The 115,343-nt window shown below is 47.3% G+C and carries 92 protein-coding genes, 6 tRNA genes, 3 rRNA genes, 1 pseudogene and 1 riboswitch (2 of these 103 cut by a window edge); of the genes and pseudogenes, 77 read left to right on the top strand and 25 right to left on the bottom strand.

Translation table 11 applies throughout. The annotated features are described in order from the left end of the window. On the bottom strand, positions 1–377 hold the 5' end (the start) of the coding sequence (moeA, locus tag AYJ58_RS02170) for a molybdopterin molybdotransferase MoeA (RefSeq protein WP_106648557.1). Its footprint begins 877 nt before the window's first position; only the first 377 of its 1,254 coding nucleotides appear in the window; its start codon is at positions 375–377; its stop codon lies beyond the left edge, outside the window. A gap of 349 nt (positions 378–726) precedes the next feature. Between moeA and ftnA the strand changes: the two genes are divergently transcribed. Continuing rightward, a complete protein-coding gene (gene ftnA, locus AYJ58_RS02165; protein WP_105250975.1) occupies positions 727–1,263 on the top strand; it encodes a non-heme ferritin in 537 nt (178 codons plus the stop codon). A 72-nt stretch (positions 1,264–1,335) separates the two neighbouring features. Here ftnA and AYJ58_RS02160 read toward each other — a convergent pair whose 3' ends face one another. Together AYJ58_RS02160 and ribB are read right to left on the bottom strand one after the other, a co-directional pair. Next, the gene (locus tag AYJ58_RS02160; RefSeq protein ID WP_106648555.1) at positions 1,336–4,560 is read right to left on the bottom strand and encodes an EAL domain-containing protein; all 3,225 of its coding nucleotides are present in this window, start codon (positions 4,558–4,560) and stop codon (positions 1,336–1,338) included. 435 nt (positions 4,561–4,995) lie between these two features. Further along, a complete protein-coding gene (gene ribB, locus AYJ58_RS02155) occupies positions 4,996–5,649 on the bottom strand; it encodes a 3,4-dihydroxy-2-butanone-4-phosphate synthase (RefSeq protein ID WP_105250977.1) in 654 nt (217 codons plus the stop codon). 188 nt (positions 5,650–5,837) lie between these two features. Then, positions 5,838–6,069, bottom strand: a riboswitch (FMN riboswitch). A 180-nt stretch (positions 6,070–6,249) separates the two neighbouring features. On the opposite strand from ribB, the gene AYJ58_RS02150 reads away from it, so the two are divergent. From AYJ58_RS02150 to AYJ58_RS02135, 3 genes and pseudogenes are all read left to right on the top strand, one after another. Continuing rightward, positions 6,250–8,385, top strand: coding sequence for a S9 family peptidase (locus AYJ58_RS02150; protein WP_106648552.1), 2,136 nt, complete (start codon positions 6,250–6,252; stop codon positions 8,383–8,385). 20 nt (positions 8,386–8,405) lie between these two features. After that, positions 8,406–8,666, top strand: a pseudogene (locus AYJ58_RS02145) (GIY-YIG nuclease family protein); the annotation flags it as partial. A 587-nt stretch (positions 8,667–9,253) separates the two neighbouring features. Beyond that, on the top strand, positions 9,254–10,225 hold the full coding sequence (locus AYJ58_RS02135) for a hypothetical protein (protein ID WP_106648544.1): 972 nt from the start codon (positions 9,254–9,256) through the stop codon (positions 10,223–10,225). A 500-nt stretch (positions 10,226–10,725) separates the two neighbouring features. Here AYJ58_RS02135 and AYJ58_RS02130 read toward each other — a convergent pair whose 3' ends face one another. Further along, on the bottom strand, positions 10,726–11,508 hold the full coding sequence (locus tag AYJ58_RS02130; protein WP_106648541.1) for a hypothetical protein: 783 nt from the start codon (positions 11,506–11,508) through the stop codon (positions 10,726–10,728). A gap of 285 nt (positions 11,509–11,793) precedes the next feature. Here AYJ58_RS02130 and AYJ58_RS02125 point away from each other — a divergent pair, with 285 nt between their 5' ends. Continuing rightward, positions 11,794–12,561, top strand: a complete 768-nt coding sequence (locus AYJ58_RS02125; RefSeq protein ID WP_106648539.1) for a class I SAM-dependent methyltransferase — start codon at positions 11,794–11,796, stop codon at positions 12,559–12,561. 24 nt (positions 12,562–12,585) lie between these two features. Here AYJ58_RS02125 and AYJ58_RS02120 read toward each other — a convergent pair whose 3' ends face one another. The 3 genes from AYJ58_RS02120 to AYJ58_RS02110 form a co-directional block, all read right to left on the bottom strand. Further along, positions 12,586–14,640, bottom strand: a complete 2,055-nt coding sequence (locus tag AYJ58_RS02120) for a M14 family metallopeptidase (protein ID WP_106648536.1) — start codon at positions 14,638–14,640, stop codon at positions 12,586–12,588. 133 nt (positions 14,641–14,773) lie between these two features. Then, entirely contained in the window at positions 14,774–15,892 is a 1,119-nt protein-coding gene (locus AYJ58_RS02115; protein ID WP_106648533.1) for an FUSC family protein, read from the bottom strand. Between the two features lie 267 nt (positions 15,893–16,159). Beyond that, positions 16,160–17,410: a dicarboxylate/amino acid:cation symporter gene (locus AYJ58_RS02110; RefSeq protein ID WP_106648531.1), complete on the bottom strand. Its 1,251-nt coding sequence runs from the start codon at positions 17,408–17,410 to the stop codon at positions 16,160–16,162. Between the two features lie 483 nt (positions 17,411–17,893). Between AYJ58_RS02110 and AYJ58_RS02105 the strand changes: the two genes are divergently transcribed. Then, complete coding sequence (locus AYJ58_RS02105; RefSeq protein ID WP_106648529.1) at positions 17,894–18,250, top strand: DUF7716 domain-containing protein; 357 nt, start codon at positions 17,894–17,896, stop codon at positions 18,248–18,250. Positions 18,251–18,327: 77 nt separating this feature from the next. Here the strand turns inward: AYJ58_RS02105 and AYJ58_RS02100 are convergent, their stop codons facing one another. From AYJ58_RS02100 to AYJ58_RS02080, 6 genes are all read right to left on the bottom strand, one after another. Then, on the bottom strand, positions 18,328–20,070 hold the full coding sequence (locus tag AYJ58_RS02100) for a hypothetical protein (RefSeq protein WP_106648527.1): 1,743 nt from the start codon (positions 20,068–20,070) through the stop codon (positions 18,328–18,330). 377 nt (positions 20,071–20,447) lie between these two features. Continuing rightward, positions 20,448–20,594 (bottom strand): hypothetical protein, encoded by a 147-nt coding sequence (locus AYJ58_RS21855; protein ID WP_157825764.1) that lies wholly within the window; start codon positions 20,592–20,594, stop codon positions 20,448–20,450. A 48-nt stretch (positions 20,595–20,642) separates the two neighbouring features. Then, positions 20,643–21,743, bottom strand: coding sequence for a hypothetical protein (locus AYJ58_RS02095; RefSeq protein ID WP_106648524.1), 1,101 nt, complete (start codon positions 21,741–21,743; stop codon positions 20,643–20,645). A gap of 75 nt (positions 21,744–21,818) precedes the next feature. Further along, the gene (locus AYJ58_RS02090) at positions 21,819–22,280 is read right to left on the bottom strand and encodes a hypothetical protein (RefSeq protein ID WP_106648522.1); all 462 of its coding nucleotides are present in this window, start codon (positions 22,278–22,280) and stop codon (positions 21,819–21,821) included. Positions 22,281–22,282: 2 nt separating this feature from the next. Continuing rightward, a complete protein-coding gene (locus tag AYJ58_RS02085; protein ID WP_106648519.1) occupies positions 22,283–23,071 on the bottom strand; it encodes a hypothetical protein in 789 nt (262 codons plus the stop codon). Positions 23,072–23,110: 39 nt separating this feature from the next. Then, a complete protein-coding gene (locus AYJ58_RS02080; RefSeq protein ID WP_106648516.1) occupies positions 23,111–23,542 on the bottom strand; it encodes a hypothetical protein in 432 nt (143 codons plus the stop codon). 242 nt (positions 23,543–23,784) lie between these two features. Between AYJ58_RS02080 and AYJ58_RS02075 the strand changes: the two genes are divergently transcribed. Further along, positions 23,785–25,248 (top strand): OmpA family protein, encoded by a 1,464-nt coding sequence (locus AYJ58_RS02075; RefSeq protein WP_106648514.1) that lies wholly within the window; start codon positions 23,785–23,787, stop codon positions 25,246–25,248. A 119-nt stretch (positions 25,249–25,367) separates the two neighbouring features. On the opposite strand, the gene AYJ58_RS02070 is transcribed toward AYJ58_RS02075, so the two are convergent. From AYJ58_RS02070 to hslR, 4 genes are all read right to left on the bottom strand, one after another. Next, positions 25,368–26,927 carry an AbgT family transporter gene (locus tag AYJ58_RS02070; RefSeq protein WP_106648512.1) on the bottom strand — a complete coding sequence of 520 codons (1,560 nt, stop codon included), beginning with the start codon at positions 26,925–26,927 and terminating at the stop codon, positions 25,368–25,370. A 253-nt stretch (positions 26,928–27,180) separates the two neighbouring features. Then, positions 27,181–28,722: a phosphoenolpyruvate carboxykinase gene (locus AYJ58_RS02065; protein WP_106648509.1), complete on the bottom strand. Its 1,542-nt coding sequence runs from the start codon at positions 28,720–28,722 to the stop codon at positions 27,181–27,183. Positions 28,723–28,933: 211 nt separating this feature from the next. Next, positions 28,934–29,794 carry an Hsp33 family molecular chaperone HslO gene (gene hslO / locus AYJ58_RS02060; RefSeq protein WP_106648507.1) on the bottom strand — a complete coding sequence of 287 codons (861 nt, stop codon included), beginning with the start codon at positions 29,792–29,794 and terminating at the stop codon, positions 28,934–28,936. Positions 29,795–29,808: 14 nt separating this feature from the next. Next, positions 29,809–30,207, bottom strand: coding sequence for a ribosome-associated heat shock protein Hsp15 (hslR, locus tag AYJ58_RS02055; RefSeq protein ID WP_106648504.1), 399 nt, complete (start codon positions 30,205–30,207; stop codon positions 29,809–29,811). 253 nt (positions 30,208–30,460) lie between these two features. Here hslR and gspC point away from each other — a divergent pair, with 253 nt between their 5' ends. From gspC to AYJ58_RS01995, 12 genes are all read left to right on the top strand, one after another. After that, positions 30,461–31,390: a type II secretion system protein GspC gene (gspC, locus tag AYJ58_RS02050; protein WP_106648501.1), complete on the top strand. Its 930-nt coding sequence runs from the start codon at positions 30,461–30,463 to the stop codon at positions 31,388–31,390. Between the two features lie 24 nt (positions 31,391–31,414). After that, on the top strand, positions 31,415–33,529 hold the full coding sequence (gene gspD / locus AYJ58_RS02045) for a type II secretion system secretin GspD (RefSeq protein WP_106648500.1): 2,115 nt from the start codon (positions 31,415–31,417) through the stop codon (positions 33,527–33,529). After that, entirely contained in the window at positions 33,522–35,087 is a 1,566-nt protein-coding gene (gene gspE / locus AYJ58_RS02040; RefSeq protein WP_106648499.1) for a type II secretion system ATPase GspE, read from the top strand. The genes gspD and gspE overlap by 8 nt, the downstream gene beginning before the upstream one ends. 3 nt (positions 35,088–35,090) lie before the next feature. Next, positions 35,091–36,314, top strand: a complete 1,224-nt coding sequence (gene gspF, locus AYJ58_RS02035; protein WP_106648498.1) for a type II secretion system inner membrane protein GspF — start codon at positions 35,091–35,093, stop codon at positions 36,312–36,314. A gap of 63 nt (positions 36,315–36,377) precedes the next feature. Continuing rightward, the gene (gene gspG, locus AYJ58_RS02030) at positions 36,378–36,812 is read left to right on the top strand and encodes a type II secretion system major pseudopilin GspG (protein WP_006083645.1); all 435 of its coding nucleotides are present in this window, start codon (positions 36,378–36,380) and stop codon (positions 36,810–36,812) included. A gap of 1 nt (position 36,813) precedes the next feature. After that, positions 36,814–37,389 carry a type II secretion system minor pseudopilin GspH gene (gene gspH / locus AYJ58_RS02025; RefSeq protein WP_011848173.1) on the top strand — a complete coding sequence of 192 codons (576 nt, stop codon included), beginning with the start codon at positions 36,814–36,816 and terminating at the stop codon, positions 37,387–37,389. After that, a complete protein-coding gene (gspI, locus tag AYJ58_RS02020) occupies positions 37,376–37,744 on the top strand; it encodes a type II secretion system minor pseudopilin GspI (RefSeq protein WP_011982092.1) in 369 nt (122 codons plus the stop codon). Before gspH ends, gspI begins: the two co-directional genes overlap by 14 nt. Then, a complete protein-coding gene (gspJ, locus tag AYJ58_RS02015; RefSeq protein WP_106648497.1) occupies positions 37,725–38,498 on the top strand; it encodes a type II secretion system minor pseudopilin GspJ in 774 nt (257 codons plus the stop codon). Before gspI ends, gspJ begins: the two co-directional genes overlap by 20 nt. Next, positions 38,495–39,493: a type II secretion system minor pseudopilin GspK gene (gspK, locus tag AYJ58_RS02010; RefSeq protein ID WP_106648496.1), complete on the top strand. Its 999-nt coding sequence runs from the start codon at positions 38,495–38,497 to the stop codon at positions 39,491–39,493. Before gspJ ends, gspK begins: the two co-directional genes overlap by 4 nt. Positions 39,494–39,590: 97 nt before the next feature. Further along, positions 39,591–40,778 carry a type II secretion system protein GspL gene (gene gspL, locus AYJ58_RS02005; RefSeq protein ID WP_106648495.1) on the top strand — a complete coding sequence of 396 codons (1,188 nt, stop codon included), beginning with the start codon at positions 39,591–39,593 and terminating at the stop codon, positions 40,776–40,778. 1 nt (position 40,779) lies between these two features. Further along, entirely contained in the window at positions 40,780–41,256 is a 477-nt protein-coding gene (locus tag AYJ58_RS02000; protein ID WP_106648494.1) for a type II secretion system protein M, read from the top strand. Positions 41,257–41,270: 14 nt separating this feature from the next. Continuing rightward, the gene (locus tag AYJ58_RS01995; RefSeq protein WP_106648493.1) at positions 41,271–42,032 is read left to right on the top strand and encodes a type II secretion system protein N; all 762 of its coding nucleotides are present in this window, start codon (positions 41,271–41,273) and stop codon (positions 42,030–42,032) included. Between the two features lie 77 nt (positions 42,033–42,109). Here AYJ58_RS01995 and yrfG read toward each other — a convergent pair whose 3' ends face one another. After that, positions 42,110–42,772 (bottom strand): GMP/IMP nucleotidase, encoded by a 663-nt coding sequence (gene yrfG, locus AYJ58_RS01990; RefSeq protein ID WP_106648492.1) that lies wholly within the window; start codon positions 42,770–42,772, stop codon positions 42,110–42,112. A gap of 166 nt (positions 42,773–42,938) precedes the next feature. On the opposite strand from yrfG, the gene AYJ58_RS01985 reads away from it, so the two are divergent. The 3 genes from AYJ58_RS01985 to AYJ58_RS01975 are packed head-to-tail and all read left to right on the top strand — an operon-like array spanning position 42,939 to position 46,688. Then, entirely contained in the window at positions 42,939–43,538 is a 600-nt protein-coding gene (locus tag AYJ58_RS01985; protein ID WP_198555571.1) for an aspartyl/asparaginyl beta-hydroxylase domain-containing protein, read from the top strand. Further along, on the top strand, positions 43,516–45,573 hold the full coding sequence (locus AYJ58_RS01980; protein ID WP_106648490.1) for a phytanoyl-CoA dioxygenase family protein: 2,058 nt from the start codon (positions 43,516–43,518) through the stop codon (positions 45,571–45,573). The genes AYJ58_RS01985 and AYJ58_RS01980 overlap by 23 nt, the downstream gene beginning before the upstream one ends. Next, entirely contained in the window at positions 45,573–46,688 is a 1,116-nt protein-coding gene (locus AYJ58_RS01975; RefSeq protein ID WP_106648489.1) for a hypothetical protein, read from the top strand. Before AYJ58_RS01980 ends, AYJ58_RS01975 begins: the two co-directional genes overlap by 1 nt. Here AYJ58_RS01975 and AYJ58_RS01970 read toward each other — a convergent pair. Then, positions 46,658–47,425, bottom strand: a complete 768-nt coding sequence (locus AYJ58_RS01970; protein WP_106648488.1) for a hypothetical protein — start codon at positions 47,423–47,425, stop codon at positions 46,658–46,660. The genes AYJ58_RS01975 and AYJ58_RS01970 overlap by 31 nt on opposite strands. 326 nt (positions 47,426–47,751) lie before the next feature. On the opposite strand from AYJ58_RS01970, the gene AYJ58_RS01965 reads away from it, so the two are divergent. From AYJ58_RS01965 to AYJ58_RS01910, 12 genes are all read left to right on the top strand, one after another. Then, positions 47,752–48,261, top strand: a complete 510-nt coding sequence (locus AYJ58_RS01965; RefSeq protein WP_106648487.1) for a GNAT family N-acetyltransferase — start codon at positions 47,752–47,754, stop codon at positions 48,259–48,261. Positions 48,262–48,397: 136 nt separating this feature from the next. Beyond that, positions 48,398–48,685, top strand: coding sequence for a DUF6916 family protein (locus tag AYJ58_RS01960; protein WP_106648486.1), 288 nt, complete (start codon positions 48,398–48,400; stop codon positions 48,683–48,685). Positions 48,686–48,757: 72 nt separating this feature from the next. Beyond that, complete coding sequence (locus tag AYJ58_RS01955; protein ID WP_106648485.1) at positions 48,758–49,276, top strand: phage tail protein; 519 nt, start codon at positions 48,758–48,760, stop codon at positions 49,274–49,276. Between the two features lie 13 nt (positions 49,277–49,289). Continuing rightward, positions 49,290–49,811 carry a phage tail protein gene (locus AYJ58_RS01950; protein ID WP_106648484.1) on the top strand — a complete coding sequence of 174 codons (522 nt, stop codon included), beginning with the start codon at positions 49,290–49,292 and terminating at the stop codon, positions 49,809–49,811. 11 nt (positions 49,812–49,822) lie between these two features. Beyond that, the gene (locus AYJ58_RS01945; RefSeq protein ID WP_106648483.1) at positions 49,823–50,362 is read left to right on the top strand and encodes a phage tail protein; all 540 of its coding nucleotides are present in this window, start codon (positions 49,823–49,825) and stop codon (positions 50,360–50,362) included. Between the two features lie 160 nt (positions 50,363–50,522). Beyond that, the gene (locus tag AYJ58_RS01940) at positions 50,523–51,386 is read left to right on the top strand and encodes a sulfotransferase family protein (protein WP_106648482.1); all 864 of its coding nucleotides are present in this window, start codon (positions 50,523–50,525) and stop codon (positions 51,384–51,386) included. Positions 51,387–51,408: 22 nt separating this feature from the next. After that, positions 51,409–67,671 carry an Ig-like domain-containing protein gene (locus tag AYJ58_RS01935; protein WP_106648481.1) on the top strand — a complete coding sequence of 5,421 codons (16,263 nt, stop codon included), beginning with the start codon at positions 51,409–51,411 and terminating at the stop codon, positions 67,669–67,671. Between the two features lie 236 nt (positions 67,672–67,907). Then, the gene (nudE, locus tag AYJ58_RS01930; protein ID WP_106651723.1) at positions 67,908–68,459 is read left to right on the top strand and encodes an ADP compounds hydrolase NudE; all 552 of its coding nucleotides are present in this window, start codon (positions 67,908–67,910) and stop codon (positions 68,457–68,459) included. Positions 68,460–68,530: 71 nt separating this feature from the next. Beyond that, positions 68,531–69,343 (top strand): 3'(2'),5'-bisphosphate nucleotidase CysQ, encoded by an 813-nt coding sequence (cysQ, locus tag AYJ58_RS01925; RefSeq protein ID WP_106648480.1) that lies wholly within the window; start codon positions 68,531–68,533, stop codon positions 69,341–69,343. A 7-nt stretch (positions 69,344–69,350) separates the two neighbouring features. Beyond that, complete coding sequence (locus AYJ58_RS01920; protein WP_106648479.1) at positions 69,351–69,794, top strand: GNAT family N-acetyltransferase; 444 nt, start codon at positions 69,351–69,353, stop codon at positions 69,792–69,794. Positions 69,795–70,092: 298 nt separating this feature from the next. Beyond that, entirely contained in the window at positions 70,093–70,704 is a 612-nt protein-coding gene (locus AYJ58_RS01915; protein ID WP_106648478.1) for a TetR/AcrR family transcriptional regulator, read from the top strand. Then, a complete protein-coding gene (locus tag AYJ58_RS01910; RefSeq protein ID WP_106648477.1) occupies positions 70,695–72,557 on the top strand; it encodes an MFS transporter in 1,863 nt (620 codons plus the stop codon). The genes AYJ58_RS01915 and AYJ58_RS01910 overlap by 10 nt, the downstream gene beginning before the upstream one ends. Positions 72,558–72,634: 77 nt before the next feature. On the opposite strand, the gene mnmH is transcribed toward AYJ58_RS01910, so the two are convergent. From mnmH to AYJ58_RS01895, 3 genes are all read right to left on the bottom strand, one after another. Continuing rightward, complete coding sequence (gene mnmH / locus AYJ58_RS01905; protein WP_106648476.1) at positions 72,635–73,741, bottom strand: tRNA 2-selenouridine(34) synthase MnmH; 1,107 nt, start codon at positions 73,739–73,741, stop codon at positions 72,635–72,637. After that, positions 73,741–74,799 carry a selenide, water dikinase SelD gene (gene selD, locus AYJ58_RS01900; RefSeq protein WP_106648475.1) on the bottom strand — a complete coding sequence of 353 codons (1,059 nt, stop codon included), beginning with the start codon at positions 74,797–74,799 and terminating at the stop codon, positions 73,741–73,743. Before selD ends, mnmH begins: the two co-directional genes overlap by 1 nt. Before the next feature lie 95 nt (positions 74,800–74,894). Then, the gene (locus tag AYJ58_RS01895; RefSeq protein ID WP_106648474.1) at positions 74,895–76,001 is read right to left on the bottom strand and encodes an acyl-CoA desaturase; all 1,107 of its coding nucleotides are present in this window, start codon (positions 75,999–76,001) and stop codon (positions 74,895–74,897) included. Between the two features lie 144 nt (positions 76,002–76,145). On the opposite strand from AYJ58_RS01895, the gene fabR reads away from it, so the two are divergent. Then, positions 76,146–76,760 (top strand): HTH-type transcriptional repressor FabR, encoded by a 615-nt coding sequence (gene fabR / locus AYJ58_RS01890; RefSeq protein ID WP_006083621.1) that lies wholly within the window; start codon positions 76,146–76,148, stop codon positions 76,758–76,760. A 128-nt stretch (positions 76,761–76,888) separates the two neighbouring features. Here the strand turns inward: fabR and trmA are convergent, their stop codons facing one another. After that, positions 76,889–77,986 carry a tRNA (uridine(54)-C5)-methyltransferase TrmA gene (trmA, locus tag AYJ58_RS01885; RefSeq protein WP_106648473.1) on the bottom strand — a complete coding sequence of 366 codons (1,098 nt, stop codon included), beginning with the start codon at positions 77,984–77,986 and terminating at the stop codon, positions 76,889–76,891. Positions 77,987–78,229: 243 nt separating this feature from the next. On the opposite strand from trmA, the gene murI reads away from it, so the two are divergent. Further along, a complete protein-coding gene (murI, locus tag AYJ58_RS01880) occupies positions 78,230–79,054 on the top strand; it encodes a glutamate racemase (RefSeq protein WP_106648472.1) in 825 nt (274 codons plus the stop codon). 37 nt (positions 79,055–79,091) lie between these two features. Here the strand turns inward: murI and AYJ58_RS01875 are convergent, their stop codons facing one another. After that, entirely contained in the window at positions 79,092–79,556 is a 465-nt protein-coding gene (locus tag AYJ58_RS01875; protein ID WP_106648471.1) for an RNA-binding protein, read from the bottom strand. Between the two features lie 661 nt (positions 79,557–80,217). Here AYJ58_RS01875 and AYJ58_RS01870 point away from each other — a divergent pair. From AYJ58_RS01870 to birA, 7 genes are all read left to right on the top strand, one after another. Beyond that, positions 80,218–81,760: ribosomal RNA gene (locus AYJ58_RS01870) — 16S ribosomal RNA — on the top strand. A gap of 193 nt (positions 81,761–81,953) precedes the next feature. Continuing rightward, positions 81,954–82,030 (top strand) — tRNA-Ile (locus AYJ58_RS01865). 138 nt (positions 82,031–82,168) lie between these two features. Then, a tRNA-Ala gene (locus AYJ58_RS01860) sits at positions 82,169–82,244 on the top strand. A 366-nt stretch (positions 82,245–82,610) separates the two neighbouring features. Further along, a 23S ribosomal RNA gene (locus tag AYJ58_RS01855) occupies positions 82,611–85,513 on the top strand. Positions 85,514–85,667: 154 nt separating this feature from the next. After that, positions 85,668–85,783: ribosomal RNA gene (gene rrf, locus AYJ58_RS01850) — 5S ribosomal RNA — on the top strand. The 16S, 23S and 5S rRNA genes sit together here with 2 tRNA genes alongside, the layout of an rRNA operon. Positions 85,784–85,971: 188 nt before the next feature. Beyond that, entirely contained in the window at positions 85,972–87,000 is a 1,029-nt protein-coding gene (gene murB, locus AYJ58_RS01845; protein WP_106648470.1) for a UDP-N-acetylmuramate dehydrogenase, read from the top strand. Then, the gene (birA, locus tag AYJ58_RS01840) at positions 86,990–87,949 is read left to right on the top strand and encodes a bifunctional biotin--[acetyl-CoA-carboxylase] ligase/biotin operon repressor BirA (protein ID WP_106648469.1); all 960 of its coding nucleotides are present in this window, start codon (positions 86,990–86,992) and stop codon (positions 87,947–87,949) included. Before murB ends, birA begins: the two co-directional genes overlap by 11 nt. Positions 87,950–87,976: 27 nt before the next feature. Here birA and coaA read toward each other — a convergent pair whose 3' ends face one another. Further along, positions 87,977–88,927: a type I pantothenate kinase gene (gene coaA / locus AYJ58_RS01835; RefSeq protein ID WP_106648468.1), complete on the bottom strand. Its 951-nt coding sequence runs from the start codon at positions 88,925–88,927 to the stop codon at positions 87,977–87,979. A gap of 235 nt (positions 88,928–89,162) precedes the next feature. Between coaA and AYJ58_RS01830 the strand changes: the two genes are divergently transcribed. The 34 genes from AYJ58_RS01830 to rplF all read left to right on the top strand — a co-directional run. After that, a tRNA-Thr gene (locus AYJ58_RS01830) sits at positions 89,163–89,238 on the top strand. A gap of 8 nt (positions 89,239–89,246) precedes the next feature. Beyond that, positions 89,247–89,331, top strand: a tRNA-Tyr gene (locus tag AYJ58_RS01825). Between the two features lie 37 nt (positions 89,332–89,368). Beyond that, a tRNA-Gly gene (locus AYJ58_RS01820) sits at positions 89,369–89,442 on the top strand. Between the two features lie 8 nt (positions 89,443–89,450). Further along, positions 89,451–89,526 (top strand) — tRNA-Thr (locus AYJ58_RS01815). 117 nt (positions 89,527–89,643) lie between these two features. After that, the gene (gene tuf, locus AYJ58_RS01810; RefSeq protein WP_106648460.1) at positions 89,644–90,828 is read left to right on the top strand and encodes an elongation factor Tu; all 1,185 of its coding nucleotides are present in this window, start codon (positions 89,644–89,646) and stop codon (positions 90,826–90,828) included. A gap of 264 nt (positions 90,829–91,092) precedes the next feature. Further along, positions 91,093–91,464 (top strand): preprotein translocase subunit SecE, encoded by a 372-nt coding sequence (gene secE / locus AYJ58_RS01805; RefSeq protein ID WP_006083613.1) that lies wholly within the window; start codon positions 91,093–91,095, stop codon positions 91,462–91,464. Between the two features lie 9 nt (positions 91,465–91,473). Further along, entirely contained in the window at positions 91,474–92,025 is a 552-nt protein-coding gene (nusG, locus tag AYJ58_RS01800) for a transcription termination/antitermination protein NusG (protein ID WP_106648467.1), read from the top strand. A 127-nt stretch (positions 92,026–92,152) separates the two neighbouring features. Then, on the top strand, positions 92,153–92,581 hold the full coding sequence (rplK, locus tag AYJ58_RS01795; RefSeq protein ID WP_006083611.1) for a 50S ribosomal protein L11: 429 nt from the start codon (positions 92,153–92,155) through the stop codon (positions 92,579–92,581). A gap of 4 nt (positions 92,582–92,585) precedes the next feature. Further along, a complete protein-coding gene (gene rplA / locus AYJ58_RS01790) occupies positions 92,586–93,287 on the top strand; it encodes a 50S ribosomal protein L1 (RefSeq protein WP_106648466.1) in 702 nt (233 codons plus the stop codon). 266 nt (positions 93,288–93,553) lie between these two features. Then, a complete protein-coding gene (gene rplJ / locus AYJ58_RS01780; protein ID WP_006083609.1) occupies positions 93,554–94,054 on the top strand; it encodes a 50S ribosomal protein L10 in 501 nt (166 codons plus the stop codon). Between the two features lie 54 nt (positions 94,055–94,108). Further along, on the top strand, positions 94,109–94,474 hold the full coding sequence (rplL, locus tag AYJ58_RS01775; protein ID WP_106648464.1) for a 50S ribosomal protein L7/L12: 366 nt from the start codon (positions 94,109–94,111) through the stop codon (positions 94,472–94,474). A 242-nt stretch (positions 94,475–94,716) separates the two neighbouring features. Next, positions 94,717–98,748 carry a DNA-directed RNA polymerase subunit beta gene (gene rpoB / locus AYJ58_RS01770; protein ID WP_106648463.1) on the top strand — a complete coding sequence of 1,344 codons (4,032 nt, stop codon included), beginning with the start codon at positions 94,717–94,719 and terminating at the stop codon, positions 98,746–98,748. Positions 98,749–98,832: 84 nt separating this feature from the next. After that, entirely contained in the window at positions 98,833–103,050 is a 4,218-nt protein-coding gene (gene rpoC, locus AYJ58_RS01765) for a DNA-directed RNA polymerase subunit beta' (protein ID WP_106648462.1), read from the top strand. A 179-nt stretch (positions 103,051–103,229) separates the two neighbouring features. After that, positions 103,230–103,604 (top strand): 30S ribosomal protein S12, encoded by a 375-nt coding sequence (gene rpsL, locus AYJ58_RS01760; protein ID WP_006083605.1) that lies wholly within the window; start codon positions 103,230–103,232, stop codon positions 103,602–103,604. An 81-nt stretch (positions 103,605–103,685) separates the two neighbouring features. Continuing rightward, positions 103,686–104,156, top strand: a complete 471-nt coding sequence (gene rpsG / locus AYJ58_RS01755; RefSeq protein ID WP_011787570.1) for a 30S ribosomal protein S7 — start codon at positions 103,686–103,688, stop codon at positions 104,154–104,156. Positions 104,157–104,233: 77 nt separating this feature from the next. After that, positions 104,234–106,330 carry an elongation factor G gene (fusA, locus tag AYJ58_RS01750; RefSeq protein WP_106648461.1) on the top strand — a complete coding sequence of 699 codons (2,097 nt, stop codon included), beginning with the start codon at positions 104,234–104,236 and terminating at the stop codon, positions 106,328–106,330. Positions 106,331–106,402: 72 nt separating this feature from the next. After that, positions 106,403–107,587 carry an elongation factor Tu gene (tuf, locus tag AYJ58_RS01745; RefSeq protein WP_106648460.1) on the top strand — a complete coding sequence of 395 codons (1,185 nt, stop codon included), beginning with the start codon at positions 106,403–106,405 and terminating at the stop codon, positions 107,585–107,587. Positions 107,588–107,921: 334 nt separating this feature from the next. Further along, positions 107,922–108,233: a 30S ribosomal protein S10 gene (rpsJ, locus tag AYJ58_RS01740; protein ID WP_006083601.1), complete on the top strand. Its 312-nt coding sequence runs from the start codon at positions 107,922–107,924 to the stop codon at positions 108,231–108,233. A gap of 30 nt (positions 108,234–108,263) precedes the next feature. Next, a complete protein-coding gene (gene rplC / locus AYJ58_RS01735; protein ID WP_006083600.1) occupies positions 108,264–108,902 on the top strand; it encodes a 50S ribosomal protein L3 in 639 nt (212 codons plus the stop codon). 17 nt (positions 108,903–108,919) lie between these two features. Then, positions 108,920–109,525 (top strand): 50S ribosomal protein L4, encoded by a 606-nt coding sequence (gene rplD / locus AYJ58_RS01730; RefSeq protein WP_006083599.1) that lies wholly within the window; start codon positions 108,920–108,922, stop codon positions 109,523–109,525. Beyond that, positions 109,525–109,827, top strand: a complete 303-nt coding sequence (rplW, locus tag AYJ58_RS01725; RefSeq protein WP_025008843.1) for a 50S ribosomal protein L23 — start codon at positions 109,525–109,527, stop codon at positions 109,825–109,827. The genes rplD and rplW overlap by 1 nt, the downstream gene beginning before the upstream one ends. A 16-nt stretch (positions 109,828–109,843) precedes the next feature. After that, on the top strand, positions 109,844–110,668 hold the full coding sequence (gene rplB, locus AYJ58_RS01720) for a 50S ribosomal protein L2 (RefSeq protein WP_006083597.1): 825 nt from the start codon (positions 109,844–109,846) through the stop codon (positions 110,666–110,668). Positions 110,669–110,682: 14 nt separating this feature from the next. Beyond that, on the top strand, positions 110,683–110,961 hold the full coding sequence (gene rpsS / locus AYJ58_RS01715; protein WP_006083596.1) for a 30S ribosomal protein S19: 279 nt from the start codon (positions 110,683–110,685) through the stop codon (positions 110,959–110,961). A 15-nt stretch (positions 110,962–110,976) separates the two neighbouring features. After that, positions 110,977–111,309 carry a 50S ribosomal protein L22 gene (gene rplV, locus AYJ58_RS01710; RefSeq protein ID WP_006083595.1) on the top strand — a complete coding sequence of 111 codons (333 nt, stop codon included), beginning with the start codon at positions 110,977–110,979 and terminating at the stop codon, positions 111,307–111,309. 9 nt (positions 111,310–111,318) lie between these two features. Further along, a complete protein-coding gene (rpsC, locus tag AYJ58_RS01705; protein ID WP_011787574.1) occupies positions 111,319–112,011 on the top strand; it encodes a 30S ribosomal protein S3 in 693 nt (230 codons plus the stop codon). Positions 112,012–112,022: 11 nt separating this feature from the next. Then, positions 112,023–112,433, top strand: coding sequence for a 50S ribosomal protein L16 (gene rplP, locus AYJ58_RS01700; protein ID WP_006083593.1), 411 nt, complete (start codon positions 112,023–112,025; stop codon positions 112,431–112,433). Next, positions 112,433–112,624 (top strand): 50S ribosomal protein L29, encoded by a 192-nt coding sequence (gene rpmC, locus AYJ58_RS01695; RefSeq protein WP_006083592.1) that lies wholly within the window; start codon positions 112,433–112,435, stop codon positions 112,622–112,624. The genes rplP and rpmC overlap by 1 nt, the downstream gene beginning before the upstream one ends. After that, the gene (rpsQ, locus tag AYJ58_RS01690) at positions 112,624–112,872 is read left to right on the top strand and encodes a 30S ribosomal protein S17 (protein ID WP_006083591.1); all 249 of its coding nucleotides are present in this window, start codon (positions 112,624–112,626) and stop codon (positions 112,870–112,872) included. The genes rpmC and rpsQ overlap by 1 nt, the downstream gene beginning before the upstream one ends. 180 nt (positions 112,873–113,052) lie before the next feature. Continuing rightward, complete coding sequence (gene rplN, locus AYJ58_RS01685) at positions 113,053–113,421, top strand: 50S ribosomal protein L14 (protein WP_006083590.1); 369 nt, start codon at positions 113,053–113,055, stop codon at positions 113,419–113,421. Between the two features lie 11 nt (positions 113,422–113,432). After that, positions 113,433–113,747, top strand: coding sequence for a 50S ribosomal protein L24 (gene rplX, locus AYJ58_RS01680; RefSeq protein ID WP_006083589.1), 315 nt, complete (start codon positions 113,433–113,435; stop codon positions 113,745–113,747). A 12-nt stretch (positions 113,748–113,759) separates the two neighbouring features. Then, positions 113,760–114,299 (top strand): 50S ribosomal protein L5, encoded by a 540-nt coding sequence (gene rplE / locus AYJ58_RS01675; protein WP_006083588.1) that lies wholly within the window; start codon positions 113,760–113,762, stop codon positions 114,297–114,299. A gap of 10 nt (positions 114,300–114,309) precedes the next feature. Further along, positions 114,310–114,615, top strand: coding sequence for a 30S ribosomal protein S14 (rpsN, locus tag AYJ58_RS01670; protein WP_106648459.1), 306 nt, complete (start codon positions 114,310–114,312; stop codon positions 114,613–114,615). A gap of 24 nt (positions 114,616–114,639) precedes the next feature. Beyond that, a complete protein-coding gene (gene rpsH / locus AYJ58_RS01665) occupies positions 114,640–115,032 on the top strand; it encodes a 30S ribosomal protein S8 (RefSeq protein WP_106648458.1) in 393 nt (130 codons plus the stop codon). A gap of 10 nt (positions 115,033–115,042) precedes the next feature. After that, on the top strand, positions 115,043–115,343 hold the 5' portion of the coding sequence (gene rplF, locus AYJ58_RS01660; RefSeq protein WP_106648457.1) for a 50S ribosomal protein L6. The gene runs 233 nt beyond the window's last position; the window shows 301 of its 534 coding nt (coding positions 1–301); the start codon lies at positions 115,043–115,045; its stop codon lies off the right edge, out of view.

The raw sequence follows: 115,343 nt of genomic DNA, 5'->3' as shown, positions 1-115,343 counted from the left end.
GCTTCTTCCTGCATTTGCACTGTGTCATAACCTGTAGGCACGGGCGCGCCCGTCATGATCCGCACGCAGGTATTAGGTTTGGCTTCACCTTTAAAACCATGGCCAGCGAAGGAACTGCCGATAAGGCGCAATGCGGTCTGATTGGTTTGCGTATTTAAGTCGACAAAACGGAAGGCGTAGCCGTCCATAGAGGAGTTGTTAAAGGGCGGCAGGTCGATGCAGGAAGCTAAATCTTCTGCTAGGACGCGGCCAAGGGCATGGGGAAGCAATACGACTTCGGTGTCTGACACTGGACTAACTTGCTCGAGCAAAAGGGGAATAGCTTGATCTGGATGCATTAAGCTAGGTTGCGAACAAGGATCGGCTGTTACGGACATTAGGGTCTGCCTTATATGCAATGGGTCGTAATGACGCTGAATGAATTTCCACCTGATTATGACTGGCTATTATGCCACGCTGATCTGGGATGGCTATGATTTGCATGTGAGTTTCTGTGATAGGCCAGTCAGTTTTTTCTGCCACTTTGGGCGATAACCTCGCTAGAAGTCATACAATTTACTGCGCTAATTCGAGGGTTGAACGCGAGTCGATGAACAAATGAAAATCATTTTTATCAATGAATCATTAACTTAGCAAGAAATCCAAAGGTAAATTTTGTTGCTTTTGTCGACCCCCTTGATGACAATGTCCCCCATGATTCAGTTCGAATGCAAAAGAGGATTTACTATGCTGTCTGCAACTATGATCGAAAAGTTGAATGAACAAATTAATATGGAGTTCTTCTCCTCAAATTTATACCTGCAAATGAGTGCGTGGTGTGAAGATCAGGGATTTGAAGGCGCAGCTAAGTTTATGCGTGAGCACGCGGATGAAGAAATGGGCCATATGCGCCGTCTGTTCACGTATGTGAGTGAAACTGGTGGCTTACCTTTGTTAGGTGCGATTGCGGCGCCACAGTCACAGTTTGATTCTTTACTGGCGTTGTTTGAATTAACCTATGAGCATGAGCAGCTTATTACCCGTCAGATCAATGCCTTGGCCCATGCCGCATTTTCGAATCAAGATTACTCAACCTTTAACTTCTTACAATGGTATGTCGCTGAGCAGCATGAAGAAGAAAAGCTGTTTAAGTCGATTGTCGATAAGATACGTTTAGTGGGCGAAGATGGTAAGGCACTGTTCTTTATTGATAAAGATTTAGCTAAGCTAGCCTCTAAGGGGGGCGAAAGCATAATGAACGGTCAAGGCCAACCACAGGCTTAAACCCGTTTTATTTGCCACAAAAAAGCAGCCTAGGCTGCTTTTTTGCTCTTTATCGTTTTATTTTTTATAAGCTTAGATATTCACGCATTTATCTTGATAGCCATCATTCAACAGTGCTGTGTGCTTGATGCGTAGCAAGGGAGTGATTTCATTGAAGGGGAGCGGCTTGGAGATCAAATACCCTTGAGCGAAGTGACAACCTAAATCTCGTAGGAAGTGCCACTGTGCTTCGGTTTCTATGCCTTCAGCAACTAACTCCATTTCTAGGCTTTGCCCCATCATGACAATCGCTTTGACTAAGTTGGCGTTCGAGTTATTTTCGAGGGCATTTTCCACAAAGCTGCGGTCGATTTTAATCACTGAAATCGGGAATTTTTTCAGATAACTCAGGGAAGAATAACCCGTACCAAAGTCATCGATATAGATTTGCGAGCCTAAATGACGAATAGACTCGAGCGTGCTCAAGCAATGGCTGGCATCGCCCATCAGCATGCTTTCAGTGATCTCAATATGCACATTTCGTGGGTTAACGTGGTGGCGGTTGAAGCACTCTTGCAACACTTGGTCGAACCCCATGCCGCGTGTATTGATACATTGGCGGCTGGAAACATTAATCGCGACATTGATATTTAAGCCACTTTTCTGCCATTGCCTCAGATCATGCATGGCTTGGTTGAGCACCCATTCGCCCATAGGCTCTATCAGTCCGGTCTCTTCGGCTAATGGGATAAATTGATCCGGCGGGATCAACCCAAGCTCGGGGTCTTGCCAGCGGATAAGGGCTTCGACGCTGCAGACACTTCCGGTTTGCATATCCACGATAGGTTGATAATGCAGGGCAAATTCATTTTGTGCCACGGCACGGCGTAGACGTTGTTCTAACTCCATCCGAGCGAACATGGCTTGATTCATACCCGCGGTGAAGTATTTAAAATTGTTCCGTCCCGCATCTTTGGCTTGATACATGGCGGTTTCGGTATTGCGGGTGAGTGAGCCGGTATCGAACCCATCTTCGGGATAGACGCCAATACCAAAGCTGGCCGAAATCTGGATCTCGCGGTCATTTAAGTTAAATGGCATACCTAAGGTTTCAATGATTCGGGTTGCCATGTGTTCGATGGCGAGTTCGTTAGTCAGTCGTGGCAAGATAAGCACAAACTCGTCGCCACCGATACGTGCGATAAAATCGGTTCTCCCCGCAATGCCTTCTAAGCGCTTTGCGACATCTTTAAGTAATAAGTCGCCAGTGGCATGGCCTTGTACATCATTGATATATTTGAATTGATCCAAATCAATCAGCAAGATAGCCAGCTTGCGAGAGTCATGCTGCGCCACATGGATTTCGTGCTGCAGTCGTTCATTGAACAGCTTACGATTAGGCAGCCCAGTTAATCCATCGAAGTTGGCCTGATACCAAAGATCCTGCTCATATTGCTTACGCTTACTGATATCCATAAATAAACCAATATGTTGGATTATTTTACCTTGCTCATTTCGCACCACAGTAATCGCTAGATACTCGGGATACACTTGGCCATCTTTGCGTTTATTCCAAACTTCACCTTCCCATTTCCCTTCTTTTTGTAGTGACTCCCACATGGCGGTGTAAAAGTGCTTAGGATGACGGCTAGAGCTGAGTAGGGAGGGACTGCGGCCTTTCACTTCTTCCAATGAATAGCCCGTAATGTGGCAAAAAGCGGGGTTGACCAGTTCGATATGGTTGTCGGCATCTGTCACCACTATGCCTTCGGCAGAATAGTCAAACACAGCTGCAGCGCGGCTTAGGGCATGGTTCGCTTTTTGCCGTTCGCTAATCATACGGTTCATGGCACAGGCCATGCGGGCGAGTTCATCTGTGCCTGAGACTTGGATATTAATATTGAGCTGTGGATCTGCTGCCATTTGCTGCATGTCATTGGCAATCTTAGTGATCTTATCCATAAAATTGCGGATGATCTTTTGTCCAAGCCAAAGTGTGATGGTCGCGGTGAACAAAGCCGAGAACAAGTATAAGCCGAGTAAGATTAAGGTGTGGTTTTGTTGATATTCGCTCTGCTGCGCCATGTTCTTGGTGATATTTTGCGCCAGCAAATGTAGTTGATTGATACGCTGAGTGGTGAGATCCCACCACTCCTGGCTATCAATTGGATGTGGCGGCATTAATAGTTGGCTCATCGCTTGGCTTAATTTGTCCTCACTGGCTGGGACTTGCGCGATGGCTTTGATCTCCGTCATCGGCAAACCTTGCTGCTGCAGTTGCTGCAACTTGACCATGCTGAATTGGTATTGATTTATGCTGTCCTCAATGGTTTTCAGCGCCGCCTTAAATTCGGGTAGAGAACGAGTCTCGTGACTGAGTTCATCCAAATTAAGCTGAATCGTCGCAAGTGCTGCATTAAATTTTTGCAGTGAAATCTCACTGCCCTTAAGCAAATAGTCCTGAAAACTGCCCATTAAGCCACCGTAACCTAAGTAGGCATTAATATTTTGTGCCAGAGCGCTAATGCGAGTTTGTTGTTCAATTTGCTTGCTGATTTGCAGAATGCGTTGATTTTCTGGCGAATCTTGTAGGTTTTGTAGTAAGGACCTTCTATCGGAAATTGATGCATTACTCGCGTGCATCACGGCTCGCTCATATTCATACATGAAGGAGATTATGGTGCGGTAATCATTAATATTGAGTGACTTGCTAAGCAGTAATTGATTGATGGCACTTCGTTCTTTTACGGCCAACTCCTGCACCATAAGTAGGTTCAATAGATCGGTATAGGCACGGGACTGACTGATTTCATTGGTTTGTAACTGTAATAACTGAATGAGCTGCAAAAGCTGAGTGTGGAATTGATTATAGAGTTCCGTAAACTGACTCAGTGTTTCGTCTGTGTGGTTTTGGTGAACGTTAGCGAGCTTGTGGCCAGTGAGTTTGAGCGCATCTAACAATGCGTTCATTTTGTTTGCTTCAATACTTTTAGGGTCGAGCGCCTCCAGAAGATGCTCTAAAGGCTCACTGTTCAGTAATGCATCGAGTGCTTTTGATCTAGTCGCTTGTTGCTGTAATAGCACTTCATCGGTTGGTCGCTGATTTGTACTTAGACCATATTCGTTTTGCAACTGATAGAGTAGCTCAGTGATTTGTACCGTCGTTTGTACCGCAAGATGGTTGTGCTTGGCCGAGTGTGATTCCTTTATCAAGTCATGCATGCGCGTCAGAATGAAAAAGCTCATCATTAATAATGGGACTAACGAAAACAGAATGAGCTTTTGCTTCAAACTGAGATGGTGTAGCGCTGACGGCATTAAAGATCACTCCACTCGTTCACCTAGGCAGAAAAAGAAAATTCAACGTAATAACGTTGAATCCGAGTTACAAATAGGACTAGGCACAGGGTGAGGATATTTAACATAGGCGGCCAGCCACCGCGACCTTTAGTTTATGGATATCTAATCTAGGTCACGAAATTAAGCAAATTGTTATATATCATGCTAAGAGACTATTTTTATTAACCTATTTTGCACCTATCAAACAAGTATTTTCTTTGTCTGTGATGTGAAGCAGTATTTCATCATTCGAAAGAATGACTTGTTTAACTTTACCTTTTATCGGTTTTTTTAGTGCATTAGGTTGAACGCGATTGTTAACGGTAAATCTACTTAAATAAAAAGGACGTTTGCCGCAGCTAAACGTCCTTCTATTTAAATCAATGCCCTAGATTCAGGCGATTGGCATGTTATCTAGCCGACATTGGCCAGCAATGATTTGCGATAAACGACAATATCTTCAATCGTCAACACGGGTATATTGTGCTGCGCACCGAAGGCAATAATTTCGGGTAAACGCGCCATAGTGCCATCGGTGTTAGTGACTTCACACAATACGCCAGCGGCTTTTAAACCCGCGAGTTGCATTAAATCAATAGTGCCTTCAGTGTGACCACGGCGGGTCAACACCCCACCCGGTTGGGCGCGAAGTGGATACACATGGCCAGGACGAGCGAGATCACTTGGCTTAGCGCCATCGGCAATCGCCGCTTTAATGGTGGTCACGCGGTCAGCGGCAGAAACCCCTGTAGTCACACCGACTTTAGCTTCAATACTCACAGTAAACGCCGTGCCGTATTGGCTCGAGTTGTTTTCCACCATAGGGGGTAACTCGAGGGCTTTGACTTTTGCATCGGGTAAACACAGGCAAACAATACCGCTACATTCACGGATGAGCATGGCCATTTGAGCGTTAGTCAGCGTCTCGGCAGCGAAAATTAAATCGCCTTCGTTTTCTCTATCTTCGTCATCGACAACTAACACACCTTGGCCTTGACGCAGGGCATTAAGACCCGCTTCAACGCGTTCGATAGCAGTACCAAAAGGAGCAAGTAAAGACTGATTCATGGTTAATATCCTTAAATAAACGACATTGGAATATCCAGAATCAGGGCGTGCAGAAATACAACGTAATCAAACCCAATGGCTCGATTTTGCTGTAGCAATATCACTTCACTTGGGGTGAAGTTATTGCAAAACATGAGGCTAACACTGAGATATATCAGCGCATTGCACTGAGATACCACAATGTTGTCTTACATTCTCTTCCATCCGGACTCAGCACTGTCGCCATTAAAGCAAACAGTCCATTACCGTCGGCTCTGGAATAGTCAGTTTTGCACTAGGCAAAATCTAAGGCACCAGATCTGCTGACCCCGAAAGTGATTTCGGGCGCTCGCGGGCTTTGGGTGTCGCTCAGCAAAATAATCACTTAGTCGTTACCCATTTACCGCCGGTGGGGAGTTTCACCCCGCCCTGAGAATTTGCTTTTGAGCCATTTGCGCTCAAAAACGCGGTTATGTTGCTCTTATTTACCGCGAATGGCAACTTCTCGCGTTCAATGTTTGCGCTAGTGCACACCTGACCACTATCATACTGAACACATAAGCTAATTGACTTGCCGTCGCATTCTTCGACGGTCGTTATGGACGTCACAAGGACGTATAAATGCGCTCTCTGCTACTCACTTTAGGTATTGTTATGCTGTTATCCGCTTGTTCGACCTCCAAAGGGCAAGTACCCGCCCCGGTTGCTGAAAAAATTCCCCATGTGATGACTTTACATGGCGTAACGCGTACCGATGATTACTATTGGCTGCGTGATGATGAGCGCAAAGATCCTAAAGTGTTGGCCTATCTCAACGCTGAGAATCGCTATACCGCGGCTTATTTCAAACCATTAAAGCCGCTGCAAGATGGTCTTTATAAAGAGTTAACCGAGCGTTTAGTCGCCGACGAGTCGAGCGTGCCGTACCAATGGCATCAGCACAGCTACTATCACAGATACCAAGAGGGCAGCGAATATCCGCTGATCAGCCGTAAGGGCGCCGATGGTGTTGAGCAAGTGATGCTCGATGTTAACGAGCGAGCTAAGGGCCATGAGTTTTATGGTTTAGGCGGCGCGAGTGTGAGCCCAGATGAAACCATGTTGGCCTTTGGTGAAGACGTCCTCAGCCGCCGTGTATATCACATCTATTTTAAAGACTTGGCTTCGGGCGACATGATCACCGACGTGCTTGAAAATACTGAAGGTCGCGTAGTGTGGGCGAACGACAACAAGCATGTGTTCTATATCGCCAAAGATCTAAAAACCTTGCTGGGCTATCAAGTGTATCGCCACGAGCTGGGCACTAAGCAATCGAGCGATGTCTTAGTGTATGAAGAACAAGACGATTCTTTTTATATCTCGCTGGGCAAAACCTTAGATGAATCGCAAATTGTGTTGTTCCAAGAGAGCACCACAACGAGCGAAGTGTCAGTGCTCGATGCCAGCGAACCTTTGGGTTTATTCAAGCCAGTGTTAGCGCGGGAAGAAGGTCACGAATACAGTGTGTCTAAGCTGGGTGATAGTTATTATATTCTTACCAACTGGCAGGCGACAAACTTCCGTTTGATGAAGGTCGCCATCAAAGATGCGGCGGACAAATATAAGTGGCAAGAAGTGGTTGCGCATAACCCCAATGCCCGTATCGAAGACGAGTTAGTGCTCAAGGATTATCTGATTATTCAGACCCGCGAAAATGGCCTAACGCGCATTAAAGTGATGCCGTTCAACGGTCAAAAGCCCTTCGAACTGAGCTTTGATGAACCTGCCTATGTGATGGGGTTAGATGTTAATGCCCAGCAAGACAGCAATAAGTTACGCATTTTCTACTCTAGCCTGACAACGCCAGAAGCCGTGTACGAATATTCGCTGGTGAATCCCGATAGACGTGATTTATTGAAACAAGATCAAGTCTTAGGCGGCTTCGATGCCAGCCAATATCGTGCCGAACGTGTGTTTGTGACTGCCCGCGACGGTGTGAAAGTGCCTGTTTCTTTGGTGTATCGCAAAGATAAATTCAAGAAAGACGGCACTAACCCTCTGTATCAATATGGTTATGGATCTTACGGTTACACTGTTGAACCCGATTTTTCTTCATCCGTTATCAGTCTACTCGATCGCGGCTTTGTGTATGCCATCGCCCACGTGCGCGGCTCAGAAATGCTCGGCCGCCCTTGGTATGACGACGGTAAGCTGTTGAATAAGCAAAACACCTTCAATGATTTTATTGATGTAACTACGGCATTAACGGCGCAAGGTTATGGTGATAAAAACAAGGTCGTCGCCTCAGGCGGCAGCGCGGGCGGTTTGCTAATGGGCGCAATTGCTAACCAAGCGCCGGACAAGTATTTTGCCATCGCCGCCCATGTGCCGTTTGTTGATGTGGTGACCACTATGCTGGACGAGTCGATTCCGTTGACCACCAATGAGTACGACGAGTGGGGTAATCCGAACGAGAAAACCTATTTCGACTATATGCTCAGCTACTCGCCCTACGACAATGTCACCGACCATGAATACCCACACATGTTAGTGACGACGGGTTTGCATGATTCCCAAGTGCAGTATTTTGAACCGGCCAAGTGGGTGGCTAAGCTGCGCGATGTTAAAAACCAATGGTACAAGAACGACGATAAAGTCTTGTTACTTAACGTGGATATGGAAGCCGGCCACGGCGGTAAGAGTGGACGTTATCGCCAGTACCAAGACACAGCCCAAGAATATGCCTTCTTCTTGAGTCTGTTAGGCATGGCGAAGTAGGTCATTCGCAAGTGACCGAATCTGCCCTTTGGTATTTGTATCTAGTCCGCTGCGCCAACGGGCATTTATACACAGGCGTCACCACAGATGTCACACGACGCTTTAGCGAGCATCAGTCGGGTGGCATCAAATCCGCTAAGTATCTGCGGGGTAAAGGTCCATTAACACTGATGTATCAAGAGCAGGTTGGCAGTCACGGCGATGCACTGCGCCGTGAGATCGCAGTTAAAAAGCTGAGTCGCAGTCAAAAGCTGGCGTTGATTGAGTCAGGGGGTTACTAGAACGCTAGAATATCGTGATAGGGTTGAATCGATTTTTTAGTGGTACGTTACGCGAACTGGGATTGTTTTTTCCGTCTTTTTTACTTCCTAAATCTAGCCTTATCCTTCGATGTTTTTCTTCGTTTTAAAGCAAAGTCAAAGTCGTGGGGCTTCACCCCACACCCGACCAAGGAGGACTGCTCGTCCTATCCTCCTTGGATGCTCCATGACGCCCCCAACGGAGTTGAAAGCCCCTTGTGCTCATCTGCAAATTTGCTATCGCTTCCGAAGGATGCGTCCCTGCACCTGCGAAAGCTAGCTTGCCATCCATGGCAAGACTCACGCAATTTGCCTATTCGCCCTGCGGCAACTCCGAGGGGAGGTGAACTCCTGTCGCTTTGGTGTTGTCTGTGATTTGCTTAAAAATATATGTCCCGTATTTCTTCAACGTAACAGTAGTTTGAATAGAACCTTGCTAAACCCTATTTGGCCATATTTATCGGTGATAAGCGTTATGATTTGATGGATGCATTAGTAAAACACTTTATCTAAAACAGTTACTTAAGTATGATGTTGATACTACTTGCACAGGATAGTGTATACACGTTATGAAAGATTTCTTTGAGCAGTTTTTTACTCCATTTAAAAGTATGTCTGAGCACATAAAGTACAGGCTGAGTAATCCGCTTGGTATTGCATTCGTTTTTTCATGGGTAATCTTTAACTGGCAAGCCGTTTATTACTTCATGTTTAGCAATGATACTGCTTCATCCAAGATTACGTATTTGCAAAAAATTTATTTAATAAATACTGAATATGATTTATCCAATATTTTTTGGTATCCGTTGTTTGCTTCACTGCTGTATCTCGTATTTGCACCTTTAGTATCCAATATTGCTACAGGTCTTTGGAGTGTAATTGATAAGAGTTGTATAGCATTGCGGTTAAAGTTTGTAGAAAAAGCGACATTAATGACCAATGCTGACAAAGCAAAAATGTACTTAGCTCTTAATAAAATTAAAGCTGATCATGAGAATGAGATCGGAAAGCTACGAAATGAAATATCAGGATTGCAAAGCTTGCTAACTTTACAAAACGAGATTAATACACCAAGTGAAAGTAAGAACCAGAAGTCTACTATTGCTGGACCAGAATCTAAAGTTATTGAACTAGTAGGCCCTGAGTTTGTTGAAAGTGATAGTTCAAATAATGTGAATAAATTTGTAGTTCTTTCGAGAGAGGTTAAGTTTGATATTCTTAATCATTTTTTCAACCATGAACAAAGAGAGAGAATGCTGCAAAAATGGTTTAATGAAGTATTCAAAGATTCAAAACAAAGTACTTCCCTTTTGGTTAGGACATACACCATTAAAGTACTTTCCTTGCTACTAGATAGGACTGGGGAGATAAACCTGAGTGATCTAGATGAGTTAGCACCAGAGTCACATAGTCAGAAAAATATATTTTTAAATGCAATGCATGAGTTAGGTTATATTGAAGAAGTTAACAGTAAGATTAGTCTTACAGCTAAAGCTTTAGATGGTTTTATTAAAACTATGGTAGCTCTAGATGATAAATAATCTTTTTTAATTAAATGGATGATTTATGACCAGCCTCGCCTCAACTTGCTTAAAGAGATATGACTGCTGAGATTGTTCGTTCAGTTTTCACGTCACACTTATGTGCAGTTTCAGGCTAACAGGATACGATTTAGCTCGCGTAATTAAGCACTGTCATGGAAGTGACCGTTGGCGGCATGGATGCCGCCGTCGAGCCTATAGGGATATATTTACGGCGAGTCACTGAAATGGCAGGGCTTAATTGCATAACGGTTAACTTTAATAATCAATCAAGTCGTTAAGCTTTGCTCTTTCACAAAGACTCGCTTGAATATAAGTCTGAGAAAGTCTCAGACAAAAAAAATGCCACTACAAGGGGTTAGTGGCATAAATGCATAAGTCGGGCACAAGCTTAAAAGGGTGGGTAGAAGACTGACATCTTGGCTGGGAACCGTTGCAACATCAGTCTCTACGCCGGGAAGTGGGTAAAACCTTTGGGTGTAGGGTGGCAAAATAGCGCGTTATTCCATGCTTACTGGGCCATCGATTTTATCGAAGTTCACATCGCCAGAACCTGCCGCAAGAATCGTTAATCCCTTAGTGTTAAAGACATTAATGTTGCCTGAGCCATCTGTGATGGTCACAGCACTTTGCACATTGGCGACTTCGATGTTGCCTGAACCGTCATCGATAGCGATATTGCCGCGAACATCAGTCACCTTGATGGCACCAGAGCCATCTTCAACGGTTAGGTTGCCGTTGATTTGACTGACTTCAATATCACCTGAGCCATCATCAATGCTGACATTGTTACCGCCGTTGATGATGAGTTCGCCTGAACCGTCTTTGACATTGATATCTGCTGTCATCTTGCTGATCAAAATGGCACCTGAGCCGTCATCGATATCCAGTGCTAAATTCGCAGGTACTTGCAGTTTTAGGTCGATATAGGGCGAGTAATTATTAAAACCGCTTTGTTCAAAATCGGCTTTGAGCTTGGCCTTGTTGGCCTTTTTCTCAAGGGTAAGAATGAGTTTGCTGTCGTTGCTGTCTTTATTGCTATAGATGTCGGCGACGAGTTTAATTTGGCTTAGGCCTTCTACACCGATAATCTCGAGACTGCCTGCGCCAGTCTCGGCAATAAGACCTTGTAAGTCTTGGCTATCGAGTGTGAGTTCGCGTTGTTGGTGGTCTAAGTCTGGCATGCCTGCGGCGTTGACATTAATAATGCAGCCAGTGAGCGATACCCCTGCGGTAAACACCAATATAAAAGCGAGGGTGAATATAAATGGGCGTAGTGACATGTTAGCTTCCTTGTTTATCTGGCACTCGATTTTCGGGTGAGTGCTGAGTAGTCTGGCGATGGATGAGACATTGCACAGCCCATGCCAATTTTAAGTTTCATTTATAATCAAATGTTTAAACTAAAAGTGTCCGTGCTTTGCGGTGCGGACATGTCCGCCAAATGAGTGATTTACTCACAGATTAGTGAAATTGCTCATTTATTAAGTTAGCTTGAGCCTCATAAGTCTGGCTGGGCAAACATACAGACAATACAAAAAATACAAAAAACATAAGAAGGGATGCAGATGGATTATTTAACGACGAACAAAACGGCTTGGGATGCGCGCACTCGGGTACATTTAACTTCGGATTTTTATGATGTGGCGGGCTTCCTGCGTGGGAATAGCTCATTACGGGAAATTGAGCTGAGCGAGCTGGATGTGGCGGGTAAAAGCTTGCTGCATCTGCAATGTCATTTTGGCTTAGATACCCTGTCGTGGGCGCGCATGGGTGCCAGAGTCACAGGCGTCGATTTGTCTGAAGTGGCGATTGATGAAGCACAAAAGTTGGCGCAGCAGACACAGTTGTCCGCCGAGTTTATCTGTAGCGATGTTTACAGTGTGGCGAGCAAGGTTGAGCCGCAAGATATTGTGTTTACGTCCTATGGTGCCATTGTCTGGCTGCCGGATTTAACCCTGTGGGCGCAGACGGTTGCCGACTGTTTAAAGCCGGGCGGACAGTTCTATATGGCTGAATTTCATCCGGCGCAGCAGTTGTTCGATGGTTATAGCTATTTTAATCGGGGTGAGCCAGACATAGAGCTGGAGGGCACTTATACCGAAAATACCGATGATGAACAGCAAACCTTAATGTGTTGGTCGCACAGTCTATCGGAAGTGATCAATGCGTTATTGCAGGCGGGCTTAGTGTTAGAGTTTTTCCACGAGTTCGATTTTAGCCCGTACAACTGTTTCGAAGGGCTCGAAGCGCAAACTGATGGCCGTTATGTGTTAACACACCAAGGGCAGAATGTGCCCTTAGTGTATAGCATTAGTGCGCGTAAGCCTGTGTAATGCTTGCCGTTTTGATGGCGAAGATTAACGACTACGGTAAACCGGATACTTAAGGTAACGGTTATCGTAGTAAGGGCTGCGTTCATAGAACCAGCGCAGGCGAGCTTCAGGATCGGCGGCAAACTCGGCGTTGGTCAGTGCTTTATCGAACTCAGCCTGCAGCTTAGGATCTTCTTTTAGCATCTTGGCTGCTAGCGGTTCAACCGCATAATCTTCAATGTATTCAGTGCGGGTAAAGATAGGATTGAAGAAACCCCATTGCAGCAAAGAATCTGGCGATTGCGGCTCTAGCAGTAAAACAGCCAGATCGCCCAGCGGTTGATCTGTGCTGATTTTAATGGTGCCAGCGGGCAGAGTGGTGCTGACTTTAGTCAACTCTGACTCGGCTTTGACCGTTTGACGGCCCTCAAAATCCTTAGTGTTAAACACGGGATTACTGAGTTTATATTGCTGTAATTTAAGCTCTGTCGGTTTGCTCAGGCGCGTCATGCGAATACCATGTATGTTCAGACGATCAATCACTTGCGTCCATTGCGCCGGAATATAGTAAGCACTCGGACGAGTGACTTTAATATCGGGCACAGTCTCGGCGATCACGGGCAAGTTGGGGTACAGCTTAGGTTGACCGCTCCAGCGCACCACCTCTGTGCCACTGATGGGGCTCTTTTCGAGTTGATAGTCGATGCCCTTAAAGTCCCAACCTTTTGCGAGCGGTGCCGATTTCCACGTTAATGTAATCAGCGGCGAAGCGCGGTACTTATCTTCCTGAATCGCACTCTTCAGTTTAGTGGCCTGTTCGCCCACGGTTTTGAGGGTTTGCTCCAGCATCACATAGGTGCCGAGCACCCTTTGCTTAAAGGGTTTTAAGCTATGGTTTTCTATCAAAATAGTGGGTAAATGGCGGGCATCGCCATAACCGTTAGAGAAGCGTGGGCTAGGATTCCACAGCGACATGCCTTTGGTTATATCGGCGTTATCCACGGCAAAAATCAGCGGGCCGGGAATATGGCCTTGCTCGGTTAATGCTGCTTCAACTGCGGGTCTGTAGCTGTTTTCGAGCCAGCGGTAACTGGCTGGGCTTAACCCTTGGGCGAGGTTATAACCAAAGGTGACATCGTATTGATAGTCGATGCCGTCGGTGACATGCACGTCGATATACAAGTCAGGTTGCCAGACGTTGATTGCGCGCAGCATGTGCTGCATTTCTAAGGTATCGGCCTTGGCATAATCGCGGTTAAGGTTGAGATTATTTGCGGTAGTACGCCAACCCATATTCACAGGACCGCGTTGATTCACGCGATTAAATTCGCCGCTGCGCTCATGGGCATCGACACTAAACATAGGCACAAACAAGAGGTTGGCTTTATCCAGCAGGGCGCTTTTATCGCCCTTAATCATGTCGCGTAGCAGCATCATGCCGGCATCTTTACCGTCGATTTCTCCGGCATGAATCCCCGCTTGCACTAACACAGTTGGCTTAGTGTTTTGCTTGAGGCGTGCCGATTCATTAATGCCTTCACTGCTGGCGATATACATCCAAATATCGCGGCCCTGTGGGCTCTTACCTAAGCTAACCTTTTGTAATTTATCTGTCTCGCCCGCGAGTTTGTCGAGCCAAGCGATAGTGGCATCGTAGCTTGGGCTCTCAATGCCACTACTTTGCTCAAACGGCGTCGCCCACTCGTTATCGACACTCAACATGAACGATTCGCTGGCGCCATGCCAAGTGATACTCGGCGGTAAAATGGCATCGTTGACAAAGGTATTGGCTCGCTCAGGAATCGGCGCGGGCTCTGGCGCTACAGCCGCCGCATCGGTTACGACATCCGCTGCGGATTCAGTTGCTTGGGTATTCGCAGCCGGATTCACATCCTGTGGCGCTGTTGCTACTGGGGTTTCAACTGGCGTTTTGTCGGTAACAGTTTGCGCCGCAGCGACTGGCGTTGAGGCCGACAACTCAGCAGATGCTTGAGCTGTTTTGGCTAAGGTTTTTGCCTCGTTGGCAACAGCATCGACAGTGTAGAGACTGCCGGCAGAAAGGCAGGCAATGGCGATAACGGAGAGGGAAAATAAGCGCATGAAAAGAGTCCAGATATCGAATTTTTAATAGGACGGTATCTTTTCATTAAACGCCCCGTTAACGCAAGGGCGGTCAAGGGGTTATCTTGGTTCGCGAGAGTGATTTTTAGCTGTGATTCCCCGTGGTAACGGCTTATGAACGCTTGGCAGTTTTGTGTAACACGGTTTGTCCGCTATAGGCGATTTCGATAATCTCGATATCGGCGTAGAGGGCTTCGACGGCGATGGCGAGTTGATAGATAAGCCAGCCATATCCCGTGAGGGCAAATCCTTGCGCGACTTCATTTGCTAAAGGGGCCGAATTCGGTGTCTGGGCGGCCAAGCTGAGTTGTAATCTGTGCTGCAACTCTTGCCCTAGGGCGGTGGGCAGCGTGGGTAAAGATGCGGTTTTACCTGCGACAAATTCACTCAGCCTTTGAAGATGGGCGGTAAGCTCGGCGGCGACGCGATTGATTTGGTGGTAAGCCTCTTTGTCGGCTTCCTGCCAGCGACTTAAAGGCAACAATTCGAGTAGGGTGATCAGCCGAACCTGTTTATTGACTAATTCCGCCAGCAGTATTTTATGCTTTTTTAAGGTTTGGCTTTCCCACTCGAGGGAGAAAAACAGCTTCTTTTGGGTGAGTACCGCTTTCATGGCCGCTTCGAGTTCGGCGCGAAAATCTAAATCATGGTTAGCGGGAGCGTGTAAATGTTGGGTGAGCACCTTTGCCATATTGTCGATGGCATTGGCGAGCTGGCTGCGCCAGTCTTGTTTGGCCTTGATTGGGAAAATAAATAGCGAGACTAAAATAGCAATCACGCAGCCTGAGAGTATGTTGGCTGTGCGCCACAGCGCTTCAGAAGTATCATGGTTAGCATCGCCGACCACTATGATGATGGTAAATCCTGCCACGAGATAGGCGTAGCTGTAGCGTCCCGCCAAGATAAAACAAATCAAGCTGACGGCTAAGATCAGTAGCCCCATAATCAGCCAATAACTGTCGATAGTGGCGACTAACATCACGCCATAAGCAGAACCTAAACAAGTGCCTACCGCCCGTTGCAGGGACTTTTCAATCGCACCACCCACCTGTGGCAGGCTCATCATAATGATCACGATTGTCACCATGCTCCAAATAAAATGTGGCGGCGACCAAATGGCATTAATGGTGACGGCAATCAGCAAGGCGAGGCCAAGTTTAAGGGCATGAATGGCGCGGAAATGGCGATAGATAAAGTCGGCAAAAGGGCTTGCAGGGGCAAAGACGGACATAATGCAACACTCCTCTGGGCTGATGATAGCCAAGCCATTATCGCAGAAAGACGTCGCGCCCGTGTGGCTTGGCAGATAAAGAAATACGAATTGCGAGGCCGCGCCGTTTGAGCTTAGTCCAAGGCGCCGCCAAGATCACATTAATTTCAATTAAGTGATAATAAATCAGTAGGATAGAGTTCGGTATATCTAACGGCGGGCATAAAAAAGGCTTGAATAAGCCTTGCCTATTCAAGCCGATATTTGAAGCCTTGAGTGACTGTTTCGCTAGCTTAAGCTGCGCTCGCTATCCGCTTTAACGTTAACTTCTGTGTATTTATCCATGATCAAGGCACAAGCTGCATCGCCAGTGATATTAAGTGCGGTGCGGATCATGTCAAACACTCTGTCTAAGGCAAACAGCAAAGGTAAGCCATCGATAGGGATGCCAGCCGCTAACAACACTGCCACCACTAAGAATGATGGACCGGGCACACCCGCTTGGCCAATTGCGCCTAAGGTTGAGGTGAAGATGATGGCTGCATAGGCTGTCATCGACAAATCGACGTTATACATTTGGGCGAAGAACATGGCCACCAAACCATAATAAATCGCATTGCCGCTCATATTGATCGTGGCGCCTAACGGCAGCACAAAGGCCGTGGTTGCCTTAGAGACTTTAAGATCTTCTTCGCAGGTTTCCATATTCACCGGCAGTGTCGCCATTGACGAGGCGGTCGATAATGCCATCACCTGAGGTTTTTTCATCGCTGAAATAAATTGGCGTGCCGAGACTCTCGAGAAGATCTGTACCACCAATGGGAAGAAGATAAAACCGTAAATCAGAATCGCGGCCACAAACACGGCGAATAACTTAAATACGACTTCTAAGGCATCGAAACCGAAGGTGCCGACAGAATCGGCCATCAAACCAAATACACCGATAGGCGCAATGATCATCACGCAGTTGATCATCCACACAAAGGCGTCAACAACAGTGTTGAGTGCGGCTAAAATTGGCTTAGCGCCATCGCCTTTAACCTTAGTTAGCGCAATACCGAAGAAGATACTAAAGACTAAGATTTGTAAGATGTTACCGCCGTTCAGCGATTCGAACACATTGGTTGGGATCATGCCGATAAAGGTATCCATTACCCCTGGCAATGCGCCGTGTTCCTTAGTTACTTCCATCAAATCTGGGCTGCTATGGGCAGTGAAATCAACCCCCGCGCCCGGTTGGAACAGATTGCCCATCACCAACGCCAGTACTACGGCGATGCCTGATGTCACGATAAAGAAGCCAAAAGTGCCAATGCCTATCTTACCTGCCGATGGGCTATCGCCTAAGCTTGCCGCGCCGCTGATGATAGAAACTAACACCAGTGGTATCACTAGCATTTTGATTAAATGGATAAAAATGGTTCCGAGTGGTGCAAACACGCTTGCACTTTCGCCCATGATAAAACCGACTAGCGCGCCGATAATCATGGCAATAACCACTTGCACACCAATGTTGCCTAATAAACTCTTGCTCTTCATTCTTGCGAAACTCCCCAGTTGCCGCAGCATTTTGTGTCATGTAGGCGATTTGAATCTAGACGCCGTAAACCTTAGTGATTAAGGCCTACTCTAGGCTAAAAGCCAATGCCCGACACTTTTTTTGTCCGGCTAAAGTACCACAATTGCATAGCAGGGGATTGTGAAACATCACCAACCTTGGTTTCAAAATAACCAAAGTCTAAATCACGCTAACATTAAATGAATAATACTTAAATTTATCGGCTTAAAAATGAATAAAGTTTATTTAATGGTGCGATTTTAGTTGCCGGATTGATGAATTGTGATTTTTGCATTGATGGGCGCAGATATCCTCTCGTATTCTTGGGGCGGGTTGAGTCGTTCGGTCTCCCATCTTTTACTTGTATGAATCATGCTAGTGGTGAATAGCCAAAAAACCGCCATGAACATTCGACTCTGTGACTCACTCGGTTTTCCCTATGACAACTTCATTTCGAGGACATTATGAATATCACTTCATTCTTTGGTCAGCCCGAATCGTTACTGTGCTGGATAAGAAAGTGCGTCGAACAACCGGGATTAAGTTATTGGCTAGTTTATCAAGATCTTGATGAAGGTGAATCCCTGCAACTGACAACGTTATTATTCCCGATAGTGGCTGATATGAGAGACCTATCGGATGCAGAAATTGATGCCTTTGAGGATAGCTTGGGCCGGAGTGACTATGGTTATCTGCTAAACACGGATCAGATTGAGGATGTGATCGATAACCTGATGCAGCAAAAAGCTCAGCCCAGTGAACAGGAACTGCTTGAAGCTATTATCTTTTACTATGAGCGAGATGCGTTTATCAGCCTCTGATGGGCTTAGTTTTCGGGGTGTAGTGACTTAAGTTGAGATAAGCGCCCCTGAGGTATCACTTCAGGGGCGCTAGTTGATTAAGGTTGGGTTGTTAGGGATTTAAAATGGTTGTATAGCGTGTTGCTGAAGCTGCTGTCGTAGGTAAATCGATAAAACTGTTTATTTACTGATGTATCAAAAGCCTTGTTTAGCTCAACTTCGGTCAGCAAGTAAGGGCTGACTAGGTAGTAGTGTGCACTAACCATTTCGCGCTCAATAGGGTCTTCAACTATTTGAGTTATGGTCAACAGCTGCTCATTACTTGGACTGGTACTAATGCCCCATTCATATTGCGCTTCGGGTTGGCCGAAACTATCGAGAAGAGTGAACTTATTGGGCGTATCTTGAATATACCCGTCAGGGTAAGCGTACGACCAGAAGAGTTGCACTAGCAGCTTAGAGTACATCTGACTTGCTGTTGCAACATCAGTTTCATGTTTGATGGGGGCTTCATTGCGGCATAACACGTCGTCTGTTTGCTTAATATCCATGCGATATATTTGCGAAGGCCAACTGAGTGATCCCAGCTTAAGATCTGAAGGGAGGTTCACTAGCAAATCTTGCCAGTCAGCGGCACTGTTTTGGTACTTATGAAAATTCATTTGGATTTCGACATCAGTGCCAGCGTAGACGGTTTTTAAAAGGTTGCCCTCAATGATCGGCTCTTTACTGACATAACCTTGATCGTTACGTGTGGAATTAATCCATTTTTGCATCGGCTCATTCCAACATTCGGTTGCAGTATCCTCTTGAGATGTTTTTTCGATGAGCATAGCGACTTTACCTGAGATCACGCCAGTAAGGCTTTGCTCATCAACACCATAATCCAAGGTGATAAAATGACTGTTGCGTACGGTTTGTATACTGAGTACGTGTAATTCGCCTGCTTGATTGTGCATACTGCTATACAAATTATCCCAGTCAACACTGTTCATGGCTTTGTCATCAATTGGCGCTTCCATATAACCGAATGACACTAGCGTATTTTCAACCTTATTGGTGACGGCGACAGGATTGGTTTGCAGATAAGCATCAGTGCCAAATCCATACCCTAGGATTAAATTCTCGAAGGCTTCAAATGCGGCGATTAACACTTCGATAGCTGCCAAAATTTCCACTGTGCGCTCATTGGTGAGGTTTAGCAGGTAATCGTGTAACAGCAGGGTGTCGAGAAATGTGGGTTGCAGGGTGATTTCTGGCGAAAGACTAAATAAATCGGCTTCGACTTGTTTAAATCCAGTGGCGTATAAGGATTTGAGTTTGGCGCGGAACTCAATCACTTGCTGTGGCGTTAAGTCGGCCTCAATCATCTTGCGATAACGTGAAAACTCAATATTAGTCAGCGTATTGATGTAACCGGCATGGTCTGGCAGGGCGACTATATTGACATTGCCTGTTGTGCTGGTGTTGGCGTAGCCCGAGGCTGCGCTAACAGCCAATGCAGAGCGTGAAGATGAAGGCGCGCTATCAACCCAATTTGCCAGCAGGTAATAGTTCGGTTTTTCGGTCTCGCTTTTCCAATCTATTTGATATTTACCATCGGTATCCGTCGTTGTGCTGGGTTCGCCCTCAGAGCAGCTTAAGTCCTGGTTAAGATCGACACACACATTCGCACCAGCGATGGCACCGATATAGCTGACTTGCCCAGTAACGTTATGCGCATATTCAGTCGGTGGAGTAGGCTCTGGGATCGGTGTTGTATCATCTTTATCGTCCGAGCCAGAACATGCCGTCAGTAAACTGGTGGCGATAAGCAAAGAGAGCAGTTTAGGTTTAAACATCTTGTATCCTTACGTGAATATACTCGGCAACTTCCATCGCCATTATTTAAGCCGTGTCTATTTTATTTTAATATTAATCAATATCTTGGAACGTTTGTTTCTATTGTTTAAATGTGATTAGCTTTACATTGGGTACGATGACGGGGGTAGGCAATAGCGGATAGTAATTGAGAACGCTTTTGATGAGACGTTTACCATTTTTTAGAGAAATCCCTTTCGCTACGACTTAACATCCAATCCTGTAATTAACTCAGGGGACTGTTGTGCTAGTGTTAATTGCTTGTGTATTTTCCTTTCTGTTTAAAAATCAAACAAGTATGCAAAAGTATGAAAGGTGCATACTTAGCTTGAAGATTTTAATGAGAGACTTGAGCTGGTTAGATCGCACATTCCAGCATTAACAGCGGTATGCCATTGGTTTCTGCTTGTTGCATACGTTCTGCCATGTCTGTTGGACTCAGTCCAGGATGGATAGGAATAAGCTTTTCTGATGCCAATAATGGTTTGAGTTCAGCGCAACTCACTGTTTTGTCAATGCTGATAGTCTGGACGTTAAGTTCGATTAAACTTGGTCAATTATTTGAGCTAATGCGGCTGAGGAACAGGCTATCGAGTTTTATGTTTTTACCCGAAAAGTCAGTGACCTCCATATCGGTCAGCATTAAGGTTTTAAGATTATTACTGTTCAGATTACCGAGTGTGCTGAGCGTGCCACCTTTTAAGCTTAGAGTGTCGAGATGGGTAAAGGCGCTGAGATCTTGCAACGTCACTATGTCAGTGGGGTTAAATTGGCAGTTAAGCAGACTGAGTTCTTGGCTCTGCTGAATAGCGAAGAGTTTAGTTTGTTTTTGGATGCAGTCATTAAGTGGCATATTGCTGAATTTAACAGCGGATATCGGTTGTGAAATCTCAGTCTCGAGCACCGTTTCAGGCTCATCAGACTCGCTATTGTCTTGCTCAATATCCTCTTCGATGGCTTGTTCATCTCCCATATCATCGAGTATTGGCGCATCATCTTCAGCCATTTCATCCGCCATATTTTGTGATGCAGTTGGGTGGGGCAAGCCCTGTTTAGCCGCAAATGCATTAATAAATGCGTTGGCTATTGCATCCCCTTTTTCGCCTGTGAGTCCATCGACAATAGCCGGTGTATCATCGCCTAAAACACAGAGCCGAAATCGATGAAACAGACTCGTTAAGGTGTTTACCCGTGTCTGATTAATATTCATGTCCATTAAGGCTGGAAAAGCGTCGCCTAGGTTTTGGAGTTTAGGGTAAGTGTTGAGCCTATCCACATAGGCGTTGAGCTCTTTGATTTGTGCTCTGAAATCTGCCACAAGTTCTGGTTGATGGCATTGACTCGCATGCGGAACTTGCTGCTGTAATTCTTTAAAATACCTAAGGTACTCATTCGCTAACATGAGTTGTTGCTTTGCCTTAATCGCCAGACGTTGAGGAATGCCTTCCCTTATAACGGCAAGTGCATCACCTTGGTGGCGATCTAACGCATCGTCAATTCTGTCCTCTGGTGCTGTTTCCCCTAATGCAATGGCTTGCTCTATGAGTGGTACTGTTTGGCTGTCAAAAGTCGCCAAAGCCTGATCTCTATCCAGCGCGGCGCGAGCGGGCATGATGCTGCATAGCAGTAAACTACACAGTGCAATAATTCTCATCTTTTTCCATAAGTATCAATATCCGTTTAGCTTCAATTTTCAGATTATCTTAAAAACATACATAGTAGGTTCCAGTTAGCTGAGCAGGGTAACATTGCAAAATGTTGATAATTGCTTACCTATCGCCTGCATCTGGGGCAAGTTACCATATTGAAACTTCAATGGTTCAATTTGAGTATCCATCACAATTAATAAATCGTACCCATGGAGCTGGCCGAGACGTTGCTGTATTTGAAATGCTGCGATGTAGTTGATGGGGATGACTTGTTGGGTTAGCGGATAGAGCGAACTGACTTTAGTGGTGATCAGTTGTCGTTCGAGATCAATCTGAATACGCCTGCGAGCAAATAGTAGATGCCAACTAAGAAGTGCAATGAACGACCAGATAATCACTTCGCCATAGGACCAATGTTCAAAACCTAGTGCGTTAAATAAGGTGATTGAAGCTACTAGGCTTGCAAAAATCCAGCGCCCAACGGTTTGTGTTCGAGTTTTAGCCATGATTGCTATGGTCGGTGAGAGTTGTTTAAAGTGCATCGCTATAGGCTTCCAATAAACTTCATCGCAAAGCCAAACACCATAATAAATGGCAGCGGATAAAGCAGTTTAAGTATTAATTTGGGGTGCCAAAGTGGTTCGATATCTGCCGACGGCGGACGATGAGTAGGATTGTTATTATCTTTAAAATCAGTTGCTTGTGCGCTATATTTATCGGCCGTGTTTATGGCGTCGACCTCTTGCACTAGCGGTTTATTCTGATCATTTAGCGAGAGTGACGCGATAAGTGGTTCATTCGATGTGAGTATGTCTAGCTCACGGATATTGGGAAATTGGGTGATTTGCTCTTTGGTAGGAAGATTAAATGTCTGTGCAAAGAACATCATAGCTTGAGTGGTATCGGTTAAACTGCCGATTGGGTACACAAGATTATGCAACTTAAGCTCATATTGGTTTCTGTTATAACTATCGTGGCGCAATAGTAACTCGGTAGATTTCAGTGGTGCTAGGTAGGCTTTTTCGAAGTGATACCCCAAAAATTGTGATTGTACAAAGCGTTGCTGACTTGGATTATCGAGCACTAAATGCTGCTTGAGCGCCCAGAGAATGAGCACTACAGGTAGCAACAATGCCACCACAAACTGGTAAAAAGTCTGCTCACCGCCATCGAGGGTTATCGCCATGATAAGAGACGCCGAAAGTGGCAATAGCGCCAATAATGCTAACCCTCGACGAGCATAATGGCTTTTAGTCGCAAGGCGAAGCTGTTCAGGTAATCCATCAGGATTGATAAATCTTTGAGCTTTTTTAGATAATTGCGAATACTGCATCACTACCTTGCCTTTATGTCGTTGGCTGTTTTAGGTCACTTACGGCAATTTGGAGAGGAACCAACCTTCTTGCGTCTCGACAAATTTGCAACTGACCGAGGCTTGGTTATTGGGGCTGGTGATCAGCAGTTTAACTCTTGCCTCTTGGATAGCGCCTTTTTGCCGTTTAGATTCGTCTGCTGTGCTGTAGCTCACGCCTTTGGGAGTAATTTCATCCATAGTTTGGTCAACATACCAACGTTTATGGGAACGTTGCAAAATCTCGCCCGCATATTCCTGTTCTTTTTGAGTTGGTACGTAAGGCATGAGAGCGATAAAAGCTGCTAGGTCTTGGGTCTTAATAAAATCGAAAGTGCCTAAGCAGCGTTGTGTTAATTCATCGTCTAATTTTTGATTTACTGCTTGCACACATAGAGGCATAAATAAAAGGGCGATTAAGGATAGGATCCGAGCTGAGTGGGCAGATGGCAAAATAAACATCCTTGTGATGAAAGTGAATCTCGGCGAAAGACAGGTTAGGTGATTGACATCTATATCAGTCTGTCGTTTCTTCGACAGCTATTTATCAGTCTGTCGTTTCTTCGACAGCTATTTTTGCCTGTACAACCCATCGCCTCAATCACGCTAAAGTATTAACTTGTTTCATATTTGTTATTGCACAATCCGTTTAGTGTTACTTTTCGCAGCAGTTTTTCTATGGAGGGTAAATATTGATGCGTGTTTCTAAGCGGAGTTATTTAGCGGGGTTGTTGGCAATTTCGACGAGCCTAATGCCTTTGTCGTTAATGGCGGCGGATGAGGGATTATTTACGCCTTTTCCTACGGCGAAATTAAAGGATGAATTGACGCGCCATTATGCCGAATATCCCTTTATTATCAGCGCGGGTGAACAAAGGTCTGACTATCGTTTTAAGCCTATCTTCGGTCAGGTCCATCAGCAAAAATACAAATTAGCGCCCGAATATAGCCCTGCGCATATTCTCGACAATTACCGTGAGCAGATTAAACAGCTTGGTGGCGAAGTCCTATTCGAGTGTCTGCTTGAGGCCTGTGGTGATTCTCGCTTATTGCGAGAGAAAATTGCCCTGTTGGATGGTGTTATTGGTGTTGAAAGTGGTTACTTGTTTGCTCGAGTTAAGAATGAGCAAAAAGAGTTTTATACCGCCATACAAGCAGCAGTTATGGATGATTCTGCGGGTCTTCATATTACGACGCTCGAGGTGATCCCCGAGCCGTTAGATTTAGTCACGGTTAATGCCGCATTTTTACAGCAGGCGCCTAAGCAAATCGAGTTTAAAGATAATCAAAAGAAGGATACCAACGGCGCCGAGGATCATCCGCTTATCAGCCGCCTAAAGGGAAGCTATATTCAGGACTTTAAACGCCAAGGCTTTGCGAGCACTGACTTTGTGTCTTCAATGGATACAAGCAATAAGCCTGTGCTGGTGGAGCGTGCGGGTAAGTTGACTCAAAATGGCTATTCAATACCAAAGGAATATTCGGGTTACGAAGTGTTCACTAACTACAAGGTGGCGTTGACTAAACTCGGATTCGAGACGCAATTTGAGTGTCAGGGAAAGGCCTGTGGTAGGGAGGATTGGTTTATCAAAGCCATCGATTCTCTAGTGAATATTGGTAACGAAGACAGCCAGTTTTATGGCTGGTATACATTAACGCGCCCCGAGGGCAATGTGCATGTAAGTACTTATACCATTGGCTTTATTGGCGGCTTATGGACAGAGTTACGGGTATTGGAAGAAACTCAACTTAAGGACGATCGCGTGGGGATCAATCTTGAGGCGCTGACCGACCAAATCGAAGCCAAGGGGCATGTTGCCTTAGAGGGGCTGCTATTCGAGTACGATAGCGACAAGTTATTGCCAGAAGCGCTGCCAGTTGTGGAAGTGCTGGCGAGTTATTTAAAAACTAACCCTAGCCGCGCATTTTATGTGGTGGGTCATACCGATGACAAAGGTAATCAAGCCTATAACCAAGGTCTATCCCAACGCCGCGCGGTGGCGATTGTGAAGTTATTGACCACGAGTCATGGTATTAAAGCTCAACAGCTTGAAGCTGTGGGTATTGGCGAGCATGCGCCCATTGCCAGCAATAATGATGAGGCGGGGCAGCAGCAGAATCGCCGTGTCGAGTTAGTATTGAGATCGGATGCTAAGTAAGCCCAATTGTTTGATTCAATTGATATAAAAATGGCGTCAGCTCTTGTCGAGTTGGCGCCATTTTTGTTTACCTGTGATAGCTCAGCCGACGTCTCTGCCAAGCGATATTCAGGCTAAGGCTAAGATAGTGCCGGGAAGGAGAGTGAACTGCCAATTCCCAATGGCAGACCTAGGGCCCAGTAAGCGAGTAAGAAACCGCTCCAAAGCAGCAGAAAACTGATTGAAAACGGCAGCATCAGCGCCACTAAGGTGCCTATGCCTGATTCCTTAACGTATTTTTGGCAAAACACCACTATCAGCGGAAAGTAAGGCATCAGCGGGGTAATGATATTGGTCGACGAGTCGCCCACGCGGTATGCGGCTTGAGTCAAATCGGGCGATACGCCCAGCTCCATTAACATGGGGACCATAATGGCACCAATCAAGGCCCATTTGGCCGACGCTGAGCCGACTAATAGATTGACGAACGCGGTGAGAAACACAATCCCCACCAAAGTCACACCCATAGGAAGGGCCAATTCCTTTAACGCCAACGCGCCTTTAATGGCCATTAATGCGCCTAAATTGGATTGGCCAAAGGCATAAATAAACTGAGCACAGAAAAAGGCCATGACGATGTAATAACCCATACCGCTCATGGACTTACTCATGCCTTGAATAATGGCTCTGTGGTTATTCGCCGTGCCCGCAACATAGCCATAGACTATGCCTGGCACGAGGAAGAATACAAAAATAATCGCCACAATGGAGCGCATTAAAGGAGCCGAGGCGCTGGTTAGCGCGCCATCGGTACCCCGCCAGGCAGAGTTGTCACCATAGGCGCTAAACACCAGCCCTAAGGCACACAACAACATGGCGGCCATGGCGAATTTGAGTCCGCGGCGCTCATGGGGTTGCAGCTCATCTAGGGTTGGGAGCGTGCTGGGATCGCCATTCACTGTTGTGTTTTTTAGGCGCGGCTCAATCACTTTATCCGTTAAGAACCAGCCAACTAAGATAATTAAAATGGCAGAAGCCGACGTAAAGAAGATATTATTCAGTGGGTTAATTGTTAATGTTGCGGCAGCTGGGTCGGCCGATAATCTTGCTGCTGCCTGAGTTAAGCCCGCTAACATAGGGTCAAGACTCGATGGCACGCCAACGGTTGCAGAAAAACCACCGGATACGCCAGCGAAAGCGGCGGCAATACCGGCTAAGGGATGACGACCCGCGGCATAGAAGATCACCGCGCCGAGCGGGATAACCAGTACATAACCCGCATCAACCGCGACATGGCTTAGAATACCCACGGCTATCAATACCGGAGTGAGTAACATCTTGGGGGTCACCGATAAAATCGAGCGCAGGCCCGCATTAATAAAGCCGGTATGCTCAGCCACGCCAAGCCCCAGCATAGCAACCAGCACGACACCGAGCGGTGGGAAAGTCACAAAGGTGGAGACTATGTTCGAGGTAAATGCCGTCAGTGCGCCGCCTTCGAGCATATTCACGACTTGAATGGGGTTGCCAGTACGAGGGTCGATTTCATCAAAACTGACACCCGATAATCCCCAGGAGATCAGCCAGACTAGGCCCAGAAACATCGCAAATAATACCGCCGGATCGGGCAGTTTATTGCCGACGACTTCGACGCCATTGAGAAATCGCTGGAATCCAGTGACAGGTTTATGGTTTTCCATTTGGGTGCCGCTTCCTAAAAATGATGATTGTTATCGGCGATTATAAAAACGTAGCATTAATTTAAGCTTGGTTTAACTAATCGATAAGAAATAAAACACATAAAAATCTATCGCAGCGACGTTCGTGTGGGCCGATTTCATCGTCTCTAAATCAATTTAGCCGCAAATAAAAAGCGCGGGTTCATCGCTGACCCCGCGCTTTTTTACTCAACAATGTGTTTGATTACATTATCTAAATGAATCCGCTACGCGCTTATGCCTTTGGACCAGCGTTGCGGATAGCGTCTGACACTTGATACTTAGCGAAGTTTTTAGTGAAAGCTTCGGCCAGTTTTTGGGCGTATTCGGCATATAGCGCTTTATCGCCCCAAGTGTTGATTGGATTGAGTAAGTTGCTGTCTACGCCTGTGACTGCCACAGGAACGGCGAGGTTCAAGGTGTCTAAGTGGACGGTTTGCACATCTTTCAACTCACCGCTGACAATCGCATCGACGATGGCGCGGGTGGTGGGGATGTCAAAACGTTTACCTACACCGTGTGGACCGCCAGTCCAGCCGGTGTTGACTAAGTACACTTGGCTACCGAATGACTCAATGCGCTTCATCAACAGTTCAGCGTACACGCCAGCAGGGCGTGGGAAGAAAGGTGCACCGAAGCAGGTTGAGAAGGTCGATTGGATCGCTGAGGTTGAACCGATTTCAGTCGAACCGACTTTAGCCGTGTAGCCAGACAAGAAGTGGTATGCCGCTTGTTCTTTGGTCAGGATAGAAACTGGTGGTAAAACGCCAGACACGTCGCAAGTTAAGAACACAACCGCATGTGGCTCGGCGCCGCAGTTATCTTCTTTACGTTGGGCGATGTGCTCCAGCGGATACGCTGCGCGAGTATTTTCCGTTAGGCTACTGTCTTTGTAGTTAGGTACGCGGTGTTCGTCCATCACGACGTTTTCAAGCACAGTACCGAAACGAATCGCATCCCAAATAACAGGCTCATTCTTCTGGCTTAAGTCGATACATTTGGCGTAGCAACCGCCTTCAATATTGAATACGCCGCCAGGTGCCCAGCCGTGTTCATCGTCACCAATTAGGAAGCGTTTTGGATCGGCAGAGAGTGTGGTTTTACCTGTGCCTGACAGACCGAAGAATAGCGTAGTGTCGCCATCTTTACCCACGTTAGCCGAGCAGTGCATAGGCAGCACGCCTTGGGCTGGCAGCAGGAAGTTTTGTACAGAAAACATAGACTTTTTCATTTCGCCAGCGTATTTCAGGCCAGCTAGCAGCACTTTACGTTCGGCGAAGTTTAAAATCACGGCTGCATCTGAGTTAGTGCCATCACGCGCGGGATCGCAAACAAAGTCAGGGGCATTGATGATCTGCCACACTGGCTTGTCTTTACGGTTAAATTCTTCTGGGATGATAAAAAGGTTGCGGGCGAACAGTTGGTGCCAAGCGTATTGCGTGGTGACACGTACTGGTTGGTAATGCTCAGTATCGGCACCGACTTCGAGATCAGATACAAACAGTTCTTTATCGGCTAGGTAAGCTTCTACCCGCGCCCATAAACCTTCAAAAGCACCGGGATCGAAAGCTTGATTGACTGGGCCCCATTCGATGTCTGCTTCTGAGCTGGGTTCTCTTACGATAAAGCGATCGCCGGGTGAGCGACCACTGCGAGCGCCTGTTTTAGCGACTAATGCGCCATTGGCTGTCAATTCACCTTCGCCGCGTAGCAGGGCAAATTCGACAAGTTGTGCTGTTGAGGGGTTAAAGTGAACGCGGTTTAATCCATCCGCCATAGTGAGGTCTCCATTTGATTTGTAAGGTTATTTTTGTTATCGATCGTCTGCCGATTTTGTTTTATTTATCACCTAAGTCGTGCTAGGTAACAAAGTGAGGCGATTGTAGCCTAAGCCGAGTGCAATGTGTGAGGGGATTGTGGGGATGAATAAAAAATGGGCGCCGAATCGGGCGCCCATATTGTTTAGCTTTGATGAACCGGTTAAGTGATTATTGCTGAGTCGCGGATGACTGACCGTTCGCAAATAATGCCGCTACGTCTATGGCATCAAAGGTGTATTTTGCGTGGCAATATTCGCAGCCCATTTCAATCTTGCCGTCTTCGGCGAGAATGGCTTCGATTTCTGCTTGATCTAAGGTTTTGATTGCGCCGGCACTGCGTTCATGGGAACAGGTGCATTTAAAGCTCACATCGATAGGATCGAATAGACGCACTTCTTCCTGATGATAGAGGCGATGTAATACGCTTTCTGCATCAAGAGTGAATAACTCTTCGGCCTTGATGGTCGACGTTAGTTGGCTCAAGTGTTCGAAGTCGGCGTTGTGATCTTGCTGGCTTGGCAGAATTTGTAGGAACATGCCCGCCGCTTGTTTGCCGTCGGCAAATAACCAAATGCCTGTTGGTAACTGTTCAGATTGATTGAAGTATTCTTCAACACAGGCCGCAAGTGTTGGCTTGTCCAGTGCGACCACACCTTGGTAGCGCTCACCTTCATCGGGTGTTAAGGTGATGACCATATAGCCCTGACCGAACAGATCGGTAAGGCTAGCATCATCGGCAAGTTCAGCATTCCAGCGAGCCACACCGCGTAACTCTTGAAGATTGTTACCGTTGATCACTGCTAAAGAAACAGGGCCGTTGCCTTGTAACTGCACGCTGATATCGCCGCTAAATTTTAATGTCGCGGTTAATAGCGAGGTGGCCGCCATTAATTCACCCAACAGCACTTGCAGTACGGCTGGATATTCTTGGGCGCTGATCACTTGTTGATAGCTGTCTTGTAACTGCACCAGTTCACCACGCACATCGGCATTGTCGAACAAGTAGCGGTGTAAAGTATCTTGGTTCATCGTGTATCTCACTGTTAAAGGTCTTTAAAGCGCATGAGCTGACGTCGTTGCTTTTTATCTGGTTTCTGATCGGGTATCGGGTTATTGAGCATGTGGAGACGTCGTTGCTCAGCATTAATGGCCCGTTTAGCCAGGCTTGTCGAGGTTTCTTCGTACAATTCTTGTGCAATCGCACCACTTTGGCGTAATTGCGATAATTTTTTTATGACGATCTCTTTATCGTCATATCCTTGGCGTATCTTAAGGACGGCGCCTATCTCGGCATTCCTACTAGATTTGGCGCGCTGGCCGTTGTAATGTACTTTGCCGCCGTTAATCATTTCTTTGGCGATGGCACGGGTTTTATAGAAACGTGCAGCCCAAAGCCACTTATCGAGTCGAATGTCTGTTTTGTCGCTTTGACTTTGCGTCATAGTGTCTCCAGCTAAAAGATCGATGAGTTCACATGCCGAGCAAGAAAATGCGTGAAGTGCATTTCTATTATGTTAAAGGGTGGCGTGCTTCACACCCTTTTGTGGCGGGCAAAGTTAGCATAATTGGCCTATTTTCGCCAATTTGAATGCTGTTATGGGCTTGTTGCCAAATGCAGCCTAGGTTAGCATGAGGCGGTTATTGCCTAATTATTATAATCAGAACAGAGACCTGTATCGAGGGTCCACATAAAATATGGATTTATTAGATAAAGTTATCGCAAAAGCCATTGGCATGCCCCATAAACTCCTAAGCCGGATTGTCTTCTGGTTGGGCTTTATTGTGATCATGTTGTTAGCTGCGCAAATTACATGGAAATTAGTGCCTACTCACTCATCTGCCAGTGCTTGGTCCCCAACGCCCGTAAGCGTGAATGGCAAAGGTGCCGGTCAGGTTGATCTCGCAGGTCTGCAGCAGCTTGGACTCTTTGGTAAGGCGGATGCGACATCTGATAAACCTAAAGTCGAAGTCGTTGAGACTGTGACCGACGCACCTAAGACTACACTTTCAATTCAGCTGACTGGGGTTGTCGCATCGACGGCCGACCAAAAAGGCTTAGCGATTATTGAGTCCAGCGGCAGCCAAGAAACCTACAGTTTAGGTGATAAGATCAAGGGCACTTCTGCATCACTCAAAGAAGTCTATGCCGACCGCATCATCATCACTAACGCTGGCCGTTACGAGACCTTAATGCTCGATGGCTTAGTCTATACCAGCCAAAGCCCTGCTAATCAGCAATTACAACAAGCTAAAAGCAATAAGGCGGACTCGGCAGTGAGCCGTGTCGATCAACGTAAAAATGCCGAAATCTCCCAAGAACTCGCCGAATCTCGCACCGAATTGTTAGCCGACCCCAGTAAGATCACCGATTACATTGCCATTTCACCCGTGAGACAAGGTGATTCTGTGGCGGGTTATCGTTTGAATCCAGGGAAAGACGCCAATTTGTTTAAGCAGGCGGGTTTTAAAGCCAATGATTTAGCCAAATCGATTAATGGATACGACTTGACCATAATGAGTCAGGCGTTAGAAATGATGAGCCAATTACCCGAGTTAACCGAAGTGTCCATTATGGTTGAGCGGGAAGGACAATTGGTTGAAATCATGTTTAGTTTGCCGCAATAACACGCGTTAGAGGAAAGAAAAAGAATGAATAACAAAAGGATTCGACGCAAGCTGATTGCTGGGGTTGTTGCGGGTGCAGCCATGTTCTCCTCCCAATTCGCTTGGTCTGAACAATATGCGGCCAACTTTAAGGGCACAGATATTCAAGAGTTTATCAATATCGTTGGTAAAAACCTGAATAAGACCATCATAGTCGACCCAACCATCCGCGGAAAAATCAACGTTCGCAGTTATGACCTGCTGAATGATGAACAGTATTACCAGTTCTTCCTCAACGTCTTACAAGTCTACGGTTATGCCATCGTTGAGATGGAAAATAACGTCATTAAAGTCATCAAGGACAAAGACGCCAAAACCGCAGCCATCCGAGTGGCAAATGATAACGAACCCGGCATGGGTGATGAAATGGTCACCCGCATCGTGGCCTTATATAACACTGAGGCCAAACAATTAGCGCCCTTGTTACGCCAATTAAATGATAACGCGGGTGGCGGTAACGTAGTGAACTACGATCCCTCCAACGTCTTGATGTTGTCTGGCCGTGCTGCCGTGGTGAATAAGTTGGTTGAAATTGTCCGCCGCGTAGATAAGCAGGGCGATACTTCAGTACAAGTCGTGCCGCTCGAATACGCTTCTGCGGGGGAAATGGTACGAATTATCGATACCCTTTACCGTGCCACGGCTAACCAAGCTCAATTGCCAGGCCAAGCGCCAAAAGTGGTTGCCGACGAACGCATCAACGCTGTGGTTGTTAGCGGTGATGAAAAGAGTCGCCAACGTGTGGTCGAGCTTATTCATCGTCTCGATGCCGAGCAAGCCAGCACGGGCAACACTAAGGTGCGTTACTTACGTTATGCCAAGGCCGAAGATTTAGTTGAAGTGCTGACAGGGTTTGCCCAAAAATTAGAGGGTGATAAAGACCCAAGCGCTCAGGCTGCTGGTGGTAAACGCCGTAATGAAATCAATATCATGGCGCATACTGAAACCAATGCCTTAGTGATCAGCGCCGAGCCCGATCAAATGCGGACTATCGAGAGCGTGATTAATCAACTCGATATTCGCCGTGCTCAAGTGTTAGTTGAAGCGATTATCGTGGAAGTGGCTGAGGGCGATAACGTTGGCTTCGGTGTGCAATGGGCGGCGAAAGCGGGCGGCGGCACTCAGTTTAATAACTTAGGCCCAACCATAGGTGAGATTGGCGCTGGTGTATGGGCGGCACAACCTATTGAAGGTGATCTTGTCTGTTCTGGTACTAACTTAGATAATTGTAAGAAAAACCCTGATAAGCAAGGCGATGTGACACTACTTGCCCAAGCTTTAGGTAAAGTGAACGGTATGGCATGGGGTGTGGCCATGGGTGACTTTGGTGCGCTGATCCAAGCCGTATCCAGTGACACTAACTCAAACGTACTGGCTACACCTTCTATTACTACCTTGGATAACCAAGAAGCATCTTTCATCGTCGGTGATGAAGTGCCTATTCTGACTGGCTCTACCGCCAGCTCTAACAATAGCAACCCATTCCAAACCGTTGAACGTAAAGAGGTTGGGGTTAAGTTGAAAGTGGTGCCGCAGATCAACGAAGGCAATGCGGTTAAGCTGACGATTGAGCAGGAAGTATCAGGAGTTAACGGTAATACAGGTGTGGATATTTCCTTTGCGACACGCCGTTTAACCACTACCGTTATGGCTGATTCAGGGCAAATTGTGGTTCTGGGTGGTTTGATCAACGAAGAAGTGCAAGAAAGTGTGCAAAAAGTACCTTTCTTGGGTGATATTCCTATTTTGGGACATTTATTTAAATCTTCTTCTAGCAAAAAGACCAAGAAAAACCTGATGATCTTTATTAAGCCAACCATTATTCGTGATGGTGTGACTATGGAAGGGATTGCGGGCCGTAAATACAACTATTTCAGAGCATTACAACTTGAGCAGCAAGAGCGTGGCGTAAACTTAATGCCAAATACGCAAGTGCCTGTGTTGGAAGAATGGAATCAATCAGAGTATTTGCCGCCAGAAGTTAACGCGATTTTAGAGCGTTACAAAGAGGGCAAAGGCCTAGATACTCAGATGCGTAAAACAGATCCGACTTTAAAGTCACTGGAAGAAAACAAGAATAAAGATAAAACCAATGAGTGAAATACAATTATCCCAAGTCGATGACCTCAGCCAAGTCTCCAATGAGCTAGGTCTGGAAGCTGAAGGTGATGAGGTGTTTCGTTCGAGCAGTAAAGAGCGTTTACCCTTTGCCTTTGCCCATCGCCACGATGTGGTGCTTGCGCCGGGTGAAACGGGCGAGTTGAGCTTATTTTATACCAGCAAAACACCGTTAGCGGCCATGCTCGAAGCACGGCGCTATTCGGGTGTCGATTTGCCTTTGGTTAAGCTCGAAGTCGCTAAGTTTGAGGCCAAACTCACTCAAGCGTATCAGGCTAACTCGTCTGAAGCGCAGCAGTTGATGGAAGATATCGGCAACGAGATGGATTTATTCACCCTTGCCGAAGAGCTGCCGCAGACCGAAGACTTGCTCGAAGGTGATGATGACGCGCCTATCATCAAACTGATTAATGCCTTGTTATCTGAAGCGATTAAAGAAGAAGCGTCGGATATCCACATCGAAACCTACGAGAAACAGCTGGTGGTGCGTTTCCGCATCGATGGTGTGCTCAAGGAAGTCCTCAAGCCAAACCGTAAGCTGTCGTCGCTGTTAGTGTCGCGGATTAAGGTGATGGCGCGCCTCGATATCGCCGAAAAACGTGTACCACAGGATGGCCGTATTTCCCTGCGTATTGCTGGTCGTGCGGTGGATGTGCGGGTATCGACCATGCCATCGAGCCATGGTGAGCGCGTCGTGCTGCGTCTGCTGGATAAAAATACTGGCAACCTCGATTTAGAGCAATTGGGGATGACCGACAGTATTCGCGTTAAGTTTGAAGATCTTATCCGTCGCCCCCACGGTATTATTCTGGTGACTGGCCCAACGGGCTCGGGTAAAAGTACCACCTTGTATGCGGGTTTGACTGAGATTAACTCTAAAGACACCAACATACTTACCGTGGAAGACCCAATCGAATATGAGTTAGACGGCATAGGCCAGACCCAAGTTAACATTAAGGCTGACATGACTTTCGCTCGAGGTCTGCGCGCGATTTTGCGTCAAGATCCCGATGTGGTGATGATAGGTGAAATCCGTGACCTCGAAACCGCGCAAATTGCGGTGCAAGCATCACTGACTGGTCACATGGTGATTTCAACCCTGCATACCAACACGGCCTCGGGCGCAATTACGCGTTTGCAAGACATGGGCGTTGAGCCATTCCTTGTATCATCGAGTTTGCTCGGTGTGTTGGCGCAACGTTTGATCCGTACCCTTTGTCCCAAATGTAAAATTGAGCACGTGCCCGATGCACGTGAGCGTGAGTTACTGGGCATAGCGGCCGATGACGACAGACGTATCTTCCGCGCCAATGGTTGTAAATCCTGTGGTAACAATGGCTACCGTGGTCGAACCGGTATTCATGAATTATTGTTGGTTGATGACAATGTACGCGAATTGATCCATGGCGGCCGCGGTGAGTTAGCTATCGAAAAGTATATCCGTCAGTCTGTGCCGAGCATTCGTCACGATGGCATGAGCAAAGTGCTCGCGGGCATCACCACTCTCGAAGAAGTGCTACGTGTGACTCGCGAGGAGTAATTTATGCCAGCATTTGAATATAAGGCATTGGATGCCAAGGGAAAGCAGCTTAAGGGCGTAATCGAGGCGGATACCGCCAGACACGCCCGCAGCCAGTTGCGCGATCAGCGCATGATGCCCTTAGAAATTCTGCCTGTTGCTGAAAAAGAAGCCAAAGCCAAAAGCAGCAGCTTTGCGTTTTTCAAACGGGGTATCTCGGTCGCTGAATTAGCCTTGATCACCCGTCAAATCGCGACCTTAGTGGCCGCAGGTTTACCGATTGAAGAATCCCTCAAGGCCGTTGGTCAGCAATGCGAAAAAGATCGCCTTGCAAGTATGATTATGGCGGTACGTTCGCGGGTGGTGGAAGGTTATAGTCTGGCCGACTCCTTGGCTGAATTTCCGCATATTTTCGATGATTTATACCGTGCCATGGTGGCCTCGGGCGAAAAGTCCGGTCACTTAGAAGTGGTGCTTAATCGATTGGCGGATTACACAGAGCGACGCCAACAGCTTAAATCTAAGCTGACCCAAGCCATGATTTATCCCGCAGTATTGACCACAGTGGCGATTGGGGTGATTTCTATCCTGCTGGCGGCGGTGGTGCCGAAAGTCGTTGGCCAGTTTGAACACATGGGCGCCGAGTTACCCGCTTCGACCCGCTTCTTGATTTCGGCCTCTGACTTTGTGCAAAACTACGGTGTGTTTGTGGTCATTGCCCTAGTGATGCTGTTCGCGCTCTTTCGGCGCATGTTAAAGTCGCCTGCGTTTCGAATGAAGTACGACAATTTTTTATTGAGCATGCCAGTTGTTGGCCGCGTGAGTAAGGGCTTAAATACGGCACGTTTTGCACGGACCTTAAGTATCTTATCCGCAAGCTCTGTGCCTTTGCTCGACGGTATGCGTATCGCCAGTGAAGTATTGCAGAATGTGCGAGTACGGGCTGCAGTGGATGATGCGACTGCGCGGGTGCGTGAAGGAACTAGCTTAGGTGCGGCATTGACTAATACTAAGTTGTTTCCGGCAATGATGTTGTACATGATTGCCTCGGGCGAAAAGAGTGGCCAGCTTGAGCAAATGTTAGAACGCGCCGCCGATAACCAAGACAGGGAATTCGAGGGCAACGTCAATATAGCGTTAGGGGTATTTGAACCTATGCTGGTGGTGAGTATGGCGTGTGTGGTGCTGTTTATTGTGATGGCGATTCTGCAGCCAATCTTAGCCTTGAATAACTTGATTAGCGGTTAATTTTTTGAATTTATGGATTATGACCAAGTCGATTGGCATAGGGTTTTTTAGGAGAAGTAGTCGATGCAAATGAACAAGAAACATCAAGGTTTTACCTTACTCGAAGTGATGGTGGTTATTGTTATTTTAGGGATTTTAGCCTCTATGGTGGTGCCTAACTTAATGGGTAACAAAGATAAAGCTGACCAACAAAAAGCAGTATCTGACATAGTCGCACTCGAAAATGCCTTAGACATGTATAAGTTAGACAACGGCATCTACCCGACGACCGAGCAAGGTCTAGAAGCCTTAGTGCAAAAACCAACGATTTCACCTGAGCCACGTAATTACCGTGAAGATGGTTATGTCAAACGTCTGCCAGAAGATCCATGGCGCAATAAGTACTTGCTGCTCAGCCCTGGCGAAAACGGCAAGCTAGATATATTCACAGCAGGCCCAGATGGTCAACCAGGTACCGAAGATGACATCGGTAACTGGAATTTACAGAATTTCCAATAAGATGCTAAAGCTGCGCCACGCTGGTTTCACCTTAATGGAGGTGATGCTAGTGATCTTGTTGATGGGACTCACGGCAGCGGCTGTGACTATGTCTATCGGCAATTCGGGCCCACAACAGGCCCTAGATAGAACGGCGCGGCAGTTTATCGCTGCCACTGAAATGGTGCTAGATGAGACCGTTTTGAGTGGCCAATTTATTGGGATTGTGATTGAGAAAACCAGTTATCAGTTTGTTTTTTATAAAGACGGTAAGTGGGAGCCTTTGGACAAAGACAGACTCTTGTCTGAAAAGCAGATGGAGCCGGGTGTCGTGATGAACTTAGTGCTCGATGGTTTGCCCTTGGTACAAGACGATGAAGAAGACGATTCTTGGTTTGAAGAACCACTGATTGAGCCCTCTGCCGATGACAAGAAGAAACATCCTGAGCCACAGGTCATGCTATTCCCGAGCGGTGAAATGAGCGCTTTTGAGCTGACGTTTATCGCCAAAACTGACAAAGGTCAGCAGGCCGAAGCGTTAGTGGTCGGCGATGCGCTGGGCAGATTAACCATAGGGCGCCCCGATGAAACGCGTTAAGGGCATGACTTTACTCGAAGTGATTGTGGCCCTTGCCGTGTTTTCGATTGCGGCCGTGTCGATCACTAAAAGTTTGGGCGAGCAGATGGCCAACATGCCGATTCTGGAATCGCGCACTTTGGCACAGTGGGTGGCCGATAATCAGATGGTCGATGCCAGACTTGAGCCGCAGTTTCCTGAAATCGGTAAAAAAGAAGGCCAAGTTGAACTCGCAGGAAAGGATTGGTATTGGCGTAAAGAAGTGGTGAAAACCACGGACGATAATTTTCGTATGATCCGGATTAGCGTGAGTGAAGACGAACGCTATCAGCGTATTGCAGCACAAGTGAGCAGTTATGTCCTTAAAACTGACTAGTGCGCAGCGGGGATTTACCCTGCTAGAAATGCTGATCGCTATCGCGATTTTCGCCATGATAGGTTTGGCTTCTAATGCCGTGCTCAGCACTGTGCTGACTAACGATGAAGTGACGCGCACTTTCTCTACTCGGCTTAAAGCCCTGCAGCAAGGCTTTGGTGCGATTGAGCGTGATCTCGCCCAAATGGTGGCGCGTACACCCAGATTACTCGAAGGGGGTCGAGGTTCGACCGTCTTCCAAACGGGCAATGATATCTTAGACTCGGAATCAGAAGCCTTAGTGTTTTACCGTTTAGGTTGGTTAAATCCCGACGGTTTATTACCGCGGGGCAGCTTGCAGTCTGTGGCGTTTGTGGTGCACGAAGGACGACTGGAGCGTTGGCATTTTCCTTATCCTGAGCCTGAATTTGGCGCTGAGCCGATTAAGACAGTGGTCATAGATAAAGTGTTGTCGGTGGAATATTCCTTCTTTATGGATGACAAATGGGAGCGCAAAGTAGAAGCGACTAAGTTGCCTAAAGCGATCGCCATGGAAATTGAGATTGAAGGCTTAGGCAAGATCCAACGTAAGTTCTTGCTGCCGCTAGGTGCTGCCGCACCTGAAAAGTCTAAGGATGATGATAATAAAGACGAAAATCCGGACGATGCTAACAAAGATAAAAACGACGATGGCAGTGGTACAGGCAATGGTTCCGGTGACCCAGATTCTGGCGATACCGGAGACGGTGATCCTGATGCAGAGGGCCGCGAATGAGAACCCAATCTCGGTCTAAACAGCGCGGCGTTGCACTGATCGTTGTGCTCTTGATAGTGGCTATGGTGGTGATCATCGCGACAAATATCACTGGCCGTAATCAGTTGTCCATGCGCCGAACCTTAAACTTGGCTCAGTACGATCAAGCTTATTGGTATGCGATTTCCGCCGAAGAACTGGCGAAGAAGATTTTAAAACAAGATTTAGATGACTCTGAAGGTCGAGTCCACAGGCAGCAATATTGGGCCATGGCCGATGTGGTTTTTCCTGCGGAATACGGTGAAATCGCGGGCAAGATCACTGACATGCGCGCCTGTTTTAATTTAAACGCCTTGTCCGCGACCACGAAAGAGGTGGAAAACGGTCAACCTAAGCTGCCCTTGGCGGCGAAGCAATATAAGGCTTTGTTGGTGAGTTTAGGGATGGACGACTTTAGTGCGGACCGTCTGACTCAGACCTTAAAAGATTATATCGACGATGACACCACGGCCAGCCCTTATGGTGCCGAAGATGCCGAATACGAAGCGCGTAATGTGCCATACCGTGCGGCCAATACGCTGATGAATCATCGCAGTGAGTTGCGGGCGGTGATGGGATACACCCAAGATATCTATTTGAAACTCTTGCCCTATGTTTGTGTGATCCCAGGCAATGATAGGCAATTGCTTAACGTCAATACCTTAGAAGTTGAGCAAGCGGCGTTATTAGCTGGCATGCTCGATAATCAGATTTCGGTCGGCGAAGCAGAAAGTATCATCAACCAACGCCCCGGCGATGGTTTTGACAAAATCGAAGATTTTTATGAAAGCTCATCTATGGGCTCGATCAAGTGGGAAGGTGCCATGAAGTCGAGTTTTGTCATCGATAGCCAATATTTTCTGTTGGCCTCGGGGGCGAAAGTCGATAACGCCGTATTTAGAATGGAAAGCGTGCTCAAAAAGGGCGGCGGCAACAAAATGGAAGTGCTCACCCGTCAGTTTGGTGGACAAAAATAATGGCAGTGCTCACCCGGCAGGGTTTGATGTTGGTGGCCAAAAATAATAGCAACGAGCTCAGTCACGCTTTTTTGACTGGGACTGGTGGAGAAAAACTGTGAGTGAACGGCTATTTATTCGCTTGGGCAGAACAGCAGAGCAAGCATGCTCATGGCTCGTTTGGTCTGAGCAAGAACAGGAAATTATCGCCTCTGGCGAGCTCGCCAATGCCCAAGGTTTGTCGACCTTAACTGAGCGTGCGGGTAACCGTCCCGTCGATGTGTTAGTGCCCGCCGCGGCAATGACACTCACTAGCGTGCATTTACCCGAAAAAGGCCAACGCCAAGCCTTGAAAGCCTTGCCCTTTATGCTCGAAGAAGCTTTAGCCGAGGACGTGGATGCCATGCATTTTACCGTCGGCCCGCGTGATGGCGATGCCTTAAGCGTGGTCGCCGTGGCCCATGAGCAAATGCAGACTTGGCTGAGTTGTTTGACCGAAGCGGGTTTAAAAGTGAAGCGCATCGTACCCGACTGCTTAGCCTTACCATTGCAAGAGTGCCAATGGGCGGCAATGAATTTTGGTAATGAACTATTACTGCGTACCGGATTCGCGACAGGCCAGAGTTTACCTTTGCCTTGGTTACCGATTGCGCTGGAGCAACTTAGGCCCGCACAGGGCGAAGTGTCTGTCGCCAGTTATACCGATATGCAACTCGAAGGTGTTGAGCTTAAGCCGCAGTCACTTGAGCTACCTATGTTAGTGTTAGCCCGAGGTATTTTGCATGCGCCAGTGAACTTACTGAGCGGCGTTTACACGCCTAAGCGTGAATACAGCAAACAGTTGATGATGTGGAAGAGCGCTGCCATCGTTATCGCCATCGCTTGTGTGCTGGCCTTAGTGAATAAAGGGCTGACCATACATCAAGTCAATGGTCAGATTGCCGATCTTAAAGCTCAGAGCGAATCCATTTATCAGCAAGTGGTGCCGGGGAATTCGCGCATTGTTAACCTGCGTTCGCAGATGGAAAGTCAATTACGCGCATTGCAGGGACAGGGCAGTGGCGCCGAGTTTTTTGTCATGCTCGATGGGTTACAGGATGCTTTTAAGCAAGTGCCTGAACTTAAACCTAATAGCTTAAGATTCGAAAGCGCGCGTAACGAGATCCGCATGCAAGTGAGTGCGAAAAACTACGCGCAAATCGAGAAGTTTAAAGAGATCGTTGGTCGTCGTTTCCAACTCGATGGCGGCACTATGAATAGCGGTGAAGATCAAGTCACCAGTACCTTAACCTTGAGGAGCAAATAAGATGGATAATTTGCGGACTTGGTGGCAAGGGCTCGCATCGCGCGAGCAGCAGTTAGTCGGTTTTTGTTCGGTATTTTTAGTCATTGGTATTTTTTATTGGGGTGTTTGGACGCCGATCGCCACTGCCGAAGCCGATGCATTACGTAACCTCACTGCACAGCAACAGACGTTGAACTATGTAAAACAAACGGCGAATAAAATTGCGGGTTTGAAGCAAAACGGCGCTAAGCCGACTATGTCGGGTAGTTTAAGCTCAGTGGTTAACCAGACTGCGGGCAATTATGGGTTAGTGATTACTCGTATGCAGCCCCAAGGCGATAAGATCCAAGTGTGGATGGATGATGTTCCTTTTGATGCCTTGTTGGGTTATTTGAGTGAGTTAGTGCAGAAAAAAGGACTATCACTCGAAAGTGTTGATTTGGCAGAGGCCGATGCCCCTGGCTATGTCAAAGTTAGACGTATCCAACTGTCGCAATAAATTAAGGTGTAGCTGTGAGTTTGATAAAAAAAGTCATCATAGGCGTACTGATTTATTTAGTATTTTTAGTCGTTCTATTTCCCGCTAAGATTGCGATAGCGTTAGCGCCATTACCTGCAAATATCAGTGTTTCGGGTGTGAGCGGCAGTATTTGGTCTGGCAACATAGAAACCTTAAGTATGCCGCAACGCCAGTTAGAACAAGTGCGTTGGGATCTGAGTCCTTGGGCCTTGTTGTTAGGTAAAGTGAAAGTTGATTTTCAAGTGGGCAGCCGCGCAACGCCTGTCAGCGCTAAGGGATTAGTCTCTTGGTCCATGGGCGGCTTAAGTGCGCAGGGGTTACGTTTCGAAGCGCCAGATAGCTTTTTACTCGGCAATGCAAAACTGCCCTTTAAAACCGAAATCTCCGGTGAAGTCAGCCTATTAGTCGAGACGTTAGAGCAAGGTAAACCTTGGTGCGAGCAATTGTCTGGTAAGCTGTTTTTGAATCAAACCAATGTTAAAAACCAGTTTGGCAATTATCCACTAGGCAATATCGAACTCGGCCTGAGTTGCGTTGATGGCAAAGCGCAATTAGCCACAGATGAAGCCAAAAACCAGCTCGGCATCGTCGGCACTTTGCAGTTAGACGAAGGCAATATGGTCAAAGTAGCAGCTAAGATTAAAGAGACGGCTGAGCAACCAGAAGATATGCGTAAGTCACTGGGTATGCTAGGCAAACGCGGCAGCGACGGTTATTTCCCTGTGATATATCAGGGACGTATTCCTGGGTTATAGTGCTGTTTCAGCGCGCGATGATAGATCTGCATTATGATGAAAACGAAGGCACCTTAGGTGCCTTTTTTATTGTCTTTTTATCGTGTTAGATCATTGAGTAGCGAGTGATAGTCGGTAATCGCGGGGAAATCTTGAAAGACCTTGACTGGCTTTTTACTGTCTGGGTTAGCAATCCCCAATTGATGGCCTACGCCGGCAAGTTTAGCGGCCTTGAGTATGGGTTCGCTGTCGTCGATAAAGAGACAGCGGCTTGGTTCAAGGTTGAATTGCTTAAACAAGGTCAGCCAGAATTGTGGATGCTCCTTGGGGTAACCCGTCTCGTGGCTGGAGATCATGGCATCGAGCCCAGCGGCCAGCTCTGTATGTTCAAGCTTTAAGGCAAGACTCTTAGGGTGGGCATTGGTCACCAGAATGCGCTGTTTACCCGCAGAGGCCAAGGCCGCTAAAAATGGCATGCTGTCTTGGCGCAGCTGAATGCTATCCACTAAAGTGCGATGTAAACCCATAATGTCGAGTTGTAGCTGCTCCTGCCAATAATCGAGACAGTACCAATCGAGTGTGCCGACGACTTTTTCATAGGCATTTACGACTAACTGCTGCGCTTCGTCCTCGCTCAGACCCCGTTGCCTGCTTAATTCCTGCGGCACTAAACTCAGCCAAAAATGGTTGTCGAAGTGCAAATCCAATAGAGTGCCGTCCATGTCGAGCAGAACTGTATCGATAGTCTTCCAGTTAAACATTGGTATTTCCTATTCTTTGCATGATGAACAACGCCTGCGATTAACGCGTGAGCAGGGTAATTTTCAAAGGCTGTCATTATGATTTTTCACGCAACTTGTATGCTCATATCTTTGTGCTAGTCTTGGATGACTAATTATTTTTAGTCTGAAAATTAAGCGGTTGGATATGGATATCTGTTCTTTTGCCCTATTAGCTCAAGTTCTAAACTCCCTAAGTTTACAGCAAGAGCTTAATGCTTTGCTGCGACAAAATTGGCTACCCCACGTAAATCAACGTGATTATCGCCAAGGGGATCTGGGCGGTTGGGATGTGCTCGCTTTGCGCTGCGCCGCTGAGTATCAAGCCGCGCATCCTATCTTGCAAGCCTTCTCCATCGCTACACAGGAGCACTGGCAAGATCTGCCTTGCCTCGAATCTAGTCCTGCGCTACTCAGTGTGATCCAATCTTTAGCCTGTCCGGTGAAATCCGTGCGTTTGATGCGCTTACATGCGGGGGCAGAGATAAAGCCCCATAGAGATCTAGGGCTTAGCCTAGAACAGGGCGAAGCAAGATTACACTTACCACTGCAAACTAATGAACAACTCAATTTTTATGTGGATGAGAAGCGTGTACCTATGCGGGCCGGAGAGCTTTGGTATATCAATGCCGACCAAGTCCATTGGGTTGAAAATAAAGGACAGGAAGCACGCATCAACCTAGTGATTGATTGCGAAGTGAATACTTGGCTAAGGGAGTTGGTCTATGCCGCAAAGATCAAAGCTTGAATCAGGACAAAGTGCCGATATTAAAGCGTTAACTTACTTCGCCAACGCGCTATTACAGGCCTCTTCGGCAGGAGAGGCTAAACGGCTTATCGATCCCATGCTGGCACAATTATGCGCTATGACGGAAATTGAGCTTCACCCCGAGTCTTTTTTGGATACCGAGGCGAGTATTACGCCATTTGGTAAGGCGGTATCACTTACCACTGCGGCCCAGTGTGCCGAAGATCCCGAACGGGGACGGGTGTTTATTCAGGGTATTTATCAGGCCATACAGGATAAGTTGGCGCTAAATCCGCAACGACCAATACAGGTTTTATATGCGGGTACAGGACCTTTTGCCTGGTTGTTATTACCATTACTGCCGCTGTTTTCTGCGAGTCAGATTCAAGTCACCTTGCTCGACATTCACCTTGCCTCGTTAGATAAAGTCACCAAGCTTATTGAACACTTTGATTTAGCAGATCGGGTGGCAACGTATGTCTGCGCCGACGCCACAGTTTGGCAACCAGAAGCAGCAGTAAAGTTCGATATGATAGTCTCTGAAACCATGAAGCATCTGCTGCAACAGGAGCCTCAAGTCCAGATATTCAGCCACTTACAGGTGTATCTTGCGGATGATGGCATGCTTATTCCGCAAAACATTGAGCTAGACGCTTGGCTTGAGTGTCGTACTGTGCAGGATTTTGTGGAGACGCATTATTTAGGACCGTTATTCGCGCTCAACCTACAAACAGCACGCTTGCTTGCCAGTGGAGACCGCAGTTTCTTGGCTGGTACATTACTATTGCCCGATTTCAGCCCGAGTGTGGTAACGCTTAAGTTCACGACTTCCATTCAAGTCTATGGTCATTCCACGCTGAGCGAAAACCAATCTCAACTCACCTTACCTCGATATCGACGCGAGCATTGGCTTAAGCCGCTCTCATGCCTTGCTTTTCGATATGAGCAGGGGACTCATCCCGATTTTATTTTTGATGTTATAGAGCAAAAACCAGTGCTTGTGTCGAGTGACGATCTGAGCTGTTTAGGCATTTATCATTTGCAGCGGCTTTGGCAAAAGATACAGCTACGCAAACGGGGAGTGCCATTCACCGAACTGGCTAATGAATGGCACTTAGATAAAACCTTGCTGGATCTTTGTGGCATAGGGCTAGAGCCGGGTCTAAGAGCTTTATATCAAAACGATCATCAGTCAGCTTTTGTTGCTTACATTCAGCAAATAGCCAAGCTGACAGCCGCGGATATTGCTGGGATTAATCAGCAATTGCGCACTATTTCCCATGGATTAACGCCATCGGTCACAGTACCAGAAGTCGATGATTTAAGTTCAATAGAGGTTGAAGACTCAAATCCGGCGGCAGTACTCAGCGAGTCACAACTCAATTTTTGGCGTAGTGAAGGCTACTTAGTGATCCCGCATGTGCTCACGGCAGAGCAATGCGCCGCAACTCGAGATTTTATTTGGCAGCAGTTAGGAGCCAATGAACAAGATCCCACCACTTGGTATCAACCTCATGAGTTTATGCAGAAAATAATGCTGCAACTGTTTCGCCATCCGCAACTAGATGCGAATCGACAAGTCCCCAAAATCCGTCAAGTGTTTGAACAGCTATGGCATCGAACCGATTTAGTCATGACAACCGACAGAGTCAGCTTTAATCCACCTGAAACACCCACTTGGCGTTTTCCCGGGCCAGATATGCACTGGGATATGCCACTGCAGCTACCCGTTGAGTTTGGCACTCAAGGGTTAATTTACTTAACCGATACCAGTGTTGACCAAGGCGCATTTTCTTGTGTCCCAGGATTTCATCTCAAGATAGAAGAATGGCTTCTCGAACAAAACAAAAAGCAAAACAAGACGGATATCGAGCTTCAGCAACAGGATTGGAGCAAGTGGCCAGTTAAATCCATAGCCGCAAATGCAGGTGATTTAATCATTTGGCACCATGCCTTGCCCCATGGTGCGAGTCCGAATCGTGGGACGTTACCGCGGATGGTGCAGTACATTAACATGTACCCTTTGGTGGGCTGATGTGCCGCGTCAGCTTGTACCGTGCGTTGTTGCATGATGCCAGTCGGTTGAAGGCACTATGGCAAACCACGCAGCTGGATGATTTTGTGGCACAGATGCAACAGTATCTGCAGTGGCCTGAACTTAACTTTGACGTGCTGCAGCGTTTTTTAGCTGCACAGAACCAGCAGCCATTTTGCCCTGAACTGGCGTCTTTTAGCCGCTGCTGGCAACCCTATGCCTATCAGTCACAGCGTAAAATAGTGCGTTGGCTGCCCGCCTTTACTCGGCCTGTGTTGCCTTTTTTTGAAGACGATCTCGCGCTGAGCCGACAAAGTTTGCTGGCGCAGCTGATCCAACCTTGTAGTCAACTAGCACAACTGTTGCCTCAGCGGCTGACTGTGCCACCCGTGAAACCTGCTTTGTTGATTTTTCACTGGTCCCGCTGCGGCTCCACTCTAGTTTCAGGCAGTTTTGCCTTGCAACCAGAGGTTAAAGTGTTATCCGAATCTATGTTGGCCAGTGATCTGCTGCTAGACCCGACTTGGGCTGGACAACAAATGCAGGTATTGGATCTGGTGCTCAGGTTGCAGGGGCGTTTACGCCATCAGGAACAAAAACTGGTGATTAAATGCAATGCGTGGGATTTACAACATTGGCCGATTTGGTTAGCGACCTATCCTGCCGCAAAGCGATTGTGCTTAATCCGTCAGCCAGAAGCTGTGCTGGCTTCTCATCATTATTTGGCTGGACGTCATATGGTGCGCCAACAGCCTGCATTATGGGATGGGCTAGATACCGCCGTCACTTTGCTGGAGTACCAATGTCAGGTGATAAAGCATATGGCGGAGTTGATGATAGAGCTGCTACAGCAACACCCTTGTAAGCTTCTAAGTTATGAACAGTTAACACACACTTCAGCGCAACAACTGGCGATACTCGCAGGCTCCACGCTCACAGAGATTGAGCAGCGACGTTGGAATGCATTTCGTCATTTCGATGCAAAACAACAGGGCGTGCCGTTTCAAAACCGTAAAAAAACCGCAGATGCACTTTTTAGTGCAGCGCAGTTACAGCGGATCCGCGCCAAGCTACAGCCCTTATATCAGTTACTGTTGGCGAAGGGGGCCGGATAAGCAAACCGTTTGGCAAGCTGATTGATTTCATTAATGTCACTTAAATTCGGAAAGTCAGTTGGGGTCTGCACTAAACCTAGCCCAAACTGATCGACTTTGTCCTGCGCAGGCCAGCACACTGTATCTGGACAGCCTAAAAAACGGCTGAGTTGTTGTTTGCCTTGCGCTGAAAATAATTGGCTGAAGTTCAGGGTTAGCCAGTCGTGCGTTGACCACTGCTGTTGGTAATGTAAAGCTTGCGCTTGCACTTCTGCCCAATACCAGAGATTTTTTTCCGCAGGGTTGAGCTGTGGCCATAAGTCCCGATACCGATGTAAGCAATCCTGTTCATCACTTGGTAAATACAGATTTTTAATGGGTAAATGTGGCAGCAATGGCGGTACAAATGCATTGAGTTTCAATAATGAAGCCACAGTATCTAGTGGTGCTCGGTGAATATGGATCACCTTAACGGTATGGCCTAGTTGTTGTTTGAACCAACTCAGATGCCGCCAGCAGGGAAAACCCGTTTCAATGTATTGTTTGCCAGTATGTAAGTGTTGCCTAATTTGTCGCAGATGGTTTTCTAGCATTTCGCGATTGTGCAGAAGTGGTTGCCGTACGGTATTGAGATCGGGTCGATAGCCAAAGTGCAGTGGCTCATGCTCAACAACAAAACTTTCATCCCATTGTTGTATTGTTTCGGTTAACCATTGGGTGCCACATCGACCAGTAGACAATACAAAATACGCCGCCATCAGTTTCTCCATAAATAGCCAAGTAATGAATTAGCACTCTAGCTAATTTAAATATCAGTGCTAGGTTTAATAAGTCTTAACAGTAATAGCATTGAACTCTGGACGGGGAGCTATAAATTAGGAATGAAAAAAGTATAAAAAATAATCGACATCGTAAAACACATTCACTAACTTGTCTTTAGTTGGGCTTCTATCTATGTGTGATTGGGCTGATCTTGGTCGCCAAGTTTAGTTGCATGAGAGCCTTGGTTGAATGATCAGCGCGTGTCTAGGTTTAACGGCTCATCTATTGTTATTGGTATATCTAAGAGATACAAGGATCTGTAATGCAAAATCTCACCCTACCCGATGGACTGTCGGTACGCCCCGCTCAGAGTAAAGATAACGTTTTTCTAGAATCTCTCTACCAGTCTACTCGGGAAGACTTATTGGTATTGGATGCCCCTGAGGAACAAAAAGCCGAGCTGATTGAAATGCAGTTCCGAGCGCAAACTCAGGGCTACGGTAATGCCTATCCCAATGCTATGTATTTTGTGATTGAAAAGCACATGGAATCTATTGGTAAAGCCACGATCGATTTTGGCCATAATGAAGTTCATCTGATTGATTTAGCATTAACCCCAGTTGCACGGGGGAAAGGGTTTGGTGCGGCAGTGATCCAAGCTTTCCAGCAGGCCGCAGCTATGGTGGCTGCACCTATGACCTTGTCAGTGTTGCAAAGCAATCTGCAGGCAAAGACTTTGTATTGGAAACTGGGCTTTATTACCGATGAAATTCAGTTGCCATATGAGCGGATGATCTGGTACCCACCAGCATTGCGAACAACCCTGCTTTAAGCTTGCACTCTATTCCAGTTTGAAGTTTTATAATTCAACTTATTAAGAAATATAGATTTTTATTGGCGTTTATTCGTTTGCTTTTCTAAGCTTTTCGGTACGGCTTGAGGGGCTGGGCATTAGGGGGCAGGGAACAGTGATAGAAAAATTTAACTTTGACACTTTAATCCAACTGGTGGACCAGTCCATCAGATTGAAGGATGGCAGTAATAATAGCGTTGAACTGAAGGTTGATAAGGTTTCATTGCCAAAAGTGCCGGATGTGGGCTACGACGCCTTTTCCGTGGACTTAATCAGTGATGCGGCTGTGCATTGTCCAAGCGGTAATTATGTGTTTTGTCATGATAGTTTTGGTGAGGTGCAACTGTTTATGTCGCCTTATGCGGTAGATAAATATCAAATCGTAGTAGCGCGAAAAAAATAATGTAGTACTCAGGCGATCCTAGTTTTACACCTGATCGGATGACGTTTCCCACAAACAAGGAGAGTAAGAGTTATGTCACAACCCTATATAGGTGAAATCAGAATGTTCGCCATAACCTATGCCCCACGGCATTGGGCGGACTGCGCAGGCCAGGTCATGGCCATCAATCAGAATCAGGCATTATTTGCGTTGCTGGGGACGACTTTTGGTGGCAATGGCACCACCACTTTTTCGTTACCTGATTACCGTGGACGTACTCCAATAGGTACTGGAAATGGGTATGTTTCGGGTCAGATTGGAGGTGTTGAAAATGTCACTCTGTTATCAACCCAAATACCAGCACATAACCATCAATTTAATGCGCAAAATACACCAGGCACGGCCTTTAATCCCAGCCCTCAAGGTAATGGTAATTTATGTGCAGTGCCAGATTCAGGTGCTTTTTATGTCGCGCCTGACGCCAATCTTGCGGTTTTAGCCGCTGATGCCATTACCCCAAATGGCTCTAATGCTGCTCATTCTAATCTTCAGCCTAGCCTAGTATTGCGTTTTGCAATCGCTTTGCAGGGTGTATTTCCATCCCGTAACTAAGGAGAACATTATTATGTCAGCAGCTTATATGGGTGAAATACGGGTGTTTGCTGGGACTTTTGCACCGCAACATTGGGCGCTTTGTGCCGGCCAAAGCCTAGCTATTTCGCAGAATGATGCATTGTTTGTGCTTCTTGGGACTACTTACGGTGGCGATGGTGTGAATACCTTTAATTTGCCAGATGCCCGCGGTCGACTACCTATAGGTCAAGGCACTGGTCCGGGGTTAACGGCCCGTGTCTTAGGTCAGGTCTATGGTACTGAAGCTGTAGCGTTAACAACGGCCAATATGCCAGCACACAATCATACTGCACAAGTGTCAGCGACTGAAGCCAATCTGTCGGTACCATCAGGTCAAATGATAGGCCAGGGTTATCATTATTTGCCTTCAACAACACCACCCAATAGTACTGGGTCTTTGTTGGCTTCAGCGGTCAGTAGCGCAGGAGGTGGGCAACCCCATGATAATATGATGCCATTTTTATGTTTAAATTTTATTTTATGCCTGCAAGGCATTTTCCCATCACGTAATTAAGGAGAGCTTTCATGTCTGACGCTTATGTGGGTGAAATACGGCAGTTCCCTTATTCGTTTGCCCCTTATCAGTATGCTTACTGCGCGGGGCAATTGATCCCTATTCAGCAAAATACCGCCTTGTTTGCCATATTGGGGGTAAATTATGGCGGCAATGGCTCCACTAACTTTGGCTTACCTAATTTGCAGGGTAATGCCTTGATGCAACAAGGCATCGGCCCTGGTTTAACCCCCAGAGATTTGGGTGAAACCGATGGCAGTACCAGTGTGACTTTATTAACCACTGAACTACCCAACCACAGCCATCTGATGACAGTCAAAATGGCAGGGGCTGGCGCCTCAGTCAGTACTGCGGCAGGAGGCTATTTGAGTATCGCTAAAACAGCTGCTGGGAATCAAAAAGCCTATACTAATCTGCAAGACCAATTAGTAACAATGGCGCCAACTATGCTTGGGATTACTGGCTCTGGGGTGTCACACGAAAACCGCCAGCCTTTTATCGCTATTCCTTTTTGTATAGCGCTTTATGGTGTATTCCCTCCACGTAACTAAAAGTGCCAGTAAAACGTACCGGACTAGTGAGGCGCTATTGCTCCTTGTCTCACTGGAGTCGGTTTTCGTTGAAAATGAATTTTTTAACAAATAATTGGGCATGGGTGGAATAAAGTGTCAGTTATGACTACGATTTGAGCAGCTCAGTGAGGTTCATTTTATGAATTCCAGTAGTGAGACAGTAAACACAGGGAGTGATGTGGCTCGCTTTCATTTTATCTCCGGCCTTCCAAGGTCTGGTTCGACTTTACTGGCAGGTATTCTGAAACAGAACCCAGCTTTTCATGCTGCGATGTCCAGTCCGGTTTCGTCTTTGCTCAATGGCGCTTTAGAGCAGATGGGGGCCAACGGTGAATCGAATACCTTTTTTGATGAACAAAAAAAGAAACGGATTTGTAGGGCCATATTTGAAGCTTATTACGCCAATTTATCACAACCAGTCATTTTTGATACCAACAGGCACTGGACTGCACATTTACACCAGATGGTGGAGCTTTTTGATGACTTTAAGGTGATTTGCTGTGTGCGTAATCCCGCTTGGATTATGGATAGCTTTGAAGTGATTTACCGGAAGAATCCTTTTGACTACAGCCGAATGTTTAATGCTGCAAATCGTCAGACTGTATATAGCCGCTGTGAGAGCTTAATTCAGTCCATGGGGGTCGTTGGTTCGGCATGGACTTCGCTAAAAGAGGCATATTATGGTGAGTTTTCCGATCGATTGTTGCTGATCGATTACGACATTTTAACTCGCCATCCACAACGGACCCTAGAGCTGATTTATAAGTTTATTGATGAACCCTTGTACGAACATGATTTTAATAATGTTGAGTATGAAGAAAGTGAATTTGATCAAAAGCTTGGCGTAAAAGGACTGCACACAGTTAAGAAGCAAGTTGAGTTTAAGTCTAGGAGAAGCATTTTACCACCAGATTTGTTTGTGAAGTACCAAGAGATGGATTTTTGGTTGGACAATACAGGGACTGCAGCTTCTATTATTGCAAGTAAAAAAGGAACAGCGTAGTTGCTGAATAAAGGATTAGGGTATGGACACAAAATTACTTCGTCATCTATCGGTCGCATTATTGCCTTTTGGTACTTACGCCCTGCCAGTGCAAAGCTACAGTTCTGGTCAACGCAGTTATCTGACCTCTACCTCTAGTGGGTCAGTTTTTTCCGAAGTGCTATATACCAAATCTAAAGTTCCTAGAGTCGTTACGACTGAAAATGAAGGGACTGGTCCTGAAATTATTCAGCAACAGGCCGTGAATGAGCTAGTGATTATTGACGCCGCTGTGCCGGATAAACATTTGTTCTACAGAGGTATTAAGCCTGGTGTAGATATTGTTGAAATTGATTCCTCCAAACCGGGTTTAGCTCAGTTAAAACAGGTGCTGGCTTCTTATAAAAACTTAACCGCTTTGCATATAGTCTCCCATGCAGCTGATGGTGTGCTGTATTTAGGCAACAGCAAAGTAGACGCCAATGCGCTTAAGCATGAAATGGATACTTTTGCTGCGTTAGAAGGCGCTTTAGCTGCCGGAGCGGATCTGCTGCTGTACGGCTGCGATTTAGCCAAAGGTGATGCAGGTGAAGAACTGTTAGATCTGATTCAAAGTAATACAACTGTGGATATTGCTGCCTCAGTCAATAAAACCGGTAATCTGGATAATGGTGCGGATTGGGAACTGGAAATTCACCGCGGTGACATTACCTCTGCGCTCGCCTTTTCGGAAAAGAGTTTACGCGACTTTTCAGCCGTATTAGCCCCCACGACTTACACCAGCCCTAATTTCTGTACTGCACCTAATTTTAATGAATACTGCGAAGTTGCCTCGCTGTCATCCACGGATGGCAAATTGGTCATGACCTCCTCCAAAGCTCTGGTAAGCGTAAGAGACCGGTTACCGAGTGTATTCAGTACTGACTATGCTAACCCTTACATTTTTGCTGGCCATCTGGATTTTACAGCCAATGCTGTGAACCTTGATGCATTTACATTAACCAGTTTTAATAAACCCGATACCAATTATAGCTGTACTAGCGCATCTGTTAGCGGCACCCGTAAAGATAACGGAGCCACAGTGTCTGACATTGTAAGCTGGCCCAGTGGTGTAATGACCTACACACCCGTTAATTTGAGTGGCATCGCCCTCACCGCGTTTCGGGTGCAGGTCAGTAACTGTCAAAGCGAGGTAAACAACACCTTGCGACTGGTAAATTTTACTATTGACGAAGTTAGCCTTACGCCTAATGTATCAGACGCCAATATCAGTATTTCCGGCGCATCGGGCACGGGTGGCGCCTATAAAATTGGCGATACTGTCACTGCCACTTGGAACAATACCGCTGGTGGCGATAATAATGCTGGCATCACCGGCGTGACTGTCAATTTTTCCCAGTTTGGCGGTGGTGCCGCAGTCGTCGCAACCAATAGCAGCAACAATTGGACGGCGACCTACACCATTACCGCGGGTGCAATTGATGCTACGGCACGCAATGTGAGCGTGACCGCCACTAATACTACTGGCCCAGCGACTACGGCCGACACGACCAATGCTACTGTGGACAACATTGCGCCCACCGTGACGGATGGCAATATCAGCATCTCAGGTGCAAGTGGCACCGGCGGCGCTTATAAAATTGGTGATACCGTCACCGCCAGTTGGAACAACACAGCTGGCGGTGATAACAACAGCGATACGCTCAGCAGTGCAACGGTGGACTTTTCAGCCTTTGGTGGCGGTGCTACGGTGGCGGCGAGCAATAGTAGTGGCACTTGGACGGCAACTTATACGCTAATCTCGGGCGCTATCGATGCGACCAATCGCAATGTATCGGTCACTGCGACGGACAATGCTGGCAATGCAACCACTATGACAGATACCACAAACGCGATAGTGGATTCGGTTGCACCTACACTGACGGATGGCAATATCAGTATCAGTGGCGCCACGGGTACTGGTGGTGCCTATATTGTCGGCGATACCGTCACCGCGACATGGAACAACACCGCGGGTGGCGATAACAACAGCGATACCATCAGTGCAGCGACGGTTGACTTCAGCCAATTCGGCGGCGGTGCGGCCGTGGCCGCCAGCAATAGCAGCGGTACTTGGACGGCGACTTATACCTTAGTTGCGGGCGTCATTAATACCAACAATCGTAATGTGTCGGTCACGGCGATGGATAACGCTGGCAATATTACCACTCGGGCCGATACCAGTAATGCGGTTGTGGATAGTGTGGTGCCAGCCGTAACCAGTGTTGGCGTGCCGGCCAATGCGACTTATGGAGAGGGACAAAACCTCGATTTTACCGTCAATACCAGCGAAGCTATTACCGTGAATACTGCTGGTGGCACGCCGCGGATTGCACTGACGATTGGCTCTGCCACTGTGTACTCCAGTTATCTTTCCGGCTCCGGTAGCAATGCACTGACTTTCCGCTACACAGTGCAGAGTGGTGATCTCGATGCCGATGGAATTGCGATCGCGGGGTCGATAGAAACCAATGGTGGCATCTTAAAGGATAGTCTGGGTAATACTCTGAACTCAGCTTTAAATTCGGTCGGTAGTACCACGGCCGTATTAGTGGACGCCGTGCCTGTTACGCCTGTTGTGACCGATGGTAACATCAGTATTTCCGGTGCATCGGGCACCGGAGGCGCCTATAAGATTGGCGATACCATCACCACGACTTGGAACAATACTGCAGACGGTGACAATAATGCCGACATCATTGGCGTCACTGTCGACTTCTCTCAATTTGGAGGGGGGAGCGCAGTCGTCGCGAGCAACAGCAGCGGCACTTGGACGGCCACTTACACGCTAGTGTCCGGCGCCATCGATGCTACGAATCGCAATATCAGCGTCACCGCCACTAATGCTACTGGCCCCACGACTGTGGCCGACACCACCAATGCGACTGTGGACAACATCGCGCCTACCATCAGTGATGCCAATATCAGTATTTCCGGCGCAACCGGAATCGGCGGCGCCTATAAGATTGGCGATACTGTCACCGCCACTTGGAATAACACCGCTGGCGGCGATAACAACAGCGATACGCTCAGCGGTGCAACGGTGGACTTTTCAGCCTTTGGCGGTGGTGCTGCGGTGGCGGCGAGCAATAGTAGTGGCACTTGGACGGCAACTTATACGCTAATCTCGGGCGCCATCGATGCGACTAACCGAAATATTTCCTTCAGCTCAACGGATAACGCAGGCAATGTCACAACGACTGCCGATACGACCAACGCGACGCTTGATACCCAGCGTCCTACAGCAAGTATTGTGGTAGCGGATACCTCTCTGGCAGTAGGTGAAACCTCGCTGGTGACTATTACCTTTAGTGAGGCAGTGACTGGTTTTACCAATGCAGACCTGACCATAGCTAACGGTACTTTGACTGCAGTCAGCTCTGGTGATGGTGGCACCACCTGGACAGCGACCTTTACGCCAACTGCCAGTGTGACAGACGCCACTAATGTGATTACGCTAAATAACACCGGTGTGGCAGATGCAGCGGGTAATGCCGGTAGCGGCAGCACGGATTCCAATAACTACGCCATAGATACTGCGCGCCCTACGGCCACTATAGTGGTGGCTGATACCGCATTGGCCGCGGGCGAAACCTCGCTGGTGACAATCACCTTTAGTGAGGCAGTGACCGGGTTTAGCAATGCCGATTTAACCATAGCCAACGGTACGTTAACTGCGGTCAGCTCTGGTGATGGGGGTATTACCTGGACGGCGACCTTTACGCCAACCGCCAGTGTGACGGATGCCAGCAATCTGATTACCTTAGATAATACCGGTATGGTCGATGCTGCAGGTAACACAGGTTCCGGCAGCACGGATTCCAACAATTACGCCATAGATACTGCGCGTCCAACGGCCACTGTAGTGGTAGCCGATACGGCGCTGCGGGTTGGTGAAACCTCGCTGGTGACTATCACCTTTAGTGAGGCTGTGACCGGGTTTACCAATGCCGACCTAACGATAGCCAACGGTACGTTAACTGCGGTCAGCTCTGGTGATGGTGGCACCACCTGGACAGCGACTCTTACGCCAACTGCCAGTGTGACTGATGCCAGCAACTTGATTACACTGGATAATACCGGTGTGGCCGATGCAGCGGGCAATGCCGGCACCGGCAGCACGGATTCCAACAACTATGCCATAGATACTGCACGTCCGACGGCCACTATAGTGGTGGCAGATACCGCATTGGCCATAGGTGAAACCTCGCTGGTGACTATTACCTTTAGTGAGGCAGTGACTGGTTTTACCAATGCAGACCTGACCATAGCTAACGGTACTTTGACTGCAGTCAGCTCTGGTGATGGGGGTATTACCTGGACGGCGACCTTTACACCAACCGCCAGTGTAACTGATGCCACTAATGTGATTACACTGGATAATACCGGTGTGGCCGATGCAGCGGGTAATGCCGGTAGCGGCAGCACAGACTCCAATAATTACGCCATAGATGCAGCCCGCCCAACGGCCAGCATTGTCGTGGCCGATGCCTCCTTGACAGCGGGCGAAACCTCGTTGGTGACTATTACCTTTAGTGAGGCAGTGACCGGGTTTAGCAATGCCGATTTAACCATAGCCAACGGTGCGTTAACTGTGGTCAGCAGCAGCGATGGCGGCATTACCTGGACGGCGACATTCACTCCAACAGCCAGCATTACTGATGCAACTAACCTTATCACGCTCGATAACACGGGTGTTGCGGATGCGGCAGGTAATGCGGGTACGGGCACGACGGATTCCAATAACTATGACATAGATACTGCGCGTCCAACGGCCACTGTAGTGGTAGCCGATACGGCGCTGCGGGTTGGTGAAACCTCGCTGGTGACTATCACCTTTAGTGAGGCTGTGACCGGGTTTACCAATGCCGACCTAACGATAGCCAACGGTACGTTAACTGCGGTCAGCTCTGGTGATGGTGGCACCACCTGGACAGCGACTCTTACGCCAACTGCCAGTGTGACTGATGCCAGCAACTTGATTACACTGGATAATACCGGTGTGGCCGATGCAGCGGGCAATGCCGGCATCGGCAGCACGGATTCCAACAACTATGCCATAGATACAACACGCCCAACAGCCACAATAGTAGTCGCGGACACTGCATTAGCGGTTGGCGAAACGTCCTTGGTGACCTTTACTTTTAGTGAAGCTGTAACAGGTTTTACCAATGCCGATCTGACCATAGCTAACGGTACTTTGACTGCAGTCAGCTCTGGCGATGGTGGCATGACCTGGACGGCGACCTTTACACCAACCGCCAGTGTAACTGATGCCACTAATGTGATTACACTGGATAATACCGGTGTGGCCGATGCAGCGGGTAATGCCGGTAGCGGCAGCACAGACTCCAATAATTACGCCATAGATGCAGCCCGCCCAACGGCCAGCATTGTCGTGGCCGATGCCTCCTTGACAGCGGGCGAAACCTCGCTGGTGACTATTACCTTTAGTGAGGCAGTGACCGGGTTTAGCAATGCCGATTTAACCATAGCCAACGGTGCGTTAACTGTGGTCAGCAGCAGCGATGGTGGCATTACCTGGACGGCGACATTCACTCCAACAGCCAGCATTACTGATGCAACTAACCTTATCACGCTCGATAACACGGGTGTTGCGGATGCGGCAGGTAATGCGGGTACTGGCACGACGGATTCCAATAACTATGCCATAGATACTGCGCGTCCAACGGCCACTGTAGTGGTAGCCGATACGGCGCTGCGGGTTGGTGAAACCTCGCTGGTGACTATCACCTTTAGTGAGGCTGTGACCGGGTTTACCAATGCCGACCTAACGATAGCCAACGGTACGTTAACTGCGGTCAGCTCTGGTGATGGTGGCACCACCTGGACAGCGACTCTTACGCCAACTGCCAGTGTGACTGATGCCAGCAACTTGATTACACTGGATAATACCGGTGTGGCCGATGCAGCGGGCAATGCCGGCACCGGCAGCACGGATTCCAACAACTATGCCATAGATACAACACGCCCAGCAGCCACAATAGTAGTCGCGGACACTGCATTAGCGGTTGGCGAAACGTCCTTAGTGACCTTTACTTTTAGTGAAGCTGTAACAGGTTTTACCAATGCCGATCTGACGATTGCCAACAGCACGTTAACTGCGGTCAGCAGCGGCGATGGGGGTATTACCTGGACGGCGACTCTTACGCCAACCGCCAGTGTGACGGATGCAACCAACATCATTACATTGGATAACACTGGGGTGGCCGATGTGGCTGGTAATGTGGGCACTGGCACAACTGATTCCAATAACTATGCGATAGATACCGCCACGCCAACAGTACAGAGTTTTAACCCCCTAGATGGCGATATTGGGGTGGCAGTCGGTGCCAATTTTGTGCTGACCATGAATGAAAATATTCAACTCGGTAGCGGTAATATCGTTATTTACAACACCGACGATGTGGCCGTAGCGACCATTGATGTGGGTTCTCCTGCTGGACAGTTAACGATAACGGCGGGTGTGTTGACTATTAATCTAGCCGCTAACCTAGTTGAAAATACCAGTTATTACATTCAAATCGCCAATGGAGCTATTACCGACTTGGTGGGTAATCTTTACGCTGGGATTAGCAATAAAACCGATTGGAACTTTACCGTTGCCGATGTTACACCGCCGGTGGTTACTGGGATTGTCGTGACGGGATCACCCGCAGCGAATGGGGCTAGTCTAGTATTTACTGTGAGTTTTGATGAGGTAGCGAGCAATCTATCTGCCGATGATTTTGTGCTCACGGCAACAGGCTCGGCCAGTGGCAGTATTGCCAGCGTTTCTGTGGCATCTGGAAACAGTGCTGATGTGACTGTGAATACTGTGAGCGGCACTGGTAGCTTGAGACTCGATGTCAAGGTGAATTCCAATATCCAAGATGTTTCCGGAAACGGTAATGGAACCAATGGCTATACCGCCGCTTATACCGGTGGCGCAAGTCATACTGTCGATCGCGATGCGCCTTTAGCACCTTCGGGGCTGGATCTTGCCACGGCTTCCGATTCCGGGATCAGCAGCACAGATAATTTAACTAGCGATACCACCCCGACACTCACAGGTAGCGCCGAGGCGAATAGTACTGTGACGCTCACGAGCAGCATCGATGGTGTATTGGGTACAACAACTGCCGATAGTTCTGGAAATTGGTCGTTTACCACGCTGCTATTAACCAGTAATTCAGCGCATAATATTACGGTCACTGCGACCGATGCGGCGGGTAACATTAGTGTTGTATCGACGGCACTTTCTCTAACTATTGATACACAAGCTCCTTCAATTACTAGTTCAGCTCCTGCAGGTGGAGCGATGGCAGCGGATACCAGTGTTGTATTCAATCTAGCCTTTAGTGAGTCCGTGAATAACTTGACTGTGGATGATTTTGCGCTGGCGAGCACAGGCACTGCATCCGGCACTATTTCGAGCGTTTCCGCTAGCTCTGGAACTGGTGTTGTCATCACAGTTAATGGCATATCGGGTACGGGTAGTCTGAAGGTAGGCCACACAACGAGTGATATTGTTGATGATGCGGGTAATGCACTCGGTGCCTATAGTGTCGGCACCGTACACTCTGTCGATACAGATGCACCCACTATTTCTGGCGTCAGTTTTGACCAGACGTCGGTTACTCAGGCAAATCAAAGTGCGATTAGCCTGACCTTAGTGAGTGCGGAGGTCGGGACCAGCGCGAATTACACTATTACTGGTAGTTCAGGCACGCCGGTCACAGGATCTATTGCGGTCGCAAGTGCGTCACAACAGATTACCAATATAGATGTGAGCGGTTTAGGGGATGGCACTCTGACCGTGAGTCTGACCCTGACTGATGCGGCGGGTAATGTTTCTAGTCCCGCAGTAACCGATACCATATCGAAGGATGCTGTCATTCCAGCGGTGAATGTGGTTAATGTTAACGATGGTCATTATGGCGTCGGCAGTGCTATCGATATCACTCTCACATTGACTGAGGATGTGACGGTTTCTGGCACACTTTCTACGTTGACGCTCGATATCGATGGTGTGGCTCGTCAAGCGGTATTCGTATCAGCTACCAGCGGTGTGCTGACCTATAGATATACAGTCCAAGCGGGTGATAACACGGGGGCGAGTGGTTTAATTGTCGATGCCAATGGTATAGTACTTAATGGCGACACTATGCGAGATGCGGGCAGTAACGATGCCGATTTAAGCTATAGCCAGTGGGACAGTGTCAATGTAATTGTCGATACGACTGCCCCCGTCGATCCTATTGTTACTGCGCCTGCTGGCACTATAAGTACCAATCTGGCAACGACATTGATCAGCGGAACGCACCCTGACGATGGGGTGACAATCAGCCTCTATGCCGATGTGGATAATGACGGTGTTGCCGATAACGCGACTGTGTTGGATGACACTATAGTGGTCGCGGGCACATGGACTCTGAGTGCCTCATTATCGACGGACAGCGACAATAATTTCGTTGTGATTGCCAGCGATGCAGCGAGCAATGTTTCCGCATCCCAGAATGTCCCTACTATTACTCAAGACTCAACGGCGCCAGCTGCTCCATCTACGCCAGATCTGGATGCAGCAAGCGATTCGGGGACGAGTTTCGCGGATAACATCACCAAGAATACAACACTCGTGTTGACGGGGACCGCAGAGGCTGGTGCCAGTGTCGTCCTTAGCAGCCAACTTGATGGTGAGCTTGGCACTGTCAATGCGGATGGCAGTGGTGATTGGAGCGTTAGTGCGACCAACGTGAGTGCGGGCACCCATAGCATCACAGCGGTTGCTACTGATATCGCAGGAAATAGCAGTGTCGCATCGAGCGCTCTATCTGTGACTATTGATACGAGTGCGCCCACTTCCTCAGTAATTGATAATCAAAACATTCAACCTGGCGAGAGTTCATCTACGCTCGCGTTTACTATTGCCGATGATGTAACCGCTGTGACGGATATTCTTGTGACGCCAGCGAGTTCAGATACCACAGTGGTCCCACTGGCGGATGTTGTATTAGCAGGAAGCAATGCCGATAGAAGTGTGACTGTGACTGCGCTTGGCTCGGGTACCAGTACTATCACCCTTACGCTCGAAGATGGTGCGGGTAATACTAGTACTCAAACCTTCGAGGTTGTGGTGAATAGTGCTCCGACTATTTTGGGAATACCCGCGACGAATGTGGCTCAAGGTGCACCTTATAGCTTTGTGCCAACAGGTGCAGATGCGGATGGTAATAGCCTACTCTTTGACATTACGAATCGACCTGCATGGGCGAGCTTTAATACGGCAACAGGGGAATTAAGCGGTACAACAACGAATGCGGATGTCGGTGTGACGACGGCAATAGTGATCAGTGTGAGTGATGGAGTGCTTAGTGCGAGCCTGCCCGCTTTCAATCTCACGGTGACCAACGTCAACGATGTGCCGACGATTAGTTCAACGGCCATCACAGCTGCCACTCAAGATGCGGCGTACAGCTATAGCTTTGCGGCGAGTGATACCGATGTGGGCGACACATTAACCTTAAGCGCGGTGACTAAACCGAGTTGGTTGAGCTTCAATACGACTTCAGGCGTGTTAAGTGGCACGCCAGGCAATGCGGATGTGGGCAGCCATGTCGTATTACTGCGAGTGACGGACACGGATGGCTTAACCGCTGACCAGTCCTTCAGCATCACAGTGACCAACATCAATGATGCACCGACCATTAGTTCAACGGCCATCACTGCCGCCACCCAAGATGCGGCTTATAGCTACACCTTTGTGGCGAGTGATACCGATGTGGGCGACACATTAACTTTAAGCGCGGTGACCAAACCAAGTTGGTTGAGCTTCAATGCTGCCACTGGATTGTTAAGTGGCACACCTGGCAATGCGGATGTGGGCAGCCATGTCGTATTACTGCGAGCGACGGACACAGACGGCTTAACGGCAGAGCAAAGCTTCAGCATCACAGTGACCAACATCAATGATGCGCCGACCATTAGTTCAACGGCCATCACTGCAGCCGCCCAAGATGCAGCGTACAGCTACACCTTTGCGGCGAGTGATACCGATGTGGGCGACACATTAACTTTAAGCGCGGTGACCAAACCAAGTTGGTTGAGCTTCAATGCTGCCACTGGCGTGCTAAGTGGCACACCTGGCAATGCTGATGTGGGCAGCCATGTCGTATTACTGCGAGCGACGGACACAGACGGCTTAACGGCAGACCAGTCCTTTAGCATTACCGTGACCAACATCAATGATGCACCGACGATTAGTTCAACGGCCATCACTGCCGCCACCCAAGATGCGGCTTATAGCTACACCTTTGCGGCGAGTGATACCGATGTGGGCGACACATTAACTTTAAGCGCGGTGACCAAACCAAGTTGGTTGAGCTTCAATGCTGCCACTGGATTGTTAAGTGGCACACCTGGCAATGCGGATGTGGGCAGCCATGTCGTATTACTGCGAGCGACGGACACAGACGGCTTAACCGCTGACCAGTCCTTTAGCATCACGGTGACCAACGTCAACGATGCGCCGACCATCAGTTCAACGGCCATCACAGCTGCCACTCAAGATGCGGCGTACAGCTATAGCTTTGCGGCGAGTGATACCGATGTAGGCGACACATTAACCTTAAGCGCGGTGACTAAACCAAGCTGGTTGAGCTTCAATGCGGCTACGGGCGTGTTAAGTGGCACGCCAAGCAATGCTGATGTGGGTGCACACCCAGTAACACTGCGGGTGACGGATACGGACGGCTTAACGGCAGAGCAAAGCTTTAGCATCACAGTGACCAACGTCAACGATGCACCGACCATTAGTTCAACGGCCATCACAGCTGCCACTCAAGATGCGGCGTACAGCTACAACTTTGCGGCGAGTGATACCGATGTGGGTGACACCTTAACCTTCAGCGCGGTGACTAAACCGAGTTGGTTGAGCTTCAATGCGGCTACTGGATTGTTAAGTGGTACGCCAAGTAATGCCGATGTGGGCAGTCATGCGGTGACACTGAAAGTCACCGACACGGACGGCTTAACGGCAGAGCAAAGCTTCAGCATTACCGTGACCAACGTCAACGATGCGCCGACCATCAGTTCAACGGCCATCACAGCTGCCACTCAAGATACCGCGTACAGCTACAGCTTCGCGGCGAGTGATACCGATGTGGGCGATGTGCTGACGTTGAGCGCGGTGACTAAACCAAGCTGGTTGAGCTTCAATGCGGCTACTGGATTGTTAAGTGGCACGCCAAGCAATGCCGATGTGGGTGCACACCCAGTAACACTGCGGGTGACGGATACGGACGGCTTAACGGCAGAGCAAAGCTTCAGCATCACGGTGACCAACGTCAACGATGCGCCGACCATTAGTTCAACGGCCATCACTGCTGTCACTCAAGATGCGGCGTACAGCTATAGCTTTGCGGCAAGTGATACCGATGTAGGCGACACCTTAACCTTAAGCGCGGTGACTAAACCAAGCTGGTTGAGCTTCAATGTGGCCACTGGATTGTTAAGTGGCACGCCAAGCAATGCCGATGTGGGTGCACACCCAGTAACACTGCGGGTGACGGATACGGACGGCTTAACGGCAGAGCAAAGCTTCAGCATTACCGTGACCAACGTCAACGATGCGCCGACCATTAGTTCAACGGCCATCACAGCTGCCACTCAAGATACCGCGTACAGCTACAGCTTCGCGGCGAGTGATACCGATGTGGGCGATGTGCTGACGTTGAGCGCGGTGACTAAACCAAGCTGGTTGAGCTTCAATGCGGCTACTGGATTGTTAAGTGGCACGCCAAGCAATGCCGATGTGGGCAGCCATGCGGTGACACTGAAAGTCACCGACACGGACGGCTTAACGGCAGAGCAAAGCTTCAGCATCACAGTGACCAACGTCAACGATGCGCCGACGATTAGTTCAACGGCCATCACAGCTGCCACTCAAGATGCTGCGTACAGCTATAGCTTTGCGGCGAGTGATACCGATGTAGGCGACACATTAACCTTAAGCGCGGTGACTAAACCAAGCTGGTTGAGCTTCAATGCGGCTACTGGATTGTTAAGTGGCACGCCAAGCAATGCCGATGTGGGTGCACACCCAGTAACACTGCGGGTGACGGATACGGACGGCTTAACGGCAGAGCAAAGCTTCAGCATTACCGTGACCAACGTCAACGATGCGCCGACCATTAGTTCAACGGCCATCACAGCTGCCACTCAAGATACCGCGTACAGCTACAGCTTCGCGGCGAGTGATACCGATGTGGGCGATGTGCTGACGTTGAGCGCGGTGACTAAACCAAGCTGGTTGAGCTTCAATGCGGCTACTGGATTGTTAAGTGGCACGCCAAGCAATGCCGATGTGGGCAGCCATGCGGTGACACTGAAAGTCACCGACACGGACGGCTTAACGGCAGAGCAAAGCTTCAGCATCACAGTGACCAACGTCAACGATGCGCCGACGATTAGTTCAACGGCCATCACAGCTGCCACTCAAGATGCTGCGTACAGCTATAGCTTTGCGGCGAGTGATACCGATGTAGGCGACACATTAACCTTAAGCGCGGTGACTAAACCAAGCTGGTTGAGCTTCAATGCGGCTACTGGATTGTTAAGTGGCACGCCAAGCAATGCCGATGTGGGTGCACACCCAGTAACACTGCGGGTGACGGATACGGACGGCTTAACGGCAGAGCAAAGCTTCAGCATTACCGTGACCAACGTCAACGATGCGCCGACCATCAGTTCAACGGCCATCACAGCTGCCACTCAAGATACCGCGTACAGCTACAGCTTCGCGGCGAGTGATACCGATGTGGGCGATGTGCTGACGTTGAGCGCGGTGACTAAACCAAGCTGGTTGAGCTTCAATGCGGCTACTGGATTGTTAAGTGGCACGCCAAGCAATGCCGATGTGGGTGCACACCCAGTAACACTGCGGGTGACGGACACGGACGGCTTAACGGCAGAGCAAAGCTTCAGCATCACGGTGACCAACGTCAACGATGCGCCTGTGGCGACAAGTTTAACTGTGACGTTAGAGGAAGATAGTTCTGTGACGATCACCCTTGCGGCAGAGGATGTGGATAACGACCCGCTCACCTATGAAGTGGTGAGTCAGCCAGAATCCGGCACCTTAGAGCAACATGGCACTGTTTGGCTGTATACCCCTGAGAAGGATTTCAATGGAACAGACATGTTTAGCTTTATTGCTAAGGATGCCGAGCTGAGTTCCGAGCCTGCAACTGTAACTATTAACGTCACGCCAGTGAATGATGACCCGCAGGCGGTTGATGACGACTACATCTTAACAAGTACCGCCAACGATATGTATGCGCTTGCGGTGCTCGCGAACGATGTTGATGTCGATGGTGATACCTTAACGATAGATGGCGCGGCTGCGGATATCGGCAGTGTGCAAATCACCAGTGAGGGCTTGAGCTTTACTGCGCCTGAAGCCTATGTCGGGCCTGTGGCGCTTCGCTATACCATCAGTGATGGTAACAAGGGGCGTGCAAGTGCCAAGGTGAATGTATTGATTGAAGGCACTGAGTCGGTCAATCAGCCAGTAATCACTTTGCCTGACGATGTCGATGTGAATGCGACGGGCCTATTTACTCGCGTTAAGCTTGGCTTCGCAAAAGCGGTCGATCGTAACGGTCATCCATTGCCCGTTTCTCTGGTGAATAAGAGTCTGTTCTTCGCACCCGGCAGCTACTTAGCTTACTGGCAAGCTATAGATCGCGAAGGTAATAAGGCGATTAAAGCACAAAAGGTGAAAGTGCATCCTTTGATTTCCTTGAGTAAAGATCAACTTGTCGGTGAGGGCAATGAGGTGTTAGTGAGCGTGCACCTTAATGGCGCCGCACCCGTATATCCACTTTCTGTGCCTTATACCGTTTCAGGCTCTGCAGGTAGCGGTGATCATGATTTGGTTGATGGGGTGGTCGAAGTGACATCGGGCCAACAAGCTGAGATCCGCTTTAGCACCTTTGAAGATGCTGAGGTCGAAGTGGATGAGGATGTGCTGATTAATCTAGATCCTAGCTTGAACTTGGGCAGTAAGCAGCAAACTCAGGTGTTGATCACCGAAGCGAATATTGCGCCTAAGGTAACGTTGGATGTGACTCAAGCGGGAGTGCACCAATTTATTGTGGCGCAAAATGGCGGTGATGTACGCATTGATGCCGATATCACTGACGCCAATATGCAGGATAGCTTAACGTCAACATGGGCAAGCGGTTCGCTGAACTTACAATCCGATGACGCGGGCATGTTCTTCTCTCCAGTATCTGTCCTGCCGGGCATTTACCCTGTGAGTGTGACGGTTACTGATAATGGTTTGCCAGCGCTGTCAACCACAGAACAAGTCTACATTGTTGTACGTTCAAGCCTACCTATATTGACAGGCGCAGACACAGACGGTGATTTGATCCCAGATGTTCAAGAAGGCTTTACCGATTCAGATGATGACGGTATTCCTGATTACTTGGATGCGATTAACGACTGTAACATTATGCCCGAAGGTGAATTACAGCCTGTGTACTTCTTGGCTGAGGGGCAGGCTGGCGTGTGCTTACGCTTAGGTAATATTGCACTGATGCAAGAGCAAAGTGGTATTCAACTATTACCTGATCTTGTCCCAGAAGACAGCATAGCGGCCAATGTCGGCGGTATTTTTGACTTCATCGCGACGGGATTGCCACAACAAGGGCAGAGTTACAGTCTGGTGATACCACAACGTTCGCCAGTTCCTGCCAATGCGGTATATCGTAAGTATCAAGCCCAAAATGGTTGGAAGGATTTTGTGATTGATACGCGCAATAGTGTCGCCAGTAGTGAAGGTGAGCGTGGTTTCTGTCCTCCACCAGGAGACAGTCGTTGGACTTCTGGATTAACTGAAGGCCATTGGTGTGTGCAGTTAACCATAGAAGATGGTGGACCAAACGATGACGATGGCGTCGCTAACCGTACTATCGTCGATCCAAGTGGTGTGTCCGTGATACTCAATGGCAACCATTTACCTGGGGCGAACCCAGATACTGCCTCTATACCTTGGAATCAGAGCCTCGATGTTGATGTGCTCGCCAATGATACCGATAGTGATGGTGATGCCTTGACAGTTACACAAGTGACTAGCGAGTTTGGTACCGCCGTCATCTTGGCTAATCAGCAGCTAAGTTACACGCCAGCAACCGATTTCATCGGTACTGATGTGCTGGTGTATAGCATTACCGATGGAAAAGGTGGCACTGCGAGTAGTGAGTTGACTGTGGTAGTGAGTGGCAATACCGCACCAACGGCAGTCAACGACAGCGCCGCAACCGACGACAGAACGAGCTTGCTACTCGATGTGTTGAGTAATGACAGCGATCCAGATGGCAATGCTTTAACCTTAGTCAGCGCAACCGCGCAGCAAGGGACAGTATCCATTGAGACTAACAAGCTGCGTTATATCCCTAAAACAGGATTCGATGGTGTCGATACTGTGAGCTATCGGATTAGTGATGGGCTGGGTGGTGAGGCAATAGGACAAGTGTTGATTACTGTTAAAGCCTATCAAGAAGTGGTGATTGATAACAAGTCGGGAGGAGGTAGTATGGCCTTGTGGGCATTAGGCTTGATCGTTGCGACGGGTTTAATTCGCCGCCGTGAATTACATAAAGTGGTCTTGGGTGCTGTGTTGCTCGCCAGCACAGTGACTCAAGCGAATGCCGCTGATAACTGGTATGTCGAGGGCTTTGTCGGCCAAGCTCAGGTTGATAGCGGCAGACGAGAGTTACAGTCTGACGCTGCAGCGGGCATAGTGACATCGGTTGATGACAAAGATACTGCGTTTGGCTTAAGTTTGGGTTATCAATGGACTTCCATGGTGGCAATCGAATTAGGCTATGCCGACTTTGGTAATGGAAGTGCGCGGATTGAGGGTGCAAGTCTCACTCCGGCGCAATATCATGAGCAGGTCAAAGCCGTGACCCCCGTACTGGCTGATGGCGTGATGTTGGGATTGCGTTTAACCTTACTGCAGCATGATGCTTGGCGGTTTGAAGTACCTATCGGATTATTTCGATGGCAAGCAGATATCAGTAGCACTATGGGCAATAGCCGTTTAACCACAGAGCTTGATGGCACTGATTGGTATGCCGGTGTGCGGTTTAGCTATCAAGTGAGCGACGCTTGGTCAGTTGGCTTGGGGTATCAGTATGTGGATATCGAGCCGAATGACTTCCTCAGTTACCAGCTCAATCTACGTTATCAATTTTAAGCGTTAGCATATCAAAAGGGGCATTCGCCCCTTTTTACTCTCTAATAAAAACATCATATTTGAGAATATTTTGAAGGTGTTCACTTAAGGCTGGGCTTGGCTTGTGATGCATATCGCAAAGGATTTGTGGCTTACCCTTAGGAGCATGTAACAAATTCAGGTTGTAGATTAAAGACAGGATAGTAAGATTGTCACTTATCTTATTTAATTTATCGCTTTTTTATCTAGAGGCAGTTATGTCGCAGCGGCAGAATAAGCCGGAAATATTGCATACCGAAGTTGTCGCGAAAAGTCGATTATTTCAAATTGAGCAAGTGCATCTTAAGTTCTCAAATGGTGTCGAACGCCAATACGAGCGTATGAAAGGCGGCAGCCGTGGTGCTGTGATGATAGTGCCTATTCATCAAGGGCAAATGCTACTGGCGCGGGAATATGCAGCCGGAACCGATAATTACGAGCTCGGGTTTCCTAAAGGTCTTATCGACCCTGGTGAATCGCCAGTCGAAGCGGCTAACCGAGAATTGCAGGAAGAAATTGGCTTTGGGGCGAATAAGCTCACGCTATTGAAAGAACTTAGCCTAGCGCCGGGTTATTTCTCCAGTAAGATGCAAATTTTTCTTGCAGAAGATCTGTATGAGAGTCGCCTTGAAGGTGATGAGCCGGAACCCATTGATGTGGTGCCTTGGGCGCTCGCCGATTGGGAGGCCCTGCTCGATGATGTCGATTTTTCCGAATCCCGTAGTGTGAGTGCGTTGTTTTTAGCGCAAAAGTATTTATACCTTAAATAATCTTTTTCCTTTTAAGCGTTCAAAGCTGAAACGCTTGCAAAACATTCGCGAACTTTGCGATTGGAGTTGTTATGAAGCCAGAAGAGTTGATCGACGAAGTTATTGCGATTGCGACCGATGCAGGGATAACTATCCGTGACATTTATCTCAAAGGTAATTTTGAGCGAGAAATGAAGTCTGACAATACCCCTGTCACTTCCGCAGATTTAGCGGCGAACCAGATCATTTGTGACCGATTAACTGCTTTAACGCCTGATATTCCTGTGTTATCTGAAGAGGCGGCCGACATTCCTCTGAGCGTACGTGAATCTTGGAAACGCTATTGGTTGGTCGATCCACTCGATGGCACGGGTGAGTTTATTGCTGGCAGTGGTGATTTTTCGGTGATTATTGCACTCGTTGAGCACAATCGTCCCGTGATGGGCGTGGTGTATGTGCCTATGACGCAAGTGTGTTATTACGCGATTGCAGGTTTAGGCGCATATAAACGCACCGATAAACAGGAAGTGCGGATCAGCAGCCGCCAAATCGAGCACCGTGAAAAGGTCTCCCTAAGATTGGCCGTGAGTCGTCGTCAGGACCCTCAATCTGTATTGACCCTATTCAACCATCCCAAACACTGCGAGTTAGTCGTTATGGGCGGCGCAGCGTTAAAGAGTTGTCTTGTCGCCGAAGGTCGAGCCGATTGTTATGTACGAGTCGGACCAACGGGTGAGTGGGACACGGGAGCCGCGCAAATTATCGTCGAGGAAGCGGGTGGACAGCTGATGGATACTGAGCTGCAACCGTTAACCTACAATGAGCGCGAGACGTTAGAAAACCCTAACTTTATCGTAGTGGGCGCACCCAACTTAGAGTGGGATAAGATTTTAATAGGTGAATGATTTTCGAATGCAGTCTATACGTCCGGTATTTAAGTCAGAGTTATTAGCGGTTTATCAGCTTGAGCAAGCCATTTTTGGTGAGCATAGTTATCCCGATTTTTTCTTCCGTCAGGGATTTGATTGCTGGCCAGAGCAATTTTTAGTGGCGGTGGATGAAGATAATCTTCTGCAAGGTTATTTGCTCTGTGCCCAGAGTGGCGATCCTACTTGTAGGTGGATTTTATCTGTTGCAGTAAGTGAAGATGCTCGTGGAAAGGGATTAGGCAAACGTTTGATGCAGCAGTGTTTAGCTGAGTTACCCGTCTCTGTTGAACGTGTGTGTCTAACGGTTGACCCGAGTAATCCTGCCCATGGCTTATATCAGCATTTAGGTTTCGTTGATTCGGCTTTTGAGGCCGATTATTTTGGCGCTGGCGCAGATAGAGTGGTGATGACTTATCTCAGGCCTTAAATTCCATGGTCACTTTTAATTAAAAACACCTTTGAATTAAGAATGATTTTTAAACCAAAATAATGGACGGCGTGCTGACTGAGCGCGCTGTTTTTTATGTTATTTTGTGTGGTGTAATCCCACATATATAGTTCAGTTTTACTGAGTGAATCGATTTCGAGCGTCTATCTTTATTTATCATCCTCAATGATATCCTTCAGTATTTACCCGCGACTGTACGTAAAACAAACTTATTTTGAACATTGTTTTTTATTTTGACTGCTGTTAGTCTCTTGCTATCCAACAGGGAGTGAGACCTATGGCCAGACGAAAAGAACACAGCCATGATGAAATTCGCGCTATGGCAATACAAGCGGCAACTGAGTTATTGACCGAACAAGGTATTGTAGGGCTGAGCTTACGCAAAGTGGCTAGCCAAATTGGCTATGTCCCTAGCACCTTGATCAATATTTTCGGCAGTTATAACTATTTGTTGCTGGCGGTTTCTGAGGCAACGCTTAGGACTTTACACGATCGATTAGCGGGTGTTTGCGCTGCCGACAGTTTGCGTAAAATCATTGCAATGGCGTGGGAGTATAGTCAGTTTGCCAATGAGCGGCGGCAAGCTTTCAAGTTGGTTTTTGAGCTGCAATTACTCGATTCTGAGCCTTTGCCGGCATCACAAGGGCAATTGATTGCAGGGTTATTCATACTGATTGAACGTGAGTTAGCACAGATCTTCCCTGAGGCGACTCCGGAGCAGCATCTCATTATGAGCCGTGTGTTGTGGGGTGGAATTCATGGACTAACTGCTTTATCCCTCGATAATAAGCTCTTTGCTGAATCGTTATCACTGCGGGATTTACTCGAGAGCCATGTGCAGGCTTATCTACAAGGAATGGGTTATCAGAGGGAACTATCATGCTGCTAACAAAACGTTTTTTACCTTATTTTGCGACTCAGTGCTTAGGTGCATTGAATGACAACATTTATAAAAATGTGTTGCTGCTATTAGTGACTTTCAGTCAAGTCAAAGACTTGCCCATAAGCGTCGATATGTTTGTGAATTTGGCTGCTGGAGTGTTTATCCTGCCATTTTTCCTGTTTTCGGCCCACGCGGGTGTGGTTGCCGATAATATGGATAAGGCCAAACTTATCCGTCGATTAAAACTACTCGAAGTCATTATTATGTCCTGCGCCGCTATCGCGATAGTGAGCGAGAACTACATGATGATGTTATTGCTGCTATTTTTAACCGGTAGTCAGTCGGCTTACTTCGGTCCAGTAAAATATTCCCTGCTGCCCCAAGCCTTGAAAGACGATGAGTTAGTCACAGGTAATGCTTGGGTTGAGATGGGCACTTTTCTCTCTATTCTGGTGGGCACTTTGAGTGCGGGGATTTTAGTTTCTGAAGTTAACGGTACGCTTTGGGCTGCCATTACCGTTGCCGTATTGGCCTTAGCAGGCTACCTATCGAGTCGAGCTATTCCTGCTTTACCACCGCAGGGCGTTATCGAAAAAATACGTTTCAGACCGTTATCAGGCACTTGGCGTAGCATCAAAAAAGCCCGTCAAACACCTTCAATCTGGATGGCTATCCTCGCTATCAGTTGGTTTTGGTTTTTAGGTGCGACCTATCTGACCCAATTCCCTAACTTTGCCAAGCTGCACCTGCATTCTGGTGCGACTGTGGTGTCGTTATTGTTGGGCATGTTTTCCATCGGAATCGCTGTTGGCTCCTTCGTCTGTGAACGTTTTTCCTACGGCCATGTGGAACTCGGTTTGCTGCCATTCGGGGTATTGGGATTAACTATCTTTGGTGTCGATTTGCTTTGGGCGATTCCACCTGTGCCAGTGGATGCTGGTTTTGTCTATGGATTAAAAGCCTTTATTGCCGAGTCGCAACATTATCGGGTGATGCTAGATTTCTTTATGATCGGCGTTAGCGGCGGCTTGTTCATCGTTCCCTTATACGCCTTTATTCAGTCCCGTTCGGCCAAGGGCGAATGTGCTCAGGCGATTGCTGCCAATAACATTATGAACTCTCTGTTTATGGTGGCTTCGGCGCTGCTATCTATCTTGCTGCTTGGCGTTGCGGGTTGGACGATTCCGCAGTTATTCCTACTGCTTGCCGTGATGAACTTTGTCGTTGCTCTCTATGTTTATTCACAAGTGCCAGAATTTACTCAGCGATTTATCAGTTACTTATTGAGTCATGTTATGTACCGCGTGACTGTAACTGGCCGAGAGAGAATTCCAAAGGAAGGGGCCGGCATCATAGTCTGCAACCATGTGAGCTATGTGGATGCCTTGATTATTATGGGAGCATCGACTCGGCCTATTCGTTTTGTAATGGATAAGTCCATCAGCGAAATTCCTTTGCTGAAATATTTATTCCGTCACGCTGGAGTGATCCCTATCTGTTCCCCTAGACAGAGTGAAACCACTTATAACCAAGCGTTTGAGACTATCCACGAAGCGCTGATAAATGGCGAATTGGTGTGTATTTTCCCTGAGGGGCGACTCACCCCTGACGGTGAATTAGGTGAATTCCGTCCCGGTATCGATAAGATCTTAGCCAGAGATCCTGTGCCTGTTATTCCCATGGCATTACACGGATTATGGGGGTCTTACTTTAGCCACAAGGGCGGACATGCCTTAGCTAAAATGCCCAAGCGTTTTTGGTCAAGGGTGTCGGTGGATTTAACAGATGCCGTCGATGGCAAGCTTGCAAATAAGGAATCTTTGCGAGTCCAAGTGGCGAGCCTGCTGGGTAAATCATAAATCCGTCATGACAGTATGAAATAAAGTGATAACCGCGGATCTAATGTTCGCGGTTATCTTATATATGTGTGGGCAATTTATCGAGTTTGATAACTATCCAACCATTCATGCATGGCCTGATGTGAGCCCTTAAAGAGGATCCGTTCGGATTTCTTTTGTAACTGGTATTCGTACATTGGGTCATAATATTTGTGCAGCAGCACTGCTATCCATGCTAAATGCAGAGAAGTGTCATTTTGATGGAGTTGCTGGATTAATGCCTGTTGCATCATATCCTGTAGTTCTTGATGTTGTTTACCACCTAAGCGTTTACGAATGCTCACTAAACTCTGTAACAGGTACTGGCTAAAGGCGGCGAATCCCGCTTCAGCGCCTAAGCGATCACAGAATCCCCTATGCATTTTGTGCACATACTCATTGAGTAGCCGCTGCAGCCTGAAGTCGTCCGCCTCCTCTAATACCAGCACATCAGCGGTCTGCATCGCAGTATAAAATGTCTGCGGCAGCGCCGAACGCCCAATCAGGAAGCTTTCATCTTCGAGCAGTAAACAGGCAGCGTCACTCGTTTGGTGCTGTAGCAAGGCAATGGCAAGCTGATTTTCAAAGTTGATCTGCGTTGGCTGTGGGTCGATATTTTTCCCAAAGCTAGAGCCTCTGTGATTGGCTATCCCTTCAAGATCAACCGCTTCTTTACGCTGCAATAAGAAATCGGTTTTACCGCAGCCCGTCATCCCGCTCAAACTTAATAACGGTTGCTGAGCTGGTGCCGCTTCAATCACGCCAATAAGATATTGGCGCATGGCCTTATAGCCACCTTGAATATAGGGAACTTCGATCCCCGCTTCTTTAAGCCATTGTTGCGTGAGTTGCGAGCGTAAGCCGCCACGAAAACAATAAAGGTAAGCAATAGGATTGGCTTTAATATAGCTTGCCCAAGCCTCGATTCTCTGTTGCTTGATGAGACCATTCACCAGTGAATGACCTAATGCAATCGCGGCTTGCTGACCTGATTGTTTATAACAAGTGCCGACTTTTTCCCTTTCACTATCCAGCATCAAGGGCAAGTTGGTCGAGTTGGGAAACGCCCCTCGAGTAAACTCTATCGGCGCTCGCACATCCATTATGGGATGTTGGTTGAGGAAAATTTCCCGATATTGCTCTGCGGCTACAATAGCGCTTGGCATCAGCACAACACCACATTCGCTGCAGTGGTGGGGGCTTCCAGTGACCCAATGTAAATTGGGGCGATGTGATGCGCATCGAGAAGGGCAATCAATTCCGCTTCGGCTTCGGCCGAGACGGCAACTAACAGGCCACCACTGGTTTGTGGATCGCACAGTATCGCTTTTTGATGCTCGCTGAGCTCGGGGAGATGCTCGCCATAACTGTCGTAATTTCGGTGAGTCCCGCCAGGAACGCAACCTAAGGCTAAGTAATCTAAGGCGCGTGGCAGTAACGGCACCGCATCAAATTTGAGTTTTGCCGTGAGCTTGGCACCTTGGCACATTTCGAGCAGGTGTCCCGCTAGTCCAAATCCTGTGACATCGGTCAGGGCGTTTACGCCGCTAATTTTGGCAATGGTGGTGCCTATAGTATTCAGCTGGCACATGGCATTGACCGCAATGAGACTGTCTTCATCTTTGAGCTTTTTCTGTTTTTGCGCTGTGGTTAAAATGCCAATGCCGATAGGTTTAGTGAGATATAAACGATCGCCCGCTTTAGCAGTATCATTCTGTTTTAAATCACTTAAGGCAATTTGCCCGGTAACCGCGAGGCCAAAAATCGGTTCGGGTGCGTCTATGCTATGACCACCGGCTAGCATGATCCCCGCTTCCATACAGGCTTGTCTGCCGCCATCGACCACTTGTTGTGCAACTTCTGCGGGTAGCTTATTGATTGGCCAGCCTAAAATAGCGATCGCCATGATAGGTGTGCCGCCCATGGCATAAATATCACTGATTGCATTGGTGGCAGCGATGCGGCCAAAGGTGAAGGGATCGTCAACAATCGGCATGAAAAAATCGGTAGTGCTGATGATGCCTACGTCGTCATTGAGTTTATACACAGCGGCATCGTCGCGGCTCTGATTGCCGACTAACAGATTAGGATCGGTAAACACGGGTAATTGCGAGGCTAAGATAGTGCTGAGCACCTTAGGGGATATCTTGCAGCCACAACCTGCACCATGACTATATTCTGTTAGTTTGATTGATTCTGGGAGTATAACTGGGGAATCTGACATGATCTTAACAGCCTATTTAAGTGATTAAGGCATCATCATAATCAGATACGGCCACCATGCAAGGTAGCCGTATGACTTTCGGGCAGAATTGTGGTTTAGCTATAAGTTGCGGTTAGGCTGCGCCAATGTTTTTGCTGGACTAAAAAACGCGCCTTTAGCTCTTCAACTTGCTGCAATAGCTGCTGATCGACAAGTTGCTTGCGTTTGGCCTCGAGCAAGGTTTTCTGTGCTTGGTAGTAATCCATTAAGTGCAGTTTGAGTAATTCATACTCAGCTTGGACTTTTTCAATAATTTCATCGGCATTGGGTAAGTGCACGACTTTGTTCTTGGTCCGCAGCAGCTGCATCTGTAAGCGTGCGCTCTCGATACGTTCCTGTGGACTCGTACGCAAGTCCTTGGCTAACCCCAACCAAGATAATGACTTAATCAACCATTTAGTTGGATCGTAGTGCCACCATTTAATGCCATTACGATAGTCATTTTCGAAGATGTGATGGAAATTATGGTAACCCTCACCGTAGGTCAGCATGGCGAGAAAGCCATTATCGCGGGCGGTGTTCTTATCGGTATAAGGCTGGCTGCCCCACACGTGCGCTAAAGAGTTGATGAAGAAAGTGCAGTGATGCACCACCACTAAACGCAGTAAACCCGCCATCAGTAACATAGACAGTACATCGCCATTTAACCAGCCGAGCAGGGCAGGCAGTCCAATGTTCATCAGCAATACAAGTGCGAGGTAATGTTTGTGTTGCCACATAACGATACGGTCATTTTGCAGATCGCGCACATTTTGATAATCATGATAGCGTTGCGACTGATACTCTCGCAGCATCCAACCTATATGGCTGTACCAGAATCCCATGTTGGCTGAGTACGGATCTTTGTCGTTATCATCGACGTGCTTATGGTGCACTCTGTGATCGGATGCCCAGTGTAATGCACTGTTTTGTAATGCTAAAGCGCCACCGAGTGCATACATAAACCGCACGGCTGGATGGGCTTTATAGGCCTTGTGTGACCATAGTCTGTGATAACCTGCGGTGATCGACAGACCACTGGCAAAGGCTAAGACAATAAAAGCGATCCATTCACTAGCACCATAGCCGTGAACAATACCGCGCCATGGAACTAAGATCACCGCACTGAGGAAAGTGATGGCAAACAGACTGACATTAAGCCAGATGATAGGGGGTTTTTTCATTATAGGTTTCCAAAATTCGCTTTTGAGCGTACATCTGTAAGCTAATTTAGCTTAGCTATATTGTTTGGTCAAGGACGATGGGGCTGTGTTTAATGCCTAAAAGCGGTATTATCGCGTCATTACATTCAGTTAGCGGATTTAAGAATGGGTATTCGAGCACAGCAAAAAGAGAAAACTCGTCGAGCTTTAGTCGATGCGGCCTTTAATCAGCTAAGTGCTGAGCGCAGTTTCTCAAGTCTGAGTTTGCGAGAGGTTGCTCGGGAAGCCAATATTGCGCCGACATCTTTTTATCGCCATTTTAAAGATATGAACGAACTCGGTCTCACTATGGTGGACGAGGGTGGGTTAACACTCAGGCAGATGATGCGCAAAGGTCGTCAGCGAGCCGAAGCCGGTGGCAGTGTGATCCGTATATCTGTTGATACTTTTATGGAAGTGCTTGATTCTAATCCAAACGTATTCCGTATCTTATTGCATGAACGTTCAGGAACCTCAGCAGCGTTCCGTGCGGCGGTTGCCCGCGAAATTGAACATTTTATTTCTGAATTGGCTCACTATACTGAAGCGAAAGCGGGCCGAACTCCGTTATTAGCTCGGGCACAAGCAGAAGCCTTAGTCACTTTGGTGTTTAACGCCGGCGCTTCCGCATTAGATATGAAACGTGCCGATCGTAAAATTCTTGCCGATCAATTAGTCATGCAACTGCGTATGGTCGCCAAAGGCGCCGAGGCTTTGCAGCATAAGGTTGAGCACCGCTAATCTGAGTGATCTGCACATCAGCTGCTAAAAATAATGGAGCCTGAGGCTCCATTATTTTTAGTGAATTTATGTTTGAGTTCTAGCTACGTTTAACTGCTATGCAGTCGAGTTCAATGTATTTGAGGTGACTAACGACGCTCTAGTAGTACACCTGTTTCCATGTGATCTGTATAAGGGAACTGATCAAACAAGGCGAAACGAGTGACTTTATGGGTTTCGTTCAGTTGCTGCAGATTGTCTTTTAAGGTTTCAGGGTTGCAGGAAATGTATAAGATCCGCTCATAACCTTGTACTAACGCCAACGTATCAGGATCAATCCCTGCGCGGGGTGGGTCGACAAAAATGGTGTTGCACACATAGCTGTCGAGATCGATACCTTCTAAACGTCTAAAGCTGCGTTTCTTCGCCATGGCATCGCTAAAGTCTTCAGCCGACATGCGAATAATCTGCAGGTTCTCAATACCATTCACTTCGATATTGTATTGCGCCGCATCGACTGAGGGCTTAGCGAGTTCGGTGGCCAATACTCGATTAAAGTTTTGCGCCAGTGCGATTGAGAAGTTGCCATTACCACAGTAGAGCTCGAGTAAATCCCCTTCACTCTCCTGAGTCGCATCGATAGCCCACTCCAACATTTTTACGGAAACTTTGGCATTCGGTTGAGTAAAGCTGTTCTCGATTTGCTTATATAAGAAGGTTTTATCATTCACTTGTAATGACTCGACCACAAAGTCTTTATCTAAATCGATTTTTTGCTTACGGGCACGGCCGATGATGTTGACGTTAAACTGGCTGCTTAAGTTGGCTTTTAGTGCAGTCGCATCGGCGCGCCATTGGTCATCAAGCTGTCTGTGATAAAGCAAGGACACTAAGATCTCACCGCTTAAGGTCGACAAAAAATCCACTTGGAACAGCTTATGTCTTAGACTAGGATTCGGTTTTAGTTCGGCGATTAAGGCCGACATCATTTGATTGATGAGCACGCTGGCTGGCAAGTATTGATCGCATCGCACTTTCTCATTCAATACTTTATCGAACATGTAATAGTATAAGTCGTCACCGTCATGCCACATGCGGAATTCGGCACGCATTCGGTAGTTGGCAGGCTCTGAGGCAAAAACTTCAACACTCGGTGTTTCAAATTGGGCAAAGGCTTGTTCTAGCTTGATACGCTTGTGTTCTAACTGCGTATCATAAGTCTGAGGGTCCATTGCTGCTAAGTTCATTGTTTGATTCACCGTTGCTGTAAATTGGGGCGCAAATATTATACTAGGTGACACGAATGTCCAGCATCTTGCTTTTGCTGTTTACGCAAAGCTGTGGGAAAATCCGCGCGCTTGAGTGTGATTCTATGGATATTCAATGCGTATTTGGTTGAATTCATCCAATCATCAAACATCGAATCACTTAATGTTGTAATGCGTTCAATCTGTATAGCCTACTTGTTGTAACCGAAACGGGAGATTTACTTGTCGCGACCTATATTAGTGTTTGATTCTGGGATTGGTGGTCTATCCGTTTTGGCTGAAATCCGCAAAAGTTTGCCCCATAGCGACTATTGTTATCTTTTCGACAATGCGAGGTTGCCCTATGGCGAGTTAGAAGAGCAGATATTAATTTCTGGCTGTGTCAAATTAGTATGTGATCTTGTAGCTCGCACCAATGCCATTATAGTGGTCGTCGCCTGCAATACCGCGAGCACAGTTGTGTTACCGGCATTACGTGCAAACCTCTGTATTCCTGTTGTGGGCGTAGTACCCGCTATTAAACCAGCAGCACAGATGTCTAAGAGTAAACGCATTGGACTCTTGGCTACACCAGGCACAGTTAAGCGTCATTATACCCATGAACTCATCAGCCAATTTGCTGATGATTGCCATGTCGAACTTTTTGGTTGTTCTGAACTCGTCATGATGGCGGAGCAAAAAATAGCGACAGGTGAAATGGACATGCACAGACTGGCAGATCTACTGGCGCCAGTCGTTGCCGCGCAATTAGATGTTCTCGTACTGGGTTGTACTCACTTCCCGATGATCAAAGCTGAATTACAACAAGTGCTCGGTGAGGGCGTAACGCTAATGGATTCTGGCGCTGCGATAGCTAAGCGAGTCGTGACTCTTTTAACGCAACAGAATCTTATTGTGGAGCAGCGCAGAGTAACAAATGAGAAAGAAGCAGTAGGGGAGTCAGCAATGCAGGCGTTCTATACTAAAGCGGAAATCAGTGAAGGCTTAATAACAACATTAATTGATTGTGGCTTTTCAACTATCGAACGAATCACCACAACCAACTAAATTTACAACGTCAAACAAAACAGTTTAAACGGTAATGCTACTCGTCAGTACCTGTACGGTCGGCAGCTTCCGAATCTTGTGTTTTGGCTTCTCTTACTTTTAAGGTTCTTTCTTGGAAGCTATAGTCATTCAGTTTAACCATGGCCTTCTGAGCGCCAGACTCTGACATCTCCACAAAACCAAAACCTTTACGACGACCAGTCTTACGATCTCTGACTAAACGCACAGAGTTTACTGGGCCAAACTCACCAAACAATACTTTTACTTCACCTTCATGGACACGATAAGGCAGGTTACCTACATATAAGGTCATAGTAGGACCAACATATTGTTCTTCTGTAGCATGAGATGATGAAGACTCTGGAACAAGTTTAAAGATAAGGCTAGTCACGATAACGCCTGCAACGAAGGCAATATAAGCCGGCAGCGTAGGTGCAAACTGAAATAGCACAAAGGCGCCAACAATGGCGACAATCAAAACAATAAGAAATGACTTTTGCATAAGAATGCTCTCTGATGAATGGAAAATTGATAAATAACTGTTAACAGCAAGTATATGGTAATGAATTATTTACTTTTACACTAGACCATTGCTGAAATATTGAGCGTGAATTATCAATTATTAGTTAAAAAAGCAGACTTATCTCCGATAAATAGGGCCTAAAAGCTAAAAAGTAGTCATAACGTTTAAAATATCGACGTACGATTCAATGATCGCTAAAAAGCCCTTGCGGACTTTCTCAATCTCCCTATAATGCGCATCCACTGACACGGCAGACAGCGAAACGTAAGTTAAGCAAAGAAAGCCAAGCAGTTCATCGGTTAGCAAGCTAAGCGATGAGTGTTGAGAAAGTTGAAAAAACTACTTGACGCACTAACGGGAATGCGTAGAATACGCAGCCCTGACCCGCTGAAAACTCAGTGTGTGGTCAACGCTCTTTAACAATTTATCAAGCAAATCTGTGTGGACACTCACAGGTGTTGAGTTAATCGAAACTGCTTAGCCTTAGGGTTGGCAGTCAAAAATTTAAATCAACCAATTCTTTCACGAGAGTGATGAGTGTTCATAGCAATATGTACAAAGACTTACTATTTATTTTCGAATAAATAGGAGTCGAACAGAATTCGTTGAGCCGTTTGACGTAAGTCAAACAACAAAACTTTAATTGAAGAGTTTGATCATGGCTCAGATTGAACGCTGGCGGCAGGCCTAACACATGCAAGTCGAGCGGCAGCACAAGGGAGTTTACTTCTGAGGTGGCGAGCGGCGGACGGGTGAGTAATGCCTAGGGATCTGCCCAGTCGAGGGGGATAACAGTTGGAAACGACTGCTAATACCGCATACGCCCTACGGGGGAAAGGAGGGGACCTTCGGGCCTTCCGCGATTGGATGAACCTAGGTGGGATTAGCTAGTTGGTGAGGTAATGGCTCACCAAGGCGACGATCCCTAGCTGTTCTGAGAGGATGATCAGCCACACTGGGACTGAGACACGGCCCAGACTCCTACGGGAGGCAGCAGTGGGGAATATTGCACAATGGGGGAAACCCTGATGCAGCCATGCCGCGTGTGTGAAGAAGGCCTTCGGGTTGTAAAGCACTTTCAGTAGGGAGGAAAGGTAATGGTTTAATACACCATTGCTGTGACGTTACCTACAGAAGAAGGACCGGCTAACTCCGTGCCAGCAGCCGCGGTAATACGGAGGGTCCGAGCGTTAATCGGAATTACTGGGCGTAAAGCGTGCGCAGGCGGTTTGTTAAGCGAGATGTGAAAGCCCCGGGCTCAACCTGGGAATTGCATTTCGAACTGGCGAACTAGAGTCTTGTAGAGGGGGGTAGAATTCCAGGTGTAGCGGTGAAATGCGTAGAGATCTGGAGGAATACCGGTGGCGAAGGCGGCCCCCTGGACAAAGACTGACGCTCAGGCACGAAAGCGTGGGGAGCAAACAGGATTAGATACCCTGGTAGTCCACGCCGTAAACGATGTCTACTCGGAGTTTGGTGTCTTGAACACTGGGCTCTCAAGCTAACGCATTAAGTAGACCGCCTGGGGAGTACGGCCGCAAGGTTAAAACTCAAATGAATTGACGGGGGCCCGCACAAGCGGTGGAGCATGTGGTTTAATTCGATGCAACGCGAAGAACCTTACCTACTCTTGACATCCACAGAAGAGACCAGAGATGGACTTGTGCCTTCGGGAACTGTGAGACAGGTGCTGCATGGCTGTCGTCAGCTCGTGTTGTGAAATGTTGGGTTAAGTCCCGCAACGAGCGCAACCCCTATCCTTATTTGCCAGCACGTAATGGTGGGAACTCTAGGGAGACTGCCGGTGATAAACCGGAGGAAGGTGGGGACGACGTCAAGTCATCATGGCCCTTACGAGTAGGGCTACACACGTGCTACAATGGCGAGTACAGAGGGTTGCAAAGCCGCGAGGTGGAGCTAATCTCACAAAGCTCGTCGTAGTCCGGATTGGAGTCTGCAACTCGACTCCATGAAGTCGGAATCGCTAGTAATCGTGGATCAGAATGCCACGGTGAATACGTTCCCGGGCCTTGTACACACCGCCCGTCACACCATGGGAGTGGGCTGCAAAAGAAGTGGGTAGCTTAACCTTCGGGGGGGCGCTCACCACTTTGTGGTTCATGACTGGGGTGAAGTCGTAACAAGGTAGCCCTAGGGGAACCTGGGGCTGGATCACCTCCTTACCTATACGACTAACTTAATGTTTGTTGAGTGTTCACACAGATTTGCTTGATAGAAGAAAGAGTAAAAGATAGACCTAGTTAAATAGGTTTATCAAAGATGGGTCTGTAGCTCAGCTGGTTAGCATCCCAATCCCTTCATAAAGAGTAGGGTGAGGTCGGTGGTTCTAGATGGACTTAGATTTATCAATAAGATGGGTCTGTAGCTCAGCTGGTTAGAGCGCACCCCTGATAAGGGTGAGGTCGGTGGTTCAAGTCCACTCTGACCCACCAAATCTTCGTTATCCTTTGTTAAATTAACACTCGTTTAGTGAACTAAACGTCGGGTTAATTTGCCGCGGATAACTCGATTTGGCAAACCAATCCTTTTAGAGGTTTGGAACATCTTACTTACTCGCACTGCATGTAAATGGGGCTATAGCTCAGCTGGGAGAGCGCCTGCCTTGCACGCAGGAGGTCTGCGGTTCGATCCCGCATAGCTCCACCATTTACACCTTATTCTCACTTTATTGCAAAGTAATAAGGCATATGCACTATGGATAGAGATGCCAAAGATAAACTTAAAAATTATCTTTGGCTTTTTTAAGCCCGCTCTTTAACAATTTGGAAAGCTGATAGTATTTAATTGCATGAGTCTGTCATGTGATTAATTACAAAACGATGTAAACGTGGAAACGTTTGCATCATGAGTTCTCAAACACTTTATTAAGTGTCTTGAATATTCAAAAGTAAATTATTCTTTATTGGATAGTTTACGTCTAAGGCGCGTCCACTTCTTTGGTCAGAAGTGAGACAAGTAAAACCAAGCTGGTCGCAGTGCGACTCAGGTGAGTGAAACTCATTTGGGTTGTATGGTTAAGCGACTAAGCGTATACGGTGGATGCCTTGGCAGTCAGAGGCGATGAAGGACGTAGTAACTTGCGAAAAGCGTTGGCGAGCTAGTAACAAGCATTTGAGCTAACGATGTCCGAATGGGGGAACCCAGCAGCATAAGCTGTTATCGCAACATGAATACATAGTGTTGCGAGGCGAACGAGGGGAACTGAAACATCTAAGTACCCTTAGGAAAAGAAATCAACCGAGATTCCCCTAGTAGCGGCGAGCGAACGGGGATTAGCCCTTAAGTCAGTGGGGTGTTAGTGGAATGTGTTGGAAAGCACAGCGGCACAGGGTGATAGCCCCGTACATGAAAACTAACCATTGATGAAAACGAGTAAGGCGGGACACGTGACATCCTGTTTGAATATGGGGGGACCATCCTCCAAGGCTAAATACTCCTGACTGACCGATAGTGAACCAGTACCGTGAGGGAAAGGCGAAAAGAACCCCTGTGAGGGGAGTGAAATAGAACCTGAAACCGTATACGTACAAGCAGTGGGAGCGGTTCTTGAGACCGTGACTGCGTACCTTTTGTATAATGGGTCAGCGACTTACATTTTGTAGCGAGGTTAAGCGAATAGCGGAGCCGTAGGGAAACCGAGTGTTAACTGCGCGTTTAGTTGCAAGGTGTAGACCCGAAACCCGGTGATCTAGCCATGGGCAGGTTGAAGGTTGAGTAACATCAACTGGAGGACCGAACCGACTAATGTTGAAAAATTAGCGGATGACTTGTGGCTGGGGGTGAAAGGCCAATCAAACCGGGAGATATCTGGTTCTCCTCGAAAGCTATTTAGGTAGCGCCTCGAGCGAATACCATTGGGGGTAGAGCACTGTTAAGGCTAGGGGGTCATCCCGACTTACCAACCCTTTGCAAACTCCGAATACCAATGAGTACTACTCGGGAGACAGACGGCGGGTGCTAACGTCCGTCGTCAAAAGGGAAACAACCCAGACCGTCAGCTAAGGTCCCAAAGTACTAGCTAAGTGGGAAACGATGTGGGAAGGCTTAGACAGCTAGGATGTTGGCTTAGAAGCAGCCATCATTTAAAGAAAGCGTAATAGCTCACTAGTCGAGTCGGCCTGCGCGGAAGATGTAACGGGGCTAAGCTAGTCACCGAAGCTACGGGTGCACAGTTTACTGTGCGCGGTAGAGGAGCGTTCTGTAAGCCGTTGAAGGTGAAGGGGTAACCCACGCTGGAGGTATCAGAAGTGCGAATGCTGACATGAGTAACGATAAAGGGGGTGAAAAACCCCCTCGCCGAAAGACCAAGGGTTCCTGTCCAACGTTAATCGGGGCAGGGTGAGTCGACCCCTAAGGTGAGGCCGAAAGGCGTAATCGATGGGAAACAGATTAATATTTCTGTACTTCCGCTAACTGCGATGGAGAGACGGAGAAGGCTAGGCTAGCGCGGCGTTGGTAGTCCGCGTTTAAGGTGGTAGGTGGTGTTCTTAGGCAAATCCGGGGACACGTACTTTGATGTACACACTGAGAGCTGATGACGAGGTCCTAAGGGACTGAAGTAGTTGATGCCATGCTTCCAGGAAAATCTTCTAAGCTTCAGGTTAGCGGGAATCGTACCCCAAACCGACACAGGTGGTCGGGTAGAGAATACCAAGGCGCTTGAGAGAACTCGGCTGAAGGAACTAGGCAAAATGGTACCGTAACTTCGGGAGAAGGTACGCTCCTGTTGGTGATGAGACTTGCTCTCTAAGCTGACGGGAGTCGCAGATACCAGGTGGCTGCAACTGTTTATCAAAAACACAGCACTGTGCAAACTCGCAAGAGGAAGTATACGGTGTGACGCCTGCCCGGTGCCGGAAGGTTAATTGATTGGGTTATCGCAAGAGAAGCTCATGATCGAAGCCCCGGTAAACGGCGGCCGTAACTATAACGGTCCTAAGGTAGCGAAATTCCTTGTCGGGTAAGTTCCGACCTGCACGAATGGCGTAATGATGGCCACGCTGTCTCCAGCCGAGACTCAGTGAAGTTGAAATTGCGGTGAAGATGCCGTATACCCGCGGCTAGACGGAAAGACCCCGTGAACCTTTACTATAGCTTGGCACTGAACATTGAACCTACATGTGTAGGATAGGTGGGAGACTTTGAAGTTGTGACGCTAGTCATGATGGAGTCGTCCTTGAAATACCACCCTTGTAGTTTTGATGTTCTAACCTAGGTCCCTTATCGGGATTAGGGACAGTGCCTGGTGGGTAGTTTGACTGGGGCGGTCTCCTCCCAAAGAGTAACGGAGGAGCACGAAGGTTGGCTAAGTACGGTCGGACATCGTACGGTTAGTGCAATGGCATAAGCCAGCTTAACTGCGAGACATACACGTCGAGCAGGTACGAAAGTAGGTCATAGTGATCCGGTGGTTCTGAATGGAAGGGCCATCGCTCAACGGATAAAAGGTACTCCGGGGATAACAGGCTGATACCGCCCAAGAGTTCATATCGACGGCGGTGTTTGGCACCTCGATGTCGGCTCATCACATCCTGGGGCTGAAGTCGGTCCCAAGGGTATGGCTGTTCGCCATTTAAAGTGGTACGCGAGCTGGGTTCAGAACGTCGTGAGACAGTTCGGTCCCTATCTGCCGTGGGCGTTGGATGATTGAAGGGAGCTGCTCCTAGTACGAGAGGACCGGAGTGGACGAACCGCTGGTGTTCGGGTTGTCATGCCAATGGCATTGCCCGGTAGCTACGTTCGGAATCGATAACCGCTGAAAGCATCTAAGCGGGAAGCGAGCCCTAAGATGAGTCATCCCTAGGAATTTAATTCCTCTAAAGAGCCGTTCGAGACTAGGACGTTGATAGGCATGGTGTGTAAGCGTTGTGAGGCGTTGAGCTAACATGTACTAATGACTCGAGAGGCTTAACCATACAACCCAGATGGGTTTTGCTAAGCGAACTTAGACAGAATAGAGATACTTGATAAAGTATGAACTCAAAGTGAGTCTTAACTTAATAAGACAATCAGCTTTCCGAATTATTATTAGCGTGAGCCAGAGATGGACACGGTAATAAACAGAATTTGCTTGGTGACAATAGCCTTGTGGAACCACCTGATCCCATCCCGAACTCAGAAGTGAAACGCAAACGCGCCGATGGTAGTGTGGGGTCTCCCCATGTGAGAGTAGGTCATCGCCAAGCGCCTAATTATCTCGTAGAGATGTAACGAAGCCAGCTGAATAAGCTGGCTTTTTTGCGTCTATAATTTGTTAATTGGAGTGATTTTCCTGCTTTTCTCTCAGTTCTTCATTCAGTCATCTTCTCTAGCATGAGCTGCAATCCTCGCTTTTAGCAGTTACAATACGTTTTTGTCGTCATTGAACAAACACATGTCTCTATCTCATAGCCTTCAATCATTTAATTCCTTTGGTTTGGCCCAGTCTTGCGCGGATCTTGTTGAGGCGCACTCAAAAGAAGCTGTTAAGGCGATCTGTCTGCCGCTATGGCAACAACAATTGCCTATGTTGGTGCTTGGTGGTGGTAGCAATCTGGTCTTTACGGAGGACTTTAACGGCACAGTTGTCAGGATGTTATCGAAGGGGATAAAAGTCTCTGAAGACGCAGAAGCGTTTTATCTCGAGGTTGAGGCGGGTGAGAATTGGCACGAGTTAATTCAGTTTACGCTCGAGCGTGGCATGTTTGGGCTGGAGAATATGGCGTTAATTCCTGGAACGGTTGGCGCAGCACCTATACAGAATATTGGCGCCTACGGTGTTGAGCTCTGTGATGTGTGTGATTGGGTTGAGTATCTTGATTTACCCTCAGGTGAGTTTGTGCGTATAAGCACAGCTGAATGTCAATTTGCTTACCGTGAGTCTATTTTCAAAGACAAATTGCGTGATCTTGCCGTAGTCACTGCTGTCGGATTGCGCTTAGTTAAACGGTGGCAACCGCGTTTGGCCTATGGTCCATTGCAATCGTTTGATCCAGCAACCGTCACTGCGCGTGAAATTTTTGATCGCGTATGCCAAGTGCGCAGTGAAAAGCTCCCTGATCCAGCAGTGCTCGGCAATGCAGGGAGTTTCTTTAAAAATCCTATTGTAAGTGCGGCCTGTTATTTAGATTTAGCACAGCGTTTTCCAATGATAGTGGGTTACGCACAAGCGGATGCAACAGTGAAATTGGCGGCAGGTTGGCTGATTGAACAAGCAGAACTGAAAGGTTTTGTGCTTGGTAATGCTGCCGTGCATGACAAACAAGCTTTAGTGCTAGTGAATCGAGGCGAGGCAACGGGGCGTGATATTTGTCGTCTAGCACGGCATGTCATTACGCAGGTGCAGGATAAATTTGGTGTCGTGCTAGAAGCGGAACCTAGAATCATAGGGGCTAACGGCGAAGGAGATTTGTATGTCGGATAATTGGGGAAGAAAGCGCCAGATATTAGCGTTATTGTCTAGCGGTCAATTTGTTTCAGGCGAGCAGCTAGCCACTGAACTTGGGATTTCCCGCGCCGCGGTGAATAAGCATATTGATGCGTTAGAAACCTATGGCGTGGCAATTTATAGCGTTAAAGGTCGCGGCTATAAGTTAGCCAATCCCATCTCTTTAATTGATGCTTCACGTTTAGTGCAGTCAATTGATAACCGTTGCTTTTACTTTGATGAGATAGCAAGCACCAATGGCTTTATGCTGAGCCATACCACTGAGTTAAAGAATGGTGATGTGTGTGTTGCTGAGTATCAATCCGCAGGTCGCGGTCGCCGAGGTCGCACTTGGGTGTCGCCCTATGGGCATCACTTATATTTCTCGCTGTTTTGGACATTTCCGCAGGGAATGGCACAGGCTATGGGATTAAGTTTAGTGGTGGCCTGTACATTAGTTGAAGTGCTTAAATCGTTTGGGGTAGAGAATATTGGGGTTAAGTGGCCGAATGACATCTATTTGGATAACAAGAAGCTTGCCGGGATCTTGATTGAAATGTCGGGACAGGCGGATAGTCAGTGTCAGCTGATCATTGGTGTTGGCGTTAATATGGCGATGTCAGATGAGCAAGGTAAAGGTATAGATCAGCCTTGGAGTGACCTGTCAGAGTTAGTCGATATGCCTGATAAGACAGCGCTTGTTATCGAATTACAGAAGCAACTCAAGCGTGATATCCAGCTATTTGAGCGTGAAGGATTAGCTGCATTCAAAGCTCGTTGGCAAGCGGCAGACTTATTTTATGGCCGTGAAATACGTTTGCTTATGGGTGAAAAATCGGTCGAAGGGATTTGCCGCGGTGTTGATGAGCAAGGTGCGGTCTTGCTCGAAACCGCCGATGGTGTGCAAGCATTTATCGGCGGTGAAATTAGCTTAAGGGCACGCTAAGCACCCAAGAGACTATTTTACAGAAGACTATTTGCGCATCAGTACGTGGGACATCAAATGATCCTGACCTTTTTGTAGGATCAAATGGGCCCTTTCACGGGTCGGTTGAATATTCAATTGCAGGTTGGGACCGTTAATCGTGTCCCAAATATTGGCGGCAATGGTATTAGCTTCATCGTCAGTTAGTGTTGAATAGTGATGGAAATAGGATTTCTTGTCACTGAATGCACCAGAGCGGAATTGCAAGAAGCGTTCTTTGTACCATTGTTTGAGTAATGGCTCTTGTGCATCGACATAAATAGAAAAGTCGACAAAATCAGAGACGAAAGGACGACGGGTATCAACTGGTGAATCGAGTCCGGTCTGCAATACATTCAAGCCTTCCAAAATTAAGATGTCTGGCTGGGAAACGGTTTGGTGTTGATTCTTCACACGATCATAGGTGACATGTGAATAGATAGGGGCTTTCACATGTGGCTGACCGGATTTCACGGCGGAGATAAACTCAACCAGCATTTTCATATCGTAGCTTTCCGGAAATCCCTTACGCTGTAACAAGCCTTTACGCTTCAAGTCTGCCAGTGGATACAAAAAGCCATCCGTGGTCACCAGATCGACCTTAGGGTGCTCAGGCCAGTGCTGTAGTAAGGCTTGCAATATGCGCGCTGTGGTACTTTTGCCGACGGCGACACTGCCGGCAATACTAATGATGTAAGGGCTTTTTGATGGCTTTTGACCAAGGAACTCATCAACGACTAAACCACGTTGTTGCTTAGCTTTGACTATTAGATTGAGCAGCCGACTAAGGGGAAGATAAATATCTGTGACTTCCGATAAGGATATCTTCTCATTAATGCCTCTAAGGTTTTCCAAGTCTTGCTCGCTCAGCGTCAGCGGCACTGAATCTCGTAACTCAGACCATTGCAGGCGCTCAAAGGCGAGATAGAGTGCTTTTTGAATTGAATTTTTAGAAGTCATTGGCTTTCCTCAGCTTAGGAAAGGCACAGTACACTATGGAATTATTCGGAACAATACTAAAAGGGTGATTGCAGCCGTGTTTCCGTGACCGTTTGATGTATTCGCTGTTTAATTGGTCGGCAAACTTGGATAACGTGTAAAAAAGCACCGTTCGAGCGCTTTTTTTACGTAAATAGGTGTTTTTTACTTGCACTTGAGAGCGCATTTACCTAATATCCCGTTCCGAAATGATAATGCCGGCATAGCTCAGTTGGTAGAGCAACTGACTTGTAATCAGTAGGTCCCGAGTTCGACTCTTGGTGCCGGCACCATTTTATGTGGAGGGGTTCCCGAGTGGCCAAAGGGATCAGACTGTAAATCTGACGGCTCAGCCTTCGAAGGTTCGAATCCTTCTCCCTCCACCACTTTTTCTAGGTAGTTAGGTAGCCTTAGTTAGGTTGCGCGGACATCGTATAATGGTATTACTCCAGCCTTCCAAGCTGATAACGCGGGTTCGATTCCCGCTGTCCGCTCCAAATTAGTTGCTGATATGGCTCAGTTGGTAGAGCACACCCTTGGTAAGGGTGAGGTCGGCAGTTCGAATCTGCCTATCAGCACCAGCCTCTCTAAATTTAGCTCCTACGCCTAAACATAATCGGTTCGATGTCATTTTAATGCATCGGATTTTTTCTATATGTTAGTTTTCATCACCAAGATTCTTGGACTGAGGCATTACCATGGCTAAAGCTAAATTTGAACGTATTAAGCCCCATGTAAACGTGGGCACCATTGGTCACGTTGACCATGGTAAAACCACACTGACTGCAGCTATCTCTCACGTACTGGCTAAGACCTACGGTGGCGAAGCTAAAGACTTCTCTCAAATCGATAACGCTCCAGAAGAGCGTGAGCGCGGTATTACCATCAATACCTCTCACATCGAATATGACACGCCTTCACGTCACTACGCACACGTAGACTGCCCAGGCCATGCTGACTATGTTAAAAACATGATCACTGGTGCTGCACAGATGGACGGCGCGATTTTAGTAGTAGCTTCAACAGACGGTCCAATGCCACAGACTCGTGAGCACATCCTGCTTTCTCGTCAGGTTGGCGTACCTTTCATCATCGTGTTCATGAACAAATGTGACATGGTAGATGACGAAGAATTACTGGAATTAGTAGAAATGGAAGTGCGTGAACTTCTGTCAGAATACGATTTCCCAGGTGATGACTTACCAGTAATCCAAGGTTCAGCTCTGAAGGCCCTAGAAGGTCAACCAGAGTGGGAAGCTAAGATTATCGAACTTGCTGAAGCTCTGGATTCTTACATTCCAGAACCACAACGTGACATCGACAAGCCGTTCCTACTGCCAATCGAAGACGTATTCTCAATCTCTGGCCGTGGTACAGTAGTAACTGGTCGTGTTGAGCGTGGTATTGTTAAAGTGGGTGACGAAGTTGAAATCGTTGGTGTTCGCACTACGACTAAAACAACGTGTACTGGTGTAGAAATGTTCCGTAAACTGCTTGACGAAGGTCGTGCAGGCGAGAACTGTGGTGTGTTATTACGTGGTACTAAGCGTGATGACGTAGAACGTGGTCAAGTATTGGCTAAACCAGGTTCAATCAACCCACACACCACTTTTGAATCAGAAGTTTATGTTCTGTCAAAAGAAGAAGGTGGACGTCACACTCCATTCTTCAAAGGCTACCGTCCACAGTTCTACTTCCGTACAACTGACGTAACCGGTACTATCGAACTGCCAGAAGGCGTAGAGATGGTAATGCCTGGCGACAACATCAAAATGGTAGTGACTCTGATTTGCCCAATCGCGATGGACGAAGGTTTACGCTTCGCAATCCGTGAAGGTGGTCGTACAGTTGGTGCTGGTGTAGTAGCTAAAATCATCGCTTAATCGCGACAGAGATTAGTTTGAAAAGGAAGCTTCGGCTTCCTTTTTTGTTTAAGTGGATTATTTCACAGGTTTTGTGGATTGCATGGGATTCGCATCCTTGCTTACAAAGTCGAATAAGAATACAATCTATGGCCGATTTTTGACCCTGAGCTTATGCTATTTTGCGTTTCTAAGGGTGTTCGGAAATGCAGAGTATGATGTGGGAATTATGCCCGTCAATTAATGTGCTCTAAGCTCAGGCCGTATTGAGTAACGGAAAAACCGATGACAACAAATACTGAAAACCAGAACAATTCTCTGGATATCGTGAAGTGGGGTTTAGTGATTGTATTACTAGCCGCTGCTGTTATTGGCAATCAAATGTATAGCGAAGCCAGTGCCGTAATACGTGCGCTTAGTGTTATCGTTGCATTCGCTATTGCTGGTTTTATTGCGCTTCAGACTGTAAAAGGTAAAAAAGCGTTAGCTTTTGCCCGTGAAGCGCATATCGAAGTGCGCAAGGTTGTATGGCCGACGCGTCAAGAAGCACTAAACACCACTTTTATTGTCCTTGCAGCAACAGGTATCTTAGCTCTTATCCTTTGGGGTATGGATGCTGTGTTAATGCGAATTGTCAATTTTATCACTGGCGTATAGGCACCTCGAATGACTGAAGCTAAAGAAGCTAAAAAAAGATGGTATGTAGTGCAGGCATTCTCAGGCTATGAAGGCCGAGTTTGTAAGTCACTGATTGAATACATTAAGATGCACGGCATGGAAGAATACTTCGGCGAAGTATTGGTCCCGACTGAAGAAGTCGTTGAAATGCGTGCAGGTCAGCGTCGTAAGAGCGAACGTAAGTTTTTCCCTGGCTATGTGTTAGTCCAGATGGAAATGAACGATGACAGCTGGCATTTAGTCAAAAGCATCCCGCGTGTTTTAGGCTTTATTGGCGGAACCTCTGATCGTCCTGCCCCAATTTCCGATAAAGAAGCGGATGCAATTCTGCGTCGCTTACAAGAAACGACAGCGTCACCGACTCATAGAACTATATTTGAGCCTGGTGAAGTGGTGCGTGTATGTGATGGTCCATTTGCTGACTTCAACGGTACCGTTGAGGAAGTGGATTATGACAAGAGCCGCGTAAAAGTATCAGTAATGATCTTTGGTCGTTCTACGCCTGTTGAACTTGACTTTAGTCAAGTTGAAAAAGGCTGATTAAATAAAATACAAAATCCGTTTGGCAACGGGGGCGAATTTCTATATAATTCGTCCCCGTTGTTTTCGGGGGAGCACGTCAGCATGTCGCTGATGCGCGTTTGAACCCAAACTGAGGAAATGTCAGATGGCAAAGAAGATTGATGCTTATATTAAGCTACAAGTAAAATCAGGTTCTGCGAACCCGTCACCACCAGTTGGTCCAGCTTTGGGTCAAAAAGGTGTGAACATCATGGAATTCTGTAAAGCGTTTAACGCACGTACAGAAAAAATGGAAAAAGGCATGCCTATTCCAGTCGTGATCACTGTATACAGTGACCGTTCATTCACTTTTGAAACTAAGACTTCTCCAGCGTCTTACTTACTGAAGACTGCTGCAGGCCTGAAATCAGGTTCTCCACGTCCAAACACTCAGAAAGTGGGTACTATCGCTCGCGCTAAAGTTCAAGAAATTGCTGAACTTAAAGCTGCCGATATGACTGGTGCTGACATTGAAGCGATGACTCGCTCAATCGAAGGTACTGCGCGTTCAATGGGTTTGGTTGTAGAGGATTAATATAATGGCAAAGCTAACTAAACGCATGCGCGTAATTCGCGAGAAAGTTGACGGTACTAAAAGCTACGATATCAACGAAGCTGTTGCTCTGTTAAAAGAATTAGCAACTGCAAAATTCGTTGAAAGTGTAGATGTAGCAGTTAACCTGGGTATCGACCCACGTAAATCTGACCAAAACGTTCGTGGTGCAACAGTGTTGCCACACGGTACTGGTCGTGACGTTCGCGTTGCAGTATTTACACAAGGTGCAAATGCTGAAGCGGCAAAAGCTGCTGGTGCTGAGCTAGTTGGTATGGATGATCTGGCTGAGCAAATCAAAGCCGGTGAAATGAACTTCGACGTGGTTATCGCATCTCCAGATGCAATGCGCGTTGTTGGTATGTTAGGTCAAATCTTAGGCCCACGTGGTTTAATGCCTAACCCTAAAACAGGTACAGTAACACCAAACGTTGCTGAAGCTGTTAAGAATGCCAAGGCTGGTCAAGTTCGTTACCGTAACGACAAGAACGGTATTATCCACACTACTATCGGTAAAGTGGATTTCACACCAGTTCAATTGAAAGAAAACTTGGAAGCGTTGATCTCTGCACTGAAAAAGGCTAAGCCTGCAGTTGCTAAAGGTGTATACGTGAAAAAGGTTAGCATCTCTACCACTATGGGTGCAGGTGTTGCAGTTGATCAAGCTACGCTTGAGACAACCATATAATTTTACAAGGTGAGCGTATTAATCTATAATGCGCGCACTTTGTGGGTTGAAGCCTGTTTTATCGCCGTTTAATCGGTTGTAACTCAGGTTTCCGTCCAAGACCGCAGGTGTTTTTTGTAAAAATAACTTAATTTCCTGCGTAGACGGTGTCAGGCCCCAGCTAAATTTTTTTACTGGATAATCTGCACCGTAAGTCACTAAATACATAAGTATTTAGTATGGTAAATACTAGGGAATACCCTAGGTAGAATCCAGGAGTAAAGCCAATGGCATTAAGACTCGAAGACAAAAAAGCGATTGTTGCTGAAGTCAACGAAGCTGCCAAAGGTGCGCTATCTGCAGTTGCCGCTGATTCTCGCGGTGTGACTGTAGGTGCTATGACCGGTCTGCGTAAAAAAGCTCGCGAAGCTGGTGTATATGTACGTGTAGTACGTAACACATTGGCTCGTCGTGCTGTTGAAGGTACAGCTTTTGAGTGCCTAGCAGAAACGTTCACTGGCCCAACTTTGATTGCTTTTTCTTTAGAGCACCCAGGTGCTGCAGCACGTCTGTTAAAAGACTTTGCTAAAGAACAAGCTAACTTCGAAGTTAAAGGCGCAGCCTTTGAAGGGAATTTCATCCCTGCAGCTGAAATTGATCGTTTGGCGAAACTGCCAACATACGAAGAAGCACTAGCTCAGTTAATGATGACTATGAAAGAAGCATCTGCTGGCAAGTTCGTTCGTACACTGGCCGCCCTGCGCGATCAAAAACAAGAAGCCGCTTAATTTCAAGCTGGCTGCTTAATAAAATTGAATTCAGAACAATAGGAAACATTTGTTATGTCTATCACTAAAGACCAAATCTTAGAAGCCTTTGCAGCTATGTCTGTAATGGAAGTTGTTGAACTGATCGAAGCAATGGAAGAGAAGTTCGGCGTTTCTGCCGCTGCTGCTGTTGTTTCTGGTGGCGCTGAAGCTGCTGTTGTTGAAGAACAAACAGAATTCAACGTAATCCTGACTGCTCACGGCGACAACAAAGTTGCTGTTATTAAAGCAATCCGTGGCGCAACAGGTTTAGGCCTGAAAGAAGCTAAAGCTATGTCTGAAGCTGCTCCAGTAGCAGTTAAAGAAGGCGTTTCTAAAGAAGAAGCTGAAGCTCTGAAGAAAGAACTTACTGAAGCTGGTGCTTCTGTAGAAATCAAGTAAGCTATTATTTAGCTTGCTCACCCAAGCCACTTGGGTGGAGGCTGGCGGTTTTTTAACCGTCGGCCTTTTTTGCGCTATATGCGCTGGCGATTTTTTTTCACCGTTTGTCGCCAAATTTTGCAGTCCCTAGCAGAGATTACTGGTTAGGTTCTTGCCATCAACGGTGATGGGCAAACGTGCTGAATTTAATAACATAAGTTATTTATTCAGTCTTGGTCACATCTCGTAAGCAGAGGAAACCCATGGTTTACTCCTATTCTGAAAAGAAGCGTATTCGCAAAGACTTTGGTAAGCGTCCAAAAGTTTTGGATATCCCTTATTTATTGTCTATCCAGCTAGACTCTTTTAAGAAGTTCACCGATCAAGATCCTACCGGTGAGCGCGGTTTAGAAGCCGCCTTCCGTAGCGTTTTTCCCATCAAGAGCTTTTCTGGTAATTCAGAACTGCAATACGTCAGCTATAAGCTTGGCGAGCCTGTTTTTGATGTGAAAGAGTGTCAGATCCGTGGTGTTACGTACTCAGCTCCACTACGCGTTAAATTACGCATGGTGTTGTATGACCGTGAAGCAGCGGCGGGCACAGTAAAAGATATTAAAGAACAAGAAGTCTACATGGGTGATATCCCATTGATGACGGATAACGGTACTTTTGTTATCAACGGTACTGAGCGTGTAATCGTATCTCAATTACACCGTTCTCCAGGCGTGTTCTTTGATCATGACCGTGGTAAAACCCACTCATCAGGTAAGGTGCTGTATAACGCACGTATTATTCCTTACCGTGGTTCATGGCTTGACTTTGAATTCGATCCTAAAGATGCACTATTTGTGCGTATTGACCGTCGCCGCAAATTGCCTGCGACCATCATGTTACGTGCATTAGAATATTCTACTCAAGAGATCCTCGATCTGTTCTTTGAACGCGTTGAGTTCAAGATCAAGAAAGATACTCTGGTTATGGCTTTGGTTCCTGAGCGTCTGCGTGGCGAAACTGCCAGCTATGACATCAAGGATGCTGAAGGTTCTGTATTGGTTGAAGCTGGTCGTCGTATCACTGCGCGCCACATTCGCCAATTAGAAAAAACCAATACCACTGAGCTCGAAGTGCCAGTTGAATATATCGTGGGCAAATATGCTGCTCAGGATTATATCGATCCGGATACAGGTGAAGTTTTAGTCTCTGCCAACAGTGAAATTAGCTTAGAAGATTTGGCTAAATTATCATTGGCCGGTATTAAAGAACTCAGCACCTTGTATATCAACGAGCTAGATCATGGTGCTTATATTTCAGATACGCTGCGTATCGATTCAACCACTAACCGCTTAGAAGCACTGGTTGAAATCTATCGTATGATGCGTCCTGGCGAGCCACCAACCAAAGATGCTGCCGAAGCACTATTCCAGAACTTGTTCTTCAGTGAAGAGCGTTATGACCTGTCTAAAGTCGGTCGTATGAAGTTCAACCGTCGTCTCAGCATTCCTGATGACGAAGGTAGCGGTGTATTGTCTAAAGAAGACATCGTCGCGGTAATGAAGAATATCATTCATATCCGTAACGGTTTCGACGAAGTCGATGATATCGATCACTTAGGCAACCGTCGTATTCGTAGCGTCGGTGAAATGGCTGAAAACCAATTCCGTGTAGGTTTAGTCCGTGTTGAGCGCGCCGTGCGTGAACGTCTATCTTTAGGCGATCTGAACGAGCTGATGCCACAAGACTTGATTAACGCTAAGCCAATTTCTGCTGCAGTGAAAGAGTTCTTCGGTTCTTCTCAGCTGTCACAATTCATGGACCAAAACAACCCGCTGTCAGAAGTAACGCATAAGCGCCGTATTTCTGCTCTTGGCCCTGGTGGTTTGACTCGTGAACGTGCAGGCTTCGAAGTCCGCGACGTACATCCAACGCATTATGGTCGTTTATGTCCAATTGAGACCCCTGAAGGTCCAAACATTGGTCTAATCAACTCATTAGCAAGCTTTGCCCGTACTAACTCATACGGCTTCCTAGAAACGCCATACCGCAAGGTTATCGACGGTGTGATTACTGACGAAGTGGAATATTTGTCAGCAATCGAAGAAGGTCGTTATGTGATCGCACAGGCGAACATTGAAGTTGACGCGAACGGTCGTATGGCAGAAGAGCAAATTGCTTGTCGTCATAAAGGTGAATCTACCTTTATGCGCGCTGCTGACATCCAATATATGGACGTTTCGCCACAACAGATCATTTCAGTTGCAGCGTCGCTCATCCCGTTCTTAGAACACGATGATGCTAACCGTGCATTGATGGGTGCGAACATGCAACGTCAAGCCGTACCAACACTGCGCTCTGAAAAGCCGCTAGTAGGTACTGGTATTGAACGTACACTCGCTGTTGACTCAGGTGTTGTGGTTGTTGCTAAGCGTGGTGGCTTCATTGACTACGTTGATGCGAGCCGTATCGTTGTTAAAGTAAATGAAGATGAGCTGCGCCCAGGCGAAGCCGGTATCGACATTTATAACCTGACTAAGTACACCCGTTCTAACCAAAACACTTGTATCAACCAACGCCCTTGTTGTGCTGTTGGTGAGCCAGTGGTTCGCGGTGACGTGTTAGCAGACGGTCCGTCTACTGACTTAGGTGATTTAGCCCTTGGCCAGAACATGCGTATCGCGTTCATGCCTTGGAACGGTTACAACTTCGAAGACTCGATCTTAATTTCTGAGCGCGTTGCGCAAGAAGACCGTTTCACCACTATCCACATTCAGGAGCTGTCTTGTATCGCTCGTGATACTAAGTTGGGTAGCGAAGAAATCACAGCTGATATTCCAAACGTTGGTGAGTCTGCTCTGTCGAAACTCGACGAGTCAGGTATCGTTTACATTGGTGCAGAAGTGAAGGGTGGCGATATTCTGGTTGGTAAAGTGACGCCAAAAGGCGAAACACAGCTGACGCCAGAAGAGAAATTACTCCGTGCTATCTTCGGTGAGAAAGCGTCTGACGTTAAAGACAGTTCACTGCGTGTTCCTAACTCTGTTAAGGGCACTATCATCGACGTTCAGGTATTTACCCGTGACGGCGTTGAAAAAGACAAGCGTGCAGTTGAAATCGAAGAGATGCACATTGCCCAAGCTCGTAAAGACTTAGGTGAAGAGTTCAAGATCCTTGAAGAAGGTGTTTTGAGCCGTGCACGTAACCTGTTAATCGGTGCTGGTTTCACTGAAGCGCAAATTGCTGCCTTGCCACGTAAAGATGTGTTGATTCAAGTCATTGACGATGAAGCTAAACAAACTGAACTTGAGCAATTAGCTGAACAGCATGAAGAGCTGAAAGCTGACTTCGATAAGAAGTTTGAAATCAAACGTCGCAAGATCACCCAAGGTGATGACTTGGCTCCAGGCGTACTGAAGATCGTTAAGGTTTACTTAGCGGTTAAGCGTACTATCCAACCTGGTGACAAGATGGCGGGTCGTCACGGTAACAAGGGTGTTATCTCTAAGATTTGCCCAATCGAAGACATGCCGTATGACGAACAAGGTAACCCAGTAGACATCGTATTGAACCCGCTAGGTGTTCCATCACGTATGAACATTGGTCAGGTACTTGAAGTCCATATGGGCGCCGCTGCCAAAGGTATTGGTAACAAGATCACTGCGATGCTTGAAGAACAGCGCGAGCTGGCTGAAGTTCGTGGCTACATCAAGCAAGTTTATGAATTAGGTGACGAAGTGCAGCAGCGCGTCGATATCGATTCATTCACTGATGATGAAGTATTACGTCTTGCGACTAACCTGAAAGGCGGTATCCCGATTGCAACTCCTGCATTCGACGGTGCTAAAGAGAAAGAGATCAAGCAGATGCTTGAACTTGCAGGTTTGCCAACCTCTGGTCAGTTGAAGTTGTTTGATGGTCGTACCGGTAACGAATTTGAGCGTCAAGTAACTGTTGGTTACATGTACATGCTCAAACTGAACCACTTAGTTGATGACAAGATGCACGCCCGTTCTACCGGTTCGTACAGCTTAGTGACTCAACAACCACTGGGCGGTAAAGCTCAGTTCGGTGGTCAGCGTTTCGGTGAGATGGAAGTGTGGGCACTAGAAGCATACGGTGCCGCTTATACGCTTCAAGAAATGCTCACCGTTAAATCGGATGACGTTAACGGTCGTACTCAGATGTATAAGAACATCGTCGACGGTAACCATCAGATGCAACCTGGCATGCCAGAGTCCTTCAACGTGTTACTGAAGGAGATCCGTTCACTCGGTATTAATATCGAGTTGGATCAGGCATAAGCGCAGGCCTTTAGCCGCGTTTGGCAAACAGAATGGTGCTCCGTGCGAGCGGAGCACCCGGTTTAACTCCTTCAGGAGAGAAACGTGAAAGACTTATTAAAGTTTCTGAAACAGCAGAGCAAGACTGAAGAATTTAACGGCATCAAAATTGGTCTGGCATCGCCTGATCTGATCCGTTCTTGGTCTTTTGGTGAAGTTAAGAAGCCAGAAACCATCAACTACCGTACCTTCAAGCCTGAGCGTGAAGGTCTGTTCTGTGCGCGTATCTTTGGTCCAGTCAAAGATTATGAATGTTTGTGCGGTAAGTACAAACGTTTGAAGCACCGTGGTGTTATTTGTGAAAAGTGTGGCGTTGAAGTAACCCAAACTAAAGTACGTCGTGAGCGTATGGGTCACATCGAACTGGCTAGCCCAGTTGCGCACATTTGGTTCTTAAAATCACTACCGTCACGTATCGGCTTAATGCTGGATATGACGCTGCGTGATATCGAACGCGTACTGTATTTTGAATCATTTGTCGTGATCGAGCCTGGCATGACCAGCCTTGAGCGTGGCCAAATGCTGACAGAAGAAACTTATCTGGATGCATTAGAAGAATACGGTGATGAGTTCGAAGCTAAAATGGGTGCCGAAGCAGTACTTGAACTGTTACGTGCTATCGATTTAGCGAAAGAAATCGAACAAATGCGTGAAGAATTGCCTTCAATCAACTCTGAGACTCGTCGCAAGAAAGTGACTAAACGTCTTAAGTTGATGGAAGCATTCTACACTTCAGGCAACAAGCCTGAGTGGATGATCTTAAAAGTACTGCCTGTGTTGCCACCTGACTTACGTCCGTTGGTACCGCTCGATGGCGGCCGCTTCGCGACTTCAGATCTTAACGACCTGTATCGCCGCGTGATCAACCGTAACAACCGTTTGAAGCGTCTGTTAGATTTAGCTGCGCCAGACATTATCGTACGCAACGAAAAGCGTATGTTACAAGAGTCTGTTGATGCGCTATTAGATAACGGTCGTCGTGGTCGTGCTATTACCGGTTCTAACAAACGTCCTCTGAAATCTTTGGCCGATATGATCAAAGGTAAGCAAGGTCGTTTCCGTCAGAACTTATTGGGTAAGCGCGTCGACTATTCTGGTCGTTCGGTAATTACCGTAGGTCCAACTCTACGTCTGCACCAATGTGGTCTTCCTAAGAAGATGGCACTGGAACTGTTCAAGCCATTCATCTATGGCAAGCTGGAAGGTCGTGGCTTAGCAACTACTATCAAAGCCGCTAAGAAGATGGTTGAGCGTGAAGTGGCGGAAGTTTGGGACGTTCTGGATGAAGTGATCCGCGAACATCCAGTGATGCTCAACCGTGCACCAACACTGCACAGACTGGGTATTCAAGCGTTCGAACCAGTACTGATTGAAGGTAAAGCCATCCAGTTACACCCACTCGTTTGTGCGGCATACAACGCCGACTTCGACGGTGACCAAATGGCGGTACACGTACCGTTAACACTGGAAGCGCAGCTTGAAGCCCGTGCCCTGATGATGTCTACCAACAACATCCTGTCACCAGCTAACGGCGAGCCAGTAATCACTCCGTCTCAAGACGTGGTATTGGGTCTGTACTACACCAGCCGTGAGCGTATTAACGGCCGTGGTGAAGGTATGTACTTTATGTCTGTTGCTGAAGTTGAAAAAGCTTACGCAACTGGCGCTGCTGAACTGCATGCCCGCGTTAAAGTGCGTATCACTGAAACCATTCTTGGTGACGCAGGTGAACGTACTGAACAACGCCGTATCGTTGATACTACTGTGGGTCGTGCTCTGCTGTCATTGATTCTGCCAGCAGGTTTGTCATTTGATCTGGTTAACCAGAACATGGGCAAAAAGCAGATCTCTAAACTGTTGAACACCTGTTATCGTCAACTGGGTCTGAAAGATACTGTTATCTTCGCTGACCAATTGATGTATACCGGTTTCCGTTTTGCAACCATCTCTGGTGCCTCTGTCGGTATCGATGACATGGTTATTCCAGACGAGAAATACACCTTAGTTGCTGATGCAGAAGCGGAAGTTCTTGAAATTCAAGAGCAGTTCCAATCTGGTCTAGTTACAGCTGGTGAGCGTTACAACAAAGTTATCGATATCTGGGCAAGTGCCAACGAAAAAGTTTCTAAAGCTATGATGGAAAACCTGTCAACTGAGACAGTGATTAACCGTGATGGTGTTGAAGAGAAACAAGCCTCGTTTAACAGCATCTATATGATGGCTGACTCAGGCGCTCGTGGTAGTGCCGCACAGATCCGTCAGTTGGCGGGTATGCGTGGTCTGATGGCTAAGCCAGACGGCTCAATCATCGAAACGCCAATTACCGCTAACTTCCGTGAAGGTCTAAACGTACTCCAGTACTTTATTTCTACTCACGGTGCGCGTAAAGGTCTAGCCGATACGGCATTGAAGACAGCGAACTCGGGTTACCTGACTCGTCGTCTTGTAGACGTTGCACAAGATTTAGTGGTTATCGAAGACGATTGTGGTACTCACGAAGGTCTAACCATGAAACCGCTGATTGAAGGTGGTGATGTGGTTGAGCCGTTACGTGAACGCGTACTGGGTCGTGTGGTTGCGATTGATGTGTTCTATCCAGGCACTGAAGACGTACTCGCACCACGTAACACGCTACTCGACGAAGCATGGTGTGACAAGTTAGAAGAGCATTCAATCGACGAAGTGATTGTACGTTCTGTTATTTCTTGTGATACCGATTTCGGTGTGTGTGCAGCTTGTTACGGTCGTGACTTGGCTCGTGGTCATATTATTAACCACGGTGAAGCCATCGGTGTTGTGGCAGCACAATCTATCGGTGAACCAGGTACACAGTTAACGATGCGTACGTTCCACATCGGTGGTGCGGCATCTAGAGCGTCTGCAGAAAATAATGTCCAAGTGAAAAACTCGGGTTCATTGAAACTGCATAATGCTAAGCATGTTACTAACAGTGACGGCAAACTGGTTATCGTTTCTCGTTCTTCTGAACTGGCCGTTATTGACGAGCTGGGTCGTGAGAAAGAGCGTTATAAAGTGCCATACGGTACTGTGCTCGAGAAGCTAGAAGAAGCCGCTGTTGAAGCGGGCGATGTTATCGCTAACTGGGATCCACATACTCACCCAATCATTTCTGAAGTGGCGGGTAGTATCAAGTTCGTAGACATGATTGACGGTGTTACTATGACACGTCAAACAGACGAACTAACGGGTCTGTCATCAATCGTGATCCTTGACGTTGGTCAGCGTGGTACTGCGGGTAAAGAAATGCGCCCAATGATCCGTCTGCTTGGCGCTAATGGTAGCGATTTAATGATCCCAGGTACTGAAGTACCTGCACAGTACTTCTTACCAGGTAGTGCGATCGTTAACTTAGAAGATAACGCGCAAATCAACGTGGGTGACGCTTTAGCTCGTATTCCTCAGGAATCGTCTAAAACACGCGACATCACCGGTGGTCTGCCACGCGTTGCTGACTTGTTCGAAGCGCGTAAGCCAAAAGAGCCTGCAATTCTGGCGGAAATCTCTGGTACTATCTCGTTTGGTAAAGAGACCAAAGGTAAGCGTCGTTTGGTGATTACACCTGCTGATGGCGGCGATCATTATGAAGAGATGATCCCTAAGTGGCGTAACTTAAACGTGTTCGAAGGTGAAAAAGTCGAACGTGGTGAAGTTATCGCTGACGGTCCAGAAGCGGCACACGACATTCTGCGTCTTCGTGGTATCCACAACGTAGCTAACTACATTGTGAATGAAGTACAAGACGTTTACCGTCTGCAAGGCGTGAAGATCAACGATAAGCATATCGAAGTGATCATCCGTCAGATGCTGCGTAAGTGTCTTATCACTTCTGCCGGTGACACTGAGTTCCTTGAAGGGGAACAAGCTGAAGTGTCACGCGTTAAGATCGCTAACCGCGAACTGATCGCCCAAGGTAAAGTGCCTGCGACCTTTGAACGTGAACTACTGGGTATTACTAAAGCATCTCTGGCAACAGAATCCTTTATCTCAGCAGCATCGTTCCAAGAAACCACGCGCGTACTGACCGAAGCTGCCGTAGGTGGTAAGAGCGATCAATTACGTGGTCTGAAAGAAAACGTTATCGTTGGCCGACTGATCCCAGCCGGTACCGGTTACGCTTATCACAAGACTCGTAATGAAGCGCGTGCGAAGAAAAACGAACCTGTAGTAGTGAATAAGATCACTGCAAGTGAAGCCGAACAGAACTTGGCCGATCTCTTAAACCTGGCTGGTAGCCAAGATTAAGTAATCAGTTTGTTATAAAAAGGCGCCTATGGCGCCTTTTTTCTTGGAATATGCCGCAAAAGTTGGCTATTTCTTGACAGTCAGGCATTACCTTTCTAAAATTCCGCGTCCCACCATTGTGGGATATAGATTTTTCACACCTTATCGTTGAGTTTGATTCAACTGACTCGGAGCTATACATGGCAACTGTAAACCAGTTGGTACGTAAGCCACGCGCGCCAAAAGTCGACAAGACTAATGTGCCTGCGTTGAATGCGTGCCCGCAAAAACGTGGTGTTTGTACACGTGTGTACACAACTACCCCTAAAAAACCAAACTCTGCACTACGTAAAGTAGCTCGTGTGCGTCTAACTAACGGTTTCGAAGTAACTTCGTACATCGGCGGTGAAGGCCACAACCTGCAGGAACATAGCGTGATCTTAATCCGTGGTGGTCGTGTTAAAGACTTACCAGGTGTGCGTTATCACACTATTCGTGGCGCATTAGACTGTGCAGGCGTGACTTCACGTCGCCAAAGCCGTTCTAAATACGGTGCTAAGCGTCCTAAGTCTTAACTTATCCGTTAAGTAAGGCCAAGCTAGTTTTATTTTGAGAATTCCAGTTTTGGAAATCCCTGAAGCATACGGAGAATTGTTATGCCAAGACGTCGCGTTGTAGGACAACGTAAAATCCTACCAGATCCAAAGTTTCACAGTGAGTTGCTGGCTAAGTTCATCAACGTCATTATGCAAGACGGCAAAAAGTCGACTGCAGAAAAAATTATTTACAAGGCACTAGATGTTGTCGCTGAAAAGAAAAGCGAAAACCATTTAGTTATCCTTGAAGCAGCCCTGGACAACGTTCGCCCATCAGTCGAAGTTAAATCTCGTCGCGTTGGTGGTTCTACGTACCAGGTACCATGTGAAGTTCGTCCTGTGCGTCGTAACGCACTGGCGATGCGCTGGTTAGTTGAAGCTGCTCGTAAGCGTGGTGAAAAATCTATGGCTTTACGTCTAGCAGGTGAAATGCTGGATGCGTCTGAAAACAAAGGTACTGCTGTTAAGAAGCGTGAAGACGTGCATCGCATGGCTGAAGCTAACAAAGCCTTTGCTCATTACCGTTGGTAATATGATGGTGTGGGCTTAGGCCCACACCATGTTGTTGATATTGCCAAGACCTAGGTCTTGGTGGAGAGGGTATAATAGTGGCTCGTACAACCCCAATTGAGCGTTATCGTAATATCGGTATTTGTGCTCATGTTGACGCAGGTAAAACCACCACAACAGAACGTGTTCTGTTCTATACCGGTTTGTCTCATAAAATCGGTGAGGTGCATGACGGCGCCGCTACCACAGACTGGATGGTTCAAGAGCAAGAGCGTGGTATCACTATCACCTCGGCTGCGGTAACCACATTCTGGCGTGGTATGGATGCTCAATTCACTGAACACCGCATCAATATCATCGATACCCCTGGTCACGTTGACTTTACTATTGAAGTTGAACGGTCTCTGCGTGTCCTCGACGGCGCTGTTGTCGTTTTCTGTGGTTCATCTGGTGTTGAACCACAGTCAGAAACAGTGTGGCGTCAAGCTGATAAATACCGCGTTCCACGCTTAGTATTTGTCAACAAAATGGACCGTGCAGGTGCTGACTTTGAACGTGTAGTGAAGCAAATTAGAACTCGTCTTGGAGCCACTTGTGTGCCTATTCAATTGAATATTGGCGCAGAAGAAAACTTCAAAGGTGTGATCGACTTAATTAAGATGAAAGCTATTAACTGGAATGAATCAGACCAGGGTATGACTTTCACTCATGAGGAGATCCCTGCAGAGTTAGCGGCTAAAGCGGCTGAAATGCATGAGTATCTAGTTGAAGTAGCAGCAGAATCTTCGGATGAACTGATGGATAAGTACCTTGAAGAAGGCACGCTATCAGAAGACGAGATTAAAAAGGCGTTACGTCAGCGTACTATAAATAATGAAATCGTTTTAGCGACTTGTGGTTCTGCATTCAAGAACAAAGGCGTTCAAGCGGTACTTGATGCGGTTATTGAATTCTTGCCTGCGCCAATTGATGTGCCTCCAATCAAGGGCATCGATGAGAACGAGCAAGAAGTAGAACGCCCATCAGATGACAATGCACCTTTCGCTGCATTGGCATTTAAGATTGCTACAGATCCATTCGTAGGAACTTTGACCTTTATTCGCGTGTACTCAGGCGTACTAGAATCAGGTTCAGGTGTTTACAACTCTGTTAAACAGAAGCGTGAACGCGTAGGTCGTATGGTGCAAATGCATGCAAACGATCGCACTGAATTGAAAGAAGTGCGTGCCGGTGATATCGCAGCGGCTATTGGTCTAAAAGAGGTGACTACGGGGGACACGCTTTGTGATAACGATCATAGAGTGATCTTGGAACGTATGGAGTTCCCAGAGCCAGTAATTACCATTGCCGTTGAGCCTAAGTCAAAAGCCGACCAAGATAAAATGGGTATCGCGTTGCAAAAGCTTGCAGCGGAAGATCCATCATTCCGAGTTGAAACTGACGAAGAATCATCACAAACTCTGATTTCGGGTATGGGTGAGTTACACTTAGACATCATCGTTGACCGTATGCGTCGCGAATTTGGTGTTGAATGTAACGTAGGTAAGCCACAAGTGGCGTACCGCGAAACTATCCGAGCGTCAGTAGAAGCTGAAGGTAAATTTGTACGCCAATCAGGTGGTCGTGGACAATTCGGTCACGTTTGGTTAAAACTAGAGCCTAATGAAGAAGGCGCTGGTTACGAATTTGTCAATGCAGTTGTGGGAGGTGTGATTCCTCGTGAATTCATTCCTGCGGTTGATAAAGGTATCCAAGAACAGATGAAGAATGGCGTTCTCGCTGGCTTCCCTGTGTTGGACGTGAAGGTCACTCTATTCGACGGTTCATATCATGATGTGGACTCGAATGAAATGGCGTTCAAAATTGCAGGTTCTATGGGCTTCAAAAAGGGTGCGCTTGAAGCAAACCCTGCGTTGCTCGAACCTTGCATGAAAGTTGAAGTAACTACCCCTGAAAATTATATGGGTGACGTCGTTGGTGATTTAAACCGTCGTCGTGGCTTGATTGAGGGGATGGATGATGGCTTTGGTGGCATCAAAATAGTCCATGCTGTAGTGCCTCTTTCTGAAATGTTTGGTTACGCAACTGATTTGCGCTCTGCTACTCAGGGACGCGCTTCATACTCTATGGAGTTCTTGAAGTACTCTGATGCACCGCAAAACATTGCAAAAGCGATTATTGAATCTCGTAGCTAATATCCAGTTACGACATAAATGTTATTATGGTCCAGCACTGACTGGACTATTCTGAAAAGAAAGGAATATATCGTGGCAAAAGCTAAATTTGAACGTATTAAGCCTCACGTAAACGTGGGCACCATTGGTCACGTTGACCATGGTAAAACCACACTGACTGCAGCTATCTCTCACGTACTGGCTAAGACCTACGGTGGCGAAGCTAAAGACTTCTCTCAAATCGATAACGCTCCAGAAGAGCGTGAGCGCGGTATTACCATCAATACCTCTCACATCGAATATGACACGCCTTCACGTCACTACGCACACGTAGACTGCCCAGGCCATGCTGACTATGTTAAAAACATGATCACTGGTGCTGCACAGATGGACGGCGCGATTTTAGTAGTAGCTTCAACAGACGGTCCAATGCCACAGACTCGTGAGCACATCCTGCTTTCTCGTCAGGTTGGCGTACCTTTCATCATCGTGTTCATGAACAAATGTGACATGGTAGATGACGAAGAATTACTGGAATTAGTAGAAATGGAAGTGCGTGAACTTCTGTCAGAATACGATTTCCCAGGTGATGACTTACCAGTAATCCAAGGTTCAGCTCTGAAGGCCCTAGAAGGTCAACCAGAGTGGGAAGCTAAGATTATCGAACTTGCTGAAGCTCTGGATTCTTACATTCCAGAACCACAACGTGACATCGACAAGCCGTTCCTACTGCCAATCGAAGACGTATTCTCAATCTCTGGCCGTGGTACAGTAGTAACTGGTCGTGTTGAGCGTGGTATTGTTAAAGTGGGTGACGAAGTTGAAATCGTTGGTGTTCGCACTACGACTAAAACAACGTGTACTGGCGTAGAAATGTTCCGTAAACTGCTTGACGAAGGTCGTGCAGGCGAGAACTGTGGTGTGTTATTACGTGGTACTAAGCGTGATGACGTAGAACGTGGTCAAGTATTGGCTAAACCAGGTTCAATCAACCCACACACCACTTTTGAATCAGAAGTTTATGTTCTGTCAAAAGAAGAAGGTGGACGTCACACTCCATTCTTCAAAGGTTACCGTCCACAGTTCTACTTCCGTACAACTGACGTAACCGGTACTATCGAACTGCCAGAAGGCGTAGAGATGGTAATGCCTGGCGACAACATCAAAATGGTAGTGACTCTGATTTGCCCAATCGCGATGGACGAAGGTTTACGCTTCGCAATCCGTGAAGGTGGTCGTACAGTTGGTGCTGGTGTAGTAGCTAAAATCATCGCTTAATCGCGACAGAGATTAGTTTGAAAAGGAAGCTTCGGCTTCCTTTTTTGTTTTAGGGCTAGTTTTATCTACAGATTTGTGTAAAATGCTCGCCACTCTGAAGTTGAATAGTTATTTGATGACTATTTACACAGCGGGCTTGATATCCGGATTTAGATAGGTATAATGGCCCCCTCGTCGACTTAGGTTGGCGAATTAAATGATTAGTCGCTGAAGTTAATCATTATCATAGCGGCTCCGATTGGGAGTCGAACGGTTAAATCATCTCGCTCTGCTTTTCTATATAGAAGAAGCTAGAGGGTGATTTTTTATATGTCCATTTTAGGAGCTCTGGTCAATGCAGAACCAAAGAATCCGTATCCGCTTAAAGGGATTTGATCATCGCTTAATTGATCAGTCTACAGCGGAAATCGTTGAAACTGCTAAGCGTACAGGTGCGCAGGTTCGTGGTCCAATTCCACTACCTACTCGCAAAGAGCGTTATACCATTTTGATCTCTCCGCACGTTAATAAAGATGCTCGTGACCAGTACGAATTACGTACACACAAGCGCCTGGTTGACATCGTAGAGCCAACTGAAAAGACTGTTGACGCGTTAATGCGTTTAGATCTTGCGGCTGGTGTCGACGTACAGATTAGCTTGGGTTAATTGAGATCCTAGTAAGAAGAGGTTTGAGAGATGGCTATCGGTCTTATTGGTCGTAAAGTTGGTATGACTCGCATCTTCACTGAAGATGGTGTTTCAATACCAGTTACTGTAATTGAAGTTGCAGGCAACCGTGTTACTCAAGTGAAAACTTTAGAAACTGACGGCTACCGTGCACTTCAAGTTACAACTGGCACCAAAAAAGCCAATCGCATCACTAAACCAGAAGCAGGTCACTTTGCCAAGAGCGGTGTTGAAGCCGGTCGTGGTTTGTGGGAAATGCGTTTGGTAGACGGTGAAGGCGAGGGCATTGAAGTTGGTGCTGAGCTAAATGTTGATATTTTCGCAGACGTAGCGAAAGTAGATGTTACTGGTCAATCAAAAGGTAAAGGCTTCCAAGGCGGTGTTAAGCGTTGGAACTTCCGTACTCAAGATATGACTCACGGTAACTCTTTGTCGCACCGCTCGAATGGTTCTATCGGTCAGAACCAAACGCCTGGTCGCGTATTCAAAGGCAAAAAAATGTCAGGCCATATGGGTGCCGAGCGTGTTACTACTCAAAATCTAGTTGTAGTTCGTGTAGATGTTGAGCGTAACCTGCTACTAGTCCGTGGCGCTGTTCCTGGCGCTACCAATGGCGACTTGATTATCAAGCCTGCCGTTAAAGCTTAAGGTCTGAGGAGATAGTAATGGAATTGGTATTGAAAGACGCGCAAAGCGCTCTTGAAGTTTCCGAAACTACCTTCGGCCGTGACTTTAACGAGGCACTGGTTCATCAGGTAGTTGTAGCATACGCTGCAAACGCGCGTCAGGGCACTCGTGCTCAAAAGACTCGTGCGGAAGTAACTGGCTCAGGCAAAAAGCCTTGGCGCCAAAAAGGAACTGGCCGTGCTCGTGCTGGTTCTGTTAAAGGCCCAATCTGGCGTGGCGGTGGCGTAACATTCGCTGCTAAAACCCAAGATCATAGCCAAAAAGTTAACAAAAAGATGTACCGCGGCGCGCTGAAAAGCATTCTGTCTGAATTGGTACGTCAAGAGCGTCTGGTTGTTGTTGAATCTTTCGGTGTTGAAGCTCCTAAAACTAAAGAGCTGAAAGCTAAATTGAAAGCAATGAACCTTGAAGACGTTCTGATTGTGACTGCAGAAGTTGATGAGAACTTATTCTTAGCAGCTCGTAACCTGTACAAAGTTGACGTTCGTGACGTAGCGGGTCTTGACCCAGTTAGTCTGATCGCGTTCAACACTGTGCTTGTGACTGCTGACGCAGTGAAGCAAATCGAGGAGATGCTAGCATGATGATCCGCGAAGAACGTTTGCTAAAAGTTATTCTCGCTCCACACATCTCTGAAAAGAGCACTGTGAACGCTGAGAAGCACAACACTGTTGTTTTCCGCGTAGCTATCGATGCAACTAAAGCTGAAATTAAAGCTGCTGTTGCTAAGCTATTTGAAGTTGAAGTTGATTCAGTTCGCACTTTAGTAAGCAAAGGCAAAACTAAACGCACTGGTGGCCGTACTGGTCGTCGTAGCGATTGGAAAAAAGCCTATGTAACTCTAGCTGCTGGTGCTGACATCGATTTCGTCGGCGGCGCTGAGTAAGCAAAGGAGAATTATCATGGCAGTTATTAAGTGTAAGCCAACCTCTCCAGGTCGTCGCCACGTAGTTAAAGTGGTGAACACTGACCTGCATAAGGGTAAACCCTTTGCTGGCCTGTTGGCGAAAAAATCTAAAAGTGGTGGCCGTAACAATACTGGCCGTATCACTGTCCGTCACGTAGGTGGTGGTCATAAGCAGCATTATCGTCTAATCGACTTCAAACGCGATAAAGATGGTATCCCTGCAAAGATTGAGCGTCTGGAATACGATCCAAACCGTACAGCTAACATCGCGTTAGTATTGTATGCGGATGGTGAGCGTCGTTATATTCTTGCTGCCAAAGGCATGCAAGCTGGCGATAAGATCCAGTCTGGTGTTGCTGCCGAGATCAAAACCGGTAACGCTATGCCACTGCGCAACATCCCAGTAGGTTCTGTAGTTCACGCTGTTGAAATGAAGCCTGGTAAAGGTGCTCAGATCGCTCGTTCTGCAGGGGCTTATGTACAAGTTGTTGCTCGTGATGGCGCATATGCCACTCTACGTCTTCGCTCAGGCGAAATGCGTAAAGTGCCAGTTGATTGCCGCGCGACATTTGGTGAAGTTGGTAATGCCGAACACATGCTACGCCAGTTAGGTAAAGCAGGTGCTAAGCGCTGGAGAGGCATACGTCCTACAGTTCGCGGTGTTGCAATGAACCCAGTAGACCATCCACACGGTGGTGGTGAAGGCCGTACTTCTGGTGGTCGTCACCCAGTGACTCCATGGGGTGTGCCAACTAAGGGTTATAAAACTCGTAGTAACAAGCGCACTGACAAGTACATCGTACGTCGTCGTAATAAATAGTAAGAGGATTCGCCATGCCACGTTCTCTCAAGAAAGGTCCCTTCATTGACCTGCACTTGCTGAAGAAGGTAGAGAAAGCGATGGAAGCCGGTGACAAAAAGCCTATTAAGACTTGGTCACGTCGCTCTATGATCATTCCAAATATGATTGGTTTGACCATCGCTGTCCATAATGGTCGTCAGCACGTTCCTGTGTTCGTAACTGACGAAATGATCGGCCACAAACTTGGTGAATTTTCACCAACTCGCACTTATCGTGGCCATGCCGCTGATAAGAAAGCGAAGAAGCGTTAATACGGGAGGAATAAGATGGAAGTTTTAGCTAAACATCGTTTTGCCCGTACGTCTGCGCAGAAGGCCCGTCTGGTTGCTGATCAAATTCGTGGTTTGCCTGTTGCTAAGGCACTCGAAATTTTGACTTTCAGCCCCAAGAAAGCCGCCGTACTGGTTAAAAAAGTACTTGACTCAGCTATCGCAAACGCCGAACACAACGAAGGCGCGGATATTGATGAGCTTAAAGTAGGAGCCGTCTTCGTAGATGAAGGCCCAACTATGAAGCGTATCATGCCACGTGCTAAAGGCCGCGCTGATCGTATCATGAAGCGTACCAGCCACATTACTGTGGTTGTATCAGATCGCTAGGAGAGAGCAATGGGACAGAAAGTACATCCTAATGGTATCCGTCTGGGTATCACCAAGCCTTGGATCTCTACCTGGTACGCAGATAAATCAGATTACGCAAATAATCTGAACAGCGACTGGGAAGTGCGTAAGTTTCTTGTAGAGAAATTACAAGCTGCTTCAGTATCTAAGATTGTTATCGAACGTCCAGCGAAAAGCATCCGCGTTACGATTCACACTGCCCGTCCAGGTGTTGTGATTGGTAAGAAAGGTGAAGACGTTGAAGTATTGCGTGCTGCAGTGTCAAAACTTGCTGGCACTCCTGCTCAAATTAACATCGCTGAGATCCGTAAACCTGAGCTAGATGCCAAGTTAGTTGCTGATTCAATTGCACAGCAATTAGAGCGTCGTGTTATGTTCCGTCGTGCTATGAAGCGCGCAGTTCAAAACGCAATGCGTATTGGTGCTCAAGGTATCAAAGTACAAGTTAGTGGCCGTTTAGGCGGAGCTGAGATTGCGCGTGATGAGTGGTATCGTGAAGGTCGTGTACCTTTACATACTTTGCGTGCTGATATCGACTATTCTACATCTGAAAGTCACACCCAATACGGTGTGATTGGCGTTAAAGTTTGGATCTTCAAAGGTGAAGTTCTAGATGGAATGCTGCCACAGATTGAAGAACCGAAGCAGCAGCAACCTAAGCGCAAGCCTCGTGGTAAATAGGAGAGCCGGCAATGCTGCAACCTAAACGTATGAAGTTTCGCAAGATGTTCAAAGGCCGCAACCGCGGTCTGGCGAACGGTACCGAAGTTAGCTTTGGTACTTTTGGTCTGAAAGCAGTCGGCCGTGGCCGTTTAACTGCGCGTCAGATCGAATCTGCACGTCGTGCCATGACACGTCACATTAAGCGTCAGGGACAAATTTGGATTCGAGTTTTCCCGGACAAACCGATTACCTCTAAGCCTCTCGAAGTGCGTATGGGTAAAGGTAAGGGTAACGTTGAATACTGGGTATGTCAGATTCAACCTGGTAAGGTTCTTTATGAGATGAATGGTGTTTCTGAAGTGATCGCTCGTGAAGCGTTTGCTTTAGCTGCTGCCAAGCTTCCAATTAAGACTACCTTCGTAACTAAGACGGTGATGTAATGAAAGCGAGCGAACTGAGAGAAAAGAGCGTTGAAGAACTGAACGCTGAACTACTTGGTCTGCTGCGTGAGCAGTTCAACCTGCGTATGCAACACGCCACTGGTCAGTTGACTCAGACTAATCAACTGAAATTAGTGCGCCGTAATATTGCGCGCGTTAAGACCATTATTACTTCTAAGGCGGGTGCATAATGTCTGATAAAATCCGTACTTTGCAGGGTCGTGTAACTAGCAACAAAATGGACAAGTCCATTACTGTAGCTATCGAACGCCAAGTGAAACACCCAATCTATGGGAAATACATTAAGCGTACGACTAAGATCCATGCACATGACGAAACTAATCAGTGCAATGAAGGCGATTTAGTAGCGATTCGCGAATGTCGTCCTTTGTCTAAGACTAAGTCTTGGACCCTGGTTGAAGTAGTATCAAAGGCCTAAGTTAATTAGGTATTTAGGTAAACGGCTCCAGAATGTGGGGCCGTTTGTTTTTTAATACTATACATTCCACTTTTATGGTGTTATATTTGCGCGCCATTTTTGACTAAATTAATAGCAAAAATGAGTGTTTTTATTGTCCCATAGTGGGAATTGTGTAGTAACGATAGCGGAGCACTTAAAATGATCCAAATGCAATCGACTCTTGACGTTGCTTGTAACAGCGGCGCACGCAGAGTTCAGTGTATTAAGGTCTTGGGTGGCTCTCATCGTCGTTATGCCGGTATCGGCGACATCATCAAAGTTTCTGTTAAAGAAGCGATTCCTCGCGCTAAAGCGAAGAAAGGCGATGTGTATAACGCGGTGGTAGTCCGTACTAAGAAAGGCGTACGTCGTCCAGACGGTTCTGTCATTCGCTTCGATCGGAATGCAGCTGTTCTTTTGAACAACAACCTGCAGCCGATTGGTACTCGTATCTTTGGACCAGTGACACGTGAATTGCGTAATGAGCAATTTATGAAAATTGTCTCGCTGGCACCAGAAGTACTGTAAGGAGCTTCAAAATGGCAGCTAAAATACGTCGTGAAGACGAAGTGATTGTATTAGCAGGTAAAGACAAGGGTAAACGTGCAAAAGTTTCTCAAGTCCTTCCTACTGGTAAATTGATTGTTGAAGGCATCAATCTTGTCAAAAAACACCAAAAGCCAAACCCACAATTGGGCGTAGCTGGCGGTATTGTTGAGAAAGAAGCACCGATACAAGCATCAAATGTAGCGATTTTCAACTCTGCCACTGGCAAAGCTGATCGCGTTGGTTTCCGCTTTGAAGACGGCAAAAAAGTTCGTTTCTTCAAATCGAACAGTGAACTCGTTAAGTAATTGGAGTAAACGATGGCGAAACTGCATGATAAATACCAAGAGACTGTTGTCGCTGAACTTGCTAAAAAGTTCGGTTATACCAGTGTCATGCAAGTCCCTCGGATTGAGAAAATCACCCTGAACATGGGTGTTGGCGAAGCTGTTGCAGACAAGAAAATCATGGACCATGCTGTCCGTGATATGACTGCAATCGCTGGTCAAAAGCCAGTAGTGACTGTTGCTCGTAAGTCAGTTGCTGGTTTTAAAATCCGTGAAGGCTACCCTATTGGCTGTAAAGTGACCCTACGCGGTGAGCGTATGTGGGAATTCTTAGAGCGTTTAGTCGATATCGCAATCCCACGTATTCGTGACTTCCGTGGCTTAAGCGCTAAAGCGTTTGACGGCCGTGGTAACTACGCAATGGGCGTGCGTGAGCAGATCATCTTCCCAGAAATCGATTACGATAAAATCGATAAGATTCGTGGTATGGATATTGTTATCACTACTACTGCGAAGAATGATGAAGAAGGTCGTGCTTTGTTAGACGCTTTTAACTTCCCATTCAAGAAATAAGGGTAGCGTAATGGCAAAAACATCAATGAAAGCACGTGAAGTTAAACGTGCACAGCTCGTGGCCAAGTACGCTGAAAAGCGTGCGGCTCTTAAGACTATCATTGCAAGTCCAGCTTCTTCTGACGAAGACCGTTGGGATGCAGTACTTAAGTTGCAAGCTCTACCACGTGATTCCAGCGCTGCGCGTCAACGCAATCGTTGTAATCAAACTGGTCGCCCTCATGGCTTCTTACGTAAATTCGGCTTAAGCCGTATCAAATTACGTGAAGCAACCATGCGTGGTGAAGTTCCTGGCCTGCGTAAGGCCAGCTGGTAAGCACTTGTCACGGAGTAAGCTAATATGAGCATGCAAGATCCTATTGCGGATATGTTAACCCGTATTCGTAACGGCCAAGCTGCTAACCACGTATCGGTGAAGATGCCTTCTGCTAAGTTGAAAGTCGCTATTGCGAAACTGCTTAAAGAAGAAGGTTACATCGCTGATTACGCCGTAGCAGATGAAGCCAAGCCTGAACTGGAAGTTACTTTAAAGTATTTCCAAGGCCAACCAGTCGTTGAGACTATCCAGCGTGTAAGTCGCCCTGGTCTTCGTATTTACAAAGGTAAAAACGAACTTCCAAAGGTGATGGGCGGTCTGGGTGTCGCAATTGTGTCCACTTCTAAAGGCTTGATGACTGATCGTGCCGCCCGCCTTGCAGGCATGGGTGGCGAGGTTATCTGCTACGTAGCTTAAGGAGCTAGGAATGTCTCGTGTAGCAAAAGCACCAGTATCTATTCCAGCTGGCGTAGAGGTGACCTTGAACGAACAGACTCTTACCGTCAAAGGCGGAAAAGGTAGTCTGACTCGAGTGATCAACAATGCGGTCAATGTTGTTATTGAAGCTGGCGTAGTTAAGTTCCTCCCTGTTGAAGGCGTTGTTAACGCTTGGGCACAGGCTGGTACAACTCGTGCATTAGTAAACAACATGGTTGTTGGTGTATCTCAAGGTTTTGAGCGTAAGTTAAAGTTAGTTGGCGTTGGTTACCGTGCGAAACTCGTCGGTT

This window comes from Shewanella sp. Pdp11, from assembly GCF_002838165.1.
Classification (GTDB): Bacteria; Pseudomonadota; Gammaproteobacteria; order Enterobacterales; family Shewanellaceae; genus Shewanella; species Shewanella hafniensis.
The sequence above is the reverse complement of the archived record's forward strand: the minus strand, read 5'-3'. Positions and strand labels throughout refer to the sequence as shown.

Coding starts and splice junctions, on each gene's coding strand:
- ftnA (WP_105250975.1), top strand. CDS start 727: ATGCTGTCTGCAACTATGATCGAAAAGTTGAATGAACAAATTAATATG.
- AYJ58_RS02160 (WP_106648555.1), bottom strand. CDS start 4,560: ATGCCGTCAGCGCTACACCATCTCAGTTTGAAGCAAAAGCTCATTCTG.
- ribB (WP_105250977.1), bottom strand. CDS start 5,649: ATGAATCAGTCTTTACTTGCTCCTTTTGGTACTGCTATCGAACGCGTT.
- AYJ58_RS02150 (WP_106648552.1), top strand. CDS start 6,250: ATGCGCTCTCTGCTACTCACTTTAGGTATTGTTATGCTGTTATCCGCT.
- AYJ58_RS02135 (WP_106648544.1), top strand. CDS start 9,254: ATGAAAGATTTCTTTGAGCAGTTTTTTACTCCATTTAAAAGTATGTCT.
- AYJ58_RS02130 (WP_106648541.1), bottom strand. CDS start 11,508: ATGTCACTACGCCCATTTATATTCACCCTCGCTTTTATATTGGTGTTT.
- AYJ58_RS02125 (WP_106648539.1), top strand. CDS start 11,794: ATGGATTATTTAACGACGAACAAAACGGCTTGGGATGCGCGCACTCGG.
- AYJ58_RS02120 (WP_106648536.1), bottom strand. CDS start 14,640: ATGCGCTTATTTTCCCTCTCCGTTATCGCCATTGCCTGCCTTTCTGCC.
- AYJ58_RS02115 (WP_106648533.1), bottom strand. CDS start 15,892: ATGTCCGTCTTTGCCCCTGCAAGCCCTTTTGCCGACTTTATCTATCGC.
- AYJ58_RS02110 (WP_106648531.1), bottom strand. CDS start 17,410: ATGAAGAGCAAGAGTTTATTAGGCAACATTGGTGTGCAAGTGGTTATT.
- AYJ58_RS02105 (WP_106648529.1), top strand. CDS start 17,894: ATGAATATCACTTCATTCTTTGGTCAGCCCGAATCGTTACTGTGCTGG.
- AYJ58_RS02100 (WP_106648527.1), bottom strand. CDS start 20,070: ATGTTTAAACCTAAACTGCTCTCTTTGCTTATCGCCACCAGTTTACTG.
- AYJ58_RS02095 (WP_106648524.1), bottom strand. CDS start 21,743: ATGAGAATTATTGCACTGTGTAGTTTACTGCTATGCAGCATCATGCCC.
- AYJ58_RS02090 (WP_106648522.1), bottom strand. CDS start 22,280: ATGCACTTTAAACAACTCTCACCGACCATAGCAATCATGGCTAAAACT.
- AYJ58_RS02085 (WP_106648519.1), bottom strand. CDS start 23,071: ATGCAGTATTCGCAATTATCTAAAAAAGCTCAAAGATTTATCAATCCT.
- AYJ58_RS02075 (WP_106648514.1), top strand. CDS start 23,785: ATGCGTGTTTCTAAGCGGAGTTATTTAGCGGGGTTGTTGGCAATTTCG.
- AYJ58_RS02070 (WP_106648512.1), bottom strand. CDS start 26,927: ATGGAAAACCATAAACCTGTCACTGGATTCCAGCGATTTCTCAATGGC.
- AYJ58_RS02065 (WP_106648509.1), bottom strand. CDS start 28,722: ATGGCGGATGGATTAAACCGCGTTCACTTTAACCCCTCAACAGCACAA.
- hslO (WP_106648507.1), bottom strand. CDS start 29,794: ATGAACCAAGATACTTTACACCGCTACTTGTTCGACAATGCCGATGTG.
- hslR (WP_106648504.1), bottom strand. CDS start 30,207: ATGACGCAAAGTCAAAGCGACAAAACAGACATTCGACTCGATAAGTGG.
- gspC (WP_106648501.1), top strand. CDS start 30,461: ATGGATTTATTAGATAAAGTTATCGCAAAAGCCATTGGCATGCCCCAT.
- gspD (WP_106648500.1), top strand. CDS start 31,415: ATGAATAACAAAAGGATTCGACGCAAGCTGATTGCTGGGGTTGTTGCG.
- gspE (WP_106648499.1), top strand. CDS start 33,522: ATGAGTGAAATACAATTATCCCAAGTCGATGACCTCAGCCAAGTCTCC.
- gspF (WP_106648498.1), top strand. CDS start 35,091: ATGCCAGCATTTGAATATAAGGCATTGGATGCCAAGGGAAAGCAGCTT.
- gspG (WP_006083645.1), top strand. CDS start 36,378: ATGCAAATGAACAAGAAACATCAAGGTTTTACCTTACTCGAAGTGATG.
- gspH (WP_011848173.1), top strand. CDS start 36,814: ATGCTAAAGCTGCGCCACGCTGGTTTCACCTTAATGGAGGTGATGCTA.
- gspI (WP_011982092.1), top strand. CDS start 37,376: ATGAAACGCGTTAAGGGCATGACTTTACTCGAAGTGATTGTGGCCCTT.
- gspJ (WP_106648497.1), top strand. CDS start 37,725: ATGTCCTTAAAACTGACTAGTGCGCAGCGGGGATTTACCCTGCTAGAA.
- gspK (WP_106648496.1), top strand. CDS start 38,495: ATGAGAACCCAATCTCGGTCTAAACAGCGCGGCGTTGCACTGATCGTT.
- AYJ58_RS02000 (WP_106648494.1), top strand. CDS start 40,780: ATGGATAATTTGCGGACTTGGTGGCAAGGGCTCGCATCGCGCGAGCAG.
- yrfG (WP_106648492.1), bottom strand. CDS start 42,772: ATGTTTAACTGGAAGACTATCGATACAGTTCTGCTCGACATGGACGGC.
- AYJ58_RS01985 (WP_198555571.1), top strand. CDS start 42,939: ATGGATATCTGTTCTTTTGCCCTATTAGCTCAAGTTCTAAACTCCCTA.
- AYJ58_RS01980 (WP_106648490.1), top strand. CDS start 43,516: ATGCCGCAAAGATCAAAGCTTGAATCAGGACAAAGTGCCGATATTAAA.
- AYJ58_RS01975 (WP_106648489.1), top strand. CDS start 45,573: ATGTGCCGCGTCAGCTTGTACCGTGCGTTGTTGCATGATGCCAGTCGG.
- AYJ58_RS01970 (WP_106648488.1), bottom strand. CDS start 47,425: ATGGCGGCGTATTTTGTATTGTCTACTGGTCGATGTGGCACCCAATGG.
- AYJ58_RS01965 (WP_106648487.1), top strand. CDS start 47,752: ATGCAAAATCTCACCCTACCCGATGGACTGTCGGTACGCCCCGCTCAG.
- AYJ58_RS01955 (WP_106648485.1), top strand. CDS start 48,758: ATGTCACAACCCTATATAGGTGAAATCAGAATGTTCGCCATAACCTAT.
- AYJ58_RS01950 (WP_106648484.1), top strand. CDS start 49,290: ATGTCAGCAGCTTATATGGGTGAAATACGGGTGTTTGCTGGGACTTTT.
- AYJ58_RS01945 (WP_106648483.1), top strand. CDS start 49,823: ATGTCTGACGCTTATGTGGGTGAAATACGGCAGTTCCCTTATTCGTTT.
- AYJ58_RS01940 (WP_106648482.1), top strand. CDS start 50,523: ATGAATTCCAGTAGTGAGACAGTAAACACAGGGAGTGATGTGGCTCGC.
- AYJ58_RS01935 (WP_106648481.1), top strand. CDS start 51,409: ATGGACACAAAATTACTTCGTCATCTATCGGTCGCATTATTGCCTTTT.
- nudE (WP_106651723.1), top strand. CDS start 67,908: ATGTCGCAGCGGCAGAATAAGCCGGAAATATTGCATACCGAAGTTGTC.
- cysQ (WP_106648480.1), top strand. CDS start 68,531: ATGAAGCCAGAAGAGTTGATCGACGAAGTTATTGCGATTGCGACCGAT.
- AYJ58_RS01920 (WP_106648479.1), top strand. CDS start 69,351: ATGCAGTCTATACGTCCGGTATTTAAGTCAGAGTTATTAGCGGTTTAT.
- AYJ58_RS01915 (WP_106648478.1), top strand. CDS start 70,093: ATGGCCAGACGAAAAGAACACAGCCATGATGAAATTCGCGCTATGGCA.
- AYJ58_RS01910 (WP_106648477.1), top strand. CDS start 70,695: ATGCTGCTAACAAAACGTTTTTTACCTTATTTTGCGACTCAGTGCTTA.
- mnmH (WP_106648476.1), bottom strand. CDS start 73,741: ATGCCAAGCGCTATTGTAGCCGCAGAGCAATATCGGGAAATTTTCCTC.
- selD (WP_106648475.1), bottom strand. CDS start 74,799: ATGTCAGATTCCCCAGTTATACTCCCAGAATCAATCAAACTAACAGAA.
- AYJ58_RS01895 (WP_106648474.1), bottom strand. CDS start 76,001: ATGAAAAAACCCCCTATCATCTGGCTTAATGTCAGTCTGTTTGCCATC.
- fabR (WP_006083621.1), top strand. CDS start 76,146: ATGGGTATTCGAGCACAGCAAAAAGAGAAAACTCGTCGAGCTTTAGTC.
- trmA (WP_106648473.1), bottom strand. CDS start 77,986: ATGAACTTAGCAGCAATGGACCCTCAGACTTATGATACGCAGTTAGAA.
- AYJ58_RS01875 (WP_106648471.1), bottom strand. CDS start 79,556: ATGCAAAAGTCATTTCTTATTGTTTTGATTGTCGCCATTGTTGGCGCC.
- murB (WP_106648470.1), top strand. CDS start 85,972: ATGTCTCTATCTCATAGCCTTCAATCATTTAATTCCTTTGGTTTGGCC.
- birA (WP_106648469.1), top strand. CDS start 86,990: ATGTCGGATAATTGGGGAAGAAAGCGCCAGATATTAGCGTTATTGTCT.
- coaA (WP_106648468.1), bottom strand. CDS start 88,927: ATGACTTCTAAAAATTCAATTCAAAAAGCACTCTATCTCGCCTTTGAG.
- tuf (WP_106648460.1), top strand. CDS start 89,644: ATGGCTAAAGCTAAATTTGAACGTATTAAGCCCCATGTAAACGTGGGC.
- secE (WP_006083613.1), top strand. CDS start 91,093: ATGACAACAAATACTGAAAACCAGAACAATTCTCTGGATATCGTGAAG.
- nusG (WP_106648467.1), top strand. CDS start 91,474: ATGACTGAAGCTAAAGAAGCTAAAAAAAGATGGTATGTAGTGCAGGCA.
- rplK (WP_006083611.1), top strand. CDS start 92,153: ATGGCAAAGAAGATTGATGCTTATATTAAGCTACAAGTAAAATCAGGT.
- rplA (WP_106648466.1), top strand. CDS start 92,586: ATGGCAAAGCTAACTAAACGCATGCGCGTAATTCGCGAGAAAGTTGAC.
- rplJ (WP_006083609.1), top strand. CDS start 93,554: ATGGCATTAAGACTCGAAGACAAAAAAGCGATTGTTGCTGAAGTCAAC.
- rplL (WP_106648464.1), top strand. CDS start 94,109: ATGTCTATCACTAAAGACCAAATCTTAGAAGCCTTTGCAGCTATGTCT.
- rpoB (WP_106648463.1), top strand. CDS start 94,717: ATGGTTTACTCCTATTCTGAAAAGAAGCGTATTCGCAAAGACTTTGGT.
- rpsL (WP_006083605.1), top strand. CDS start 103,230: ATGGCAACTGTAAACCAGTTGGTACGTAAGCCACGCGCGCCAAAAGTC.
- rpsG (WP_011787570.1), top strand. CDS start 103,686: ATGCCAAGACGTCGCGTTGTAGGACAACGTAAAATCCTACCAGATCCA.
- rpsJ (WP_006083601.1), top strand. CDS start 107,922: ATGCAGAACCAAAGAATCCGTATCCGCTTAAAGGGATTTGATCATCGC.
- rplC (WP_006083600.1), top strand. CDS start 108,264: ATGGCTATCGGTCTTATTGGTCGTAAAGTTGGTATGACTCGCATCTTC.
- rplD (WP_006083599.1), top strand. CDS start 108,920: ATGGAATTGGTATTGAAAGACGCGCAAAGCGCTCTTGAAGTTTCCGAA.
- rplW (WP_025008843.1), top strand. CDS start 109,525: ATGATCCGCGAAGAACGTTTGCTAAAAGTTATTCTCGCTCCACACATC.
- rplB (WP_006083597.1), top strand. CDS start 109,844: ATGGCAGTTATTAAGTGTAAGCCAACCTCTCCAGGTCGTCGCCACGTA.
- rpsS (WP_006083596.1), top strand. CDS start 110,683: ATGCCACGTTCTCTCAAGAAAGGTCCCTTCATTGACCTGCACTTGCTG.
- rplV (WP_006083595.1), top strand. CDS start 110,977: ATGGAAGTTTTAGCTAAACATCGTTTTGCCCGTACGTCTGCGCAGAAG.
- rpsC (WP_011787574.1), top strand. CDS start 111,319: ATGGGACAGAAAGTACATCCTAATGGTATCCGTCTGGGTATCACCAAG.
- rplP (WP_006083593.1), top strand. CDS start 112,023: ATGCTGCAACCTAAACGTATGAAGTTTCGCAAGATGTTCAAAGGCCGC.
- rpmC (WP_006083592.1), top strand. CDS start 112,433: ATGAAAGCGAGCGAACTGAGAGAAAAGAGCGTTGAAGAACTGAACGCT.
- rpsQ (WP_006083591.1), top strand. CDS start 112,624: ATGTCTGATAAAATCCGTACTTTGCAGGGTCGTGTAACTAGCAACAAA.
- rplN (WP_006083590.1), top strand. CDS start 113,053: ATGATCCAAATGCAATCGACTCTTGACGTTGCTTGTAACAGCGGCGCA.
- rplX (WP_006083589.1), top strand. CDS start 113,433: ATGGCAGCTAAAATACGTCGTGAAGACGAAGTGATTGTATTAGCAGGT.
- rplE (WP_006083588.1), top strand. CDS start 113,760: ATGGCGAAACTGCATGATAAATACCAAGAGACTGTTGTCGCTGAACTT.
- rpsN (WP_106648459.1), top strand. CDS start 114,310: ATGGCAAAAACATCAATGAAAGCACGTGAAGTTAAACGTGCACAGCTC.
- rpsH (WP_106648458.1), top strand. CDS start 114,640: ATGAGCATGCAAGATCCTATTGCGGATATGTTAACCCGTATTCGTAAC.